Annotated in this window: 97 protein-coding genes, 3 tRNA genes and 1 pseudogene (1 of these 101 running past the window's edge); 62 read left to right on the forward strand and 39 right to left on the reverse strand. The window is 69.1% G+C overall.

Annotated features, from left to right (window positions below; all coding sequences use genetic code 11):
• Window positions 1-160: 160 nt before the first annotated feature.
• The 5 genes and pseudogenes from ACXAHD_RS00005 to rpmH all read right to left on the reverse strand — a co-directional run bounded on the left by ACXAHD_RS00005 (window position 161) and on the right by rpmH (window position 2951).
• Window positions 161-796 (reverse strand): Jag family protein, encoded by a 636-nt coding sequence (locus ACXAHD_RS00005; protein WP_281552350.1) that lies wholly within the window; start codon window positions 794-796, stop codon window positions 161-163.
• Window positions 797-963: 167 nt separating this feature from the next.
• Complete coding sequence (gene yidC, locus ACXAHD_RS00010) at window positions 964-2034, reverse strand: membrane protein insertase YidC (RefSeq protein ID WP_281552351.1); 1071 nt, start codon at window positions 2032-2034, stop codon at window positions 964-966.
• A complete protein-coding gene (gene yidD / locus ACXAHD_RS00015) occupies window positions 2031-2321 on the reverse strand; it encodes a membrane protein insertion efficiency factor YidD (RefSeq protein WP_281552352.1) in 291 nt (96 codons plus the stop codon). The genes yidC and yidD overlap by 4 nt, the downstream gene beginning before the upstream one ends.
• Window positions 2322-2395: 74 nt before the next feature.
• Window positions 2396-2779: pseudogene (gene rnpA / locus ACXAHD_RS00020) on the reverse strand (ribonuclease P protein component); the annotation flags it as partial.
• 34 nt (window positions 2780-2813) lie between these two features.
• Entirely contained in the window at window positions 2814-2951 is a 138-nt protein-coding gene (gene rpmH, locus ACXAHD_RS00025) for a 50S ribosomal protein L34 (RefSeq protein ID WP_123606641.1), read from the reverse strand.
• A 670-nt stretch (window positions 2952-3621) separates the two neighbouring features.
• Here rpmH and dnaA point away from each other — a divergent pair.
• The 5 genes from dnaA (at window position 3622) to ACXAHD_RS00050 (ending at window position 9993) form a co-directional block, all read left to right on the forward strand.
• A complete protein-coding gene (gene dnaA / locus ACXAHD_RS00030; RefSeq protein ID WP_281552353.1) occupies window positions 3622-5472 on the forward strand; it encodes a chromosomal replication initiator protein DnaA in 1851 nt (616 codons plus the stop codon).
• A 735-nt stretch (window positions 5473-6207) separates the two neighbouring features.
• Window positions 6208-7341, forward strand: coding sequence for a DNA polymerase III subunit beta (gene dnaN / locus ACXAHD_RS00035; RefSeq protein WP_281552354.1), 1134 nt, complete (start codon window positions 6208-6210; stop codon window positions 7339-7341).
• Window positions 7342-7392: 51 nt separating this feature from the next.
• On the forward strand, window positions 7393-8268 hold the full coding sequence (gene gnd / locus ACXAHD_RS00040; protein ID WP_281552355.1) for a phosphogluconate dehydrogenase (NAD(+)-dependent, decarboxylating): 876 nt from the start codon (window positions 7393-7395) through the stop codon (window positions 8266-8268).
• Window positions 8269-8273: 5 nt separating this feature from the next.
• Window positions 8274-9422 (forward strand): DNA replication/repair protein RecF, encoded by a 1149-nt coding sequence (recF, locus tag ACXAHD_RS00045; RefSeq protein WP_289211716.1) that lies wholly within the window; start codon window positions 8274-8276, stop codon window positions 9420-9422.
• Complete coding sequence (locus ACXAHD_RS00050; RefSeq protein ID WP_281552357.1) at window positions 9412-9993, forward strand: DciA family protein; 582 nt, start codon at window positions 9412-9414, stop codon at window positions 9991-9993. The genes recF and ACXAHD_RS00050 overlap by 11 nt, the downstream gene beginning before the upstream one ends.
• A 47-nt stretch (window positions 9994-10040) precedes the next feature.
• Here the strand turns inward: ACXAHD_RS00050 and ACXAHD_RS00055 are convergent, their stop codons facing one another.
• Window positions 10041-10601, reverse strand: coding sequence for a hypothetical protein (locus tag ACXAHD_RS00055; protein WP_281555771.1), 561 nt, complete (start codon window positions 10599-10601; stop codon window positions 10041-10043).
• 587 nt (window positions 10602-11188) lie between these two features.
• On the opposite strand from ACXAHD_RS00055, the gene gyrB reads away from it, so the two are divergent.
• From gyrB to ACXAHD_RS00085, 6 genes are all read left to right on the forward strand, one after another.
• On the forward strand, window positions 11189-13132 hold the full coding sequence (gene gyrB / locus ACXAHD_RS00060) for a DNA topoisomerase (ATP-hydrolyzing) subunit B (protein WP_281552358.1): 1944 nt from the start codon (window positions 11189-11191) through the stop codon (window positions 13130-13132).
• 127 nt (window positions 13133-13259) lie between these two features.
• Window positions 13260-15788 carry a DNA gyrase subunit A gene (gene gyrA, locus ACXAHD_RS00065; RefSeq protein WP_289211717.1) on the forward strand — a complete coding sequence of 843 codons (2529 nt, stop codon included), beginning with the start codon at window positions 13260-13262 and terminating at the stop codon, window positions 15786-15788.
• A 3-nt stretch (window positions 15789-15791) separates the two neighbouring features.
• Window positions 15792-16796, forward strand: coding sequence for a DUF3566 domain-containing protein (locus ACXAHD_RS00070; protein WP_475047443.1), 1005 nt, complete (start codon window positions 15792-15794; stop codon window positions 16794-16796).
• A gap of 174 nt (window positions 16797-16970) precedes the next feature.
• Window positions 16971-17044: transfer RNA gene (locus ACXAHD_RS00075), tRNA-Ile, on the forward strand.
• 34 nt (window positions 17045-17078) lie between these two features.
• Window positions 17079-17207: a DLW-39 family protein gene (locus ACXAHD_RS00080; RefSeq protein ID WP_233606623.1), complete on the forward strand. Its 129-nt coding sequence runs from the start codon at window positions 17079-17081 to the stop codon at window positions 17205-17207.
• A gap of 52 nt (window positions 17208-17259) precedes the next feature.
• Window positions 17260-17332, forward strand: a tRNA-Ala gene (locus ACXAHD_RS00085).
• Between the two features lie 679 nt (window positions 17333-18011).
• On the opposite strand, the gene ACXAHD_RS00090 is transcribed toward ACXAHD_RS00085, so the two are convergent.
• Both ACXAHD_RS00090 and ACXAHD_RS00095 read right to left on the reverse strand, forming a co-directional pair.
• Complete coding sequence (locus ACXAHD_RS00090; protein ID WP_475047446.1) at window positions 18012-19238, reverse strand: hypothetical protein; 1227 nt, start codon at window positions 19236-19238, stop codon at window positions 18012-18014.
• 269 nt (window positions 19239-19507) lie between these two features.
• Window positions 19508-20899 carry an acyl-CoA synthetase gene (locus ACXAHD_RS00095; RefSeq protein ID WP_289211733.1) on the reverse strand — a complete coding sequence of 464 codons (1392 nt, stop codon included), beginning with the start codon at window positions 20897-20899 and terminating at the stop codon, window positions 19508-19510.
• Between the two features lie 56 nt (window positions 20900-20955).
• Here ACXAHD_RS00095 and ACXAHD_RS00100 point away from each other — a divergent pair, with 56 nt between their 5' ends.
• The 3 genes from ACXAHD_RS00100 (at window position 20956) to ACXAHD_RS00110 (ending at window position 22973) form a co-directional block, all read left to right on the forward strand.
• Complete coding sequence (locus ACXAHD_RS00100) at window positions 20956-21270, forward strand: hypothetical protein (RefSeq protein WP_281552362.1); 315 nt, start codon at window positions 20956-20958, stop codon at window positions 21268-21270.
• On the forward strand, window positions 21227-21562 hold the full coding sequence (locus ACXAHD_RS00105; RefSeq protein ID WP_281552363.1) for a hypothetical protein: 336 nt from the start codon (window positions 21227-21229) through the stop codon (window positions 21560-21562). Before ACXAHD_RS00100 ends, ACXAHD_RS00105 begins: the two co-directional genes overlap by 44 nt.
• 376 nt (window positions 21563-21938) lie before the next feature.
• The gene (locus tag ACXAHD_RS00110; protein WP_348650028.1) at window positions 21939-22973 is read left to right on the forward strand and encodes a trypsin-like serine peptidase; all 1035 of its coding nucleotides are present in this window, start codon (window positions 21939-21941) and stop codon (window positions 22971-22973) included.
• Between the two features lie 150 nt (window positions 22974-23123).
• Here ACXAHD_RS00110 and ACXAHD_RS00115 read toward each other — a convergent pair whose 3' ends face one another.
• Window positions 23124-26465 (reverse strand): helicase HerA domain-containing protein, encoded by a 3342-nt coding sequence (locus tag ACXAHD_RS00115; protein ID WP_289211734.1) that lies wholly within the window; start codon window positions 26463-26465, stop codon window positions 23124-23126.
• Window positions 26462-27403 carry a hypothetical protein gene (locus ACXAHD_RS00120; RefSeq protein ID WP_281552366.1) on the reverse strand — a complete coding sequence of 314 codons (942 nt, stop codon included), beginning with the start codon at window positions 27401-27403 and terminating at the stop codon, window positions 26462-26464. Before ACXAHD_RS00120 ends, ACXAHD_RS00115 begins: the two co-directional genes overlap by 4 nt.
• A gap of 126 nt (window positions 27404-27529) precedes the next feature.
• On the opposite strand from ACXAHD_RS00120, the gene ACXAHD_RS00125 reads away from it, so the two are divergent.
• Entirely contained in the window at window positions 27530-27859 is a 330-nt protein-coding gene (locus ACXAHD_RS00125) for a CU044_2847 family protein (protein ID WP_281552367.1), read from the forward strand.
• A gap of 17 nt (window positions 27860-27876) precedes the next feature.
• Entirely contained in the window at window positions 27877-31944 is a 4068-nt protein-coding gene (locus ACXAHD_RS00130; protein WP_289211735.1) for a trypsin-like peptidase domain-containing protein, read from the forward strand.
• Window positions 31945-31949: 5 nt separating this feature from the next.
• Here the strand turns inward: ACXAHD_RS00130 and ACXAHD_RS00135 are convergent, their stop codons facing one another.
• Both ACXAHD_RS00135 and ACXAHD_RS00140 read right to left on the reverse strand, forming a co-directional pair.
• Window positions 31950-32333 carry a type II toxin-antitoxin system death-on-curing family toxin gene (locus ACXAHD_RS00135; protein ID WP_289211736.1) on the reverse strand — a complete coding sequence of 128 codons (384 nt, stop codon included), beginning with the start codon at window positions 32331-32333 and terminating at the stop codon, window positions 31950-31952.
• Complete coding sequence (locus ACXAHD_RS00140) at window positions 32330-32533, reverse strand: CopG family ribbon-helix-helix protein (protein WP_278111128.1); 204 nt, start codon at window positions 32531-32533, stop codon at window positions 32330-32332. Before ACXAHD_RS00140 ends, ACXAHD_RS00135 begins: the two co-directional genes overlap by 4 nt.
• A gap of 189 nt (window positions 32534-32722) precedes the next feature.
• On the opposite strand from ACXAHD_RS00140, the gene ACXAHD_RS00145 reads away from it, so the two are divergent.
• The 5 genes from ACXAHD_RS00145 (at window position 32723) to ACXAHD_RS00165 (ending at window position 46250) form a co-directional block, all read left to right on the forward strand.
• Entirely contained in the window at window positions 32723-38020 is a 5298-nt protein-coding gene (locus ACXAHD_RS00145) for a DEAD/DEAH box helicase (RefSeq protein WP_475047456.1), read from the forward strand.
• The gene (locus ACXAHD_RS00150) at window positions 38017-40911 is read left to right on the forward strand and encodes a helicase-related protein (protein ID WP_289211738.1); all 2895 of its coding nucleotides are present in this window, start codon (window positions 38017-38019) and stop codon (window positions 40909-40911) included. The genes ACXAHD_RS00145 and ACXAHD_RS00150 overlap by 4 nt, the downstream gene beginning before the upstream one ends.
• Complete coding sequence (locus tag ACXAHD_RS00155; protein WP_289211739.1) at window positions 40911-44921, forward strand: Eco57I restriction-modification methylase domain-containing protein; 4011 nt, start codon at window positions 40911-40913, stop codon at window positions 44919-44921. The genes ACXAHD_RS00150 and ACXAHD_RS00155 overlap by 1 nt, the downstream gene beginning before the upstream one ends.
• A gap of 436 nt (window positions 44922-45357) precedes the next feature.
• Window positions 45358-45861: a DddA-like double-stranded DNA deaminase toxin gene (locus tag ACXAHD_RS00160; RefSeq protein WP_353850391.1), complete on the forward strand. Its 504-nt coding sequence runs from the start codon at window positions 45358-45360 to the stop codon at window positions 45859-45861.
• The gene (locus tag ACXAHD_RS00165; protein ID WP_289211740.1) at window positions 45858-46250 is read left to right on the forward strand and encodes an Imm1 family immunity protein; all 393 of its coding nucleotides are present in this window, start codon (window positions 45858-45860) and stop codon (window positions 46248-46250) included. Before ACXAHD_RS00160 ends, ACXAHD_RS00165 begins: the two co-directional genes overlap by 4 nt.
• On the opposite strand, the gene ACXAHD_RS00170 is transcribed toward ACXAHD_RS00165, so the two are convergent.
• From ACXAHD_RS00170 to ACXAHD_RS00185, 4 genes are all read right to left on the reverse strand, one after another.
• Complete coding sequence (locus ACXAHD_RS00170) at window positions 46215-46649, reverse strand: Imm1 family immunity protein (RefSeq protein WP_475047461.1); 435 nt, start codon at window positions 46647-46649, stop codon at window positions 46215-46217. The two genes, ACXAHD_RS00165 and ACXAHD_RS00170, sit on opposite strands and share 36 nt — an antisense overlap.
• Window positions 46650-46717: 68 nt before the next feature.
• Window positions 46718-47263: a GNAT family N-acetyltransferase gene (locus ACXAHD_RS00175; RefSeq protein ID WP_289211742.1), complete on the reverse strand. Its 546-nt coding sequence runs from the start codon at window positions 47261-47263 to the stop codon at window positions 46718-46720.
• A 35-nt stretch (window positions 47264-47298) separates the two neighbouring features.
• Window positions 47299-47904: a hypothetical protein gene (locus ACXAHD_RS00180; protein ID WP_289211743.1), complete on the reverse strand. Its 606-nt coding sequence runs from the start codon at window positions 47902-47904 to the stop codon at window positions 47299-47301.
• 55 nt (window positions 47905-47959) lie between these two features.
• Window positions 47960-49279, reverse strand: coding sequence for a helix-turn-helix domain-containing protein (locus tag ACXAHD_RS00185; protein WP_289211744.1), 1320 nt, complete (start codon window positions 49277-49279; stop codon window positions 47960-47962).
• A 331-nt stretch (window positions 49280-49610) separates the two neighbouring features.
• On the opposite strand from ACXAHD_RS00185, the gene ACXAHD_RS00190 reads away from it, so the two are divergent.
• From ACXAHD_RS00190 to ACXAHD_RS00210, 5 genes are all read left to right on the forward strand, one after another.
• A complete protein-coding gene (locus tag ACXAHD_RS00190) occupies window positions 49611-49973 on the forward strand; it encodes a hypothetical protein (protein WP_289211745.1) in 363 nt (120 codons plus the stop codon).
• Window positions 49970-50206, forward strand: a complete 237-nt coding sequence (locus ACXAHD_RS00195) for a hypothetical protein (protein WP_475047466.1) — start codon at window positions 49970-49972, stop codon at window positions 50204-50206. The genes ACXAHD_RS00190 and ACXAHD_RS00195 overlap by 4 nt, the downstream gene beginning before the upstream one ends.
• A gap of 4 nt (window positions 50207-50210) precedes the next feature.
• Complete coding sequence (locus ACXAHD_RS00200; protein ID WP_475047468.1) at window positions 50211-50543, forward strand: hypothetical protein; 333 nt, start codon at window positions 50211-50213, stop codon at window positions 50541-50543.
• 331 nt (window positions 50544-50874) lie between these two features.
• Window positions 50875-51141 (forward strand): hypothetical protein, encoded by a 267-nt coding sequence (locus tag ACXAHD_RS00205; protein ID WP_281552375.1) that lies wholly within the window; start codon window positions 50875-50877, stop codon window positions 51139-51141.
• Between the two features lie 43 nt (window positions 51142-51184).
• On the forward strand, window positions 51185-51958 hold the full coding sequence (locus ACXAHD_RS00210) for a hypothetical protein (RefSeq protein ID WP_475047471.1): 774 nt from the start codon (window positions 51185-51187) through the stop codon (window positions 51956-51958).
• A 53-nt stretch (window positions 51959-52011) separates the two neighbouring features.
• Here the strand turns inward: ACXAHD_RS00210 and ACXAHD_RS00215 are convergent, their stop codons facing one another.
• The 3 genes from ACXAHD_RS00215 to ACXAHD_RS00225 are packed head-to-tail and all read right to left on the reverse strand — an operon-like array spanning window position 52012 to window position 53973.
• The gene (locus ACXAHD_RS00215; protein ID WP_289211749.1) at window positions 52012-52230 is read right to left on the reverse strand and encodes a phosphotransferase family protein; all 219 of its coding nucleotides are present in this window, start codon (window positions 52228-52230) and stop codon (window positions 52012-52014) included.
• Window positions 52231-52283: 53 nt separating this feature from the next.
• The gene (locus ACXAHD_RS00220) at window positions 52284-53195 is read right to left on the reverse strand and encodes a nucleotidyl transferase AbiEii/AbiGii toxin family protein (RefSeq protein ID WP_475047475.1); all 912 of its coding nucleotides are present in this window, start codon (window positions 53193-53195) and stop codon (window positions 52284-52286) included.
• Window positions 53182-53973, reverse strand: a complete 792-nt coding sequence (locus ACXAHD_RS00225; RefSeq protein WP_475047478.1) for a type IV toxin-antitoxin system AbiEi family antitoxin domain-containing protein — start codon at window positions 53971-53973, stop codon at window positions 53182-53184. The genes ACXAHD_RS00220 and ACXAHD_RS00225 overlap by 14 nt, the downstream gene beginning before the upstream one ends.
• Window positions 53974-54143: 170 nt before the next feature.
• On the opposite strand from ACXAHD_RS00225, the gene ACXAHD_RS00230 reads away from it, so the two are divergent.
• The 3 genes from ACXAHD_RS00230 to ACXAHD_RS00240 all read left to right on the forward strand — a co-directional run bounded on the left by ACXAHD_RS00230 (window position 54144) and on the right by ACXAHD_RS00240 (window position 60147).
• The gene (locus ACXAHD_RS00230) at window positions 54144-55562 is read left to right on the forward strand and encodes an ATP-binding protein (RefSeq protein ID WP_475047481.1); all 1419 of its coding nucleotides are present in this window, start codon (window positions 54144-54146) and stop codon (window positions 55560-55562) included.
• Window positions 55563-55662: 100 nt separating this feature from the next.
• Window positions 55663-59706, forward strand: a complete 4044-nt coding sequence (locus ACXAHD_RS00235) for an Eco57I restriction-modification methylase domain-containing protein (protein WP_289211753.1) — start codon at window positions 55663-55665, stop codon at window positions 59704-59706.
• A 15-nt stretch (window positions 59707-59721) separates the two neighbouring features.
• Window positions 59722-60147, forward strand: a complete 426-nt coding sequence (locus ACXAHD_RS00240; protein WP_289211754.1) for a hypothetical protein — start codon at window positions 59722-59724, stop codon at window positions 60145-60147.
• Here ACXAHD_RS00240 and ACXAHD_RS00245 read toward each other — a convergent pair.
• Together ACXAHD_RS00245 and ACXAHD_RS00250 are read right to left on the reverse strand one after the other, a co-directional pair.
• On the reverse strand, window positions 60136-61446 hold the full coding sequence (locus ACXAHD_RS00245) for a prenyltransferase/squalene oxidase repeat-containing protein (protein ID WP_289211755.1): 1311 nt from the start codon (window positions 61444-61446) through the stop codon (window positions 60136-60138). The genes ACXAHD_RS00240 and ACXAHD_RS00245 overlap by 12 nt on opposite strands.
• A gap of 31 nt (window positions 61447-61477) precedes the next feature.
• Entirely contained in the window at window positions 61478-62362 is an 885-nt protein-coding gene (locus ACXAHD_RS00250) for a class I SAM-dependent methyltransferase (protein ID WP_475047486.1), read from the reverse strand.
• 713 nt (window positions 62363-63075) lie between these two features.
• On the opposite strand from ACXAHD_RS00250, the gene ACXAHD_RS00255 reads away from it, so the two are divergent.
• The 7 genes from ACXAHD_RS00255 to ACXAHD_RS00285 all read left to right on the forward strand — a co-directional run bounded on the left by ACXAHD_RS00255 (window position 63076) and on the right by ACXAHD_RS00285 (window position 73303).
• Window positions 63076-65223, forward strand: a complete 2148-nt coding sequence (locus ACXAHD_RS00255) for an AAA family ATPase (protein ID WP_289211757.1) — start codon at window positions 63076-63078, stop codon at window positions 65221-65223.
• 5 nt (window positions 65224-65228) lie between these two features.
• Window positions 65229-66425, forward strand: a complete 1197-nt coding sequence (locus ACXAHD_RS00260; RefSeq protein WP_289211758.1) for an McrC family protein — start codon at window positions 65229-65231, stop codon at window positions 66423-66425.
• Window positions 66422-66607 carry a hypothetical protein gene (locus tag ACXAHD_RS00265; RefSeq protein WP_289211759.1) on the forward strand — a complete coding sequence of 62 codons (186 nt, stop codon included), beginning with the start codon at window positions 66422-66424 and terminating at the stop codon, window positions 66605-66607. Before ACXAHD_RS00260 ends, ACXAHD_RS00265 begins: the two co-directional genes overlap by 4 nt.
• Before the next feature lie 455 nt (window positions 66608-67062).
• Entirely contained in the window at window positions 67063-68361 is a 1299-nt protein-coding gene (locus ACXAHD_RS00270; RefSeq protein WP_475047490.1) for an MFS transporter, read from the forward strand.
• Window positions 68358-70184 (forward strand): S9 family peptidase, encoded by a 1827-nt coding sequence (locus ACXAHD_RS00275; protein ID WP_475047493.1) that lies wholly within the window; start codon window positions 68358-68360, stop codon window positions 70182-70184. Before ACXAHD_RS00270 ends, ACXAHD_RS00275 begins: the two co-directional genes overlap by 4 nt.
• 397 nt (window positions 70185-70581) lie before the next feature.
• Entirely contained in the window at window positions 70582-72534 is a 1953-nt protein-coding gene (locus ACXAHD_RS00280) for a RiPP maturation radical SAM C-methyltransferase (RefSeq protein ID WP_281552381.1), read from the forward strand.
• Window positions 72535-72547: 13 nt separating this feature from the next.
• Entirely contained in the window at window positions 72548-73303 is a 756-nt protein-coding gene (locus ACXAHD_RS00285) for a DUF5825 family protein (protein ID WP_475047496.1), read from the forward strand.
• On the opposite strand, the gene ACXAHD_RS00290 is transcribed toward ACXAHD_RS00285, so the two are convergent.
• Both ACXAHD_RS00290 and ACXAHD_RS00295 read right to left on the reverse strand, forming a co-directional pair.
• Window positions 73227-75242 carry a glycosyltransferase gene (locus ACXAHD_RS00290; protein ID WP_289211763.1) on the reverse strand — a complete coding sequence of 672 codons (2016 nt, stop codon included), beginning with the start codon at window positions 75240-75242 and terminating at the stop codon, window positions 73227-73229. The genes ACXAHD_RS00285 and ACXAHD_RS00290 overlap by 77 nt on opposite strands.
• The gene (locus ACXAHD_RS00295; RefSeq protein WP_289211764.1) at window positions 75239-76408 is read right to left on the reverse strand and encodes a glycosyltransferase family 2 protein; all 1170 of its coding nucleotides are present in this window, start codon (window positions 76406-76408) and stop codon (window positions 75239-75241) included. The genes ACXAHD_RS00290 and ACXAHD_RS00295 overlap by 4 nt, the downstream gene beginning before the upstream one ends.
• Before the next feature lie 183 nt (window positions 76409-76591).
• On the opposite strand from ACXAHD_RS00295, the gene ACXAHD_RS00300 reads away from it, so the two are divergent.
• Window positions 76592-77293: a SigE family RNA polymerase sigma factor gene (locus tag ACXAHD_RS00300; protein ID WP_281552385.1), complete on the forward strand. Its 702-nt coding sequence runs from the start codon at window positions 76592-76594 to the stop codon at window positions 77291-77293.
• 39 nt (window positions 77294-77332) lie between these two features.
• Here the strand turns inward: ACXAHD_RS00300 and ACXAHD_RS00305 are convergent, their stop codons facing one another.
• Complete coding sequence (locus ACXAHD_RS00305) at window positions 77333-78913, reverse strand: glycosyltransferase family 2 protein (RefSeq protein ID WP_289211765.1); 1581 nt, start codon at window positions 78911-78913, stop codon at window positions 77333-77335.
• Window positions 78914-79064: 151 nt separating this feature from the next.
• Here ACXAHD_RS00305 and ACXAHD_RS00310 point away from each other — a divergent pair, with 151 nt between their 5' ends.
• The 7 genes from ACXAHD_RS00310 (at window position 79065) to ACXAHD_RS00340 (ending at window position 88499) form a co-directional block, all read left to right on the forward strand.
• On the forward strand, window positions 79065-79619 hold the full coding sequence (locus tag ACXAHD_RS00310; RefSeq protein ID WP_281555772.1) for a YbaK/EbsC family protein: 555 nt from the start codon (window positions 79065-79067) through the stop codon (window positions 79617-79619).
• Between the two features lie 210 nt (window positions 79620-79829).
• Window positions 79830-80441: a TetR/AcrR family transcriptional regulator gene (locus ACXAHD_RS00315; protein ID WP_281552387.1), complete on the forward strand. Its 612-nt coding sequence runs from the start codon at window positions 79830-79832 to the stop codon at window positions 80439-80441.
• Window positions 80442-80502: 61 nt separating this feature from the next.
• Entirely contained in the window at window positions 80503-81852 is a 1350-nt protein-coding gene (locus ACXAHD_RS00320; RefSeq protein WP_289211766.1) for an acetyl-CoA carboxylase biotin carboxylase subunit, read from the forward strand.
• A gap of 92 nt (window positions 81853-81944) precedes the next feature.
• Window positions 81945-82868 (forward strand): hydroxymethylglutaryl-CoA lyase, encoded by a 924-nt coding sequence (locus ACXAHD_RS00325; RefSeq protein WP_289211767.1) that lies wholly within the window; start codon window positions 81945-81947, stop codon window positions 82866-82868.
• A gap of 80 nt (window positions 82869-82948) precedes the next feature.
• Window positions 82949-84481, forward strand: coding sequence for an acyl-CoA carboxylase subunit beta (locus ACXAHD_RS00330; RefSeq protein ID WP_281552390.1), 1533 nt, complete (start codon window positions 82949-82951; stop codon window positions 84479-84481).
• A 73-nt stretch (window positions 84482-84554) separates the two neighbouring features.
• Window positions 84555-85712, forward strand: a complete 1158-nt coding sequence (locus ACXAHD_RS00335; RefSeq protein ID WP_475047503.1) for an acyl-CoA dehydrogenase family protein — start codon at window positions 84555-84557, stop codon at window positions 85710-85712.
• A 126-nt stretch (window positions 85713-85838) separates the two neighbouring features.
• Window positions 85839-88499, forward strand: a complete 2661-nt coding sequence (locus ACXAHD_RS00340) for an ATP-binding protein (RefSeq protein WP_475047505.1) — start codon at window positions 85839-85841, stop codon at window positions 88497-88499.
• A gap of 250 nt (window positions 88500-88749) precedes the next feature.
• Here the strand turns inward: ACXAHD_RS00340 and ACXAHD_RS00345 are convergent, their stop codons facing one another.
• Window positions 88750-89241 carry a MarR family winged helix-turn-helix transcriptional regulator gene (locus ACXAHD_RS00345; RefSeq protein WP_281552393.1) on the reverse strand — a complete coding sequence of 164 codons (492 nt, stop codon included), beginning with the start codon at window positions 89239-89241 and terminating at the stop codon, window positions 88750-88752.
• A 103-nt stretch (window positions 89242-89344) separates the two neighbouring features.
• Between ACXAHD_RS00345 and ACXAHD_RS00350 the strand changes: the two genes are divergently transcribed.
• On the forward strand, window positions 89345-89920 hold the full coding sequence (locus tag ACXAHD_RS00350; RefSeq protein WP_281552394.1) for a YceI family protein: 576 nt from the start codon (window positions 89345-89347) through the stop codon (window positions 89918-89920).
• A 292-nt stretch (window positions 89921-90212) separates the two neighbouring features.
• Window positions 90213-91694: a glutamate-cysteine ligase family protein gene (locus tag ACXAHD_RS00355; protein WP_281552395.1), complete on the forward strand. Its 1482-nt coding sequence runs from the start codon at window positions 90213-90215 to the stop codon at window positions 91692-91694.
• A 10-nt stretch (window positions 91695-91704) separates the two neighbouring features.
• Here ACXAHD_RS00355 and ACXAHD_RS00360 read toward each other — a convergent pair whose 3' ends face one another.
• Window positions 91705-92871, reverse strand: coding sequence for a hypothetical protein (locus tag ACXAHD_RS00360; RefSeq protein WP_475047508.1), 1167 nt, complete (start codon window positions 92869-92871; stop codon window positions 91705-91707).
• 139 nt (window positions 92872-93010) lie between these two features.
• On the opposite strand from ACXAHD_RS00360, the gene ACXAHD_RS00365 reads away from it, so the two are divergent.
• On the forward strand, window positions 93011-93889 hold the full coding sequence (locus tag ACXAHD_RS00365; RefSeq protein ID WP_475047511.1) for a PASTA domain-containing protein: 879 nt from the start codon (window positions 93011-93013) through the stop codon (window positions 93887-93889).
• Between the two features lie 7 nt (window positions 93890-93896).
• Here ACXAHD_RS00365 and ACXAHD_RS00370 read toward each other — a convergent pair whose 3' ends face one another.
• A complete protein-coding gene (locus tag ACXAHD_RS00370; protein WP_281552398.1) occupies window positions 93897-94184 on the reverse strand; it encodes a hypothetical protein in 288 nt (95 codons plus the stop codon).
• A 448-nt stretch (window positions 94185-94632) separates the two neighbouring features.
• On the opposite strand from ACXAHD_RS00370, the gene ACXAHD_RS00375 reads away from it, so the two are divergent.
• Window positions 94633-95508: a helix-turn-helix domain-containing protein gene (locus ACXAHD_RS00375; protein ID WP_281552399.1), complete on the forward strand. Its 876-nt coding sequence runs from the start codon at window positions 94633-94635 to the stop codon at window positions 95506-95508.
• Window positions 95484-95705, forward strand: a complete 222-nt coding sequence (locus ACXAHD_RS00380) for a DUF397 domain-containing protein (protein ID WP_475047573.1) — start codon at window positions 95484-95486, stop codon at window positions 95703-95705. Before ACXAHD_RS00375 ends, ACXAHD_RS00380 begins: the two co-directional genes overlap by 25 nt.
• 32 nt (window positions 95706-95737) lie before the next feature.
• Here the strand turns inward: ACXAHD_RS00380 and ACXAHD_RS00385 are convergent, their stop codons facing one another.
• The 5 genes from ACXAHD_RS00385 to ACXAHD_RS00405 form a co-directional block, all read right to left on the reverse strand.
• Complete coding sequence (locus ACXAHD_RS00385; RefSeq protein WP_475047514.1) at window positions 95738-96268, reverse strand: hypothetical protein; 531 nt, start codon at window positions 96266-96268, stop codon at window positions 95738-95740.
• A 110-nt stretch (window positions 96269-96378) separates the two neighbouring features.
• Entirely contained in the window at window positions 96379-97161 is a 783-nt protein-coding gene (locus tag ACXAHD_RS00390; RefSeq protein ID WP_281552402.1) for a 3-ketoacyl-ACP reductase, read from the reverse strand.
• Window positions 97158-98603: a hypothetical protein gene (locus tag ACXAHD_RS00395; RefSeq protein WP_475047517.1), complete on the reverse strand. Its 1446-nt coding sequence runs from the start codon at window positions 98601-98603 to the stop codon at window positions 97158-97160. The genes ACXAHD_RS00390 and ACXAHD_RS00395 overlap by 4 nt, the downstream gene beginning before the upstream one ends.
• Before the next feature lie 62 nt (window positions 98604-98665).
• The gene (locus tag ACXAHD_RS00400) at window positions 98666-99061 is read right to left on the reverse strand and encodes a type II toxin-antitoxin system VapC family toxin (protein ID WP_281552404.1); all 396 of its coding nucleotides are present in this window, start codon (window positions 99059-99061) and stop codon (window positions 98666-98668) included.
• A complete protein-coding gene (locus tag ACXAHD_RS00405) occupies window positions 99058-99345 on the reverse strand; it encodes a FitA-like ribbon-helix-helix domain-containing protein (RefSeq protein WP_289211772.1) in 288 nt (95 codons plus the stop codon). Before ACXAHD_RS00405 ends, ACXAHD_RS00400 begins: the two co-directional genes overlap by 4 nt.
• A gap of 63 nt (window positions 99346-99408) precedes the next feature.
• On the opposite strand from ACXAHD_RS00405, the gene ACXAHD_RS00410 reads away from it, so the two are divergent.
• The 3 genes from ACXAHD_RS00410 (at window position 99409) to ACXAHD_RS00420 (ending at window position 102132) form a co-directional block, all read left to right on the forward strand.
• Window positions 99409-100131, forward strand: a complete 723-nt coding sequence (locus ACXAHD_RS00410) for an RNA polymerase sigma factor (protein ID WP_281552406.1) — start codon at window positions 99409-99411, stop codon at window positions 100129-100131.
• Entirely contained in the window at window positions 100104-101132 is a 1029-nt protein-coding gene (locus ACXAHD_RS00415) for a CU044_5270 family protein (protein ID WP_281552407.1), read from the forward strand. The genes ACXAHD_RS00410 and ACXAHD_RS00415 overlap by 28 nt, the downstream gene beginning before the upstream one ends.
• A 337-nt stretch (window positions 101133-101469) precedes the next feature.
• Window positions 101470-102132: a hypothetical protein gene (locus ACXAHD_RS00420; protein WP_281552408.1), complete on the forward strand. Its 663-nt coding sequence runs from the start codon at window positions 101470-101472 to the stop codon at window positions 102130-102132.
• A gap of 277 nt (window positions 102133-102409) precedes the next feature.
• On the opposite strand, the gene ACXAHD_RS00425 is transcribed toward ACXAHD_RS00420, so the two are convergent.
• The 3 genes from ACXAHD_RS00425 to ACXAHD_RS00435 form a co-directional block, all read right to left on the reverse strand.
• Window positions 102410-104182, reverse strand: coding sequence for a hypothetical protein (locus ACXAHD_RS00425; protein WP_475047523.1), 1773 nt, complete (start codon window positions 104180-104182; stop codon window positions 102410-102412).
• A complete protein-coding gene (locus ACXAHD_RS00430; RefSeq protein WP_421358489.1) occupies window positions 104179-104589 on the reverse strand; it encodes a DivIVA domain-containing protein in 411 nt (136 codons plus the stop codon). The genes ACXAHD_RS00425 and ACXAHD_RS00430 overlap by 4 nt, the downstream gene beginning before the upstream one ends.
• 88 nt (window positions 104590-104677) lie before the next feature.
• Complete coding sequence (locus ACXAHD_RS00435; protein ID WP_281552410.1) at window positions 104678-104935, reverse strand: hypothetical protein; 258 nt, start codon at window positions 104933-104935, stop codon at window positions 104678-104680.
• A 404-nt stretch (window positions 104936-105339) separates the two neighbouring features.
• Between ACXAHD_RS00435 and ACXAHD_RS00440 the strand changes: the two genes are divergently transcribed.
• From ACXAHD_RS00440 to ACXAHD_RS00450, 3 genes are all read left to right on the forward strand, one after another.
• Entirely contained in the window at window positions 105340-105561 is a 222-nt protein-coding gene (locus ACXAHD_RS00440; RefSeq protein WP_281552411.1) for a winged helix-turn-helix domain-containing protein, read from the forward strand.
• Window positions 105562-105878: 317 nt separating this feature from the next.
• Window positions 105879-106112 (forward strand): winged helix-turn-helix domain-containing protein, encoded by a 234-nt coding sequence (locus ACXAHD_RS00445; protein WP_281552412.1) that lies wholly within the window; start codon window positions 105879-105881, stop codon window positions 106110-106112.
• Window positions 106113-106750: 638 nt separating this feature from the next.
• Window positions 106751-107149: a hypothetical protein gene (locus tag ACXAHD_RS00450; RefSeq protein WP_421358487.1), complete on the forward strand. Its 399-nt coding sequence runs from the start codon at window positions 106751-106753 to the stop codon at window positions 107147-107149.
• Window positions 107150-107192: 43 nt separating this feature from the next.
• Here the strand turns inward: ACXAHD_RS00450 and ACXAHD_RS00455 are convergent, their stop codons facing one another.
• Entirely contained in the window at window positions 107193-107612 is a 420-nt protein-coding gene (locus tag ACXAHD_RS00455) for a VOC family protein (protein WP_421358486.1), read from the reverse strand.
• A gap of 383 nt (window positions 107613-107995) precedes the next feature.
• Between ACXAHD_RS00455 and ACXAHD_RS00460 the strand changes: the two genes are divergently transcribed.
• Genes ACXAHD_RS00460 through ACXAHD_RS00470 form a run of 3 tightly spaced genes read left to right on the forward strand, consistent with a single transcriptional unit; the run spans window position 107996 to window position 109339 of the window.
• Window positions 107996-108253 carry a hypothetical protein gene (locus tag ACXAHD_RS00460; protein WP_475047529.1) on the forward strand — a complete coding sequence of 86 codons (258 nt, stop codon included), beginning with the start codon at window positions 107996-107998 and terminating at the stop codon, window positions 108251-108253.
• Window positions 108253-108924, forward strand: coding sequence for a hypothetical protein (locus ACXAHD_RS00465; protein ID WP_475047532.1), 672 nt, complete (start codon window positions 108253-108255; stop codon window positions 108922-108924). The genes ACXAHD_RS00460 and ACXAHD_RS00465 overlap by 1 nt, the downstream gene beginning before the upstream one ends.
• The gene (locus ACXAHD_RS00470) at window positions 108908-109339 is read left to right on the forward strand and encodes a hypothetical protein (RefSeq protein WP_281552416.1); all 432 of its coding nucleotides are present in this window, start codon (window positions 108908-108910) and stop codon (window positions 109337-109339) included. Before ACXAHD_RS00465 ends, ACXAHD_RS00470 begins: the two co-directional genes overlap by 17 nt.
• A 481-nt stretch (window positions 109340-109820) precedes the next feature.
• On the opposite strand, the gene ACXAHD_RS00475 is transcribed toward ACXAHD_RS00470, so the two are convergent.
• The 3 genes from ACXAHD_RS00475 to ACXAHD_RS00485 all read right to left on the reverse strand — a co-directional run bounded on the left by ACXAHD_RS00475 (window position 109821) and on the right by ACXAHD_RS00485 (window position 111919).
• A complete protein-coding gene (locus tag ACXAHD_RS00475; RefSeq protein WP_289213666.1) occupies window positions 109821-110627 on the reverse strand; it encodes a WecB/TagA/CpsF family glycosyltransferase in 807 nt (268 codons plus the stop codon).
• The gene (locus tag ACXAHD_RS00480; RefSeq protein WP_289211775.1) at window positions 110624-111697 is read right to left on the reverse strand and encodes an NAD-dependent epimerase/dehydratase family protein; all 1074 of its coding nucleotides are present in this window, start codon (window positions 111695-111697) and stop codon (window positions 110624-110626) included. The genes ACXAHD_RS00475 and ACXAHD_RS00480 overlap by 4 nt, the downstream gene beginning before the upstream one ends.
• A 136-nt stretch (window positions 111698-111833) precedes the next feature.
• A tRNA-Leu gene (locus ACXAHD_RS00485) sits at window positions 111834-111919 on the reverse strand.
• Window positions 111920-112167: 248 nt separating this feature from the next.
• Here ACXAHD_RS00485 and ACXAHD_RS00490 point away from each other — a divergent pair.
• The 4 genes from ACXAHD_RS00490 to ACXAHD_RS00505 all read left to right on the forward strand — a co-directional run.
• Window positions 112168-112971 (forward strand): FhaA domain-containing protein, encoded by an 804-nt coding sequence (locus tag ACXAHD_RS00490; RefSeq protein WP_123606559.1) that lies wholly within the window; start codon window positions 112168-112170, stop codon window positions 112969-112971.
• A 2-nt stretch (window positions 112972-112973) separates the two neighbouring features.
• Window positions 112974-113456 (forward strand): FHA domain-containing protein FhaB/FipA, encoded by a 483-nt coding sequence (locus tag ACXAHD_RS00495; RefSeq protein ID WP_281552418.1) that lies wholly within the window; start codon window positions 112974-112976, stop codon window positions 113454-113456.
• Window positions 113453-114931, forward strand: coding sequence for a PP2C family serine/threonine-protein phosphatase (locus tag ACXAHD_RS00500; RefSeq protein WP_281552419.1), 1479 nt, complete (start codon window positions 113453-113455; stop codon window positions 114929-114931). The genes ACXAHD_RS00495 and ACXAHD_RS00500 overlap by 4 nt, the downstream gene beginning before the upstream one ends.
• Before the next feature lie 73 nt (window positions 114932-115004).
• A protein-coding gene (locus tag ACXAHD_RS00505) for an FtsW/RodA/SpoVE family cell cycle protein (protein ID WP_281555775.1) crosses the window boundary here: on the forward strand, window positions 115005-115343 show its start. 1104 nt of this gene lie beyond the right edge of the window; only the first 339 of its 1443 coding nucleotides appear in the window; its start codon is at window positions 115005-115007; the stop codon falls past the right edge of the window.

A 115343-nucleotide genomic window follows, 5' to 3' on the forward strand; every position in this document is an offset into this window, starting at 1 on the left:
CACGGAACTGCGCGCAGCGGCTTCCGGAAACGGACTTCTTAGCGGGGGGAGTGGGGGGGGGCCCCCGGGGTGCCTGCCCAGACAGAAACATGCGGGGAGGTGTCCCGTTCGGTTCCGGTGGCCGCCCGATCAGTCTGCTCGGGCAGATCAGTCATGGCGCTCAGTCGGCCGGACGGACGACGATGCGCCGGGTCGGCTCGACACCCTCGGATTCGCTCAGCACGCCGTCGAGCGCGTTCACCACGTCGTGTACGCACTTGCGCTCGAAGGCGGACATCGGTTCCAGCCGCACCGGCTCGCCGTACTCCTTGACCTTCTCCACCGCGTTCTTCGCCACAGCGGCCAACTCCTTGCGCCGGTTGTTCCGGTAGCCGCCGACGTCCAACAGCAGCCGGCTCGGCGATCCGGTCTGCCGGAAGACCGCGAGTCTGGTCAGCTCCTGGAGCGCCTCCAGGGTCGCACCCCGCTGCCCGACCAGGGCACTCAGCTGCCCGCCGACCACCTCCACCACGGGACGGCCGCCGGAGACCAGCTCGTCGATGTCGCCGTCGTAGTCGAGGATGTCCAGCAGTCCCTCGACGTAGTCGGCGGCGATCTCGCTCTGCTGGAACAGGTCGTTGTCGGTGGCGGCGGAAGCGGGCGCTGACGCGTCCTTGCCGGCCGCGTCCTCGTCAGCCTCGTCGGTGCCCGCGTCGTCGGCGTCACCGGTACGGTCGTCGGCGCTGTCGGCGGCCCGGGCTGGGACAACCTCCTCGTCGACAGACGGGTCGGCACTGGGCAGGCTGGTATCGGTCACGGTGTCATCTCCGTACTCGCTCGGCGGAACCGGTCGGTCCGCTGGTTACCGAGGACCGGCGGACGGGCGCCGTGCCCTCGGGGAGGTCTACGTTGCGGCTGTGCGGGACGTCCGCCAGCGCCCGGGACGCCCGCCAGCAGCAGCCGTCCGTCGGGACGCCTGCCCGGTCAACCCGGACGCTTCGCCGGCCGCCGCTTCTTCGGGTTGACCGGCTTGGCACCAGGCTTGGGCTTGAGACCCTCGCGGACCGGGGCCGGCTCCGTGGCGGCGGCCTCGGCACCGTTGCCGCGTCGGGCGAACACACCGGCCGACTTGGGCTTGGCGTCGGTCGTGCCGGGCTTGCGTGGCTGGCCGGCACCGGACTTCGCCGCCGGCCGTCCGGTCGATTTCGACGTCGAGGTCGAGGTCGACTTCGTAGCGGGCTTCCCCTTGCCGGCCGGCATCGGCGGCGGCGGGAACTTGCGCAGCACCCACTGCTGCTGGCCGAGGGTGACCAGGTTGTTCACCACCCAGTAGATGATGACGCCGATCGGGAAGATCGCGCCGGAGATGAGCAGCGAGGCCGGGATGCCGTAGAGCATCAGCCGCTGGATCATCTTCTGCTGCGGGTCCTCCGCCCAGCCGGTCTTGAGGATCATCTGTCGGCTGGTCAGGTAGGTCGTCACGATCATGACGATCACCAAGATCCCGGCGATCACCTTGACCGTGGTGCCGCTGGCGCCCATCGCCGCCAGCTCGTCGGCCGTCGAACCGAACCGCCCGGCGATCGGCGCGGTGAACAGACTGGCCCGAGAGGCCTCGTAGAACTGGTCCGCGGTCCAGCCGTACAGGTCGACGTTGCGGGTCTGCTCCGGGTTGAGCCGGCGCAGGATGTGGAACAGGCCGAGGAAGACCGGGATCTGCAGGAACATCGGAAGGCAACCCATCAGCGGGTTGGCCTTCTCCTTCCGGTACAGCTCCATCATTTCCTTCTGGAGCGTCTCCCGGTCACCCTTGTGCTTCTCCTGCAGCTCCTTGACCTTCGGCTGCAGCGCCTGCATGGCCCGCTGTGACTTGATCTGCTTGACGAAGACCGGGAAGAGGATCACCCGGACCGTGACCACCAGGAAGATGATGGCCAGGATCCACGACCAGTTGGTACCGAGCACCTCGGTCGACGGAACACCGATCCGGTCCCAGGCCGAGTGCCAGAACAGCAGGATCCACGAGATGGCCCAGTAGATCCAGTCGAGACTCAATTCGGGGCTCCAGTCGCATCGGCACGGCGGCCGCCCGGCATCGGTACCGGGTCATATCCACCGGGGTGGAAGGGATGACAGCGCAGCAGGCGCCAACCCGCCAACAGCACCCCCCGAGGTGCTCCGCGCCGGGCGATCGCCTCCTGGGCGTACGCGCTGCACGACGGGTGGAACCGACAGCGGGCCGGCAGAGCCGGGCTTATCCAACGACGGTACGCGACGATCGCACCTGTCAGCAGGCGGCCACCCGGTGTCGCGGGGGGAGGTAGGTCGTCGGGAGCGGTCATCGGGCGTCCCCCGCTCTGGCCCGGGTCCGGGGTCCGGTGCGCGGCGCGCCGGACGGGCGATCACCGGCGGTGCCCTGGGAGCGTCGCTCGGCGGCGCGGACAGCGGTGGACAGCGCGGCGTCAAGGTCGGCGGCGAGCCCCGCCGACGATGCCCCGGCGGCCGGCGGAAGGGCTCGGACGACCAGCAGGGTACCGCCCGGCAACGCTGCCAGCCGGGACCGGGCCAGGTGTCGGAGCCGACGACGCACCCGGTTGCGGTTCACCGCGTTGCCGACCGCCTTGGAGACGATGAAGCCGGCCCGGGCCCCAGTGCTGTCGGTTGCGTCCGACCGGCCACCCGGCCCGGGCGACGACAGCAACAGGTGCACGACGAGCGAGCCACGGCCAGCCCGCCGACCCATGCGTACGACCTCGGTGAAGTCGGCACGATTGCGTACGCGCTCAGCGGCGGCCAGCATGGCGGTTAGATCTCCACGACGCCCGCGAAGGCCATCAGGCGGACAGGCGGGCGCGGCCCTTGGCGCGGCGGGTGGAGAGGATGGCACGGCCGGCACGCGTACGCATCCGCAGCCGGAAGCCGTGGGTCTTGGCGCGCCGGCGGTTGTTCGGCTGGAAGGTGCGCTTGCTCACGTCAGACTCTCCGTCAGGTGCGGCTCCCGGCCTTCGGCCCGGAGTCAGATGAATCAGACCGGCTGGCGGTCAGGCCGGCAGTTGGTCAAACCCGGCCGTTGGCCAGGCCGGTGGTGCAGATCAGCGTGGTGCAGATCAGGATGGCGCAGATCCGGGTGGTGCACGATCTGCGCCCGTGCGTCGTGCAGGCACAACGCGCCTAGCTAGTTTATCAGAGCGGACCAGCGCCGACGGCTCGCCCACCGCCGGTGACCCGGCCGTGGAGCGACGCGGCCAGTGCCGCTACACGGTTTTCACCGGAACCGACAACGGGGACCGGCGACCGCCGGTTGAACGGTTGTGGACAACGCTGTTAGCGTGCCCGATTGCCGGTCAAGCATCAGGCAGCACCTGGCACCGCTTCATCGGTACGAACCAGGCAGCCGGGCCGGTCGCCCGCGACGGTGATCGACACCGGGCGCCGAGCCGGCAGGGGCAGGTTCGGCGGACGACGGGGAGCCGCGGTCAGCAGTACACACAGGTTGTGGATAACTTGTGGATGACGGTCAGTTCAGCGGCCCGCAGCATGGCTCGTCGTACCTGTTCGAGAGCGGGACCGATCCCGACCGGCGGCCGACATGGAGACAGTGCCGGCGGCCGGGTACTCGGATGCGATGGGGGTGGCGCTACGGTGGCCGAGACGATAGACCTCGGCGCGGTCTGGTTGGCGACCACGGACGAGCTGGCGGACGAGATCGTCTCCGCCCAGCAGCGGGCCTATCTGCGGCTGACCCGGCTGCGCGCCATCGTCGAGGACACCGCGCTGTTGTCCGTACCCGACGCGTTCACCCGCGACGTCATCGAATCGCGACTGCGTCCGGCGATCACCGAGGCACTGTCGCGGCGGCTCGGTAGGCCGATCCAGGTGGCGGTCACCGTCCGTCCGCCGGAGGACGGCCAGGGTCGACCGGTCGGCACGGTGTACGGCACCGCGACCGTCGAGACCCGGCTGCACCACCCGGACGAGCCCGACCCACGGCTGGGCCCGCCTCCGCCCGGACCGGACCACCGCGACACCGACAACCACCACTGGGACCGCGAGGGCATCGCCGGGCCCGAGGTGCCGGAGCCGATCAGCGGCCGGCCTGACTCGCCGGACGGACCCCATCCGCCGGAGCACCGTGTCGGCGTATCCGATGCACTGGATGGCGCGACCAGCCGGCTGCCGGTGGTGCCGGCGGCCCGGACCGGCGACCAGGGCTCGCTGTTCGACGACGACTACACCGCCGGAGCGCCGGGTCCGCAACGGCTCGACCACGACCTCGAACCGCCGGCGCAGCACCGCGTGGCCCGCCCGCCGACGGACTACCGCCCGCCGGACCAACGGTACGGCGGCGTCGGCGACGGCCTGCCGACCAGCCCGCCCGACAGCGGACCGGGGCGAGGCGGATTGGACCACCGCGGCACCGGCCGGGACGACCGCCGGCTGACCGGACCGGGGGTGGACACCGGCGGAAACCGGCTCAACCCGAAGTACATGTTCGAGACGTTCGTCATCGGCTCCTCGAACCGGTTCGCGCACGCCGCGTCGGTGGCGGTGGCCGAGTCACCGGCGAAGGCGTACAACCCACTGTTCATCTACGGCAGCTCCGGCTTGGGCAAGACCCACCTGCTGCACGCCATCGGTCACTACGCCACCACCCTCGGACACGCCCGGTCGGTGCGGTACGTGTCGACCGAGGAGTTCACCAACGACTTCATCAACTCGCTGCGTGACGACAAGACCAGCGCCTTCCAGCGCCGCTACCGTGACGTCGACATCCTCCTGATCGACGACATCCAGTTCCTGGAGAACCGGGAGCGGACCCAGGAGGAGTTCTTCCACACCTTCAACACACTGCACAACGCGAACAAGCAGATCGTGATCACCTCGGACCGGTCACCCAAGCAGCTGGCCACCCTCGAGGACCGGCTGCGGACCCGCTTCGAGTGGGGGTTGCTCGCCGACATCCAGCCGCCCGACCTGGAGACCCGGATCGCCATCCTGCAGAAGAAGGCGGCTCAGGAGCGCCTGTACGCGCCCCCGGACGTGCTGGAGTTCATCGCCTCCCGGATCGCCAACTCGATCCGGGAGCTGGAGGGCGCGTTGATCCGGGTCACCGCGTTCGCCAGTCTCACCCGGTCGCCGGTCGAGCTGAGCCTGGCCGAGGAGGTCCTGCGGGATTTCATCCCGGACGGCGCCGGCCCGGAGATCACCGCCGACCAGATCATGGTCGCCACTGCCGACTACTTCGGGGTCAGCCTGGAGGACCTGCGCGGTCACTCGCGTTCCCGAGTGCTGGTCAACGCCCGCCAGGTCGCCATGTACCTGTGTCGCGAGCTGACCGACCTGTCGCTGCCCCGGATCGGACAGGCATTCGGTGGCCGGGACCACACCACGGTGATGCACGCCGACCGCAAGATCCGGCAGCAGATGGCGGAACGCAGGTCCCTCTACAACCAGATCGCCGAGCTGACCAACCGGATCAAGCAGATCGCCTGACGCCCCGCCGCCCCGCCACCGGGCCCGCCCGCCGGTTGATCCGGCGGATCACGCACAGGTTCATCCACAGGTTTTCCACCGCGGCCGCCGCCGGATGGTGGATGACAGCTGCATCCCGCCCGCCCAGTTGTCCACAGGCTGTGGACAACTCTTGGGGAAACCGCTGTGGATAATCACTATCAGTCACAACTTGTCCACAGGCCAGCCACCGCCTGTGGGGATCCTGTTGAAGGTTCTGGGGACGACGGACCGGCATGGCGCCGGCAGCTTGTCCACAGCTGGGGACGAACCCTCGGGATAACCGGTGGACAACCGGTGGATAACTCGGCACGGCTGTGGGCAGCGGGGCAGCCTGTGGATAACGAACCCGGTTGTACCCAGCCCTCTCCACAGGTAATCCACTGCCATCGAACCCATCTGACCTGCGTAAACGCGAGATGTCCACAGAGTGCACAGCCCCGATGAAGACGATGAGATTTATCTTCTAGACAACAAAAACCAATCACCGGCGTTGGGGATAGGTGTGGATGCAGCCGACCTGCCGCACCTGCCGGTCCGGTCGACCGGCAGAAGTCCGGGGCCGGACGCACGGGCCCGGCGCTCTGGCCTATCGTTCGGTGAGGTCCGTCGACCGATGACGGTCGAGCCGCCCAGGGACCGCCTCGGGTCCGGCACCACCGAAGATCGTTCGATCGAGTCGACGCGGAGGCACGGCATGAAGTGCGGAGGCATGGGATGAAGTTCCGGGTGGAGCGCGATGCGCTCGCCGACGCGGTGGCCTGGACGGCCAAGAGCCTGCCGAACCGGCCGTCGGTGCCGGTGCTGGCCGGCGCGATGCTCCGGGTCACCGACGGTTCCCTGCAGGTCTCGGGGTTCGACTACGAGGTTTCCAGCCAGGTGACCGTCGACGTGCAGGGCGATGCCGACGGCTCGGCCCTGGTCTCCGGTCGGCTGCTCGCCGAGATCACCAAGTCGCTCCCGGCCAAGCCGGTCGACATCGCGGCGGTCGGTGCGCATCTGGAGCTGGTCTGCGGCAGCGCCCGGTTCACCCTGCCGACCATGCCGGTGGAGGACTATCCGACCCTGCCCGAGATGCCGGCCAGCGCCGGTCGGGTCGACGCCCCGACGTTCGCCGCCGCGGTCGCCCAGGTCGCGGTGGCCGCTGGCCGCGACGAGACGCTGCCGATGATGACCGGGGTCCGGGTCGAGCTGGAGGGCAGCCGGCTCGCCATGCTCGCCACCGACCGGTACCGGCTGGCCATCCGGGAGATTGACTGGCAGCCGGACGATCCGGAGATCAGCCTGCACGCACTGGTGCCCGCCCGTACCCTGGCCGACACGGCCAAGACGCTCGGTCCGATCGGCGGCGAGGTCACCATCGCGTTGGCGCACGGTGGGGCCGGGGAAGGCATGATCGGATTCGCCGGCGGCACCCGCCGGACCACCAGCCGGCTGCTGGACGGTGCCAACTATCCGCCGGTCCGGTCGCTCTTCCCGAGCAGCCACAACGCCGAGGCCCGGGTGGGTGTGAGCACTCTCGTCGAGGTGGTACGCCGGGTCGCCCTGGTAGCCGAACGCACCACCCCGGTACTGCTCAGTTTCAGCGCGGACGGGCTCGTGGTGGAGGCCGGCAACACCGAGGAGGCGCGGGCCAGCGAGGCGATGGAGGCCGCGTTCACCGGCGAGCCGCTGACCATCGGGTTCAACCCGCAGTACCTGATCGACGGTCTGCAGAACCTCGGCTCCGCCACGGCGGTGTTCACCTTCGTCGACGCGTTCAAGCCGGCGGTGATCTCGCCGGCCGGCGAGGACGATCAGATCATCCCCGGCTACCGCTATCTGATCATGCCGATCCGGGTAACCCGGTAGTACCGGGTCGCCCGGTGGGCGACGATCGGGCAGCGACGAAGGGGGCACACCGTGCAGTTGGGCATCATCGGTCTGGGCCGGATGGGCGGCAACATGCGGGACCGGCTACGTGACGCCGGTCACCAGGCGTACGGCTATGACCGGGACCCGGCGGTCAGCGACGTGGCCAGCCTCGCCGAGCTGGTCGACCGGCTCGCCGCTCCGCGGGCCGTCTGGATGATGGTCCCGGCCCAGGTGACGTCGTCGGTCGTCGATGAGCTGTGCGGCCTGCTCTCCCCCGGGGATCTGGTGATCGACGGCGGCAACTCCCGGTTCAGCGACGACGGGCCGCGTGCGGCCCGGCTGGCCGAGCACGGCGTCGGCTACCTCGACGTCGGGGTGTCCGGCGGGGTGTGGGGCCGGCAGGCGGGGTACGGGCTGATGGTCGGCGGCGACGCCGAGCACGTACAGCGGATGATGCCGATCTTCGAGGCGCTCAAGCCGCCGGCGGAGCACGGCTTCGTGCACGCCGGCCCGGTCGGTGCCGGACACTACGCGAAGATGGTGCACAACGGCGTGGAGTACGCGTTGATGCACGCCTACGCCGAGGGCTACGAGCTGATGCTGCAGAGCGAGCTGATCACCGACGTCCCCGGAGTGATCAAGTCCTGGCGCGACGGCACGGTGGTCCGGTCCTGGCTGCTGGATCTGCTGGACGCCGCGCTCGACGAGGACCCGCAGCTGGCGGCGCTGCGCGGGTACGCCGAGGACACCGGCGAAGGGCGCTGGACGGTCGACGAGGCGATCCGGCTCGGGGTGCCGATGAACGTGATCGCGGCCTCACTGTTCGCCCGGTTCACCTCGCGGCAGGACGACTCCCCGGCGATGAAGGCGGTCGCCGCCCTGCGCAACCAGTTCGGCGGGCACGCCGTGCAGTCCAGCCCCTGACCTCCGTGTACGTCCGCCGTCTCGAACTGATCGACTTCCGCTCGTACCAGCGGGTCGAGCTCACCTTCGAACCGGGTGGCAGCGTGCTGGTCGGGCCGAACGGGGTCGGCAAGACCAACCTCGTCGAGGCGCTCGGCTACCTGGCGACGCTGGGTAGTCACCGGGTCGCCACCGACGCGCCGCTGGTCCGGGTCGGCGCCGATTCGGCGATCATCCGCGGCCTGGTCGTGCACGACCAACGGGAGCTGTTGGTCGAACTGGAGATCGTGCCGGGGCGGGCCAACCGGGCCAGGCTGGGTCGGTCGCCGACCCGCCGGGCGCGGGAGGTGATCGGTGCGCTGCGGCTGGTGCTGTTCGCCCCCGAGGATCTGGAGATCGTCCGGGGCGACCCGGCCGAACGCCGCCGCTACCTGGACGAGCTGCTGGTCACCAGGCTGCCCCGGTTCGCCGGCGTGCGGGCCGACTACGACCGGGTGGTCAAGCAGCGCAACGCGTTGCTGCGCAGCGCGTACCTCGCCCGCAAGACCGGTGGTGGCCGGGGCGGTGACCTGAGCACGCTGGACGTCTGGGACGCCCATCTGGCCCGGCACGGAGCCGAGCTGCTCGCCGGCCGGTTGGAGCTGGTCACCGCACTGGCCCCGCACGTGGCCAAGGCGTATGACGCGGTGGCGGCCACCAGCGCGGCGGCCGGCATCAGCTACCGGCCGTCGATCGATCTGCCGGATGCCGGGACCGTGCCGTCGGCGGCGGACCGGTCCGCGCTTGAGTCAGCGCTGCTGGCCGCGCTGGGCGAGGCCCGCCGCAGCGAGGTCGACCGTGGCGTCACCCTGGTCGGCCCGCACCGCGACGACCTGCATCTGACGATCGGCAGCCTGCCGGTGAAGGGGTACGCCAGCCACGGCGAATCCTGGTCCTGCGCGCTGGCGCTGCGGCTGGCCGCGTACGACCTGCTCCGCGCGGAAGGCATCGAGCCGGTCCTGGTCCTCGACGACGTGTTCGCCGAACTGGACAGCGGCCGCCGGGAACGGCTCGCCGAGTTGGTCGCCGGGGCCAGCCAACTGCTGGTGACCTGCGCGGTGGCCGAGGACGTCCCGGTAGCGTTGCGCGGGGCACGCTTCGAGGTCAGCCGTGGGGAGGTACGCCATGTCGGATGAGCCGCAGCACGGTGAGCCGGCGCAGGCTGCCGACCAGCCGCCGATCCTGCCCCCGCCGTCGACCGGCCCGCAGTTGGCCAGGGCGGTGCTGGACGCGGCCCGCGCCCGTCGAGAGGCGAACCGGCCCCGCCGCCGGACCGGTGGCGGCAGCGACACTGGCGGAGCCGGGTCGGGCGGCCGACGACTGCGCGGCTACTCGGGTCCGGGGCCGGACCCCCGCGATCCCCAGCTGTTCGGCGACGTGCTGGCCCGGCTGGTCAAGGCGCGCGGCTGGCAACGGCCGGCCGCCGAGGCGACCGTCTTCGGCGCCTGGGAACGGGTGGTCGGGCCGGAGGTGGCCAAGCACAGCCGCCCGGTCAAGTTGGAGAACGGCGAGTTGACGGTCGAGGCGGAGTCGACCGCGTGGGCGACCCAGCTACGTCTGCTCGCCCGCTCCTTGCTGCGCCAGATCGCCGCTGAGGTCGGGCACAACGTGGTGACGAAACTGCATATCCACGGCCCGGCCGCGCCATCCTGGTCGAAGGGACCGAGGCGGGTCCGTGGTCGTGGCCCGCGGGACACGTACGGTTGATCCCCACCCGGCCGGTCCGCTCCCTGGCCGACGCCGGCCGCCCAGGATCAGGCTGCCGCGTCGGCGTAGACGGCGAAGCCGCGATCGGCGCAGCGGCGGTAGAAGCGGGACAGCACCGCCAGCTCCGACCGGGGGAAGCTCCACTGCGGCGCGTCACCGGCGTCGTCGCGGAGCGCGTCGAGCCGGCTGTCCAGCCAGCGCAGCTGCTGTTCGGCGAGCCGGGCCCCGGCGAGGGCGTCGCGCAGCACCGCCCCGACCGTGTCGAAGGTGACGGTGTCGCCGTACCGGTCGTGGCCGTCGACGAACCGCTCCAGGCCGCCGGCGATCCAGGCACAGCCGTCCGGGTCGATCACCGGGTCCTCGTCCTCGGCGGCCGCCTCGGTGGCGTACAGCACTCCGGTCAGCCCCAGCAGCAGGTCCACCAGCTCGGTGTAGGCGGTGGCCCGGACACTGCCGGTCTTCGCGATGTAACCGGCGAGCGCGGCGGTCGGCGCCGCGACGTCGGCCTGCTCCGCCAGCTTGTCGAAGTCGACGAACTCGGCCGGTGCGACCGGTTCGTAGAACTCGCCGACCCGTGGCCATTGCACCGCGACGTTGTCCAGCCCCATCGCAAGCGTCACCCTTCTCCAGCTGGTGGCCCGGGTCGGGTGCGCATCCGCGATGCTGCTGCCCGGTGCGAGCCTGTGCGGTAGCGGCACTGTAGCGGCATCCGGGTAGTCGTTTCATCTTCAGGTGGCCCGGCGGGCCGCCGCACCGTCGGTGCGGTGCCCCGTGGCCGACCGATGATGGATCTGGTGCGTGTGGGGGTGGTCGCGGTGGGTGGGGTGCGGCCGGCTACGAACCTCTCAGCCGCTTTACGGGGGTGCCGCGTCCCGGTTATGTCGGCTCGGCACAGTAGGATCGGAGACAGAGACGAGGGAGACCCGCGCGGCGCGACGATCCGGAGCCCGCCTGGCAGGATCACCGACGAGGTGACCACCGGCAGCCGTGATCGCCGGACCGTACGGGGCCCAGCCGTTCGTGATCCGCGGGTCCGCTGCGGCGTACGGCGCGTTTCGCCACCCGTCGGCGATCCACCCGGAAGATGCGGGTTGTCGGCCATGGTGCCGGTTCGCGTCCGTCCGCCGTCGGAAGATCCGCCGAACCCCGCGTCCCTGTGCCGTCGCGGCCCAGGTGTGCGAGAAAGTGGCTGAGGGTGTCAGCGGAGAACAACCAGGAGTACGGCGCCGAGTCGATCACCGTGCTGGAGGGCCTCGAGGCGGTCCGCAAGCGACCGGGCATGTACATCGGTTCGACCGGTGAGCGCGGCCTGCACCACCTGGTCTGGGAGGTCGTGGACAACGCGGTCGACGAGGCGCTGGCCGGGCACTGCGACACCATCGAGGTGGTGCTGCTCGCCGACGGCGGGGTGCGGGTCACCGACAACGGCCGCGGTTTCCCGGTGGACCTGCATCCAAAGCTGAAGAAGCCGGGTGTCGAGGTCGCCCTGACCGTGCTGCACGCCGGCGGCAAGTTCGACGGCAAGGCGTACGCGGTCTCCGGTGGCCTGCACGGGGTCGGTGTCTCGGTGGTCAACGCGCTCTCCGTGAAGATGGAGGTCGAGATCCACAAGGACGGCCACGTCTGGCGGCAGCAGTACGCCAACTCGAAGCCGACGCCGCTGGACAAGGGCGAGGCGACGAACCGGACCGGGTCCGCGGTCGCCTTTTGGCCGGATCCGTCGATCTTCGAGACCACCGAGTACGCGTTCGAGACGATCTACCGCCGGTTGCAGGAGATGGCCTTCCTCAACCGTGGGCTGACCATCCAGCTGCGCGACGAGCGGGTGGCTGATGACGACGGAAAGCACCGCGAGGTCACTTTCTGCTACAAGGGTGGTATTTCGGACTTCGTCCGCCATCTCAACGCCTCGAAGAACCCGATCCACAAGAGCGTGGTCGAGTTCGGCGCGGAGGAGGAGGGCATGTCGGTCGAGATCGCCATGCAGTGGAACGAATCGTACGGCGAGTCGGTCTACACCTTCGCCAACACCATCAACACCCACGAGGGCGGCACGCACGAGGAGGGCTTCCGGTCCGCGTTGACCAGCGTGGTCAACAAGTACGCCATGGACAAGAAGCTACTCAAGGGTGACGAGAAGCTCTCCGGCGAGGACATCCGGGAAGGGCTCGCCGCGATCATCTCGGTCAAGCTGGCCAACCCGCAGTTCGAGGGCCAGACCAAGACCAAGCTGGGCAACACCCCGGTGAAGAGCTTCGTGCAGCGGGTCTGCAACGAGTGGCTGGTCGACTGGCTGGACCGCAACCCGGCCGAAGGCAAGATGATCATCACGAAGGCCACCCAGGCGGCCCGCGCCCGGATCGCCGCCCAGCAGGCCCGCAAGCTGGCCCGGCGCAAGTCGTTGCTGGAGTCCGGGTCGATGCCGGGCAAGCTGGCCGACTGCCAGTCCACCGACCCGCGCGAGTCGGAGGTCTTCATCGTCGAGGGCGACTCGGCCGGCGGCTCGGCCAAGCAGGGGCGGGATCCGCGTACCCAGGCGATCCTGCCGATCCGGGGCAAGATCCTCAACGTGGAGAAGGCCCGGATCGACCGGGTGCTGAAGAACAACGAGGTCCAGGCGCTGATCACCGCGCTGGGCACCGGCATCCACGACGACTTCGACATCGACAAGCTGCGCTACCACAAGATCGTGTTGATGGCCGACGCGGACGTGGACGGCCAGCACATCCAGACGCTGCTGCTGACCCTGCTGTTCCGGTTCATGCGTCCGCTGGTCGAGCTGGGCCACGTCTACCTCGCCGCCCCGCCGCTGTACAAGATCAAGTGGAACCGGAAGGGCGACGACGCGCAGTACGCGTACTCCGACCGGGAACGCGACGGACTGATCGTGCTGCGCCAGCAGAAGAAGCCGAACGCCAAGCCGGACGACATCCAGCGCTTCAAGGGCCTGGGAGAGATGAACTACCCCGAGCTGTGGGAGACGACGATGAACCCGGCGACGCGTACGCTGCGTCAGGTGACTCTGGACGACGCAGCAACCGCCGACGAGCTGTTCAGCGTTCTGATGGGTGAGGACGTCGAGGCGAGGCGCTCCTTCATCCAGCGCAACGCCAAGGACGTCCGCTTCCTGGACATCTAGCGCCCCGCGCGGCCGGGCGACCCCCCGAACAGGGGCCGGCCCGGCCGCGTCATCAGCAACTTCGCCAGCTTCCACAGCCGTTGTCCAGCACCGGTACGACGGTTTCAAAGGTTGATAAGGGTTAACTGTGACGGATACTCCCGAGTCCTTCGGCAGCGAGCCGGATCCCGTGGCAGCCGCCGCGGCTGCGGTCGCCCGCCACGATCGCATCGAGCCGGTCGGGCTGGAAGTCGAGATGCAGCGTTCGTACCTCGACTACGCGATGAGCGTGATCGTCGGGCGGGCGCTGCCGGACGTACGGGACGGGCTCAAGCCCGTACACCGCAAGATCCTCTACGCCATGTTCGACTCGGGCTACCGGCCGGACCGGGGCTACGTCAAGTGCTCCCGGGTCGTCGGCGACGTGATGGGTCAGTTCCACCCGCACGGCGACTCGGCCATCTACGACGCGCTGGTCCGGATGGCGCAGCCCTGGTCGCTGCGGTACCCGCTGGTCGACGGCAACGGCAACTTCGGCTCCCCGGGCAACGATCCGGCAGCCGCGATGCGCTACACAGAGTGCAAGCTCGACCCGCTGGCGATGGAGATGCTGCGGGACATCGACGAGGACACCGTCGACTTCCAGGACAACTACGACGGGCGGGCCAAGGAACCGGTGATCCTGCCGGCCCGGATCCCCAACCTGCTGATCAACGGCTCCGAGGGCATCGCGGTCGGCATGGCCACCAAGATCCCGCCGCACAACCTGCGGGAGATCGCGGCGGCGGTGCAGTGGTGCCTGGAGAACCCGGAGGTCGACGAGGCGACCACGCTCGAGGCGCTGATCGAGATCGTCAAGGGCCCGGACTTCCCGACCGCCGGTCTGATCGTCGGCACCACCCCGATCCAGGACGCCTACCGCACCGGTCGCGGGTCGATCCGGATGCGGGCCGTGGTCGAGGTCGAGGAGGACAAGAAGGGCCGGACGTCGCTGGTCGTCACCGAACTGCCGTACCAGGTCAACCCGGACAACCTTGCCGAGCGGGTCGCCGAGCTGATCAAGGAGGGCAAGATCGGCGGGATCGCCGACATCCGCGACGAGTCCTCCGGGCGTACCGGCATGCGGCTGGTGCTGGTGCTCAAGCGCGACGCCGTCGCCAAGGTGGTGCTTAACAACCTCTACAAGCACACCCAGCTGCAGGAGACGTTCGGCGCCAACATGCTGGCCCTGGTCGACGGGGTGCCGCGCACGCTGAACCTGGCGCAGTTCATCCGGTTCTACGTCGAGCACCAGATCGACGTGATCCGGCGGCGCACCGCGTACCGGCTGCGCAAGGCCGAGGAGCGGGCGCACATCCTGCGCGGTCTGGTCAAGGCGCTGGACATGCTCGACGAGGTGATCGCCCTGATCCGGCGGTCGCCGACGGTCGAGGACTCCCGGCAGGGCCTGATGCGGCTGCTCGACGTCGACGAGATCCAGGCCACCGCGATCCTGGACATGCAGCTGCGCCGGCTGGCGGCCCTCGAACGGCAGAAGATCATCGACGAGCTCGCCCGGATCGAGCTGGAAATCACCGACCTCAAGGACATTCTGGCCAAGCCCGAGCGGCAGCGGCGGATCGTCTCGGAGGAGCTCGGCGAAATTGTCGCCAAGTGGGGCGACGAGCGGCGGACGAAGATCGTGCCGTTCGACGGCGAGGTCTCGATGGAGGACCTGATCGCCCGCGAGGACGTGGTGGTCACCATCACCCGCACCGGGTACGCCAAGCGGACCAAGGTCGACCTCTACCGCTCGCAGCGCCGGGGCGGCAAGGGCGTCAGCGGTGCGACGCTGCGCCAGGACGACATCGTCAGCCACTTCTTCATCGCGTCCACCCATGACTGGATGCTGTTCTTCACCAACAAGGGCCGGGTCTACCGGGCGAAGGCCTACGAGTTGCCGGAGGCATCCCGTACCGCCCGTGGCCAGCACGTGGCCAACCTGTTGGCCTTCCAGCCGGACGAACACATCGCCCAGGTCATCCGGATCCCGAACTACCAGGTGGCGCCCTACCTGGTGCTGGCGACCCGCAACGGCCTGGTGAAGAAGACCCGGCTGGAGGAGTTCGACTCGAACCGCTCCGGTGGGATCATCGGCATCAACCTGCGGGACGCCGACGAACTGGTCGGAGCGGCTCTCGCCGGCGGGGCCGACGACCTGCTGCTGGTCTCCAAGAACGCCCAGGCGATCCGGTTCACCGCGACCGACGAGGCGCTGCGTCCGATGGGGCGGGCTACATCGGGGGTGATCGGGATGCGGTTCACCGACACCGACGAACTGCTCGCCATGGCGGTCGTCCGGGAGGGGATGGACCTGGATGTTTTGGTCGCCACCAACGGCGGGTACGCGAAACGTACTCCGATCGAGGAGTATCCGGTGCAGGGCCGGGGAGGCAAGGGTGTGCTGACTGCGAAGATCACCGAGCGCCGCGGTGGTCTCGTCGGCGCGGTCGTCATCAGTCCGGACGACGAGCTCTTCGCGATCACCAGCAACGGTGGCGTGATCCGGACTCCGGTGAAGCCTGTACGACGTACCCGGGACCGGAACACAATGGGGGTCAAGCTCATGGACCTCCCAGACGGCGTGACCATCGTGGCCATTGCTCGCAATGCCGACGAGCCTGACGAACAGGACTAGTTGATGACGGAGACCCAGGCGAAGTCGGGGGGAACAGGATCCTCGGCGGCTCCGGTCGACGAGGAATCCGCCGCCGGAGGCACATCAACGGCCACCGGCCGCGCCGCTGTCGGCCGGGCCAGCGTGCCCGGTGATTCGCCGTCGCCCAAGTTCACCCGGGCGCCAGGGATGCCTCCCCCGCCCGACAGACCCGCCGACGACCCAGCCGGTGGCACCGGCGACTCCGTCGACGGTTCGACCCGCGCCGGAGGCACCGGCGACAGCGCCACTCAGCTCGGCGGCATATCCGCCTCTTCCGGAAGGTCGGCACCTCCTGTGACGTCGGCACCTCCTGTTTCATCCGCTCCGCCGGCCAGCTCCGGCAGCGGATTCACCGGTGGAGCGCTCGGCGCCACCGCGGCAAGTGGCACCCGACCGGGCGGTGGGCTCGGGCCCACCGGGCAGTTCGGCACCATCGGCGGCACGGCCCGGGTGGGTACGGCCACTCCCGGCTCGCGGACCGGCCTGGGTTCGCCGACCGTACGCACGATCGGTGGTGCCGGTGCCGGTGCCGGTGCCGGTGTTGGCGCGGTCGGCGCGGCGCGAGTCGGCCCTGACGGTGCCCGCACCGCGCGACCCGGGGTCAGCTCGGCTGCCTCGCGAGGTCCGCGTCGAGCTCGCCTCAACCTGAAGCGGATCGACCCCTGGTCCGTCATGAAGTTCTCGTTCGCGGTCTCGCTGGTGCTGTTCATCGTGGTGATCGTCGCGACCTCGGTGCTCTACCTGGCGCTTGACGCGATGGGCGTGTTCCAGAGCGTCAACGCCAGCCTCGGTGACCTGATCGGTACCGGCACCGGGGACGGTCCGAGCCTGCGGATCACCGCTCAGGGCGTGATCGGCACGGCGGCGCTGTTCGGGCTGATCAACGTGGTGCTCTACACCGCGCTGGCGACGCTCGGCGCGTTCATCTACAACGTCTGCGCCGACCTGGTCGGCGGGATCGAACTGACCCTGGCCGAGCGGGACTGATCCGGCCCGCTCAGGGAAGCGGAGGACGGCCGGGCGGGTCGATACCCATTGGCCCCGGCCGTCCGCGATCCGGTAGTCTCCCCATGGTCCGGCGCTCCGTTCGCCGGCTGCCGGTGGCTTTCGCCCCGAGTTGGGGTGTAGGACACAGGTGCGGTAACCTTGCTCGTCGCGTACGGGGCTATAGCTCAGTCGGTTAGAGCGCAGAGCTGATAACTCTGAGGTCGCTGGTTCGATTCCAGCTAGCCCCACTCCACGACAGTCGAGCGTAAGGGGACACGCCCCATGGTCAAGAAGATCCTCATCATCGCCGGCGTCATCGGCGTAGCCGCGCTGATCGCCAAGAAGGTCAAGGAGACCAGCGACGAGCGTGCCCTCTGGCACGAGGCGACCACCGCTCCTGATCTCCGCTGATCCAACTTCTGTCCCCGGACCGCAGTCGTCACCGCTGCGGCGGGGACCACTCGGGGCCATAGCTCAACTGGCAGAGCACTGCCTTTGCAAGGCAGGGGTTAGGGGTTCGAGTCCCCTTGGCTCCACCCACATTATGGCTGGTCGGCGCGCCAGTGCATCGACCCTTGTCGCGCTGGCCAGTCGGACCAGGAACCAGAATCAGCGAATCGTCAGCAGAAGTCGCCGAACACGTCCCGTACCCCCGTCGCTGATGAGCCACGTGGCGTACGAGTTCCTCAGGTCGTGCAAGCGGAGCCCGCCAGCGGCCTTGAGCGCGACCTGGTCGACGGCTTCCCGCTCGGTCGCGAACTCGGCAACCACTCGACGCCGGTCGCGTCGGTCCACTTGGCGTGCCACTTGTCCGGCGACACTTCGGCTACCTTGCCGAGTAAGCCAGCCCGGACCAGCGCCGGACGCCAGACCTGTCGACGAAAGTTTGACCGCCGGAGTGGGCTGCCGTCCCGCGTGGCGAACACCAGCGCGGCCGGCTTGGGCTCTGCGGGCTGTGCGCCGAGTCGCGGGCAGTCCAACGCCATCAGGCCTGCCGGCGGGTGGGCCAGAGGAACCACGTCGTGTCCGTGGTCTGGCAGGTGGTCGACCCAGGCAGGGGCGAGCGTACTGACCGGGCTGATCGACGACTACCAGTTGATGGTCCAGCTCAGCGCCTGAGCCGTGCGGCCCGACGACGATCTGAGGCGGGACAGGTGTGTCCAACACGTGGTTGGGTGAGGTGGGGACAAATGTGCGGGACGGAGGTGGTTGAGGTCAGCGCTTCCGGTTCGGGTAGCGGCGACGTTGGGTCAGGTGGACAAGGATCACTCCGCCGACGATCAGCACTAGGCCGACGACCAGGAAGTTCATGGTGTTCGCGCCGGTCAGTGCCAGCGGACTGGCCGACTCGTCAGCATCTGCTTCGTTTGCAAGGTTGTCCACGGCTGGGGCATTGATTCCACCGGCAGCGGCAGTCGGGCTCGGGTCCGCACTCGGCTGTGCGGTCGGCTCGGCTTCCTTCTCCTCTCCGGCAGCGGTCTCGGTCGGCTCCGGCGTGGGCTTGGCTTCCTGCGTCGGCGGTGCCGGATCGTCGGTGACCTCCGCCTCAGGGCTGGCCGGTGCCGGTGTCTCCTCAACGGGCGGTTCCTCGGCCGGCGGTTCGTCGGCGGGCGGTTCGTCGGCGGGCGGTTCGTCGGCGGGCGGTTCCTCGGCGGGCGGTTCCTCGGCGGGCGGTTCCTCGGCGGGCGGTTCCTCGGCGGGCGGTTCCTCGGCGGGCGGTTCCTCCGCTCCGCCGGCTCGCACCTCGATACGGACGGCGTCGATCGCCGGGGTCTGGTTGGCCCGCTGCATCATCGGGATCCGGTGCGATCCGTCGCCGGCCCACGATGCGCACTGGGCGATCCCCTCCTGGGGCAGCCCGGGCACCTGGATAGTGACGACATCCGGCTCAGCACCGCCGCCACCGTCCTCAGTCGCGACGAAGAAGGCCGGCACCGGCTCCGGGTCGAGCGCCTCGGTGGTGCTGGTCAGCATCCGGCAGGCGGTGTGGAAGTGACCGCGGGTCAGTCCGTCTCCGGTCAGCAGCGCGGACTCCACGTAGTACCCGCCCTGAGCCGCCGGGAGGAAGCGGTCCCGGACCAGATTGCGGGTGCTGACCCGCAGTTGGAACGGTTCGCCGACGCCGACCGATTCCGGCGACTCGGTGATCAGCAGCGTCGGGTTCTGCTCTGCCGCACCGACCTCTCCGAACGCTGTCGAGACGCAGCGGCTGCCCACCTGGAAGCCGTCGTGTAGCTCCAATGAGCTGTCGTCGCAGCCGGTCCCGAGCACATCGAGTCCGTTGACCTGCTCGCTGGCCTTGCGATCCGTCCCAGCACTGGAGATCTGGCTGACGGCGATCAGGACCCCGAAGGCGGACAGGGTCGCGACCGCGATGACGGCGCGGCGCGCCCGTCCGCCCTTCGCGGGTCTGGCGGCGCTTCTGTGAGCCGGTTGTCCCATGTGCACACCTTCCGAATGCTCACCGTACTGGGATGTCTGTATTAGGCTCGGGCACGACGGTGCCGGCGGGGGTTCACCGGGAGCGGATGACTAGTCGCCCCGGGCCATACGCACACGTTAGGGAGCGGTTCAATCAAGAATCAACTTCAGCGCCAGAAATGATGATTTCTTGAGCCGCAGGTAAAGAAAACTTATGGCATCGATCTCGAACGCCTGACATCAGCCGTTCGGCTGATGTCGATGTGGTGACTGTCGGTAGTGGTGGGATGTCACCGGCGGTCGTCGTGCAGTAGCTTCTTCTGCACCTTACCCATCGCGTTGCGTGGCAGGTCGTCCACGATGCGCACTTCACGTGGGCGCTTGTGGGTGGAGAGTTCGGTGGCCACGAAGTCGATCAGCGACTGCGGGGACACGCCCTCGGCCACCACGTACGCGACGACCCGTTGCCCGAGGTCTGCGTCGGGTGCGCCGATGACCGCCGCCTCGCGTACTGCCGGATGGGTCAGCAGCACGTTCTCCACCTCGCCGGCACCGATCCGGTAACCACCGCTCTTGATCAGATCGGTCGAGGCGCGGCCGACGATTCGGTGCCAGCCGGCCTGGTCGATCGCCGCTACGTCGCCGGTGCGGAACCAGCCGTCCGGGGTGAAGTCGCCGCGCCCGGCGGCGCCGAGGTAACCGTCGAACACCATCGGGCCGCGAACCTGCAGTTCGCCGATGGTCTCGCCGTCCGCCGGCAACTGCTCGCCGTCCTCACTGGCCAGCCGGGTGTGTACGCCGGCGAGCGGCGCACCGACCCAGCCGGGTCGCCGCTCGCCGTCGGCGCGGCTGCTGACCGTGATCAAGGTTTCGGTCATTCCGTACCGTTCGACCGGTGCCTGCCCGGTGAGCTCGGTGAGCGTGCGGAAAACCGGGGCGGGCAGGGCCGCCGAACCGGAGACGAGGAGCCGGGCGGCGCGTAACGCCCGGGCGGAGGGTCGGTCGTCGCAGATTCGGGACCAGATCGTCGGTACGCCGAAGTACAGCGTGCCACCGGCGGCGGCGTACGCCCCAGGGGTGGGCCGGCCGGTGTGCACCAGCCGGCAGCCGACGCGTAGCGCGCCGATGACGCCGAGCACCAGACCGTGTACGTGGAACAGCGGCAGGCCGTGGACCAGGGTGTCGTCCGGCGTCCACGCCCAGGCCTCGGCGAGGGCGTCGAGGTCGGCGGCGATGTTGGCGCTGGTCACCGGTACACCTTTCGGTGCGCCGGTGGTGCCGCTGGTGTAGAGGATCAGCGCGGGGGCGTCGGACCCGACGGTCCGGCGCTGGCCGGGCCCGCCCTGGTCGGAGCCGCCCTGGTCGGAGCCGCTCCCGACCGGCCTCGTCGGGTTGGGGCCAAGCAGCAGTTGAGCGCCGGAGTCGCGCAGGATGTGACCGCGTTCGACCGGGCCGGCGTCCGGCGGTACGGGGACCAGCGTGGTGCCGGCCAGCAGGCAACCGGTGAGCGCGACGACCGTGTCGAGGCTGGCGGTGGCGTCGACCGCGACGGTGTCGGCGCCAGCGATCTGCCTGGCGACGGCGGTCGCGGCTTCGAGCAGGTCGTCGCCGGACATCGACTGGTCGCCGACGGTGACCGCCGCCGGCCGGCCGGTCAGTCGCGTGGGGTTCAGCAACGCCATCTTCCCGACTCTCCTCCTGCCGGTGGGCGGACCGGCTCCGGACCATTGTCGGCTCTGTGGTTGCCGGGCTGGCGCTCTGGGTCGCCGGCTTCGTCGGACTGTTCGGGTACGGGTACACGGCGAAGTCGCAGCGCGACGCCGCCGCCGTGGACCTGTCCAGGGTGGCGATCGACGACACCGTCACGGTCCAGGTCACTGACGGCGGCAAGTACGGCGTCCGGCTGGAGACCATCGCCGGAGCCGACCGCCCCGACACGGTCCAGCGGCTGATCGACGCTGCGTGGGCTGCTCACCGCCGGATCGGCGGCCGGCGGTGGACTGCTGCTGGTGCTCGGGTCGGTGCTGCCCTGGATCGCCGGTCCGGACGCTGATGCCGTCATGTACGGCGCGGTGGAGACCGCCGGCGGGTCGGCGCTGGGTTCGCGGGCCGGGCTCTCCGGCGGGGACGCGTTCGTGACCCTGCTGGCCGGGCTCGTCGCGCTGGTCGTCGCCGGGTGGTACGGAATGGGCCGGGCCCGCCGGTGGCAGCAGGTGACGATGGCCGGGGCGGGCGTGCTGGCCATCGCCTGGGCAATGCTGAACCACGCCGAGATCGGCGAGCCGGATGGCACCGTCGTGCTCGGCCCGGTCGCCCCGGACAGCCCGGTCGACCAGATCAACTAGATCGACCAGACCGACCGGGTCGGCCTGGTTCGTTCGTTCCCTCCGTTGTCGACGGGCTCTCTTCTGACCGCTACCGGTCAGTTCTGAAACACGCCGTCTGATTCCTGCCACAAATGTTCGTCGCTGGGCACGGAAAATCACATGACTTGTATTTCGGATGTATTTCGCGATGCTATGGGATAAATGAGACGTGAAATCTATGCTTCTCGGCGGTGCTCCCTGCTCACATGATGTCGAAGCGTTTAGTGAAGTTGGATCCAATGGTTCTGGTGGACATCTACCCAGCTCAAGCGGCAGGTTTCGCGAGTGTCCGTGATCAGTCATTCAAACTCCGTTGTGATCAATGGAAATTTGCCAATACGCTGCTAGCGCCCAGATGGGTACCAAGACAAGGGAGGGTCTCTTGAAATCCACACTGCGCTGGTCGGCGATGGCCGGCCTGGCACTCGCGCTGGTCGTCACCGGCGCGCCGGCCGCCCAGGCGGAGTCGTCGCCGTTCAAGTCGGACGGCAACACGAGCGCCATCGCCCGCACCCTCGACGGCCGGGCGATCACCAACGCCAAGATCGCGAAGGAGGTCACCGACTTCTGGACCGAGGAGCGGATGGCATCGGCGGTCGACCTGACCTTCGCGAGGTCGGCGAAGGGTGCCGAATCGACGATCGCCGACGCCAAGCCCAACGGGCCGGCGGGTGCGGTGGCGCCGGTCGCGCCGAGCCTCGGCAGCCGCGGTGACGTCGGACTGATGCTCAACGAGTCGCAGGCCGTCGGCAAGGTCTACTTCACCACCCCCACCGGCGGCACCGCCTCCTGCTCGGCCAGCACCGTCGCCAGCGGCAAGCGTCGGCTGGTCATGACCGCCGGGCACTGCGTCCACCAGGGCCCCGGCGGACAGTGGTACAGCAACTGGCAGTTCGTCCCGCGCTACCGCAACGGCTCGCGCCCGTTCGGCACGTTCGTGGCGTCCAGCCTCAACACCCGTACCGCCTGGATCAACAGCGGCAGCTACGCCGAGGACATGGGCATCGCCATCATGAACAACGGCGGCATCTACGGTGCCAAGGTCGTCGACACCGTCGGCGGCCACGGGCTGCGCTGGAACTACAGCTACAGCGTCTATGTCACCGCTCTCGGTTACCCGTCCAACCTGGGTGGCGGCGAGAGTCAGTACTACTGCCAGGGCACCACGTGGAACCCCGGCGGCCAGCAGATCCGGATGTACTGCAACATGACGTACGGTTCCAGCGGCGGACCTTGGCTGCAGGAATACAACGACTCGACCGGCTACGGGTACATCAACAGCGTGGTAAGCCACGGTGACAACCCGGGCAATGGTCAGTTCGACGGCCCGTACTTCGACAACGACATCAAGAGCCTGTACGACTTCGCCGAAGGTATCTCTCCGGCCTGATCCGTCCGTCCACCTGATCAGTACCGTCCAAAGGTAGCCTCGGCCGATATGGTCGGGGCTACCTCCGCTGCCAGTCCGTCAGCGGCTGCCAGTCCGCTGATTGGCGTGGCTATCTCCCGCCGCGAACCAACGTCGTCGTCACCGGTACGGTCACCGGTGGACGGCGGCTCGTTGTACGACCTCCTCGGTTGTCAACGGGCTGCGTGGGTGGTGGCTCAGGCACATCGGCGCCTGCAGCTTGACGAACCGCGCGCCTTCCACCGCTGCGTAGAACTGTCCGGTAGCCATCTTGCCGACGTCAGGGATGTCGGTACCCTTGGCCCGCGCGACGTCACGGGCCGCCTCGATCTGCACAGGTGCGGTCAACAGGCCGAAGAACTGGGTGGCAGCGTTGCCGGGGATCTGATTGTGCAGCGCCTTCGGGGCCTGGGTCGCGAAGACCAGACCGAGCCCGTACTTACGGGCCTGTGACGTCAACGCGAGGGTGCTCTGGGTGCAGGCGGTGACCGAGCCGGATGGTGCGAGGGTCTGAGCCTCATCCATCACGAACAGTCCGCCGAGTGGCCGGTCGCCGGCCGGATTTCGCTTGATCCAGGTGAACAGGGCGAGCTGTAACTGGTTGACGAAGCTCTGCCGCTGGTGGTCGTGTGGCAGTCCGACGAAGCTGATCACCGAGACGCGGGCGTGTCGGCCCGGCGGCGGCGTGAGCAAGATGCCCGGGTCGACGGGAGTGCCGTCACCGCCGAGCAGCGGATCATCGATCAACGCTGCCTTGAGTAGTTGCGCCATGCCTGCTGCCAGCTTCGGTGCGCTGTCGAGCTGGCTGACCCCGTCCGGTAGGTCGTTCAACAGATCGGTGAACGCCTGCAGGTCGCTGCCACCGTTCTGGGCGTAACCAATCAGTGCCTCGCGCAGCACGGCTCGCCCCAGCCTTGCCTTGTCGGTGCCGCCGTCGACCCGGGCATGTGGCGCGAGGGTGGCGACGGCTGAGTCCACGGCTGCGCGGAACCCGTCGGGATCGTCGAGTACGTCACCGAAGTTCGGGAGCGGTTGAAAGCTCAGCGGGCGGCCGGCACGACGACCGGGCGTCCAGACGACCACGTCGGTACCGGCGAAGTAGGCAGCAGCTTGATCCGGATCCGCAGGACCCCAGCCGGTCGGCGGCTCCGGCCAGGCATCGCCGAGTCGGGCGAGGTCGTTGTTCGGGTCCAGCACGATCGCGGACACGCCACGCAGCGCGCACTCCTCGACAAGCCGGCGGAGCAGCACCGTCTTGCCGGATCCCGAGCCGGCGAATATCACCGTGTGCCGACGCAGTGACTCCAAGTCCATTCGGACCGGGTCCGCCCGGCCGGCGACGGACCCGATCGTCATCTGGGGCGGGTCGATCCCGGCCTGCATCGCCAGCTGCTCGGCGGGCCCTCCCCGACCAGCGGACGAGTTCCCGCTGGCCGCCGGCCGCACCGATACGGAGGCCCGACCGACGGCCCGCACCGGCGGGCCGACCTGCTGCATGGCCGGATCGGGCTCGGTTGGCGCCGTCGTGTCGTGACTGTCAGCATGGCTTTCCCTGTTGGCGTCGGCACCGCCATCGAGCGCGTCGCGCAAGAAAGCGACGGTGGAGGCCGGCTGTCGGGAGGCGAACCATGGCCGCAGTCGTTCCAACCCGTACTGCTGGATCAGCCGTTCCAAGGCGGCAAGGCGCCTGATGTCCGCGGTGGGGAAGGGAAGCGTCTGCCCGCCGGCTCTGGTGAACGCGTCGAGCAGTTCCCGGGTACGTGCACCGGCCGACCAGCCCGCGCTGCGGAGCAGGAAGAGTCGCCGCTTGGTGACCCCTTCGGTCAACCCGGAGGTGGTCATGGCGTTGCGGATCCGGTTGAGCGCCGCGATGTGGTGCGGCGCACAGACGGCCCGGAACGACCAGTGCTCCTCGTCCTCGGTCTCCTCGTCGAGCGTCCGCCGCACCCGGGCGTGCAGGGCCGGCTTGCCGCTGAACGGCAGCGGGTCGAGGCTGAACTCATCGGCCGATCCGCCCTGCGCGGCGATCCACGCGGTCAACCCGGCCTGTAGCAGCGCCGGCACTCTCAGGTCCTCGCTGGACTGCTGCACCGCGCTTGCGGTCTCGGCTGACTCGATCAACTCGGCGTAGCTAATGTCGATCTTGGCGAGCTCGTCGGACTCGGCCGGCACCGACTGCGCGCCTTCCTGCACCTCGGACTTGTCGGACCGATCGGGTGTGGGAACGGCATCGGACCTCGTGGCCGGGCCGTTCTTTCCGGACTGCGCGTGCAGGAGGTGGGTGAGCTCGCGTACCTGCCCGTCGGCCAGACAGGAGCGCACGTGGGTGTCGATCCGACGGAGCAGTTCGCGTGGCGTGAACTGGACGACCTCAGTGAAGGCGGACGGATGGATCGGCCACGTCGGGTACGGCGGGGTGAAGCCCAGCTCGTCGAAGACCAGGCCGAACCGCTTCTCCACCAGCTCGCGGCCGATGTCCGGCGACGGGATCTCCTTGAGCCGCACCGCCTCCCGGAACCGATCCTGCACGGTGTCGGTGGCCTGCTCCTTGATGCTCTGCCAGGTCTGTGGCAGGCAGGAGACGACCGACAGCGCGCGGCGGGTGTTCTCCCGGAGCGACATCAGCCCGCTGGCGATCTGCTCAAGCAGCAATGAGGTCTGCCAGTCGACCTCGCCGCGTACCTCGCGACTGGTGGACTTGACCGACTGCGCGACCATCAGGTCGATCTGGTCGAGCGCGATCACGGTGGGCCCGACCAGAGCGAGCAGCCGGGACGCGTCGCGGACGATCTCCTGCGGTGCTCGCTTGCTACGTCGGATGCCCCAGGCGGCCAATGCTCCCGGGCTTTCCTCGTCGCTGGATGAGAGGAAATCGTGGCCGAGGTCCTGAGCCGTGCCGTCGTCGCTGGCGTACAGCACGAGTGCCCGAGCAGTGTCCTGGCATTCGGTGCCGATCTGGCGATTGATCTTCCGTACCTGGTCTACGAGGGCATCGAGGGCATGCCGGGTCAGTTCGGTGTCGCCGGTGATCGACCGACGGACGGCCCGCGGCGCGTCGACCTCGTCGGCAAGTCTGCGCAGGAAGGTGCGCAGCTGAGAGGTTCCGTCCGGTGCCGGTCGGACGAAATCCTCCAGCAGGGACAGCGAGGTGCTTCGCCAGAACGCGCTGGCCTCCAGGAGCTTGACAAGAAAAAAGAAGCCACCGGCGGTCTGTACCCGTTGACGCAACGCGCCGAGCAGGTGTGTCTTGCCGGTGCCGCGTTGCCCCAGGATCGCCAGTCCCACCGGGCTGGAGTCGACGCTGTCATCCGCTTCGGCGACGCCCTCCATCACCATCTCGATGATCTGGTGATGCAATCCTTCGACGTGGAAGGGAAGCGGCTTCCAGACATCGTCCGGGGTCGGTGCCCAGTTGAACCGTAGTGCGGCCAGCGCTCGCCGCTGCTCGTCGGTCATCCCGGTGGGACCCGTCATGAGGGCGAGATCGAAATCAGATGCCGTAGCTGATTGCCGATGCTGACGGCGGCGTCGCGCTCCTGCGTCCTGAGTACCTTCTGGTTGGACTCCGGCACGATCTGCACGTCGGGGTCCTGGTTGAGCTTGATCAGCGCGGCGTCGAGATCGTCGCGAGACAGATCGGCGAGCACGGCCCGCAGCGCGGCCAGCATGACGTAGTCGCCGGGTTGGTCGATCAGCTCGTGGTACGCCCGACGGATCCGCGTGGCCACGTCGACCTGGCTCGCTTCGCTGCCGTTGGCCGTCGGCGCGACCGGCTCTGCCGAGTCGGTGGTGGAAGCGATCTCGTCGGGCTTGAACTGCATCCGGAACAGGTCGTCCGCTCGGACGCCCGAGTGGTCGATCAGCCGACGAACGAAGTCGAGCACCGTGTAGAGCGTCGCACCTGCGGTGCCGGCACCCTTCGGTGGCTCGTCCTTGCTCAACTCCGCCTTGGCCGCCTCCCACCCGCTGTCGGTCAGGTGCAGGGTGATTGGCTTCTCCGTCACCTCGATCAGCCCAAGGGCTTCCAGGGCGCGGCGATGGGTCGCCTTGAGCCCGGTGACGCCCGCGACGTTGATCAGGTAGCTCTGCTGCAGCGGAGCGGCCTTGACCATCAGGTTGATGAGTACGCACCGCTCGACGAGGGTGAGTTCCTTCTCCGACATGCGGTGCTCCTCAAGGGCGTGAGCGGTCGCATCGACATGGCGATGATCAATAGCTCGGGGTGGCCGGGAAGATGAGGTGCCGGGCCGGGGGTGGCCTGGGCACTGGCCGATTCTGCCGATACCGCTGGATCGACGCAAGGTCCGTCCGTCCGATGCAGATAGCTGACACTCCGCCATGGGTGGATCTTCAATGTCGCAGGGCAGGAGGTCACCTGAAACACCTGTTCGCAGGGGCCGGAAAGTGATCATGAATAGAACCGTTGCCAAATCTCGTCGGTGAGAGGCAGCATGGCTGGTCGGTGCAACCCGGGTGGCGGTCCGCAGAGCGCGGGCTGCGGTCTTATGCCCGTTTCTCGCGGGCGGCGGAGGTGTGCGGTGCAGTCCGAAGTGGTCCGCTACCAGGTCGACGACAAGACGGTAGCGATGGTCGAGATCGATCCGCCGGTTGGTTTTCAGCCGGCCGGGGTCGGCGACGTCGTTGGCTGGGTACGGGAGTCCGCCGCACCTGCCATCGCCGCCGCCAGCGTGTTGTTGGACCAGGTCAAGGCGGTCTCTCCGGATGCCGTCGAGGTGAAGTTCGGCATCAAGGCGACCGGCACGACCAACTGGGTGGTCGCCAAGGCGGCGGCTGAAGGGAATTTCGAAGTCACCCTCGGCTGGTATCCGGGTGGGCCGCCGGACGCCAGCACCACGATGCGGCGCTGACCGGGACGGAGCGGCTGGTGACCGCAGGACCCGACGACTGCTCCTGGCTGGTTGCCCTGCACCGTGGGCAGCACCAGGACACCCCCGTCGGTACCGGCGTCGTTGTGGAGAGCAACCTGGTGCTGACCTGCCACCATGTCGCGTTCGGCAACGACGGGCAGCTGTACGACGACCTCTGGATCTCGTTCCCACTGGCCGAGAAGGTCACCTGGTTCGACCGCCGCCGGATCGGCGGCTGCCCGCACGACGGAATGCGGGATGCCAAGGTCGACCTGGTCATGCTTGAACTCGTGGAGCCGGTGCCGGCCTCGGTGACCCCGGCCCGACTTCGTTGTCTGCCCGCCAAGCCGCTGGCGGGAAGCGCTTACTGGACGTACGGGTTCCCGACGCACGTGGTCGGCGGCTGCCATGCCGAAGGTAGTGTCGGCCAGCCTGGTGGGTGGGGCCGCGTCATGATCCACACCTCGCCGGCCACCCAGCTGAGCAAGGGATTCAGCGGCGGTCCGGTCTGGTCATCCGAGTACCAGGCGGTGGTCGGCGTCGTTGTCACCGCCGACGCTCAGGGCGGCGGCCAAGCCGTGACCCTGCACTACGCCGACCAGCAACTACCGGACATGAAGCTGGCGACTCTGTCCGCCTGGCGGGCCGCCGACGCGGACGACGCCGCCCTTGCCGCCTGGGGATGGGCCCTGGCCACCGACGGCGAGGCAGGCCGGCACTGGCTGCCCAGGGCACGCGGGGTCGCGGTCGACACCGAAGGCGGCGCGCGGTTCCGCGGCCGGGCCGCCGCCCTGCGTCGCGTCGTCGACTGGATCGACAGCGTCGAACCGATCAGCCGGCCGCTGATCGTCACCGGGTCGCCGGGGGTCGGCAAGTCAGCCGTGCTCGGGCGGATCGTCACCACCGCCGACCAGCAGATCAGCGGGGAACTGTCCGACACGGACATGGCCGTCCGAGCTCCGGTCGGTGCGGTTTCCTGCGCAGTGCACGTCAAGGGCAAGACTGCCCTCGAAGTCGCCGCCGAGATCGCCCGTGCCGTCGCCGTCGAGCTGCCCGGCGTACCGGCTGATCTGATGCCTGCGGTGCGCGACCAGCTGAACCACCGACGGACCCGATTCACCCTGGTCCTCGACGCGCTCGACGAGGCGACCGACCCGGCGCAGGCGCGCATGGTGATCGACGACATCCTGATGCCGCTGGCCCGTGACTGTGGCCCTCGGGGCCTGCGGATCGTGATCGGCACCCGGCGCTCAGACCATCACGGTGACCTGATCAGCCGCTTCGGCGGTAACGCGGAACTCGTCGACCTGGACGCGCCGGAGTACTTCGCCGAATCCGACCTGGCCGACTACGCCCAGGCGACGCTGCAACTGATCGGTGCCGAACGACCAGGCAACCCGTACGCCGATCCGACCGTCGCCGCGCCGCTCGCCCGCCGTATCGCCGCCCTCGCCAAGGGAAACTTCCTGGTCGCCGGCCTGATCGCCCGCGCTCACGCGCTGCGCGACAACACCGCGATCGACCCGGACGAGGTGTCGTTCACCGCTACCGTGGCGCACGCCCTGGACACCTACCTGGCCGGGCTGCCGACCGCCGGCCGGACATCGGCCCGGCTGGCGTTGACCGCCCTGGCGTACGCCGAGACGCCGGGACTGCCACTGACGTTGTGGCAGTCCGCGATCGAAGCCCTCGGCGGGGCGGTCACCGAGCCGGAACTCGCCGACTTCGCGCGTACCTCGGCGGCGAACTTCCTCGTCGAAACGGGCGGCGGCGCTCAGCCCGCGTACCGGCTGTTCCACCAGGCGCTCAACGACGCGCTGCTGGCCGATCGGGACGCTCAGGCCTCGCGGCGCGACGACCACGCCCGGCTGCTGGCGAGCTGGACCGCCATCGCGCGAGCTACCGGATGGGCCACAGCGTTCGACTACCTGCTGCGGTCGCTGCCGCAGCACGCGGCCGGCGCCGGCGCGGTCGACGACCTGCTCACCGACGACGACTATCTGCTGTACGCCCACCTGGACCGGTTACTTACGGTGGCGGACGCGGCCGAGGCGCCGCTCGCCGTAACCCGTGCCCGGCTCCTGCAACGGACCCCGCTGGCGGTGGCAGCCGCGCCGGCTGAGCGGGCGGCGTTGTTCTCTGTCGTCGACCGGCTCGACGGCCTGGACAACGGGATCACGGCGGCGGCCGCCCCGTACCGGGCAGGCTGGGCGCACACCCCGCCCCGGCAGGAACGCAGCATCCTCGACGGACACTCCGAGGCCGTCTACGACGTCGCGGCGATCGTCATCGACGGGCGTCGGCTGCTCGCCTCGGCCGGCGACGACGGCACGGTGCGACTCTGGGATCCGCTGACCAACCAGGCCGAGCAGACGTTCACCGGCCACGACGACACGATTCATGGTGTCTGCGCGGTGCGCCTCGCCACCGGTGAGGTGCTGCTCGCCACGGCCAGCCACGACGGCACCATCGGACTGTGGGACCCGCGTTCCGGGCACCGCCGGCACGAGCTGCGTGGCCACGGCGACTGGGTACGCAACATCTGCGCGATCCCAATGCCCGACGGTGACCTGCTCGCCTCCGCCGGTGACGACCGGACGGTGCGGTTGTGGGATCCGGAGACGGGCAGACCAGGCCATGTGCTGACCGGGCACACCGGCTGGGTGACGGCGGTGACCCACGTGCCCGTCGGGGACCGACAGTTGCTCGCCTCCACCGGCTACGACGGCACGGTGCGGCTGTGGGACCCGGCGACCGGTGGGGAGCCGACCGGAGTCCTCACCGGTCACCTCGGCTGGGTCAACACTCTGTACGCGGTGCGTACCCCCGGCCGTACCCTGCTCGCCTCGGCGGGCTATGACGGCACGGTGCGAATCTGGGATCCCGTGATCAGGGCGTGCGTCCAGGTCCTGCGAACCGGAGGTCCGCTGACCGATCTGTGCACAGTCGATGTCAGCGACGGATGCCTGCTGGTCTCGACCGGTGAGGACGGACTGATCCGAATGTGGGAGGTGCCGACCGGCGCCCCGCAGCAGACCTGGATTCCCCGACCGAGCCTGCGCGGGCATGCCAGCTGGATCCGAGCGGTCTGCGAGCTGCCGACGGCGAACAACCGGATGCTCGCCACCGCTGGCGACGACGGGACCGTGCGACTGTGGGACCCGGGCGGCGGACCGCCGGGGGCGGTCGCCGAGCACGACCGGATCGGGGCGGTGACCGCGGTGTGCCCGGTGCCGGGGGACGAGGGCCGGCTGGTCGCATCCGCCGGATCGGACGGGCAGGTACGGATCTGGGACGCGGTCACCGGTGCCCAGCTGCGCGAGTTCCGGGCGTCGGACGGCCCGGTCAATGCGCTGTGCGTCGTACCCGACGAGGAGGAGCCGCGCATCCTGACGGCTGGCGATGATCGAGTCGTCAAGCTGTGGGACGCGCGGGACGGCACACTGCAGGGGGAGATGAACGGCCACTACGAGCGAGTCGCCGCCGTCTGCTCTGTGCAGCACGACGCGGAGCTGTTGGTGGCCTCTGCCGGCGACGACCAGACTGTCCGGCTGTGGCGTCCGTACTCGGGCGACGTGCGCGGGGTGTTACTCGGGCACGTGACCCTGGCCTGGGTGACGACGCTGACCACGGTCGCCGGGCCTGCCGGCGAGCTGCTCGCCTCCGCAGACAAGAGCGGCACCATCATGCTCTGGGACACCGACGGCACGCAGCTCTGGTCGCAGCAGGGGCATCAGGACGCGGTGAACGCACTCTGCGGGCTCATGGTCGCCGACCGCCCGGCGCTGGCATCGGCCAGCGCGGACCACACGATCCGGTTGTGGGACGCCGAGCGGGGCCAGCCGATCCACTGGCTGACCGGGCACACGGGGCCGGTGACCGGGCTGAGCCTGGTCCAGGTGGGTGGGCGTGACCTGCTCGCCTCGACCAGCCACGACCGCACCGTCCGGGTCTGGGACCCACCGACCGCTCGCGCGGTACGCACGATCCCGGTGCTCCATCCAGCGCTGGCCTGCTGCACCGTCGACGACACGCTACTGATCGGGCTGGACCAGGGCCTGCTGGCGCTCACGATCACGAGTTGAGTGCATCAAAGGAGCCCGAGCCGTCGCAGCTCCGCGGCGATCGCGTCGACCTCGTGCAGGCTGCCGTCGGCGACTGCGAGCATGAACGCCTCAGCGCGGTCGACGTCAACGTCCGGGATCGTCGCCCCGGTGTTGAGGTTGATGAAGACCAGCGCGGCGGCCCAGGCAAGGCGTTTGTTGCCGTCGACGAGTGCGTGGTTGCCGCAGATCGAGTGCAGCAGGCTGGCCGCTTTGCCCGCGAGGTCGGGGTAGGCCTCCTGCCCGAAGACGATCGTGCTCGGTCGGGCGGCGGCGGAGGCGAGCAGCCCGTAGTCGCGGACCTTGGCTGGCGTGCCGAAGACGATCGAGCCGATCTCCAGCAGGTCTTCGACGTCGAGATAGACGGTCACTGGGCCAGTCGGTCGAGTAGCTCACGGTGGCGCTCGGCCACATCTGCGGCCAACCCACGCACCTTGGACCGCTTGCTGTGCCTCGCGACGTACTCCTCGATCGCGACGACGATGGTGGCGTTGGCCGACCGGTGCTCGGTCTCAGCGATCTGCTTGAGCCGCGCGTGCAGATCGTCCGGCAGGTTGACTGTGGTAACCATAGGACAATCATATGACATCCAAGTGATACTGGCCGCGCAGCGGACCGGTGACCTGGAGTGGATCAACCGGGTGGCGTGGTCGAGTCGGATGATCGGGTCGGGAATGCACCAGATGACGGGACTTACCGTGCGTACCCGGGCGGTGATTGAATCGACGGACTGTCAGTGGTGCCGGGCCGGGGAGCAGTGGTGGACGTCTTCGATGTACGCGACAAGCTCATCGAGGACTACAAGGAGTTCACGTCCAGCTTCGTCGACCCCCGCGACCCGAAGATCGCCGAACACATCGCGGAGTTGACCGCCCAGGGCTACCAGTGGCCGGCACCGTTCCTGTCGCTCAATCCCAACTTCGCCTCCGGCGGCAGGGTCGACGAGCTGGTCCAGCAGGGCCTGCTGCACCCCGACAACGAGCGGATCTTCCGGATCAAGCGCCAGCCGGACGACCCGGGGGCGCGGCCGCTGCGGCTGCACCAGCACCAGCGGGAAGCGATCGAGATCGCCCGGGACCGGCACAGCTACGTGCTGACCACCGGCACCGGTTCCGGCAAGAGCCTGTCGTACATCGTGCCGATCGTCGACCGGGTGCTGCGGGCCAAGGCCGCCGGCACCTACCGGCCCGGGGTGAAGGCGATCATCGTCTATCCGATGAACGCGCTGGCCAACAGCCAGCTCAACGAGCTGACGAAGTTTCTCAGCTGGGGCCTGCCGGGCGGGACCCCGCCGGTGCGGTTCGCCCGCTACACCGGGCAGGAGAACACCGAGGAGCGGCGGCGGATCCTCGCTGACCCGCCGGACATCCTGCTCACCAACTACGTGATGTTGGAGCTGGTGCTGACCCGGCACGCCGAACGTGGCCCGCTGACCCGGGCCGCCCGTGGCCTGTGGTTCCTGGTCCTCGACGAGCTGCACACCTATCGTGGCCGGCAGGGTGCCGACGTGGCGTTCCTGGTCCGCCGAGCCCGGGACGCCTTCGCCGCGCCGCAGGTGCAGTGCGTCGGCACCTCGGCGACGATGGCCTCCGACACCACCGGCGCAGACCAGCGGATCAAGGTGGCCGAGGTGGCGAGCCGGCTGTTCGGCACCACCGTCGAACCCGGCCACGTGATCGTCGAGACGCTGGAGCGGGCCACCAGCGCACCGGCCACCAGCGCGCCGGTCGGCGGCGCTCCGGCCACCGGAACGCCGGCCGGCACCGGCGCGGACCCCGCCGGTCTGCGTGACCGGGTCCTGCGGTGGGCCGCCACCGAGCCGCCACAGCCGGACGTCGACGGGTTGCGGACCGATCCGTTGGCAGCGTGGGTCGAGGGCGCGTTCGGGGTGGAGCCCGACCCGGTGACCGGCCGGCCGGTGCGGCTGCGCCGGCCCAGGACGGTCCCGCAGGCCGCGGACCTGCTCGCCGAGCTGACCGGGGTGCCGGGCCGGGAGTGCGCCACCGCGATCGAGGCGGTACTGGCCGCCGGTGCGGGGCTCGACGACCCGGGGACCGGGCGGCCGTTCTTCGCGTTCCGGCTGCACCAGTTCCTGTCCAAGGGCGACAACGTCTACACCACGATCGAGCCGCCGTCGGTGCGGCATGTGACCAGCCGCTACCAGGCGCTCTCCCCGACCAGTACGGTCGACCAGTCGAAGGCGCTGGTCCCGTTGGCCTTCTGCCGCGAATGCGGCCAGGACTATCTGATCGTCCGGCGCGCCGACCACGGCTTCGAGGCGGGCAGCGAGGTGGAGTCGGCCACCGGTGACGCCGGCTACCTCTACATCAGCGACGACCAGCCGTGGCCGGCGGATCTCGACACCGTGCTCAGCGACGCCCGGCTGCCGTACTCGTGGACGCTGCTGGCCGACGACGGGCGCACCATCGTGGCCCCGACGAAGGAACGCCACCTGCCGGAGCTGGTGCATCTCGACCCGATGGGCACCGAGCAGGCACCGGGGCAGGGGGTGCCGGCGGCCTGGATCTCGTCGCCGTTCCGGTTCTGTCTGCGCTGCCAGGTGTCCTACGAACGCCAGCGCGGCAAGGACTTCGCCCAGCTGGCGAAGCTGTCCGTCGAGGGCCGCAGCTCGGCGTTGTCGGTGGTCGGGGCGAGCGTGGTACGCGCGTTGCGGGCCGCCCCGCGGCTGCCGGCGGAGGCCCGCAAGCTGCTCGCCTTCGTCGACAACCGGCAGGACGCCTCGCTGCAGGCCGGGCACTTCAACGATTTCGTCCAGGTGGTGCAGTTGCGTGGCGCGCTGTACCGGGCGGTGGCGGCGGCCCCGGACGGGTTGACCCACGAGCGGGTGGCGCAGCAGGTCACCGAGGCGCTGCGGCTGGAGTTGGGGCAGTTCGCCCGGACCCCGGAGGTGCGGTACGGCAAGGACGAGATCTGGCGGGCGCTACGCGAGGTGGTCAACTACCGGCTCTACCTCGATCTGGAACGCGGCTGGCGGGTCACCATGCCGAACCTGGAGCAGACCGGCCTGCTGCGGATCGGCTACCGCTATCTCGACGAGGTAGCCGTCGACGAGGAGATCTGGTCGCGCAGCCACCATCTGCTGCGCGACGACAAACCGGAACGCCGCCACGACGTGGCCTCGACGCTGCTGGACGAGCTGCGCCGCAACCTGGCGATCGACGTACGGTGCCTGACCCAGGACGGTTTCGACGAGATCGACCGGCTGTCCCGCCAGCAGCTGGCCGAGCCGTGGAAGCTGGGTGAACGGGAGCGGGCGGTCGTCGCCGGGGTCGCCTACCCGAAGCCGAGCGGCAAGGGCGAGCGGCGCAAACTGCTGCACTTGTCCGGCCGGGGGGCGTTCGGCAAGTACCTGATCCGACAGTACGGCAAGGACGGCTGCACAGTCGCCGACGCGCAGGACATGATCCGCGACCTGTTGGCGGTGCTGGCCGAGGCGACCCTGGTGATCGAGGTGCCACCGGAGGGCGACGACCTGGTCAGCGGCTACCGGCTGAAGTCGGACGCGCTGATCTGGCAGGCCGGGGACGGCACGGTGGGCGCGGAGGACCGGGTCCGCAAGGTGCTCTCCGGTGAGGCCGGTGCCCGGGTCAACACCTTCTTCCGGGACCTGTACCGGGACACTTCGCATCTGCTGGCCGGGTTGCAGGCGAAGGAACACACCGCCCAGGTGGAGGCGGCGGACCGGCAGAAGCGGGAGAAGCAGTTCCAGGAGGCGGCGCTGCCGCTGCTGTTCTGCTCGCCGACGATGGAGCTGGGCGTCGACATCAAGGATCTCAACGCGGTGGCGATGCGTAACGTGCCGCCGACGCCGGCCAACTACGCCCAGCGGGCCGGGCGGGCCGGCCGGTCCGGGCAGCCGGCGCTGGTGGTCACCTACTGCTCGACGGGCAACGCGCACGACCAGTTCTATTTTCGACGCCCGCAGCTGATGGTCGGTGGTGCGGTGCAGGCGCCCCGGCTCGATCTGGCCAACGAGGATCTGGTGCGGTCGCACGTGCAGGCGATCTGGCTGGCCGAGACCGGGGCCGAGCTGCCCAGTTCGCTGGTGCGGCTGTTGGAGACCGGCGGGGAGGCCCCGTCGCTGCGGATCCGGCCGGAGTTCGTCCGCAAGCTGCGCGACGACGACGCCCGCAAGCGGGCGCTGGCCCGCGCGGAAGCGGTCCTGGCCGGCGACGTCGGCGGGGCGTCCGGCGGGAACCCAGGCGGGGCGCTTGCCGGGGCTCCCTGGTGGCGGGACCGCTGGGTCGCCGACACGGTGGAGCAGGCGTACGACGAGTTCGACGCGGCGTTGGGCCGCTGGCGGCAGCTCTACCAGGCGGCGCTGCGCGAGTATGAGGTGCAGAACCGCCGGGCGGTGGACACCAACGTGACCGGCAAGGCCCGGGACGAGGCGAGCCGGCGGGCCAACGACGCCCGGGTGCAGCTGAATCTGCTGGCCAACGAGAACTCCGACGAGCCGCAGACCGACTTCTACACGTTCCGCTATCTGGCGTCGGAGGGTTTCCTGCCCGGCTACTCGTTCCCCCGGCTGCCGCTGGCCGCGTACGTGCCGGGGCTGGCCGGTGGACGCAAGGGCGACTACATCCACCGGCCCCGGTTCATCGGGATCAGCGAGTTCGGCCCGGGTGCGTTGATCTACCACGAGGGTGCCCGCTACCTGGTGCGCGGCGTGCAGCTGCATCAGGTGGCGTCGAACGCCGACGGGGTGTTGACCTCGTCGGCGCGGCGGTGCGCCGAGTGCGGGCATCTGCACGACGACGAGGTCGGCTGGGACGTGTGTGTGAACTGCGGGCAGGGGCTGGGCGCGACGGACACCAATCTGCTGCGCCTGTACACGGTCCGCACGCAGCGGCGGGAGCGGATCTCGTCGGACGAGGAGGAGCGGCGTCGGTCGCTGTTCGAGATCGAGACGTCGTACCGCTTCCATGATCATGGTCGGCGGCCGGGCCGGTTGACGGCGGCGGTGACCACCGCCGACGGCAGCCCGCTGGCCGAGCTGGTCTACGGCGACGCGGCGACGGTGCGGCGGGCCAATCTGGGGTTGCGTCGCCGCAAGGAGGCCAGCGTCCGGGGCTTCTTCCTGGATCCGGCGACCGGTGACTGGCTGTCCGAGCGCAAGGCGACGGAGAAGAACCGGGCCGACGACGAGGAGCTGACCTCGGACGAGGCGGCGATCACGGCGATCGACAAGGTGGCCGCGCCGGAGCGGGTGATCCCGTACGTGCAGGACCGGCGCAACATCCTGGTGCTGCGGCTGGCCGAGCGGGTACCCGACGACATGGCGGTGACCCTGCTGTACGCGGTGGAACGCGGCATCGAGGCGCATTTCCAGCTGGAGGATTCGGAGCTGACCGGTGAGCTGCTGCCGGATCCGGATGACCGTGGCCGGATGCTGTTCATCGAGAGCGCCGAGGGCGGGGCGGGGGTGCTGCGTCGGCTGGTCGAGGAGCCGCACGCGGTCGCCCGGGTGGCGGCGAAGGCGTTGGAGATCGCGCACTTCGACCCGACCGGGGTCGATGTGGACCAGCCGGATGCCGGTGCCGACCACTGTGTCCAGGGCTGCTACGACTGTCTGTTGTCGTACTCGAATCAGGGGTTTCACCGGCGGATCAACCGGCACCTGGTGGCGCAGCTGTTGGTGTCGTTCGCGTCGGCGGCGGCCGAGCGGCCGGCGGCCGGCCGGCCGCCGGGCGGCGACTGCCCACCAGTGGGCAGCGACGGGGCGGCTGGTGCCGGTAGCGTCGACGGGCCGGTCGCCGAGTTCGTGGCCTGGCTGGCGCGCGAGTCGTACCGGGGGCCGGATCCGGTGGCGGATCCGGTGGCGGGGGCCCGGCCGGATCTGACCTACCGGCAGCAGCGGGCGGTGGTCTTCGTCGATGAGCCGGGCGTGCAGCCGGGTGCCGGGCGGGACGTGGACGCCGAGGAGAGTGTGATTGACGCCGGCTGGACCCCGATCCGGGTGACTGCCGGTGACTGGCAGAGCGTGGTGGGTCGGTATCCCGGCGTGTTCGGGCGGCGGCAGGGAGGCAGTGCGTGACGGTGGCGGCGCAGCGGTTCGAGCCGGGGACGTTGGTCACGGCGCGGGGCCGGGAGTGGGTGGTGCTGCCCGAGTCGGAGCCGGAGGTGCTGGTGCTGCGCCCGCTCGGCGGGGCGGACGACGAACGCGCGGCGGTGCTGCCGGATGTCGAGGAGGTCCGGTCGGCGACGTTCGCGTACCCGGATCCGACCGATGCCGGCAACGCCAGCCGGGCCGGCCTGCTGCGGACGGCGCTGCGGATCGGGTTCCGCTCCTCCGGCGGGCCGTTCCGGTCGTTGGGCGCGGTGGCGGTGGAGCCCCGGCCGTACCAGCTGGTGCCGCTGCTGATGGCGTTGCGTCAGGACCCGGTGCGGATGCTGATCGCCGATGACGTCGGCATCGGCAAGACCGTCGAAAGTGGGTTGATCGCGGCCGAGCTGCTGGCCCAGGGCGACGCGGACGGGTTGGCGGTGCTGTGCAGCCCGGCGTTGGCCGAGCAGTGGCAGCGGGAGCTGGCGGCCAAGTTCGGCATCGCCGCCGAGTTGGTGCTGCCGGGCACCGTACGCCGGTTGCAGGCGTCGCTGGTCGGCTCGACCGATTCGGTGTTCGACCGCTACCGGCACGTGGTGGTCTCCACTGATTTCATCAAGCGGCCGGAGCTGCGCGAGCAGTTCGTCCGCGGCTGTCCCAACCTGGTGATCGTCGACGAGGCGCACGGCTGCGTGCCGGACGACGACCGCCGGGCCGGCAAGTCCCGGATGTTGCGCTACGAGTTGGTACGCCGGTTGGCCGCCGACCCGGCCCGGCAGTTGATCCTGGTGACGGCGACGCCGCACAGCGGCAAGGACACCGGGTTCCGCAATCTGCTCGGGCTGCTGGATCCGGAGCTGGCCACAGTAGACCTTAACCAGGTGGCGGGTCGGGAGCGGCTGGCCCGGCATTTCGTGCAGCGTCGCCGCGCCGACATCCGGGGTTTCCTGGAGGACACCCCGTTCCCGGAGGACCGGCACACCACCGAGCGCGCCTACCGGCTGTCCGGCGAGTACCGCGACCTGTTCGACGACGTGGTGGCGTACGCCCGGCAGGTGGTGCGGGATCCGCTCGGCGGGCAGGTGCGCCAGCGGGTGCGGTACTGGTCGGCGTTGGCGCTGTTGCGGGCGTTGGCGTCGTCGCCGGCCGCGGCGGCGGCGACGCTGCGGACCCGGGCGGCGAACGCCGACGCCGACAGCGCCGAGGACGCGGACACTCTGGGTCGGGCGGCGGTGCTGGATCTGCCCGACGACGAGACCCAGGAGTCGGCCGATGCGACCCCGGGCGCGGACCCGGGAGCGGACGGTGGCGGCGGCAGTGCCGAGCAGCGCCGGCTGCGGGAGTTCGCCCGCCGCGCCGAGGCGCTGGCCGGGGCCGGCGACGCCAAACTGACCTTGCTGGTCAAGGAGGTCAAGACGCTGCTCGGTGACGGCTTCAACCCGGTGGTGTTCTGCCGCTACATCGACACCGCCGAGTACGTCGCGCAGCGGCTGGAGGCGGCGTTGGGCCGTAACTTCGCGGTCGGCTGCGTCACCGGGGCGTTGCCGCCTGAGGAGCGGGCGGCCCGGATCGCCGAGCTGACCGCCGACACCAGCCGCCGCCCGGTGCTGGTCGCCACCGACTGCCTGTCCGAGGGGGTCAACCTGCAGGAACGGTTTCAGGCGGTGGTGCACTACGACCTGGCGTGGAACCCGACCCGGCACGAGCAGCGGGAGGGCCGGGTCGACCGGTTCGGCCAGGTCGCCCCGACGGTACGCGCGGTGATGATCTACGGCGCGGACAACCGGATCGACGAGATCGTGCTGAAGGTGCTGCTGCGCAAGCACAACCGGATCCGCGAGACGTTGGGCATCTCGGTGCCGGTGCCGGACGCCAGCGACGACGTCCTGCAGACGATCGCCCACGAGCTGCTGGTGGCGCCGGAGCAGCCGGAGCAGTTGACCATCGACGCGCTGGCCGCCGGCCCGCGTGAGGAGCTGCACCGGCAGTGGGATTCGGCGGCCGAGCGGGAGAAGGAGTCGCGCACCAAGTACGCCCAGCGGGCAATCAAACCGGCCGAGGTGGCCGACGAGTTGGCCGAGATCCGGGCCAGTCTGGGCACTCCGGCCGAGGTGGCCGAGTTCGCAGCGACCGCGCTGGCCGCGTTCGGCGCCGATGTGGTCGAGCGGCCGTACGGGTTCGACGCCGACCTGGCCGGGCTGCCCAGCCAGGTCACCGACGCCTTCCCACCCCGGCCGACGAAGGCGGGGCAGGGCAGGGCCGGGGTGTTGCAGCTGCGCCGTGAGCTGCCGACCCCGCCGGGCGCGGCACATCTGGACCGGACCGACCCGTACGTGTCGGCGCTGGCCCGGCAGGTGCTGGAGTCGGCGCTGAATCCGTCGCTGCCGGCGGACAAACTGTCGGCGGAGAAGCGGCCGGCGCGGCGGGCCGGGGTGATGCGTACCGCTGCGGTGTCGAAACGCACGACGCTGCTGCTGGTGCGGTTCCGGCTGCATCTGACGTTGCCGGCCGGCGCGGCGGCGGGCGGTGAGCCGCGCCCGATGGTCGCCGAGGAGGCGCGGGTGCTGGCGTTCCGGGGTGCCCCGCAGGCGGCCGAGTGGCTGACCGAGGAGGAGACGGCCGCGCTGCTGTCGGCGACCCCGACCGGCAACGTGCTGCCGGACGCGGCGACACCGCTGCTGACCCGGGTCGTCGGCCAGCTCGACGCGGTCACCGACCATCTGTCGGCCACCGCCGACGAGCTCGCCGACCGGCTGCGGGCCGCGCATCTGCGGGTCCGGGAGGCGGCCGGGCAGCGGGTCCGCCGGCAGGTCACGGTCACCGCGCAGAAACCGGCCGACGTGCTCGGCGTCTACCTCTATCTTCCCGGAGGGCAGCAGTGATGAGCGGCGCGGTGGTCTATCCGGCGGTACGGGTCGACGGCGGCCTGCTGCCCGGCGGTCTGCTGCAGCGCATCGGCCACGGCGACCGGGAGCTGCCGGGGATGGACCCGGCCGCGTACGGCCTGCAGTCGGGTGAGTCGGTGCGCCGCTACGCCAACCGGTCGTTCGCCTACCTGCAGGAGGTGTGGCGGGACTTCAGCCGGCAGCGGGAGCGGGCCGGCGACGGCGCACCGGCCCGGCTGACCCGGGAACGCTGGCTGCTGGTGCTGCTGCGGGAGCTGGGCTTCGACCCGTTGACGCCGGTGACCGGCGGGATCGCCGTCGACGAGTTGACGTTCCCGGTGTCGCACCGGTTGGACGCCGTACCGGTGCATCTGCTCGGCTGGGGGGTGGACCTGGACCGGCGGACGGCGCGGGTGCGCGGCGCGGCCGGCGCCGCCCCGCATTCGATGGTGCAGCAGCTGCTGAACCGCAGCGACCGGCACCTGTGGGCGGTGCTGTCCAACGGGCAGAAGCTGCGGCTGCTGCGGGATTCGACGACGCTGGTCGGTTCGGCGTCGATCGAGTTCGACCTGGAGGCGATTTTCGACGGGGAGCTGTTCGCCGATTTCGTGCTGCTGTACCGGTTGGCGCACGCGTCCCGGATGCGTCCGGCCGAGCCGGCGGCCGGGCCGGCGTCGTGTGTGCTGGAGCAGTGGCGGGCGGCCGGCGCGAAGCAGGGCGAACGCGCGTTGGAGCAGCTGCGCGACGGGGTGGAACGGGCGCTGGAGATCCTCGGCACCGGGCTGCTGACCCATCCGGAGAACGCCGCGCTGCGCGGCCAGGTCGCCGACGCGACGCTGCGCCTGGAGGACGTGAAACGGTCCCTGCTGCGGGTGATCTACCGGTTGCTGTTCTGGTTCGTCGCCGAGGACCGGCATTCGCTGCTGGATCCGCAGGCGGACGCGGCGACCCGGCGGCGCTATGCGACGTTCTTCTCGGCGGCCCGGCTGCGGGATCTGGCGGTGCGGCGGCGGCATTCCCGCCACGGCGACCTGTGGGAGGCGGTCCGCCTGGTCTTCGACTCGCTGGGCCGGGAGGCGGGCCAGCCCCGACTGGGTCTGCCCGGTATCGGCGGGCTGTTCGAGCCGGGTCCGCTGGACCGGCCGTTGGCGGCGGCGAAGCTGTCGAACCGGCATCTGTTGGAGGCGGTGGAGGCGCTGGCGGTGCTGCCGCAGCGGCGCGGCGGCGGCCGGCAGCGGGTCGACTTCCGGCACCTGGGCGCGGAGGAGCTGGGCAGCGTCTACGAGTCGCTGCTGGAGCTGCGGCCCCGCTGGGACGCGTCGGCGTGGCGGTTCGGCACGGAACGGCTGGCCGGCAACGAACGCAAGACCACCGGCTCCTACTACACTCCGTCGTCGCTGGTGGAGTCGCTGCTGGACTCGGCGCTGGATCCACTGATCGACGAGGCGTGCGACCGGCCGACCGCGCCGGAGCGGGTGGCGGCGCTGCTGGAGTTGACGGTCTGCGACCCGGCGTGTGGGTCGGGGCATTTCCTGATCGCGGCGGCCCGGCGGATCGCGAAGCGGGTCGCCGCGGAGGAGACCGACGAGTTGGAGCCGACGCCGCTGGCGGTCCGCTCGGCGCTGCGTCGGGTGATCGGCCGCTGCATCTACGGCGTCGACGTCAACGAGATGGCCGCCGAGTTGGCGAAGGTGTCGCTGTGGCTGGAGGCGATGGAGCCGGGCCGGCCGCTGGGCTACCTGGACGCCAACATCCGGGTCGGCAACTCGCTGCTCGGGGTGACGCCCCGGCTGCTGGCCGACGGCATCCCGGACACGGCGTTCACCGCGTTGACCGGCGACGACAAGAAGGTCGCCGCCGCGTTGAAGAAGCAGAACGCGGTGGAGGCCGGCGGCCAGACGGAGCTGCTGTGGAGCGGCGGCGTCCAGGTCGGCAACGCCACGCTCGCCGAGGAGGCCGCCCAGATCACCCGGGCCGAGCCGGGGTCGCTGGCCGACGTGCACGTGCAGGCCAAGCGGGCGCAGGTCCTGGAGCAGGAGCGCCGTCACGCCCGGCTGGTCGCGGATGCCTGGTGCGCCGCGTTCGTGCAGCCAAGAACCCCAGATTCCCGGGGTACGGCGATCACGCAGGCGGTGTTGGAGCGGCTCGGCAAGGGTGAGGCGTCGCTGGAGTTGGCCGCGGTCGAGGAGCAGGTGGAGCGGCTGCACCGGCAGTTCCGCTTCTTCCACTGGCACATCGAGTTCCCGCACATCTTCCGGGTGCCCGACCACGGACCGGTCAACGACGCCACCGGCTGGCAGGGCGGCTTCTCCTGCGTCCTCGGCAACCCCCCGTGGGAGAAGATTGAGTTCAAAGAGCAGGAGTTCTTCGCGGCACCAGCGCCACACATCGCGAACGCGGCCCACGCCGCAGCGCGGAAGAAGGCGATCGCCGCACTGGAGCACGCCGAAGAGCCCTCATATCAGTCGCTGTACCGGGACTACCTGACCGCTGTCCGCGAAGTCGAGGCGATCAGCCACATGATCCGCAGCTCCGGACGCTATCCACTGACCGGCCAGGGCCGGCTCAACACCTACGCGATGTTCGCGGAGTCATCTCGCATCACCCTCGCACCTGCCGGCCAGCTCGGCATGATCGTCCCGACGGGTATCGCCACCGATGCGACCACCCAGGACTTCTTCAAGAATCTGGTACGTCGTCGGAGTCTGGTGTCACTGTTCGACTTCGAGAACGAGGACAAGGTCTTCCAGGGGGTCGATCATCGGGTCCGATTCTCGTTGTTGACGGCGGCGGGTGTGCGGCGGCCGGTTGATCAGGTGTCGTTGGTGTTCCGGGTGCGGCAGGTGGATCAGATTGCGCGGCGGGCGTACGCGTTGACACCGGAGGAGATCAGTCTGTTGAACCCGAACACGGGGACCTGTCCGGTGTTTCTGTCCCGGCGGGACGCGGAGATCACGTTGGGGATCTACCGGAGAGTTCCGGTCCTGTGGGACGAGGCCAAAGTGGGCGGCAACCCGTGGGGTATCTCTTTCAGTCAAGGTCTGTTCAACATGGCCACGGACTCGGGGCTTTTCCGAACGAGGGAGGTCTTGGAGCCAGAAGGCTGGACGTTGGAGGGCAACCACTTCGTCCGAGGCGACGAGCGGATGTTGCCGTTGTACGAGGCGAAGATGGCCCACTTCTACGACCACCGGCTGGGTACGTACGAGGGGGCGACGCAGGCGCAGTTGAACGTCGGGACACTGCCCCGCTTCACCGACGCCGATCATGACGATCCGGCGCGGCTGCCACTGCCACGCTATTGGGTGTCGAAACAGGCGGTGGACGAGCGGCTGGCCGGTCGTTGGTCTCATGACTGGCTGCTGGGTTGGCGCGACATCGCCCGCAGCACCGACGAGCGCACCCTGATCCCAGCGCTACTTCCCCCTGTCGCTGTGGGTCACACTACGCCGCTCGTAATGAGTAGTATGAGTCCTGGATCGTTGCTCGGTTTGCTGGCCAACTTGAGCGGTTATAGCATCGACTATGTTGCGCGACAAAAAATTGCAGGAACTCATCTCACTTATTCCTACATCAAGCAATTCCCAATAATTGGTCCGGAAGTTTATTGTGGCGATGCACCCTGGGACTCGACCTCTTTGCTGCAAGACTGGATTTCAGCGCGGGTTCTTGAGCTTGCCTACACCGCTTATGATATGCGGGGACTATCCTCAGTCGTTGGGGAAACGGGTCAGCCCTTCCGGTGGAACCCTCAGCGACGTGAACTTATCCGTGCTGAACTCGATGCTGCATACTTCCATCTTTTCGGGGTGGATCGGGATGACGTCGACTACATCATGGAGACCTTCAAGGTCGTCCGAGAGAATGACGAAAAGGCGCACGGCGAGTTTCGCACGAAGCGCCTGATCCTGGAGTGCTACGACGCGATGGCCGATGCCATCCGCACCGGCCAGCCGTACCAAACCCCGCTCGACCCCCCACCTGGCCAAGGCCCACGGCATTTGTAGAGGCACGCGTACCTAAGGATTGACTACAAGGGATGGTGGGTTGCGGTGCTGATCGCGATGTGGGGGCGAGGGCATCGGCAGGCGATAGGGGGCTCCCTGATCTGGACGAAATCGTTGACGGCATCATCGACATCTTCGATCGACCGCAGGTGTTAGGGCCGTCCCTAGTGCGTTGGCGGCCGGAGCGATCATGAGCGCGATGGAGCAGGTCGGCGCGCGTTTGCGAAGTGCAGTCACTGCGATCCGATCAGCTGCCATGACGGCCAGCCAAGCATCGCGGCGACTTTCCGACGTTGCGGACTCGTTGCGCATTGGTCTGCGTGGCTCGGCAGCTCCAGCCACAGACGGCCTCCTTTCTTCCCTGGCGACCGCCATCGAGGCGGCCGCAAACAGCGCAAGAGACGCGAGAGCCGGGGCGGACGCGGTCGAGGCATACATGATCCATATCGGCATTCCGCTTGGCGTCAGTAGTGGATCGCCCGAGGCATCCAGTCTGGCTGGAGAGCCGTCATCGCCTTCAGCGGCCGTGCTCGCGGCAGCAAGCGAGGTGCGCGCCGTGCTGCCCAGGGGCAGCAAGACCGCCGGCGTTCTGCTCAGCTCAGACGGCCAGGACCATGGCGGACTCATCTGGAGCGGCGACGACGGACCGGGACGTGGTGCACCTGGTCTACGCCGGGATTCTCCGTTGCGATGGCACCAGATGGCCGCCGCTACCCAGCATGTTGAAGGCCATGTAGCGGCTATGCTGCGCCGCCCTGGCGCGCCGACCGAGGCAACCCTGGTCGTTTCTGTGCAGCCGTGTGGAGGCCCGAAGGGTTGTAACCGGCGACTGGCCGAGATGCTACCTGTAGGCACCACCTTGCGCGTGTACGTCGCTGGTGCAGACAATAGAACCACATGGTGGGCGGACTATCGCGGGAATGGAAGAGGGGTCGCATGAGCAGCGGATATCTGCTGTACTGGGGTGCCGACAACACCGCCTCGGCAACGACGATGGAGGAAGTGGACGAGATCCTTGATCGCGTTTCCGCTGCCGGTCCGAACATGGTTGATCTTACCGCTGACGGTAACGACGATGCTGGCTTGCAGATCGGGGTTGGCCATCCGCACCGGGCGGTCGTGCTCATTTTCGATGAGGATGGTGGCTACATCTGGCAGCCGGACGTGCCCGAATGGAAGGAATCAATTGAGTTTAGCTATGGAGGTCAGCCCGCTGTTTACTCGCCCGCCCGGACGAGAATAACCCCAGTAGCTGCTCGCCGCGCCGTTGGCGAATACCTGAGGACCGGTGCGCTACCAGCCGACATGCGTGTCGACCCAGAAAATTGAGGGAGGGTCACTCGCTCCCAGATCGGCGGAATCGAGGCTGGGATCGCTGTCCTCGTCCCACGTCACGCCGGTTGGGCGATTATCGGTTGCTATCAGTTGACGGACAAGCACGAAGGCCACGTCAGGTGTGATCCGGGTTTCGGCGGGGTGGTAGCTGGTGGGCTGGCCGCCATATCCGAACTCGATCTCACAACTCCATGGCTCAATACCAGGCTCGACCGCGTACCCGCCGGCTGGCTCGCCGAAGTAGAGCACGAACGATCGGTCCGGATGGCCTACCCCGACTTGGACACCGCCGTCAGGTCTACCGCCCGAGTAACGGAACACGTCGACTACACAGGGCTGTCCAACATCGTGGAGCGCGCGGAGCACCTTGTCGATCTGCGCGGGGTCGCTCACGACGGCGCGACCTGTCCCAGGCCAGGTGACCTCGTACGTCGTCATCTGCCTATTCAGAGGGGGGCCGGTCAGACCTGGCGCGGACGGATGAGGACGTCGTAGATGGGGGAGTTATCCCAATTCGGCCGGAGCTGGGCGACGGTGTGCCAGCCCCAGGAGGCGTACGCGGCCTGCGCTGGGGCGTTTTTCGGGTCGGCGAGCAGGGTGGCTCGGGACTCTTCGCGGTTGCCGAGCAACTCGTCGTGCAACGCGCGGGCGATGCCCTGTCGCCGCCAGGACTCGCGGACCATGAGCTCGCTGATCGCGAAGGTGCGCCGCCCGTCCTCTGAGGTGAATCCGTCCGGTACGGGGGTGAGCAGCCCTGACCACCAGCGGTCCGACGACAGCGGGAAGCCGTAGGCGTAGCCGACGAGTTCGTTGCCGACTGTGCCGGTGACGAGCTTCCAGCCGGGCAGTGTCATATGCCCGTTGATCTGCCGGCGGTAGCGGTCCTCGCCGTGGAACGCGTCGGCCGGCTCGTCGTATATCTCGATGTAGACGGCGACCAGGTCTTCAAGGATTGCCTTCGCCTGGTCAGCGTCGTAGACGTCGAGATTGAGACCGTCGACCGTCATCAAGTCGCCTTCCTTCGCGTCCAGTCTCTAGTGGGCTAGGCCGCGAGAACTGCCAGTGGGTGGCTGTTGGTCCGCTGTCCCATGATCTCGCCGATGGTCGTGCTCTCCGAGATTCCCAGATCGACGAGAGAGCGCGCGTCTTCGTCGAGTTCTTCGCTGTTGGTGAAGTGGAAGGTCCAGATGAAATTGTTTGCCACGCTGCAGACAATTAGTGCAGCGTCCCCGGAGGGGCGGAGTTGCGCCGCCAGTTCGCCGAGCGTGTCGGAAGCGACCGCGCTGATGAAAAGAACTTCGCCCGTTCGGGTGCGGGGCGAACCAAGGAGGTCGTACCGCTGCCGCTCATCCGTCAGTGCTGCCCGGAGGCGGTTGGCAGTCGCCGCACGGTCCTTGTGATAAGGATCTTGAGCTACTCGAATGACGTAGTCGGCATCGGTTGAGTCGTAAATCTCCTCAACGTGGATCCGGAGGTGCGCAGGCAAATCGACTCCGGCAAAGCGGAGGATTTCGGATAGATCCTCGCGAAGTTGTAGAAAGCTGTCGCGACCGCCCGCCAGCCCGGGAATCTGAGGGCTGTAGATGACCCAGTCTTCCTCGTCGGTCTGTGGAGAAACCACAATCAGGTCGAGAACGGTCTCAGGCATCCTTCAACACCTCTCTCACCTCGTCCAGTGACAGCCCTGCCTGCTGGGTCGGCCGTCAGGCGACCTTGGCGGCGTCGTACGCCTCGATGAAGTCACGAGCCGCCGGCACGTGAGGAGCCGTCCGCCCGAGGTCGGCACGCAGGGACGCCAGGCGCTTCCGCGTGCGCCGAGACTTAAGCGACGCGACGGCAGGCAGAACGTTGAGCGCGATCACGCCGGATCCCGCATGGTCGCCCTGTTGGTTCAGGGCCGTAGCCATGTTGAGCTTGCCCAGGTACTCGTTCCGCTTGAAGACCGGATCGGGGCGTTCGAGTCGGCCGATGAAGCTGGCTGCGGCTCGGTCGGGGCGGTCGAGCGCCAGATGCGACAGACCTTCGGTTGCGTTGACCTCGTGGATGGTGACGAACCCGATGTAGTCCGGATCGTCGTCGTGTAGACCACGGTCGAATTGGATCTTGGCGTTCACCAACTCCCGGCCGAAGCTTGAGGCGTCTTTGCCCTTGGCGTGGGCGAGGCTGGATCGGAGATGCAGCAGCGTCTTCAAACGAGGGGTGGCCCACGGCGCTGCAATCCGCTGAGCTGCCTCGGCGTACCGCAGGGCTTCGCGTGGATTCGTATCGCGCACCAGCATCGAGAGTTGCTGGAGCGCTTGCACTTCAAGGCGCGGGTCGTCGCGGAGCCGGGCACGGATGACGGCTTCGTTCAGGTAGTGACGGGACTCTTGGTGGCGCTCGGCGTCGAGAGCAAGCCAGCCCACCTGCGATTCCAAGTCCCCAAGGCAGTCTTGCAGAGCCTCGCTGACCTGATGGTTATAGCTGGCTTCGCGCTCCCAGCGGGCCAGGCGGCGGTACATGGCGAGGGCAATGTCGCACAGGCTGTCGCCGCCTACAACAGCGTCAGCTCGCTCGAAGGCCATGATCGTCTCGGAGACCTGCCGCATGTGCTCCATGCCGAGGTGCTGCGGCACCTGCGGCGATGTGATCCAGTCGCGCAGTGGTGTGGCGATGCCGAGCCCAGCGAGAGCGGTGTTGATCGCGAACGCGCGGCGGTCCACAAGATCACCTCCATCGGGATCCCCGAATGCCACGGTACCGCCGGAATCGGTGCTGTCCAGAGCGAGATCCGTCGGTTCGCCAGCGAGCAGCGCATCGAGCTGATCAATCGGCAGGTCAAGGGCTTCGGCGAGTCGTGCCCGTACCGCTGGGTGTGGATCTGTCTCCCCGCGCTCCCATCGGGCGACGGTGGTGCGGTCGATGTACAGGTGTGCGGCGAGCCCTTCCTGAGTGAAACCGGCAGCCTTGCGGTGCTGGATGAACCGGTGTCGCCGTGTCGTCGTCACCTGGACGCCCTCCCGTCGCGTCGGATCAATGTCCACGGTGCACGTAGTACACACAGAAGAACAAGATCAATGCAACGGGCTGTGGATAACCTTCTGGCGCTGTGGATTACGTGGAAGTTCCACGGCTCGAAACCGAGGAAAGCGTGATAGTGCAGCTCGGTGCGGGTGTCGCTACAAACGTGCATCACGAGCGCGGCACAGCGTGCACCAAACATGCGCTGTTCTCCGGCCGTGTGCGCCCGGCATCGTGGTGGCACGGCCCGGGGCGGGTGCCCGGCAACGCGGCTCCCAGGTCTGCAAACTCGGTTGGCGTGATCCCGCCCGCCCCGGTGCCTCTCCACGATTCTCTCCCCCATGGAGGCACAACGTGTTCAGGCGCAACGCGGCGACCGTACGGCACCGGCTGACGGCGGCGACCGGCGGCGACTACCAGAGCAACAGCGGACGCAACGGCGTACGGCGATCGCGGCTGACCGGGCCGGCGGTGCGCGCCATGCGGTTCCTGCCGCGCCGCTGGCGCGGCGGCCTCGACCCCGACGAGGTGTACGGCTACCTGGAACGGGTCGCCGACGAGGTCGACGAGCTGCGCCGTGAGCTGCGGATGGCCTGGGGCGAGGCGGACCGGGTGCGTAACGCGCTGCGCGAATGGCAGACCGAGCAGTTCGAGGCACGGTTCGACCCGCAGCGGCAGTCCAACGGCCGGCACCACTATTACGCGGGTGCGCGGTGAGCAGCGGGCCGTCCGTCGAGGAGGCGGTGCCGGTCCGCGAGGACCTCGTCGCCGTCTACCGGGACGTGCTGGCCGCCCACACCGACTCGCCGACGCTCAAGGTCTGCGTGTCCTGCCTGCGGAGCCGCTGCGACGACTGGCGCTGGGCGTACGAGCGGCTCACCGCCGCCGGCCGGCTCCCCGACGGAGTCACCGACGACGGACCCGCACTTCCTTTCGATGAGGAGGAGTAGGCCCATGAGCTTGTACGACGGTGCGAAGTACCCCGGCATCCTGCTGCGCGACGGGCCGACCGGGCAGCGGGCCGCGCTGGCCGGCGGCCCTGACGTGTGGGAAATCATCGCCGCGCGACACGCCATCAAGGCCGCCTCCCCGGAGCGGGACGGCGACGAGCTGGTCACCGAGATGATGGCCAGCACCGGGCTGACCCGGCACAGCGTCGACGTCGCGCTGCGCTACTACGCCGACCACCGGGCCGAGATCGACGAATGGATCGCCGCCAACGAGGCAGCCGCCGAGCAGGGCGAACTGCTGTGGCGAGCCGAACAGGCCCGACGAACCGTCAGATGAGTCGGCCGGTCTCAACCGGCAGCGCCGTTGCCGTTCATCGACTCCAGATAGTCACGCAGGATCTGCCACCCTGCCGCGTCGTCGGCCGAGCCGGTGTGCGGGCGGCGAGATTAGGTACTTAGCACCTGTCTGTCCGTAGATTACCGATATGCCATGCTGGCAGCTTGACTGCTAGCTCCTCGCCTGGGGCTACACGCTCACATGATCAGGTGCAGACTTCGCAACGCGGTCGCCGTACCAGCCTAGGACCAGTATCGTTGAGAGGTTAGGTGCTAGGTGTTGCCGGGTACTTTGGTACCAAGGTACTGTAGGTCACTGGAAGGGGGGCCTCATGGCTGCAACGTCCGCTCCCATCAAGGTTGACGTCGGTACTGACCAGCTCATCTCTCACGCCGCCCACTTTCTGGGCATGGCCAAGAAAGACATCGTCGACGCTGCTGTGCGCGAGTACATCGAGGCACATCGTAGCGAGATCAACGAGGGCGTTCGCGCTGCTCTTAGCCACCTTGACGGTTCGTCCAGGTCCGCTGTCTCACTCCTTACCGGGGTGCCTGCTGATCGGCTTGACGAGTACGGTGGCATGCCTGACGGGCGCTGAGCCCGTCTGGATTTTGGGCGGGTTTGGGCTCTAAACTCATCGAATGAGCGGTGAGGCCAAGCCCGTCCGACCAACGCGCGTCTGTATGACGAATCTTGATCTTCGAGTTCCACCTATCACCGAATCGCTCAGTGAGCATGATCATGATCTGATAGTAGAGGCTCAGCGCTTACCGGAAGCACATGCTGCTGGAGGTGTTGAAAGGGTCGTTACCCTGAAGGACCGCGTGTGGTTCAAAGTCAAGACGGGTCGTTGGCGCGGTGTTGCCACTCGCTTGTTGGAAGCAGACCACGCAGATGCGGGACCACAGGTTCGCGCTGCTCCATGGTGGATGGGAGCCGCCGGATTTAGACGCGAGGGCGATCCGGCCGACTTCTATGAAGCCCTTGCGGGAGCTGTTAAGCGCGAGGGTGGATCATCCGAAAAGTGGCTACCTGCAGACTGGGACTGGAAACGCCTCGAACTAGAACATGCCGCAGCATGGGAGGTGGAAATACGTAGGATCGTATGTGACCTAATTGCTCGATCTCTCCGGAGTGGCCACGTTCATCAGGCAGAGTTCCACAACTACAGCGTGAGGGCCTGGGCCAGGGCTAACGATGGCGAGACCTACCTGGTTATAGGTGCTGAAAACGTCGCCGATCCGAAGGTGTTCGCGGTAATCATAAACGCGATTCCTGATGTTGATCTCAGCAGCTGGATGCCAGAGCCAAACGGTGTGGTTGGGTTGAATCCTGGTCCCGGTGAAATAATCTGGTCAACCATTTTGTCACCAGCTGTCGCTGCACGGCTCCTCGACGGATATCCCGGAGACTGAGCTGCGGCGCTAAACGGCTCCATCAGCTGCGCCACCGCCCGGACACCGGTCGCCTACGGGTACGTACGCCGCCGTGATCGATCCGTCGCCCGGCTCCAGATGCCACAGGTCCCGCTCCGGTGGGCGACCAGCGCCGTGTCCCAGTCGATCAGCCGCCACCCGTCGACGGTACGCATCGTGTTGCCCGGGTGCGGCTCACCGTGGGTCAGCACCATCCGGGCGGCGGGCCGCCCCACCGTCTCTTCGGGCAGCGCCTCCGGCGGCGTCAACACCCCCGCCACGGTAGAGCTCCCACCCATTCCGGCAACCGAACTGCGCGCTGCTGTCAGGGGGCATCCGTGATCCACCGGCGACTGGACGGCGTCCACCGGGCGCGGGGCACCTGACGGCCCAGAATGGGATCGAGACATCGCCCGACGTGCTGCAACGCGGCTTCGATGCGGTGCAGGTCGGCGGGCAGCGAGCTGCGCCGGGCTGCGGCGCGGTAACCCTCTGGCCAGCCTTGCCCTGGCGAGCACATCGCGTCGGGCAACGTCACCGGGCTCCGGGCGTACCGGACACGTTGGGCCAGCGCGGAGCTGAGCAGGCCTGCGTCCAGTTGCTCGATATCGACCAGCAGGACCAGGTCGACCAGGTCCCGGTAGCGGTTCGAGGGGACGCCGCCGTGCGTCTCGTACATCGCGGTGATCTTGTCAGCGATTTGGTCGACCAGCGGGTAGAGCCGAAACGGTGGAAGCGCCGGGATGCTGTCGATCTGCAATACCGGGGTTGGCAGAATCGGCTCGACAGAGGCCACGAAGTGGCGCTCGCAGGAGACGTCGATGTCGAAGCTCTCCCACTTTGTCGCACCGGTGTAGGCCTCGGTCTTCAACCGGAGGGCGTCCTCCACGGACAGCGGTATTGATCGGCGTACCTCGAAGCGCAGGTGGTCCCCGAGGTCACGGCGGCCGATGCGGCGCAGCTCAGCCTCGGCCTCGACCGGGTCGCTGGTGAGGTGAAGGAGGTCGATATCGCGGCTGTGTCGCGCCCCAGGCAGCCTGGTAAGCAGCCCGATCCCGCCCTTGAGCACCCAGGCTGACTCGCTGTCGTCGAACACACGGGCGAGGAACCGTTGGTACAGAAACTCGCGGCGGAGCTCGACGAACGGGCGATCGCTGTCGCGGGCGACGGCTTTCAGCTTGGTGTCGATCGCGGATCGGAACGCAGCCGGGGATCGGTACGGGTTATCGGTGTTCATCAGGCTTTCTCGGTACGTCGGCAGGTCGCTGCCGGTTTAGTTGATGGAGCACGGCCCGCAGCGGGTCCAGGTTGTGGGCCGTGCTCAGTTGGACGATCTGCCTGGCCAGGCGCTCGACGAGGTCCAGCGCGTCCGCTGGGATGCCTGACTCAGCGAGTAGGATGTCGACGAGGCTTTCGCCGTTGCCCGCGACCGCGCCGTAGGACCCTGCGAAGGGTGCCAGCTCTGCCGAGATGTCGGTGAGCGGCACGCTGTGTTGCGTGACGGCGTCCCGGACGGCACCGGCGAGGTGTCCGCGATCGGCACGGCTGGCCGCGAGGTCCCGCAGGGTACGCAGCGGTGTGGTTGTCGGCAGGCCGTCGACGAGAGTCCAGTCCGTGTCGTCGAAGGTGCCTCTGCGGAGTAGGACGTCCGTGCGGCGGGTCTGGCGACGGACGATCGTGGTGAATTCCAGCAGATCGGCGTCCAGGTTGCCGAGTCGTTGTAGCTCTGCGGCTGACCGGTGGGAGACGATCTCGGTGGGGCCGGCCGCGATTCGTTCCGCTGCGGTTCGGTGCGGGTCGAGGGCGATCCACGCCGCCCGTAGGTCGTCGTGCGGATCGGGAGGGGTGCCTGCCAGGCGGTAGATGCCATGGGCGAGCCGGTCAAGCTCTCCGGCACGAGCCATGCTGGCCAGCCTGACTGCGGTGATCCCGAGATGCGCGGCCTGTGCTGTGCTGATCATGCCCCACTGGTCGCTGGCGACGCCGGCCAGAGCTGTCGAATTTGTCCGGTTCACCGCCACTCCCTGCTGCAAAATTTCGCTGCCTTCTGCAATATTAGTCGTACAGGCAAGTTTTGCAGTAGCTGAGCCAAATATTGCAGCCCTCGCGGTGGCTGTGCCGCCATGTTCACGCCTGAGCTAACCTCGATGTTACTAACATCGGTGTTACTAACATGGGAGTTAGCGTGGCGAGCTTCGTTGGGCGTACCCGGGAACTCGGCACCCTCGCCGCCGAGCTGGACCGGATCGCCTCGGCCCGGGACGACCGGCCCGGCCGCTGCCTGCTCATCCGAGGGCGGCGGCGGGTCGGCAAGTCCCGCCTGGTCGAGCGGTTCGTCGACGACGCGCAGGTGCCGTACCTCTACTTCACTGCCGCCGGTGCCGGCACCGCCACCGAACTGCGGCAAATCGCCACCGACGCGGCCGAATCCACCCTGCCCGGCCGGGACCTGATCGCCGCCGCCAACCCGTCGGACTGGGACGCCGCGTTTCGGCTGCTGGCAGCGGCGCTGCCCGACGACACTCCCAGCGTCGTCGTCCTCGACGAGGTGCCCTATCTGATGGATCCCGAGCAGCAGTTCGAAGGCATCCTGCAGCGGGCCTGGGACCGGCTGCTGTCCCGCAAGCCGGTGCTGCTCGTCCTCATCGGCTCCGACCTGGCGATGATGGAGGCGCTCAACGACTACCGTCGGCCGTTCCACCAGCGTGGCCGCGAGATGGTGCTCGGCCCGCTCAACCCGGCCGACCTCGCCACCATGCTCGACCTGCCACCCGCCGACGCGATCGACGCCGCGCTGATCACCGGCGGACTGCCGCTGGTCGCCGCCGAATGGCCGCCCGGCGCCAGCGTCTGGGATTTCCTCGGCGCGGCACTGGCCGACCCGACATCGGCGCTGCTGGTCTCCGCGGAACGGTCACTCGCCGCCGAGTTCCCCGCCCAGCTCCAGGCCCGCGAGGTGCTGACCGCGATCGGCTCCGGCGAGCGGACGTTCACCAACATCGCCCGTACGGCCGGCGAACTGTCCTCGACGTCGCTGCACCGGTCCCTGGAAACCCTGCAGGTCAAGCGGCTCGTCACCGGTGAACTGCCGCTGTCCACCCGCCCGTCGAAGGACCGCCGCTACCGGATCGTCGACCCGTACCTGCGCTTCTGGCTGCGGTTTCTCGCCGCCGCGATGCCGGAAATCGAACGCGGCCGGGGTGACCTGACCCTGGCCCGCATCCGGACGAGCTTCCCGAGCTGGCGGGGCCGGGCCGTCGAGCCGCTGATCCGCGACGCACTCGCCCGGCTGCTGCCCGACGACTCGCTGCCGGCGGCACCCGCCATCGGGGCGTACTGGACCAGATCGAACGACGTCGAGATCGACATCGTCGGTGCCGACCGGGCACCGATCGCCCGCGAGTTGTACTTCGTCGGCTCGATCAAATGGCACGACCAGGCGCCGTTCGACGGGCACGACCTGTCCGCGCTGTTCCGGCACCGGGCAGCGCTGACCGACGAGCCGGTGCCGACCGTTGCCGTTTCCCGCAGCGGCGCGTCCTGTCGTGGCCTCGACGTGCTCTATCAGCCCGCCGACCTGCTCGCCGCCTGGCAGGACCGGTAGCGCGTGGTGATCTGTCGGCTACTCGACAGCGGAAGATTGCTGATCGTGACTGAATGATTGCCACATGTAGACGCGGGGGCTCGGCCTGGGGAGGACGAGCATGGCGGTGGCGCACTCGGCGGTCAACCTGGTCGGCAGCCTGCTGCCCGGCGGCGTCCTCGGTCGCATCCGCGACGGCGACCCGACCGTGCCCGCCATCGACGCCCGCTCCTATCACCTGACCGCCGGCGAATCCGTCCGCCGGATCGCCAACCGCGACTTCAGCTACCTGCGCGACGAATTCCACCGGTACGCCGACCAGCAGTCCGGCACCGGCAGCCGCCGAAACCGGCGGCGCGCCGCCGACGACTGGCGGCACACCCTGCTGCGTACCCTCGACTTCGACGGCATCGAACGCCTACCCGGCGGCATCGTCATCGACGAACAGCCGTTCCCGGTCAGCCACCGATGGCAGCAGGCCCTGCCGGTGCACCTGGCCCCCTGGGGCGCCGACCTCGACCGGCGGGCCGCCGGAGCGCCACGCGGCACCCGCTCCCCGGCCGACGCCGCACCGCACGTGATGGTGCAACGGCTGCTCAACCAGAGCGACCAGCACCTGTGGGCGGTGCTGTGCAACGGGCCGCAGCTGCGACTGCTGCGCGACTCCACCAACCTCGCCGGCAGCGAGTACCTCGAATTCGACCTGGCGGCGATCTTCCAGGGCGAACTGTTCGCCGACTTCCTGCTGTTCTACCGGATCGCGCACGCCAGCCGGTTCGAGATCAGCGACCCGCAGGCCGGCGCCGCCTCCTGCCCGCTGGAAGAGTGGCGCACCTACGGCGCTCGGCAGGGCGAACGCGCCCTCACCAGCCTGCGGTACGGCGTACACGACGCGTTGGAAACCCTCGGACAAGGCTTCCTCAGCCACCCGCACAACCGGCAGCTGCGCGACGACGTCGCCGCCGGCCGGCTGACCCTGGCCGATCTGAAACGCTCCCTGCTGCGGCTCGTCTACAAGCTGATCTTCTGGATGGTCGTCGAGGACCGCGGCGTCCTGCTCGACCCGCACGCCAGCCGGGCCGCCCGCGACCGCTACGACACCTACTTCTCCTCCCGCCGGTTGCGCCGCCTCGCCGACACCCGCCGCCACTCCTGGCACGGCGACCTGTGGCAGAGCACCGCCCTGGTGTTCCAGCTGCTCGGCTCGGAATCCGGCGGCCCGGTGATCGGCCTGCCCGCCCTCGGCGGCGTCTTCGAAACCAGCGAACTCGACCTGCCGCTGCGCCGCGCCCAGCTCACCAACTCGGCGCTGCTCACCGCCGTCACCCAGCTCAGCGTCCTCACCGGCCGGCGGGCCGACCGCCGGCAGTGGGTCGACTGGGCGCGGCTCGGCGCGGAAGAACTCGGCAGCGTGTACGAGGCACTGCTGGAGCTGCACCCCTGCTGGGACGCCCACACCGGTACGTTCTGCTTCGTCAAGGTCAAAGGCAGCGACCGGAAGAAGACCGGCGCCTACTACACCCCGCCGACCCTCGTCGACGAACTCCTCGACTCCACGTTGGAGCCGCTGCTCGACGAGGCCTGCGACGCCGACACCCCCGCCGGACGCGTCGCCGCCCTCGAACGCATCACCGTCTGCGACCCGGCCTGCGGATCCGGGCACTTCCTCATCGGCGCGGCGCGCCGCATCGCCCGCCGCATCGCCATCGAGGAAACCGACGACCTGGAACCCCACCCCGACGCCGTCCAGGCCGCGATGCGCAAGGTCACCACCCGCTGCCTGTACGGCGTCGACAGCAACGAAATGGCCGTCGAACTGGCCAAACTCTCCCTCTGGCTGGAAGCGGTCGAACCCGGCAAACCCCTCGGCTACCTCGACGCGCACCTGCGGGTCGGCAACTCGCTGCTCGGTGCCACCCCGGCACAGCTCGCCGCCGGCATCCCCGACACCGCGTACACCGCCCTCGACGGCGACAGCCGCGCCGTCGTCACCGCCCTACGCCGGGAAAACGCCAGCCAGTCGCCCGGTGTCCGACCACTGACCACCGACAGCGTCGGCAACCTCGACCTCGCCGCCGAAGCCGCCGCCATCGCCCACCTGGCACCCTGCGAAACCCTCGCCGACGTGCACATCCAGGCGCAGCGGGACAAGACCCTCGACCCGCACCGGCGCCGCCTGCGGCAGATCGCCGACGCCTGGTGCGCCGCGTTCGTCGCCCCGAAGATCCCCAGAAACCGGGCGTACGGCATCACCAACGCGATGCTGGCCCGCATCGCCGCCGACGAGCGCAGCGACGACGTCGAGCGCGCCCGGCAGCTCGTCGACACGATGGTCCGGCAGTACGGCTTCTTCCACTGGCACATCGAGTTCCCGCACATCTTCGAGGTCCCCGCCGACGGGGTCCACGCCGACAAGGCCGGCGTCGACCCGGTCACCGGCTGGCGCGGCGGCTTCAGCTGCGTACTGACCAACCCGCCCTGGGAGCGGGTCAAACTCCAGGAGCAGGAGTTCTTCGACGGCCAGCACGAAGCGGTCGCCGGCGCGCCGAACGCCGCTGCCCGCAAGAAGCTGATTGCCGCACTCGCCGACAGCCCGCAGCCCGCCGAGCGTGAGCTGCACCTGAACTGGACGAAGGCTCTGCGCACCGCCAGCGGTACCAGCCACCTGCTGCGCACCGCCGGCCGGCACCGGCTCACCGGACGCGGCGACATCAACACGTACGCCGTCTTCGCCGAGACCAGCCGGACGCTGCTCGCCCCAACCGGTCAACTGGGCATGATCGTGCCGACCGGGATCGCCACCGATGCGACCACCCAGGACTTCTTCAAGGACCTGGTCCGTCGTCGGAGCCTGGTGTCACTGTTCGACTTCGAGAACGAGGACCGGGTCTTCCAAGGTGTGCACAACCAGTTCAGGTTCTCACTGCTGACTCTCTCGGGCGGTCGTCGGCCGATCGATCAGGTGTCGTTGGTGTTCCGGGTGCGGCAGGTGGATCAGATTGCGCGGCGGGCGTACGCGTTGACGCCGGAGGAGATCGGTCTGTTGAACCCGAACACGGGGACGTGTCCGGTGTTTCTGTCCCGGCGGGATGCGGAGATCACGTTGGGGATCTACCGGCGGGTGCCGGTGTTGTGGCGGGACGACGCGCCGGACGGTAACCCGTGGGGTGTGTCGTTCATGGCGATGCTGCACATGGCGAACGATTCGGAGTTGTTCCTTGGCTACGACGACCTGGTCGGCGACGGCTGGTTCCTGGAGGGCAACTACTTCGTGCGGGGCGACGAGCGCATGGTGCCGTTGTACGAGGCGAAGATGGCCCACTTCTACGACCACCGGTTCGGTACATACGAGGGCGCGACTCAGGCGCAGTTGAACAAGGGAAACCTGCCCCGCCTCACCGACGACGACCACGAAGATCCGGCGCGGCTGCCGCTGCCGCGCTACTGGGTACCGAAGCGGGCGGTGGATGAGCGGCTGGTCGCGCGTTGGTCGCACGACTGGCTCCTGGGTTGGCGTGACATCGCCCGCAGTGTCGACGAACGCACCCTGATCCCCACCGTCGTGCCACGGGTTGCCGCCGGCGACAAGCTGCCGATGATGCTGGTGCCACAGCTTCCTGACTGCCTGCAGGCGAACCTCAGCAGCTTGGCGCTGGACTACGTCACCCGGCAGAAGTACCCGGGCACGTCACTGAAGCAGCACTTCGTACGCCAGTTGCCGTTGCTGCCGCCGCAGCGGTACGGCGAACCGGTGCCCTGGGATTCGGAAGCCGTCGACCTATCGGCGTGGATCCGGCCCCGGGTGCTGGAGCTGACCTACACCGCGTACGACCTCGCACCGTACGCCCGTGACCTCGGCGACGACGGCGGGCCATTCCGATGGGACCCGCAGCGACGCGAACTCATCCGCGCCGAACTCGACGCCGCCTACTTCCACCTGTACGGGGTGGACCGTGACGACGTCGACCACATCATGGAGACCTTCAAGGTCGTCCGGGAAAAGGACGAGAACGCGCACGGCGAGTACCGCCTCAAACGCCTGATCCTGGAGTGCTACGACGCGATGGCTGCTGCCATCCGCACCGGTACGCCGTACCGTTCCCCGGTCGACGCGGCTCGCAGACGGCATCGAGATCCCGCCACGTCCGTCAGCAGCGAAGCCTAGTCGGGCAGGGACGAAATGCCGACTATTTACTACGCGCGGGCGATCGACGGTCTGGACCGTGGGACAGTACTTGCTGAAGGCGCCCTGGTCGGCGAACTTCTGCGAGCGCGCGGACTCGACATGGTCGATCCGGTTTCCGAATGGTCGAAGAACGAACCTAGCTGGGCCGGGGGCAGTGGTGATCATTCAAGCATGGTCGAGTCGGATCTTCGGCTGCTGAGAAAGTCGGATGTCGTCCTAATGGACGTCTCAATATCCGGCAGGAGCTACATCGGCTGTATCTGTGAGTTGGTCTATTCCTATATGTGGAAAATTCCCGTTGTGGTGATCGTTGGCGATACTGGACATGAGGCGCGACCGTGGCTTCGTTACCATGCTGCCCACATCGTTACAGGGCGACAGGCGGCAATAGACGTAGTGTCGGAGATTCTAGCGACCTGACCTTCCGCGAGTCATGGCAATCTGAAGGAGGAGCAGGCTCACCGGGACGCCGACGCCAAGGGCGACATCTTTGGCGGGAAGTGTCTCAGTTGCTACTACGATGGCCCCTAGGGCAATGGTTAGCAGTAGAACGGTCGGTGCCCAATTTTTTCTAATGCCTACGAGCAAAGATTGGTAAAGTTTGGCGAAAATTACAAGTTGTAGCGGGGTTGAGGCGTCTGGGCCTCCCTTCATGACGGCTGTACCGGACGAGAGTACCGTTATGCTTTCACCGTTCTGAAGGATTGCACTCTTGAAATCTGAAAGGGCTTCAAGAAACGGCCAAATTGTCCACATTGAAAGCGCCGTGGAGCCGTCGACTCCAGGCCACCTTCCGTCGTCGTCCTGACTCTCTAGGATCGTTCTAGTCGCTCTCACTGTCAGGTTGTAGTCGATTGATGATGGCTGCCGAACAAGTGCGCCTAGTACGTAGGGCAGACCGTGATGCCAGATTGAGTTCTGCCAGGTGTGGTTGGTCCCGTCAGGGCCTATCCGTGTGATATTGTAATTTTCGAGGCGCGCGTCGTCGTCATATATAGTGGCCGTATCGGCCGATTCTTTGAGCCATCGGTAAGCATTTTCTACCGCATCGGAGAAGGACCTGTCATTCCGATAAATGTTGCTTTCAACCAGCGCGACCAGGACGATCGCGGTGTGCGTCACGGTGGGAGCTTGGCCGCTACGTTCACCCCAGGCCCGAGCCTTGCTGTCCCGCGCACCGATCAGCCAGACAGCTGCTGCGCGGAGGGCCGGAGCGGTGCGATCGAGCACCCCCAGGGCGCGTACAGCCATAGCCGTAAGCCACACTCGCGACGCTTGACCCTTAAATGCGCCCCAGCCGCCATCATCGTTCTGGTTGTGGATTAGCCATGATGCAGCACGTCGAATATCTGGTGCATTGGTCGCGAACGCGAGACCTGTTCGCTGCATGAGGTGGCAGATCATTGCGGTTGCCTCAGTAACCGGTTGGCCGAAACTGGTATTGGTCGCCCAGCCACCGTCGAGCAGCGGGTCCTCGGAGGAGATCTGACGGTGCCTGAGAAACTGGAGACAATGGTCCTGGTGCTCAAATTTCGCTTCGTGTAGGAGAAAACTGCTCAACGCGGTTATTGTTGCGGATGGGCCAGGGGTAGGGACATCCAATAGGTGGTACCAGCCGCCCTGCGCCTCCTCTGCGGCGTGATATGTGCGGCGCAGCAGGTCCAGTGACTTCCCGACCCGGGAGTCAATGTTCTTGCGATCAATTTTGTCCACGGTCATCCCAGGGGTGAATGCCGATGATGTGCGGCGACTAGACTGACTTGTATGCGACCGTGCTGATGAAGGCGCTCTCCTTGGTGGACGCGTATCTGCCAAGATGGGTTTCAATCATTTCGATCTGCCAGTCGTGGAGGAGGTCCTTGACATATCCTTCGTCGAAAAAGTGCCGAATATGTCCGCACCGGTTGAAGATATGCTCATCTAGCTTTTCGCCATCGCCGTAGTAAGGATCATCCGTTGACTTCACGCAAAATACCAAAACGCCGCGCGGCTTGAGCACTCGATGAATCTCGGAAAATATCTGACGCGTCGCATTGTCTCGAAAGTAGTGTAGTGCGAGATGGGAGAATATCCCGTCAAATGATTCGTCGTGAAATGGGAGAGGTTTCGATATGTCCCACACTTGGAGGCTGCGCTTCACCTTCCTTAGCATCCTTGTCCGATGTGGGACAATCGTGCGGGCCTGCTCGATTGCGACCGCCGAGAAGTCTATGCCCCAAACGTTGCATCCAGCAAGCGCCATTGCGCGAAGATCGTGGCCTTTCCCGCATCCGAGATCGAGGACATCGGGGTTCTTGTTGGTGTCCGGAAGTTTTCCAAGGAAGGTGCTGCGGATCTTTCGGTGTATCGAGTCCTTGCCTGTGGCTCCGCGCCTGCGGTGCCAGCCATCCCAAAAAGCCAGTTGATCCGGAAGCTTCTGATCTTTTGTGCTAGGCATGTTCTCGACCGTCTGATAGAAGTTGCGGTTTTCTTGTCTGAGTGCGACTCGAGTATCCTCGTAGCCGTTTTTGTGTCTGTTCAATATTCTCCCACTGTGGGTATACGGCATAATCCCATTCATTTGGGCGTCCAATGACTTTGGCGATATGCCTTCTGAAGAACTGGGAAACGCCAACGTCGCGTGCGTAATGCGCACTCTGGCCGGACTCCCGGTACATCAGGTATCCGTCATTCCTCAGTGATGCGGGGATCTCCTCGATGCGGGACAGGGATCCGACGAAGCCGACATCCAGTTTCAAGAGACTCAACGAGTAACTTCCCGGAACGATGTGAATGTGAGAGTGCGTTATACATGCCGACCTTCGGCGTTCGGTGTCGCGGCATGATCCGTGCTCGAATGCGGTCGCCGGCCCATAGGTGTCCTCGATCATTTGCAACGCTCGCCTGACGAACACGAGGAAGCCTTCGGCTAGGTCCCGCGGCATGCCCCATACCGAGTTGTGGTGCTGCGCTGGTGCGACGAGGATGTATCCGGGAACGAAGGAGCCGACTGCGCAGATCGCGGCTCCGACACCCGGTTCTCTGAGCAGAGGTCGGTCGTACCAGGGGAGGTCCAATTCTGGACTTCCGCTGATCTGGCAGAACAGGCAGGTTTCCCGGCTACCCTCGGCGGCAGCAAGCATGGCGACAAGTCTCCTTCTGAGGCCGTACGGTAACCGAAAGTAACATCAATTTCCTGTCGATACAGTCCTCCAATCGGTTGATCTGCGTCAATGAGGGTCTGTGCGGGTAAGGCTGCCATGCTCGCACAGGCATGATCACCATCCACCGGAAGCTAGGTGGGTCCCGGGTCGGCTGCTGAACCGCGCGCCCTACGCTGCTTCCGAAGTCGATCGAAAGGTGGCGTCTGTGGCTGACGGTGTGCGGAACGGGCTGCTGGTGCGTACCTGCCTGGAAGTGCTCCGCGACAGCGGGCAGCGGCTGCATGGCCAGAAGGTGCTGCACCAGGTGGCCGACCGGATCGAGCTGAACGAGGCTGAGCTTCGCCCCCACCCCAACGGTGCGCAGGCCTGGGTGGTCGCGGCCCGCTTCCACGCCGGTGACGCCGCCACCATCGGTTGGTTGATCAAGCGGGACGCGCTGTGGTGGATCACCGACGACGGCCGGGCCGCGCTCGAGACGTACCCCGACGCGGACTCGCTCTACGCCGAGATCACCCGGCGCTACCGGGAGATCTTTCGCGACCGCAAGCGAATCCGCCGGAAGTACGACGACCGGCTCGAGAAGATCACCAGCACCCTGGAGCTCGTACCGGCCGGCTCCTGGACGGCGTACGACGATCTGGCCGAGCTGGTCGACGGCACGCCGGACGACATCGCCCACCTACTGGCCGACACCTACGTCGACAACGCGCACCGCGTACTCAACGCTTCCGGGCGGGTTCCCGATGCCAGGCACCAGCATGCCCGGCTACGCGGTAGCGACCTGGCGGCCCGGCTCAGCGAGGAAGGTGTCGAGTTCGTCGACGGTCGGGCGAACGCCGAACAGCGGATCACCGCTGACTTCCTCGCCGAGCGACTCGCCGAGACCGCCACCCTCGCGGCTGAACCCGTCGCGCGGCGGGCCTGGCTGGTCCGGGGCAGCAACGTCGACGGCGCCGACCTGGTGCCGCAGTGGCTAGCCGAAGGTTGGGTGTCGCTGGCAGCCTCCCAACTGCCGCAACTCGGCCCCGGCATCGACGAGCAGCAGCTGACCCAGGCCGTCGCCGACGCCTACCGGCACAAAAGCTATTCGGTACGGGAGAAGCTGACCGGCGAGTTCAACGCCTTCCTGCGGCTGATGCGCGACGGGGACTTCGTGGCGACCGCGCACCACGGCGACGTACACCTCGGGTTGGTCACTGGCCCGCCCAGCTTCACCGGCGCCGGGGAGCTGCCGTCCCACCTGCGCCGGCCGGTGCGCTGGCTGGAGCTCGACCCGCCGGTGGACCTGTCGGCGCTGCCCGCCGCCCTGTCCAACCTGTTGCAGAGCCAGGACGACGTGGTCGACCTGACCGACGGGCTGGCCGCGCTGGAACACCTCGCTGCGCCGCTGCTGCGCGAACCGGTGCCGACCGCGGCACCGGCCACCCCCGCGACGCCGCCGCCAGGTCCGGTGGCGACCCCGACCCCGCCGCCGGCGGCCGAAGCGCGACTCGGTGACGTCCCCGCCGACCTGGCCGACACGCTGCTGCTCGACCTCGACTGGCTGCGGGAGCTGCGGGAGCTGCTGGCCAGGCGGCGGCAGATCATCCTGTACGGCCCACCCGGGACCGGCAAGACGTACGTCGCCCGCGCCCTCGCCGCCCGGCTCACCGAACCCCACGCGGTACGGCTGATCCAGTTCCACCCGTCGTACACCTACGAGGACTTCTTCGAAGGATTCCGGCCCGAGGCCGGCGACGACGGCACCCTGCGATTCAAACTCACCTCCGGACCGCTGCGCCGGCTCGCCGACGCCGCCAGGGAACACCCGTCCACGGTGTACGTGCTGATCATCGACGAAATCAACCGGGGGAACCTGGCGAAGGTCTTCGGGGAGCTGTACTTCCTGCTCGAATACCGTGACCAGCCGATCGCGCTGCAGTACTCGGCGAAGGACTTCACCCTGCCGGCCAACCTCTACCTGATCGGCACCATGAACACCGCCGACCGGTCGATCGCCCAGATCGACGCCGCGATGCGCCGCCGCTTCGCGTTCGTCGAGATGCACCCCGACCGGCCGCCGGTGGCCGGCCTGCTGCATCGCTGGCTCACCGCCCGCGACCTGCCCACCGAGGCCGCCGACCTGCTCGACGCGCTCAACGCCCGGCTCGCCGACGCCGACTACGCCGTCGGGCCGACGTACCTGCTGGACGAGGCCGACCACCGCGACCCGGACGGCCTCGACCGGGTCTGGCGCCATGACATCCTGCCGCTGCTCGCCGACCACCACTACGCCGACGACCTGGACGTACCCGGCCGGTACGGGCTCGACGCGCTGCGGACCGCCCTGGCTGATCGGCAGCCCTCACCGTGATCCGGGTGATCCAGCTGCGGGAGGCCGGTCCGGCGCTGGACGTGGCGCTGACCGGCGAGCAGGCCCGCCAGTTGGCGGCGGCCCGCGCGGGCCGGCAACCGGTCGTCGAGGTACGTCCGGGCCCGACGGCCGGGCGTTGGCTGCTGCGCGCCACCCGGCTCGTCGGCGCCGCCCGCATCGGCGACCTCGACGTGTACGTAGCCCCGAAGGTGCCGGTGGCGCGGCTGCTGTTCCTGTTCGGCTACGCGCGGAACCCGCACCGGTGGCAGCCGACGAGCCTGCCGTTGGGGGCCAGCGACGAGCTGGCTCCGGCGCTCGCCGAGGCGCTGTGTCGGCAGGTCGACCGGGCGATCCGGGGCGGGCTGCGGCACGGCTACCAGGAGGTCGACGCCGCAGCGACGGTTCTGCGCGGGCGGATGATGCCGGCCCGGCAGTTGACCCGTCGGCTCGGCCAGCCGCTGCCGCTGGAAGTCCGCTACGACGAGTTCACCGCCGACACGCCGGAGAACCGCATCCTGGTCAGCGCGGTCGAACGGATGCTGCGCGTTCCCGGGCTGGTGCCGTCGGTGCGTCGCCGGCTCAGCCAGCTGGCTGAGCGGTTCCCCGGTGTCGCTCGGCTGCGTCCCGGTGCCCCGGTGCCGATCTGGCGTCCGGGCCGCAGCAACGCCCAGCTGCACACCGCCCTGTGGCTGGCCGAGCTGGTCCTCGCCGGATCGTCGCTCGACGCCCGCGTCGGTGACCGGGCCGCGAACGGCCTGCTGCTCGACATGGCGCGGGTCTTCGAGTCGTTCGTCGCCGCCGCGCTGCGGGCCGTGCTGCCCGCCGGCCAGCTGCGCACCCAGACGGCCGGTCACCTCGACGAGGCCGGCCTGATCGACATCCGCCCCGACCTGACCTGGTGGGACGAGGGCCGGGTGGCTGCGGTGGCCGACACCAAGTACAAGACCCGGACGCCCGTCGACGATTTGTATCAGATGCTGGCCTACTGCGTCGCGTACGGTCTGGACACCGGTCATCTCATCTACGCCGGGGAGGGCGGTCCGACCGCGCACGTGGTCCGCCGGACCGGGATCCGGATCGTCTGCCACCGGATCGACCTGGACGGGTCCACTGGCGACCTGCTGGAGCAGGTACGGCGGGTCGGTGCCGGGATGACGCTGGGCCGACGCCCGGTACGTGGGTCGATAGAGTCAGCGGCGTGAACGCGGCGTACCTGGTGGTCCTCGGTGAGCGGGCGGCGATCCGCTGGGTGCTGGAGCAGCAGCGGATGGCGTTCCCGGCGACCCCGCGGGCTGAGGTGGCCGCGTTGGCCGCCGGCGACCGGCTGCTGCTGTACGCGACCGGGGCGCCTGGCACAACCCGACCCGTGACCGGGGCCGGGTGATCGGTACGGCGACCGCGACCAGCGCGGTCCGCGCCTTCGACTTGCTGGCCGGCGCACTCCGGCCGATGCTGGCCGCCCGGCCGGCAGCCACCCTTGTCGATCTTGTCGCGACAACAGGGCCGATGCCGGGTTTGCGGCTGACATCGCCTACTTAACGGCAAAGATGACAACGAGTCGTTGTTACGCCCAGGTAGGGCGGTAATAATTCGGCCTGTGGGCATAGCTTCATTTGCGGGACGATTATCCTCAAGTTCGGATTGAACGAGCCGCTGGTTCCTCCCGGGCTAACTTGAAGTATTGACATGCTTGCGCTCCGGTTGGGGCGCTGTTAGCCTTCTGTCCGTGGCCCGGTCAGGGGCCGGTAGGTCGATCTATTTCACCTGAGTTACGCCCGCCAAGACAGTCTCAATCAACCACCCCTTGGGACGTTCTATGTCGACGATGTGGCCGAAGTGATGACCGCTGCCTCAACCGCTGATTCAACGCCGACTGATGGAAACCGTAAGAGGGATTTCCGGCTGTACTGGATAGCCGGGGCCGTCGACCAACTCGGGTCGCAGACCTCCGGCATCGTCTTTCCGCTGGTCACCCTCGCGATAACCGGTTCACCGGCGGCCGCCGGTCTGGTGGGCGCGCTGGCCTTGGCCGGTCGACTTGTCGCCGCGCCGGCGGCCGGCGTACTGGCCGACCGGTTGCCCCGCAAGCGGATGATGGTGGCGTCACTGCTGCTGGCCGCCGCCACGATGGCGGTGCTTTTCGTTTCGGTCGCCAGCGGTACGGCGACCCTGGTGGTGCTCGCTGCCGCCGCCTTCGTCGAAGGGCTCGCCCAGAGCGGCTACGAGGCGGCCGGCGCGGGCTCGATCCGCCGGGTGCTGCCGGCCGACGACAAGAAGGCGCTGTCCCGGCTGGAAGCGCGCAATCACGCCGTACAGATCGTCGGTCCGGTTTTCGGTGGCGCGCTCTACCAGATAGGCCGGTGGGTGCCATTCCTGGTGGACGCTGTGTCATATGTGGTGTCCGCATTTCTGGTCGGTGCGATCCGCACCGATCTCACCCCGGACCGTGCCGAACGCACGTCATTCCTCGCCGATCTGCGGGACGGCCTGCGTTTCGTGTGGCGGCAACCGTTCCTGCGTTTCGTGACCATCTGGGCTGCCGGGATCAATTTCACCTTCGGCGCACTCATCTACTACGCGATTCTGACCGCCGGGCAGCAGGGCGCGGCCGCGTCGTCGATCGGCCTGGTGCTGACCGTGGCCAGCGTAGGCGGGTTGACCGGCGCGTTGTTGGCGCCCGCCGTGTTCAGCCGGGTCCGGCCGATGACCGTCATCGTCGTCGCCTCCTGGGCGATGGTCGCCCTGGTCGCGGCCATGTCGCAGGCCCGGCAGACCTGGACGTACGGCCTGCTCTTCGGCCTGGTCTTCCTGCTCAGCCCGTTGCTCGGGGTCATCTTCCAGTCGCGGGTCATCGCATTGACGCCGGACGAGCTGCAGGGCCGGGTCGGCACCGTGATGGGCACCGCCGGCGAGGTGCTGCAGACCCCGGCGCCGCTGCTCGCCGGCCTGCTCGTCGCCTGGTACAGCCCGACCGCCGTCGCGCTGATCTTCGCCGCCGCACTGGCCGGGCTGGCCGTCTACACGACGGTCAACCTGCGCCAACTGCGCACCGGGGCGGAGGACCCACCCGACGACGCGACGTCGACCGAACCCGACGCGACGTCGACCGGACCCGTGGCAGAGGAGGCACGCCGATGAGCCGTGAATACCGACTGTTCTACCCGGCACTTCCAGCGGTCGCCGAGCACGCGCCGCACCGGGTGGTCTACGTCGGCGACGCCGACGGCAGGTGCCAGATCCTGGCTTGGGACCGCCGGACCGACACGGTCACCCAGCTGACCGACCGGGCAACCGGAACGATCCGGGCCGCGTTGGACCCGGACGGCGAGACGGTGTGGTGGTTCGACGACGACCTCGCCGGGGTGGGTGTCTGGCGTACCCGCGACTTCCCGAACAGCGCCACTGACCAGGTCACCTCGGCGGTCTCGGCTCCGGCGCTGCCCGGGGTGACGCCGGCGCGGCACGCCGGGATCGCGATGGCCGACGACGGAACCGCCCTGGTCGGGCTCGCCGACGACGACGGCCTGACCCTGCACCGGCGCGACCCGCACGGACGGATCACCGAGGTCACCCGGACCGCCGGGTACGCGTACCTGGTCGACCTGGACCCGACCGGTGAGCTGGCGGCGGTCGGCACCGACCCGGCCGCCGCGGACGCCGTGACCGTGGTCGGCCGCGACGGGGCCACGGTCGGGGTGGTGCCCGGCCAGCCGGATCGGCGGGTCTGGGCGCTCGGCTTCGCCCCCGGCGGCGGTCAACCCCGGCTGCTGCTCGTGCTGGAGCAGGACGACCGGTACTTCCCGGCGACCTGGACCCGGACCGACGGGCTACGGCCGCACAGCTGGTGCTGGTTCGACACCGAGATCACCGCGAGCTGGTACCCGGACGGCCGGCGGATCCTGATTCGTCAGGATCGGCACGCCCATACGATCCTGCACGAGGCCGACCTGACGGTGCGGGCCAGTGCGGTGCTGCCGACTCCGCCGGGCAGTGTGCTGGACGCGGCGGTCTGGCCGGACGGCGACGTCGTCTACATCTGGACCGACTCGCTGACCCCGCCGCAGCTACGGTCGGGCCGTGACGTCCGGCTGCCGGACAGTGGCGCCGGTCCGGACCCGGCGGCGTCCGCCACGGTCGACGACTACCAGCGGCAGGAGCTGTGGGTGCCGGGGCCGGGCGGGCCGATCCACGTGCTGCTGACCACACCGAACGACGACCGGCGTACCCGTCCCGCCGTTTTCCTGGTCCACGGCGGACCGTCGCAGCACGCGCGGGACGCGTACGACCCGCTGGTGGAGATCCTGGCCAGCACCGGCTGCGCGGTGGTGCGTGCCAACTACCGGGGGTCCAGCGGCTACGGCTCCGCCTGGCGTAACGACTTCAGCTCCGGCGTCGGGCTGACCCAGGTCGCCGATCTGGCGGCGGTCCGCGGGCATCTGGTGACCGAGGGGTTGATCGAGGCGGGACGGGTCGCCCTGTGGGGCACCTCGTGGGGTGGCTATCTGACCCTGCTCGCCCTCGGTGTGCAGCCACGGCTGTGGCGTCTCGGGGTGGCGATCAGCCCGATCGCCGACTACGCCGCCGCGTTCCATGCGGCGTCCCCGGCGGTCCAAGCGCTCGACGTGATGCTGTTCGGCGGCACCCCGGAGCAGGTTCCCGAGGCGTACGTCCGGTCGTCGCCGGCCAGCTACGTCGACCAGGTCACCGCGCCGGTGCTGCTCGCCGTCTCCAGCGACGACGTGCGTTGCCCGCCGGCTCCGGTGGAGCGGTACGCCGGCCTGCTGGCCGCCCGCCGCGTTCCGCATCAGCTGGTCCGCCGCCGGGCCGGGCACGACGACTTCGACGCCCGCAGCCATCTGTCGCTGATGCAGACCGTGCTGCTGTTCATGCAGCGGCACTTCGACGGCGTGCAGGAGGAGGGTACGGCGGTCGCGCTCGCCATGGCGCGGCCAGTGGCCTGACCCTGTTCCCCGCACGTTGGCAGGTTCGGTCCGATCGGGAGAGGAGGTGAACGGCATGCGGAAGAACGTTGTCGAGAACGACCCGATCAACGGCAACCGCGACCAGCTTCGCAGCGCGAACGTCACGGTCACGGTCTCGGTCAAGATCAAGTTCTGATCCGGGTCGTACGGGGTGGAGGCGGGCGGGTCGCGCCCTGGCCGGCATCGCCTGACCGCCTCCATCCCATCGCCGTGGCCGTCGCCACCCCACCGGGTCCTGACCGCCTCACCCCACCGGGTCCTGACCGCCTTACCGCACCGGTCCCGACCGCCTCCGTACCTCCGGCACACCTGTCCACCTCCGACACCCGCGCTGACCGGGTTCGTCGGTAGCGGCTCGCATAGAAGGGAAGGGCACATGCGGATCCTGCTGGTCAACATGCCGTGGTCATCGATCGATGTCCCGTCGCTGGCACTGGGCATCCTCACCAACAGCGTCCGCCAGAAGATGCCGGACGCCGAGGTCGAGGTGATGCACGCCAACCTCGACTTCGTCGACTGGGTGGTCGACCGACGTGAGTTCGGCCTCGGCGACTACTACTACTATTCGCTGTTCACCTACTTCTCCGGCTGCGGTGACTGGGTCTTCTCCTCCGCCCTCTACGACGACCCTGAATGGCGGGTCAGCGAGTTCACCCGCGTCGTCCAGGGCCAGATGTCCGAACGCGACCTGAGCCGCAACATGGACCTGCACCGGGCCGCGCCGGAGTTCATCGACGAGATCGCCGCCCGGATCGTCGACCGGGCACCAGACCTCGTCGGATTCACCTCGACGTTCCAGCAGAACACCGCAGCGCTGGCGACTGCCCGGGCGGTGAAGAAGCTCGACCCCCGGATCCGTACCGCGCTCGGTGGGGCGAACTGCGACGGCGAGCAGGGCGCGGCGCTGCACCGCAACTTCTCCTTCATCGACTTCGTGGTACGCGGCGAAGGCGAAGCCGCGTTCCCCCAGCTGCTCACCGCGCTGGCGGCCGCACCGGCGGACAGCCCTGCCGACTTCTCCAGCATCGAGGGCCTGTGCTGGGCCACCCCGGACGGCCGACACGTGGCCAACCCGATGAGCACCGCACCGCTGCCGCCGGCTGAGATCGTCAGCCCGGACTACACCGGCTACTTCGAGCGGCTGGCCCGCTCCAAGGCGAACAACTGGGTCGAGCCCCGGCTGGTGGTGGAAGGCGCCCGCGGCTGCTGGTGGGGCGAGAAGCACCACTGCACCTTCTGCGGGCTCAACGGCTCGTTCATGCAGTTCCGCAGCAAGCATCCCGGCCGGTTCTACGACGAGATCATCGGGCTGGTCGAGCGCCACCAGGTGCTGGACATGTTCGTCGTCGACAACATCCTCGACATGAGCTACGTCAACTCGCTGCTGCCCCGGCTGGCCGAATCCGACTACGACCTGCGGCTGCAGTACGAGATCAAGTCGAACATGCGCGGCCCGCAGGTGCAGGCCCTGGCCGACGCCGGCCTGGTCAGCGTCCAGCCAGGCATCGAGAACCTGAACAGCAGGGTGCTGAAGATCATGGACAAGGGGGTGACCGGCTGCCTCAACGTGCGGATGCTGCGCGACGCGGAGACCAGCGGCATCACCATCGCCTGGAACTACCTGTACGGCTTCCCCGGCGAGACCGACGCCGACTACCAGTCGATCATCGACCAGATGCCGGCCCTGCACCACCTCTGCCCACCCGACGGCAGCACCCGGATCGCCATCGAACGGTTCAGCCCGTACTTCGTCAAGCCGGAACTCGGCTTCACCGACCTGCGGCCGGCCGCCCAGTACCGGCTCATCTACGACCTGCCCGAGTCGGAGCTGATGGACCTGGCGTACATTTTCGACACCCCGACCCAGGGCATCGACGAGGATCTCGCCGAGACGCTCGACCGGGCCGTCACCGGCTGGCAGCACGAGTATGCCCGCAGCCGGTTGACCCACCACGACCTCGGCACCGAGATCGTGCTGGTCAGCGAACGGCGGCAGTTCGACTGGCACGTGCTGCGGTTGACGGATCCGACCGAGGTCGCCGCCTTCCGGCAGCTGGACCAGCCGCACAGCGTCGCCTCACTGGCCCGGCGGATCTCCGCGTCGGAGGAGGAGGTGGCCACGCTGCTCGCCCGCTGGAGCGACCTCGGCCTGCTGTTCAGCGACGCCGACCAGTTCATTCAGATCGCACCGCAGGCGATGAACCAGGACCTACTCCGCATCGACCACCTGCACCAGGAGCGGGCCGCCGCGCAGGCGGAAGCCGCGTCAACGGATCCGGCCACGTCCGCCGGGCACCCCACGCCCGAGCCCGCGCTCACCGCCGTCTGACAGGAGCACCGCGTTGATCAGCACCGACATCGAGGCACCGCCGACCGGGCCGGTCGTGGTCCGACTGCACCGGGACCACGATCCGGCGGTCGCCGACATTCCCGGCATCGACCTGGGCGCGGCCGAGTTCACCGGGTCCGCCGCCGACACCGTCGGGGACTGGCTGGACCGGGGGGTACGCAAGGTGGCGCTGCCCGGCACCGTCGACCTCACCGCTGCCGACTCGGTGACGGCGGCCGACGCGGTCCGCCGGCTCGTCCTGGTCCGCGAGTTGACCAGTTACGCCATCGAGGTGGACTGGTCGATCCGGCTGCCGGGCGGCGACGGCGACCTGTGGCGGGTGTACGGGCATCTGCGTCCGCCGGCGACGGTCGAGATCGTCGGCGCAGCGGGTGCCACTGGCGCAGCCGGCTCCGTTGACGCCGCCGGCTCCGCCGGCGCCGAGCCTGATGCCGAATCCGACCCGGGTACGGTGGCCGCTGCCGCCTGGCGGGACGCCTTCTACTTCGACAAGTGCACCTACCGGCGGGGCCCCGGCTTCGTCCAGGTCCGGGACCGGCGGGCCGGTCGGCTCAACCTGCTGACCATCGACGACCCGGCGTACCTGGCGGTGCTGGAGCAGCTGCTCGACGGTGCCGGGATGACCACTGTCGACCTGGCCATCGCCCGCGAGTTCGGCGAGGAGGGTCTGGTCACGAAGGTGGGCGACCAACTGGTCTGGTTGCCGCACCGGCTGCGCCGCTGGCCGCTGCCGTCGATGGTGGTGTGACCTCGTCGCCCATCGCCTCCGCCGGGACGCCGGTCCAGCGGGAGTACGCGCTGTCCACGAAGTACGCCTCGCCCGGATCCCAGGTGTGCCCGGTGGGCCGCCGATGGTAGAGGTAGCCGAGCGGATGGGTTCGGTAGATGGTGGCGCCCTCCGCCCGGAGCCGCTCGATCAGCCCGAGGTCGACCGAGCGGGGCACCGGGCGCCAGCCGCCGACGGCCTCCAGATCGCTCTTGGCGAGCAGCATCGTGCCACCGGCGACCACTCCGCCGTACGCCTCCGGGATGCCGGACCGTCGGCGCAGGGTGACGCCCTGATCGTCCAGGTGGACGAACTCGGCTCCCTTGCCGACCAGGGTGGCCCCGGAGTAGTGCCGGGCCAGCACCAGGTCCCAGACGTGTTCGACGCCGTAGCTGTCGTCGTCGTCGAACTTGGTGATCAGTGTGCCGCGGGCGCGCCGGGTGGCCGCTGCGAGCCCGGCGCCGAAGTCGACCGACTCCGGCAGGTGCAGCACCTCGAACGGGCGGCCCGCGTCGGACAACGCCCGGCGGGCCGACTCCGGCAACTCGATGCCGTGCAGTCCCAGGATGATCTCAATCTCCGGATAGGTCTGCGCGATGATCGCGGCCAGCGCGGTGGTGACCAGCTCCGGCCGCCGGGTGATCAGGACCGCGCTGACCGATGGCGGCCGACCGAGTGCCGGCAGCCCGCCGTCGGCGAGGCCGGGCAGCCGCAGTCCTGCGGCGTGGCCGCGCATCGCGGCCCGGCGCTGCCGTACGCTGCGCGCCTCGACGGTCAACGACCCGTCCGGCCCGGCTGACCCGTCCGGCCCGGCTGATCCGTCCGGCTGTCCGGTGACGAGCACGCGTAACTGCGGGTCGAGCAGGTCGGCCACGGCGGGCGGCAGGACCGGGGCGTGCACGAGCACCCCGGTCGCGGCGAGCTGCACCAGCAGCCCGGCGGTCTGCTCGGGATGTTCACCGGGCACCAGCCGACAGTGCACCGCGCGGACCCGCCGCAGCGCGGCCAGCGCCGCCGCGTCCAGCCCGGGGCCGGTCAGTGACCCGTACCGGGACGATCCACTGACCGGTCCGCGGAACCTGCTGGCCCCGGACCGGTCGGCGCGGGCGAACTCGAGGGAGATCTCTGCCGCCTCCGGCCGGTACGCGGCAGCCAGCCGGCCACGCGGGTTGATCCGTTCGGCGTCGATCAGCACGAGCCGCTCGCCAGCGGGTGTCGTGACCGCGTGCCCGGTGCCGGCCAACCGGACACCGTACGCCGCACCGCGCTCGCCCTGCGGGCCGGTGGTGTCGTGGCCGGGATCTGGCGGGCCGGTGGTGTCGTGGTCAGAATCTCGCGGGCCGGCGGCGTCCCGGTTGTCCAGCACCAGGTCGTGGGCGCGAATCTCGTCGCGCTCCGGCAGCGGTCCGGCGGTCAGCACGGTCGCCCCCGCCGGCAGGTACGCCGGCGGGGCACCGAGGGCGGTGACGTCGGCGGTGCCCGGGGACGGCATCGTCCGGGACCCGTCCAACGCGCGCAGCGCCGCCCGTACCGCCGACCGCAGCGGCACCGGGGCGGCGAGCGCCATCCGGACGGTGGCCGCGCCCCGGCGCAGCCTGGGCAGCCCGACCCGGTGCCGACGCAGCTGCGGCAACGTGCCGACATTGCCGGACCAGCCGAGCCCGGGGTACCGCCACCAGACGACGACCACGGTGGCGGCGCGTACCGGCTGACCGGCAGCTGGGTGGTGGGGCAGGTCGCGTAGCCGGTCCACGGTGCCGGCGATCACCAACGCGCGCCGGATGCCGGGTAGCCGCAGCACCCGCAACCCCACGGCGCGGCCGAGCCGTTCGGCGGGGTGGGGTGCCGGTAGTCCGGTGAGGCGCCAGGTGATCCGGCTGCCGGCCGGCGCGGAGGCGTCGGAGCCGGCGTCTCGCCTCACCTGATCGCCCCCTCCTCGGCTTCGTCGTCGACCGCACCGCCCCGGGCGGGTACGGTGCCCGGCAGCGCCGCCGCTGCTGGCGGTGTCCGACCGGCGGTTGCCGGCCGCTCACCGGCTCCAGCAGCTCCGCTGGCCCCGCTGACCCCGGTGGCTCCGCTGGCCCGGCCGGGCAACCGTTTGCGCAGTGACCAGACGGCCATCAACGTCTGATAGAGAGAATAGGCGTTCGCCGCGACGAGGCGGTGCTTGACCGTCTCGCTGCCGTTGCCCGGCACCTGGTACCCGCCGACCGGCCGATGCCGGTGGTAGAGCTCGTAGGTGCGCCGGAAGTAGCGCCGCCGGTGGGACCTGGGCACCCGGTGCGGGTGCCCGAGCACCTGAAGGCAGTGCCAGATCATCCGACCGAAGATCAACGGGCGCAGGGCGGCGGCCCGGCCCGGGTGGGCGTCAAGGTAGGTGAAGACCCGCTGCCACTGGTCGAAGACCTCGAAGTGCCGGTCGCTGACCGTCCGGGTGATCGCGCCGTCGTGATGCTGCCGGTACGCGTAGCAGTCGCGATCCAGCACGGCGATCCGGTCCACGGCGACCAGCAGCGGGATCACGAACGAGACGTCTTCGTACCAGCCGGACTGGAAGGTGATCCCGGTGTCGACCAGCCGGTCCCGCTTGATGATCTTGTTGCAGGCGATCCACAGCACGTCGAGCAGCCCTGGCTCGTCGGCGAAGCGGAACACCTCCGGAAGTTGGCGGCCCGGGGCGATGCCGGTGACCGGATGTTCCTCCGCCCGGCCGTCGGGATGGACCCGGGAGTACCCGGTGATCAACAAGTCCGGGTCGGTGTGCTCGAGCCGGTCGGCGACCGCGGCCAGCGAGCCGTCCGGCAACCAGTCGTCGCTGTCCACACACCATACGTAGCGACCGCTGGCATGGGCGATACCCGCGTTGCGGGCGGCACCCAGCCCGCCGTTGCGGTCCAGGCTGACCACGGTGATCCCGGGGTGTTGCTGTGCGTAGCTGGCCAGAATGGCGCTGGACCCGTCGTCGGAGGCGTCGTCCACCGCCACGATCTCCACGTCCGCACGATGCTGCGCCAGGACCGAGTCGAGGCATGCTGCGAGGTACTTCTCGACCCGGAACACCGGGATGATCAAGCTCAGCAGTGCCATCGGTGCAGCGCGCCTTCCACGTATGTCGGTGCGTCGGTCCGGCGGCGGGGGTCAACCGTCGGTCCGACATCGTCCGTCGGGTAGGGGAAGGGGGCCCTGGCAAAAGGCTAACAGCTGGTGACCAGCTGGCGAACGCCTGGGACTTTCCCGCCCGTGTCACCGATCGTCGCCCACCCGACGTCTATGTCAGCAGGGGTCGGACACCGGCAGGTCCACACCGGGGAGGGTGCCCAGGCATGGGAGTGCAGTGTGTACGGCGCGGCTGAGATCAGCCTGCCCGGGCATGTGGTGGGCAAGCCGCGACCCGCCGTCGACCAGGCGGTCTCCGCGTCCACGGCCCCGGACGGGTCGAGGGCGGCGGACCGCGCCCCGTCCGGGGCCGTGGACGCGGAATTCGTCGCGTTCGCCTCGGCGGCTGCGCCACGGTTGCGCCGCACCGCCTACCTGATGTGCCGCGACTGGCATCTGGCCCAGGACTTCACCCAGACGGCACTGGCCAAGATGTACACCGCGTGGCGGCGGGTGTCCCGGTTCGACAACCTGGAGGCGTACAGCCGCAAGGTGCTGCTACGGGTGGTGCTCGACCACCGCCGCCGGCTCAGCGCGCGGGAGCTGCCGATCGCCGGCCCCCGCGAGGACGGTGATCCGGCCCGGTCCGCCCGGCCCGAGCTGCGGGTCACCATGATCGACGCGCTCGGCTGTCTGCCGCCCCGCGACCGGGCGATCGTGGTGCTGCGCTACTGGGAGGACCAGAGCGTCGAGACCGTTGCCGAGACGCTCGGCGTCTCGGTGTCGGTGGTCAAGACCCAGAGCCGGCGTTCCCTGGCCCGGCTGCGGGAACTGCTCGGCGACAGCCGCGCCGACCTGCTGGCCGAGGACTCCTGATCAGCGGGCGGCAGCCGGCGTCCACGGGGGCAGGCAGCGTCAGCGGGCGGCCAGCCGGCGCAGCCGTTGGCGGCCCTGGCGGGCTACCCGAACCCCGCGCCGCGCCGCGCGTCCGGCCTGGTAGCGGGCCATCCGACTCCACCTTGCCGGCGTCGCGGCGGCGGTGACCAGCGGGTCCGAGACCACCAGACGCAGCCCGCGGCGGCCGGGTGCGACCCACACGGCACGGCCCCGGGCGGTCAGTGTCGCCCGGGTGCCGGGCGCGCCCGGTGCCGGCGGGAGTACCAGTTCGGCACCGTCGTCGCGGGCGACGACCCGCAGCGCGTACCGGCCGCGGGGCAGCGTGGCCAGCGGTACGTCGACCCGCCAACGGAGCCGGCCGCCGCTGCCGTCAGCCACGGTCAGCGGCAGCCGCAACCGGGTGTCGCCGATCTCCAGCACCAGGTCGTCCCGCTGGTCACCGGGCGCGCCGCCGGGGCCGGGCAGGCCGCACCAGCCGGTGAGCCGGACCACCTCGTCGCCGGCCGGGTCGCCACGGCGGACGCTGTGCACGCCGACGGTCGGCGCGGGTAGCCGCAGCAGGTCCCGGTAGCGGTCCCAGCGCGGATGGTCGAGGTAGAGCTGCCCGCCGCGCAGCCGGACCGGGCCGTCGTGCCGGGGCTGGCGTACTCCGTCCGGGTCCTGCTCGTAGAGGGCCACCGCGCGCAGCCCGGCGTGCGGGCTCCGGCTGAACTCGGCGGCGACCGGCACCGGTACGTCGGCCAGCAGCGCCGCCATCCGGCGGGTGAAATCGGCCAGCTGCCCGTCGTCGAGGACGTCGGCGGCCCGCCCGGCGTAGTGCAGTTGCATGTACGCGACCCACCGTCGGATCGCCCCGGCCACCTCGGGTGCGACGTCGGAGCTGCCGGTGACCAGCCGTTCGATGATGTTCAGATGCTGCATGATCTTCGCCGGTCGGAACCGGCCTTCCATGATTGACGAGCCGTTGCCGCGCTGTCGGTAGAGGTAGACCAGTCGTGGGCTGAGCGCGGTCAGCGAGGAGCGGACCAGCAGCGGCACGGTGAACAGGACATCCTCGAACGCGCTGCCCTCGGTGAACTCGGCCCCGACCTGGTCGACCAGGTCGCGGGCGAACACCTTGTTGCAGGCCGACGGGTTGCCGATCAGCAGCGGTGCCTCGGCGACGGACCCGATGGTGCGGGCCGGTCCGACGATCTCCGCCCGCCAGGGCGGGCTGGGCCGGGGCGGGAAGCCGTGCATGTCGCCGACCGCCACCTGCGCCCCGGCCCGCTCGGCGAGGTCGACCAGGTGGTCCAGCCCGCCGTCGGGGTAGAGGTCGTCGGAGTCGAGGAAACCCAGGTAGTTGCCGGTCGCCAGGCGTACCCCATGGTTGCGAGCGGCACCGAGACCGGCGTTGTCCTGCCGGACGTAGCGGACCCCCGGCGCCCGCCGGGCGTAGTCGCGGGCGATCTCGCTCGACGAGTCGGTGGAGCCGTCGTCGATGACGACGACCTCGATCTCGGTCCGCCGTGGCTGGCGGTCGATCGACGCCAGAGCCGCGCCGAGCCAGGCCTCGGTGTTGTAGACGGGTACGACGACGCTCGCCCTCGGGGCAGCCACGATCACCTCTCGGCGGGTTGTCCGGCGGTGCCGCGCCGCTCCCGGCGGCGGGCCGGGCACGCGGTGGCGGCGGCGGTCAATCTACCGCGCCCGGGTGGCCGGTGCCCCTCGGCACGGCTCGCCGGCCGCCGGGTGCATGATGGCGGACGTGCTGGGGAAACTGCAGACCGAACCGGTCCGGAGCCGACTCGACCTGGTGGCCGCGCCGGTGGCCGCCGCCGTCGAGCAGTGGTCGGCCGAGGTGCCGGTCGACGTGGACGATGTGGCGGTGGCGTCGATCGACCCCGAACTCGCCGACACGGCCGCCTTCTGCGCCGCGTACGGGGTGGCGCTCGACGAGTCGGCCAACTGCGTGGTGATCGCCGGCAAGCGGGGCGGTGTCGTCCGGTACGCCGCCTGCATGGTGCTGGCCACCACCCGGGCGGACGTCAACGGGACGGTCCGCCGGCTGCTCGACGCGCGTAAGGCGAGCTTCGCCCCGATGGCCGACGCGGTGCAGAGGACCGGGATGGAGTACGGCGGGATCACCCCGATCGGGCTGCCGCCGGAGTGGCCGATCCTGGTCGACGCGCGGGTGGTGGCGGTGCCGCACGTGGTGATCGGTTCCGGGGTGCGGGGCAGCAAGATCGTGGTTCCCGGTCCGGCGCTGGGGGTACTGCCCAACGCACGGGTCGTCGACGGGCTGGCGGCCCCAGCCGGCACCTGACCGGCTCCGCCGGGGGTGAGCTCCGGTGCCGCTCCGCCGGGGGTGAGCTCCGGTACCGCTCCGCCGGGGGTGAGCCCTCGGCGTCGGTGACGGTACGGTGATCGGCGGGCGTCGGCGTCGGGTCAGCGTGGACACCGGTGAATCAGTCGACGGCATTCCGGTGACTGAACGGTCGTTCAATTCGGGTCGACACACGGTTAGGCTGGCCAGGTGACGGTAGATCAGCAGACGGCAGCGACGGACGGGGCCGAGCCGAGCGCGCCACGGCGACGCTCACGTCGCGACGAGATTCTTCAGATCGCGGTCGGGCTCTTCGCGGCCCGCGGCTACCACGGCGTGTCGATGGACGACATCGGCGCCGCCGCCGGGGTCACCGGTCCGGCTCTCTACCACCACTTCGCCGGCAAGGAGGCGATGCTCGCCGCCGCGCTCATCCCGGTCAGCGAGGAACTGCTCGAAGGCGGACGTGTCCGGGTCGCGGCGCGGCCCGGCGACGCCACCGCCGCGCTCGCCGCACTGATCGAGTTCCATGTCGAGTTCGCCCTGGCCAACCCTGCGGTCATCGCCCTGCACCTGCACGAGCTCGACCGGTTGCCGGAGGAGCCGCGCCGGCGGATCCGGCGGCTACAGCGGCTCTACGTCGAGGAGTGGGTGGCCGTGCTCACCGCGCTGCGCCACGACCTCGACGCGGCCGAGGCCCGGGTGCTGGCGCACGCCGCGTTCGGCCTGATGAACTCCACCCCCTTCCTCGGCGGCGAGGTCGACCGGGAACGGCGGGCCACGCTGCTGCGCGCCGCCACCCTCGCCGCCCTGCACGGCTGAGCAGCACACCGGGCACACCCCCGCGCCCGGCAGCGGGCGCCGCACCCCCGCGAGGAGAGGCATGATCGAGTCGTTGCTGGTGGCCAACCGGGGCGAGATCGCCCGGCGGATCATCCGTACCGCCCGACGGCTGGGCGTCCGGACCGTCGCCGTGCACTCCGAGGCCGACGCCGGCATGCCCTTCGTCACCGAGGCCGACCAGGCGATCTGTGTGGGGCCCGCGCAGCCGGCGCAGAGCTACCGCGACACCGGGGCGATCCTGGCCGCCGCCAAGAGCAGCGGCGCCCAGGCGATCCACCCCGGCTACGGGTTCCTGTCGGAGAACGCCGACTTCGCTCGCGCGGTCGCGTCCGCCGGCCTGATCTGGGTCGGGCCCGGTGGTGACGCCATCGAGGCGATGGGCGACAAGATCAACGCGCGGAACCTGATGTCCGCCGCCGGGGTTCCGGTGGCCGCCGGCACCACCGAGCCCGCCGAGACCGTCGACGCCGCACTCGACGCCGCCGCCACCATCGGCTACCCGGTGATGGTCAAAGCCGCCGCTGGCGGCGGCGGAATGGGCATGGGCGTCGCTGGCGACACCGCCGCGCTGCGTACCGAATTCGACAAGGTCCGGGCGTTCGCCGCGCGCATGTTCGGCGACGGGTCCGTGCTGATCGAGCGCTACTTCCCCCGGGTACGCCACGTGGAGGTGCAGATTCTCGGCTGGCGGGCGCCGGACGGCACCGACCGGGTCGTCGCCCTCGGTGAGCGGGAGTGCTCGGTGCAGCGGCGCAACCAGAAACTCGCCGAGGAGTCGCCGTCGCCGGCCGTGACCGACGAGATCCGGGCCGGGCTGCTCGCCGCCGCCGTACGGGCCGGGGAGGCGGTCGGCTACCGCAACGCCGGCACGGTGGAATGCTTGCTCGACCCGGCCACCGGCGAGTTCTTCTTCCTGGAGATGAACACCCGGCTGCAGGTCGAGCACCCGGTCACTGAGCTGGTCTACGGTGTGGACCTGGTCGAGGAGCAGCTGCGGGTGGCCGCCGGCCTGGAGCCGACGTTCGACCCGGCCACCCTCGCGCCGCGCGGGCACGCGATCGAGTTGCGGATCAACGCCGAGGACCCGAAACGCTTTCTGCCCGGACCGGGCGCGATCACCGCCTGGTCGGAGCCGACCGGCGACGGGGTCCGGGTCGATTCCGGGTACGCCGCCGGCACCACCGTGACGCCGTTCTACGACTCGCTGATGGCCAAGCTGATCGTCTCTGGCGCCGACCGGGCCGAGGCGATCGCCCGGGCCCGGGCCGCAGTCGCCGCCTTCGAGGTGGCCGGGCCAAAGTGCAACCTGCCGTTCTTCGCCGAGCTGCTGGACAACCCGGAGTTCGTCTCCGGTGACTACGACACCGGCATCGTCGGCCGGATGCGGTGAGGTCCGGTCCGACGCAGTCCGTCGCGTCGACGCGACGGTGACCTTCACCGGATCCCATTGAGTGGACGGCACGGGCGCGGGATGCTGGACGGATGGCAGCGACGCCCCTTCCCGAGTCCGTGTCGATCCGCGAGGTCGGGCCGCGTGACGGCCTGCAGAACGAGCAGCCGATCCCGACCGAGGGCAAGGTCCGCCTGCTGGACGCGCTGTCCGGCACCGGCGTACGCCGGATCGAGGCGGTCTCGTTCGTCCACCCGAAGGCGATCCCGCAGATGGCCGACGCCGACGAGGTGTGGCGGCGGGCCCGGCGGGCGCCCGGGGTGCGCTACTCGGCGCTGGTGCCGAACCTGCGCGGGGCCCGCCGGGCACTGGACGCCGGCTTCTCCGAGGTCGAAGTGGTGGTGTCGGCCAGCGACACGCACAACCGGCGCAACGTCAACCGGTCCACCGCCGAGTCGTTGGACGACATCGCCGCGCTGATTCCGCTGCTGCACGCCGCCGGGGCGCACGTCGAGGTGATCGTGGCGACGAGCTTCGGCTGCCCGTACGAAGGGGAGGTCGACCCGCAGCGGGTGGCCGGGATCGTCGACCGGGTGGTGGCCGACGGGGCGGACCGGGTGGCGTTCGGCGACACCACCGGGATGGCCACCCCGCGCCGGGTCCGCGAGCTGGTCACGGCGGTGCGCGACCGGCAGGCGGCCGTACCGGTGCTGCTGCACTTCCACGACACCCGGGGTACGGCGTTGGCGAACCTGCTGGCCGCGCTGGAGCTGGGGGTCACCGAGTTCGACGCCAGCGTCGGCGGCCTGGGCGGCTGCCCGTACGCGCCCGGGGCCAGCGGCAACGTGGCCACCGAGGAGGTGGTGCACATGTTGCACGACATGGGCGTCGAGACCGGGATCGACCTGGATGCCCTGCTGGCCGCCGCCGCGCTGGCCGAGGAGCTGGTCGGCAGGCAGCTTCCCTCCGGGGTGCTGCGTGCCGGCCCGCGTACCCGGCTCACCCCGACCAGCTGACCCGCTGGCGGGGGTCGCGAGGGTGACCGTCGTGCGGTAGCCTAACGATCGTTTAGTATGGGCTGGCGCGAGGGGGCGGCGTGACACTGGACGGTGAGGCGCTGGATCGGCTCGACAAGCGGATCCGGGCCGGCGGCGCGGAGAAGTACCATGCGGCGAACGCCGCCCGGGGCAAGCTGTTCGCCCGGGAACGGGTCGACCGGCTGGTCGACGCGGGCTCCTTCGTGGAGGACGGCCGGTACGCCAACGCCCTCGCCGACGGGCTGCCCGCCGACGGTGTGGTCACCGGCACCGCCACCATCGACGGTCGACAGGTCTGCCTGATGGCCAACGACTCCACGGTCAAGGCCGGCTCGTGGGGCGCCCGTACCGTAGAGAAGATCATCCGGATCATCGAGCGGGCGTACGACGCCGGCCTGCCGATGGTCTACCTGGTCGACTCCGCCGGGGCCCGGATCACCGATCAGGTCGACCTGTTCCCCGGCCGGCGCGGTGCCGGCAAGATCTTCTGGAACCAGGTCCGGGCCTCCGGGGCGATCCCGCAGGTCTGTGCCCTGTTCGGGCCGTCGGCCGCCGGCGGTGCCTACATTCCGGCGTTCTGCGACGTGGTGGCGATGGTCGAGGGCAACGCCAGCATGTACCTCGGCTCGGACCGGATGGTCGAGATGGTCACCGGTGAGAAGACCACGCTGGAGGCGATGGGCGGTGCCCGGGTGCACTGCGCCGAGTCCGGCGTCGGGCACTTCCTGTGCAAGACCGAGGACGACGCGCTCGATGTGGTCCGCCGCTACCTGTCCTACCTGCCGGGCAACTGGCAGCAGCCGCCACCGGCGACGGCGGCGGTCGAGCCGCCGGCCGGGGTCGACCTCGCCGCGCTGGTGCCGGCGAGCGAACGGCAGGCGTTCGACATGCGCCGGTTCGTCAAGGGACTGCTCGACGAGGGCAGCTTCCTGGAGATCCAGGCGTTGTGGGCCCGCGAGCTGACCGTCGGCTTCGGCCGGCTGGCCGGCCAGGTGGTCGGCGTGGTCGCCAACAACTCGATGTTCAAGGGCGGGGTGCTGTTCGTCGACTCCGCCGACAAGGCGACCAGGTTCGTGCAGCTGTGCGACGCGTTCAACGTACCGCTGCTGTTCCTGGCCGATGTGCCCGGCTTCATGGTCGGCAGCGCCGTGGAGAAGCAGGGCATCATCCGGCACGGCGCGAAGATGATCAGCGCGATCTCGGAGGCCACCGTACCGAAGATCTGCGTCGTGGTCCGCAAGGCCTACGGTGCCGGGCTGTACGCGATGGCCGGCCCCGGATTCGAGCCGGACGCCACCCTGGCCCTGCCCACCGCGAAAATCGCGGTGATGGGCGCGGAGGCTGCGGTCAACGCGGTCTACGCCAACAAGATCGCGGCGATCGACGATCCCGACGAGCGGGCCGGCTTCGTCGCCGCCCGCCGCGCCGAGTACGAGCGCGACATCGATCTGACCCGGCTCGCCAGCGAACTCGTCGTCGACGACATCGTCCGACCCGAACAGTTGCGCGCCGAACTGGTCCGACGGTACGCGGCGGCCACCGGCCGGGACCGGCACTTCTCCCACCGCAGGCACGGCGTCACTCCGGTCTAGCGGCACCGCAGGTGCGGCACCCGGTGCCAGTGACAGGCGACCGGGCTGCGAGTCCTCCAGAAAGGATCTGAGCATGGACTTCAGGCTGACCGACGAGCAGGAGGCGCTGCGGGAGAGCGTCCGCGAGTTCGCCCGCGAGGCGATCGCGCCGGTGATCGGTGACTACTACCAGCGGCATGCCTTCCCTTACGACATCGTCCGCCAGATGGGCAAGATGGGGCTGTTCGGGTTGCCGTTCCCGGAGGAGTACGGCGGGATGGGCGGCGACTACTTCGCGCTCTGTCTGGTGCTGGAGGAGCTGGCCCGGGTCGATTCCAGTGTGGCCATCACGCTGGAGGCAGCGGTCTCGCTCGGTGCGATGCCGATCTACCGGTTCGGCACCCCGGAGCAGCGCGAGCGGTGGCTGCCGGAGCTGGTCAGCGGGGCGGCGTTGGCCGGTTTCGGGTTGACCGAGCCGGGATTCGGCTCCGACGCCGGGGGGACCGCCACCCGGGCGGTGCGCGACGGCGACCATTGGGTGATCAACGGTTCGAAGGCGTTCATCACCAACTCGGGCACCGACATCACCTCGCTGGTGACGGTCACCGCGGTGACGGGGACCAGGCCGGACGGGTCAAAGGAACTGTCCACCTTCATCGTGCCGGCCGGGACGCCTGGGTTCACCGTCGCGCCGGGGTACTCCAAGGTCGGCTGGTGTGCCTCGGACACCCACGAGTTGACGTTCGACGATTGCCGGGTTCCGGCCGAAAATCTGCTGGGTGAGCGTGGTCGGGGGTTCGCGCAATTTCTCCGGATCCTCGACGAAGGGCGGATCGCGATCGCCGCCCTTGCGGTCGGCCTCGCGCAGGGCTGCGTCGACGAGTCCGTCCGGTACGCGGGTCAGCGCCGCGCATTCGGCCAGCTCATCGGCGGGTACCAGGCGATCCAATTCAAGATCGCGGACATGGAGGTACGGGCGCACACCGCCCGGCTGGCCTACTACGACGCGGCCGCCCGGATGCTCGCCGGTGACCAGTTCAAACGTCAGGCAGCGGTGGCGAAGCTGCACGCCAGCGAGTGCGCCGTGCAGAACGCCCGGGAGGCGACCCAGATCCACGGTGGGTACGGCTTCATGAACGAGTTCCCGGTCGCGCGATTCTGGCGCGACGCGAAGATTCTCGAGATCGGCGAGGGCACCTCGGAGATCCAGCGAATGATCATCGCTCGTGATCTTGGGCTGGCCGACGCTTGATGAGCTTGTAAGGGTGCCCCGGAGGGCACCGCACCTCACCGGTTGTGTCGGAAATCCGTTCCTTTCGGGTCGTCAGCCGGACGGAAAGCTGACCCGGGCACCCTGCAATGCGTACCCTCTCCTGCCATGAGTCCGGATCATGCTCCTGACCAGAGCAGGGTCGGGTTCGACGAACTACTCCGCAGCCGACGGCTGGCCGTCGGCCTGACCCAGGCGGAGCTCGCCGCGGTGGCCGGGGTCGGCGTGCGTACCGTCCGGGACCTGGAACGGGCCCGCACGGCCCGGCCGCAGCGGACCACGGTCGATCTGCTCGTCGCCGCGCTCGGCCTGACCGGAGAGGACCGGGCCGAGTTCCACGCGGCGGCGCGGGGCCGGCCGGCCGAGCCGCGTCCGACGATCCCGCGCCAGCTGACCCCGGCACTCGCCAGCGCAGCGTTCCCGGCCGGGCCGCGCAGCGAGGCTGCCGGCGACATCGAGACATTGGTCGGGCCCGGCCGTAGCCGGGGTGTCCCACTGCCCGGCGAACTGATCGGCCGCGACTGTGACGTGGCCGACCTGGCCGGCCTGCTGACTGCGGGACCCGGTGCCGGGGCAGGGCTGGTCAGCCTGGTCGGACTTGCCGGAGTCGGCAAGACCAGCCTGGCGCTCGCGGTCGCCGCCGAGGTGACCGACCGGTATCCGGGCGGCACCGGTGGCATCGTCGTCACCGAAGGCTCCACCGTCAGTGACGTACTGACCGCCACCGCTACCGTCTTCGGCGTCGGGCGGGTCAACGACCTGGCGGCCCGGCTAGCCGACGGCCCGGCACTGCTGCTGGTGGACGCGGTGGAACGGGCACCGGTGGCGATGGCCGACGCGCTGCACTGGCTGACCCGTACCGCTCCGTCGCTGCAGGTGGTGGCGACCGGCCGGCACCCGGTCGGACTCCCCGGTGAACGGGTCTGGCCGGTCACGCCGCTGGAGGTGCCGCCGGCCGACACCGAGGCCGATCTGGCCACGGTCGCCGGCTACCCGGCGGCGCGGCTCTTCCTGGCCCGGCTCCGGCAGGTACGCCGGGAACCGGTGCACCCCGGCGAGGTCGGCGCGCTGGTCGGGCTCGTCCGGCGGCTCGGCGGGCTGCCGCTGGCCATCGAGCTGGCCGCCGCCCGGGGGCGGGCGCTCGACCTGAACGAGATCTTCAACCGGTACGGCGACCGGCTGCTCGACCTGGCCGTGCCACCACCCAGCAGGGAAGCCGTGGCGGTGACTCTGCGCGACGCGGTCGCGGCCAGCTACGCGCTGCTCACCCCCGCCGAACGGCGTGGCGTACGTCGGCTCTCGGCGTTCCGCAACCGGTGGTCGGTCGAGCTGGCCGAGGGGATGCTCGCCGAGGATCCGGTCCAGCCGGATGTCGGCCAACTCGACATCGGCCAACTCGACATCGGCCAGCCCGACATCGGCCAGTCGGATCAGGACGGTCGGGTCGACGCGGTGCCGTTCCTCGACCGGCTCATGTCGTTGGGGCTGCTCGGTGCCCGGGGCGCGGGTCCGTACCGGTTCCGGCTGATCGACGTGGTGCGGGATCTGGCCACCGAGCGGGCCGCCGCACACGGCGAACTGTCGGCGATCCGGCGTCGGCACGCCGTGCTGTTCGCGCGGCTCGCCGAGCGGGCGGCGGTCGACCTGGCCGGGCCGAAGCTGGTCACCGTCGTCAGTCGGCTCGACGAGGTGGCCAGTGACCTGTGGGCCGCGCTCGCCCACTCGGCCAACGACGACCCGCACACCGCACTGCGCCTGGCCGCCGCACTGCCCCGGTGGTGGCGGTTCCGGGGACGCGACGTGGCCGGACGGCGCTGGCTGCGCCGGCTGCTCGACGACCCGCGGTCGGCCGACGCGGACCCGGCGATCCGGGCCTGGGCCCAGATCGGCGTGGCTCAGCTCGCGCTGGAGCACGACGCCGGCCCGCAGGAACTTCCGGCGGTCCGGTCGGCGCTGGTCACCTTCATCGAGCTCGGGGAGACGTCGGGTGAGCTGGCCGCGCGTACCGTGCTCAGCTCTGCCTGCCTGGCCGCCGGTCGGTTCGACGAGGCGCGGGCGCACTCCGAGGCGGTGCTTGCCCTGGCCGGCCGAATCGGCCGGATCCGGGAGATGACGCTCGCCCAGCACGCGTTGGCCCGGCACGAAATCCGATCGGGTGACCTGCGGGCCGCCCGGCGCCGGCTCGCGGCGGTCGACCGGCTCGCGGCCAGGTCCGGCGAGGACCGGTTGCGGCTGCTGGCCCGGGCCAACCTGGCCGAGGTGGCCAGGCTTGAGGGCCGGTACACGCGGGCAGCCGACCTGGGACGCCGGGTGTTGGCGGCGTTGACCGCCGTCGGTGATCCGAGTCACCGGCGGCAGGTGCTGGGCATCGTCGGGCTGGCGCTGGCCCAGGACGGCCGCCTCGCGGAAGCGGCCGACGCCCTGACCGAGCTCCGTGGCCAGGTGATGCCGGTGGAGGTGGTGGACCGGCCTGGTCACCCTGCCGACCAGGCCGGGCCGGGCGACGATCCCCGGTGCGCGTTGATCGAGGCGACTCTCGCGGCGCGGCGCGGGGAACGGGAGCTGGCGACGGAGTGGTACGCCGTGGCGGCCCGTTCGCTGGGCAACGGCCCAGAGCCGCGGGACGCGGTGGAGGCGATGGTGGAGCTGGTGGTGCACGCTGAGACGACGGCGTCGCGGGCTTCGGCCCGGGACCGGTTGGTGGCGGCCTGCCACAGTGCCGGGATCACCCTGCTGCCCCGGGAACGGGAGGCGGTGGGTCAGGGATGAATCAGGTCAGGACGCGGACGTGCGGCGGGGCCATCACTGGCCGCCCGCCGGACGTCGACACGCCCCCCGGGTTGGCGCGGAATCGCCCCCCGGCCTGGACCAGATGTCCTGGCCTTCGCGCCGCACCCCCCGTTACGTTCCCGGTCGCCAGTACGCTATCCGGCCCATCCGAGCTGTTTGCGGCTTTCAGAACTTTATGTCGTTGATCAAGGGTGCTTTCTGCCGGTCCTTCTGCCGGTGCCGGCGTCGGTCAACGGACCGGCGCGGTCACTTCGTCACTGCCGGCGGTTGCCTGCGGATGCACCGCGTCACGAAGGTGTCGGAGGGTGTCGAGTAGTGTCGCCAACTCCGCAGGCTCGAACTGGCCGGTGAACCACTTGTCGATCAGTTGCAGGTGGCCGGGGAGGGTGTCGTCGAGGCGTTGCTGTCCAGCCCGGGTGAGCACCGCGTACGAGCTGCGCCGGTCGGACGGGCAGGCGCGCCGGCAGACCAGCCCGTCGCGCACCATCCGGTCGACCACCCGGGTCGCGCCACTGGTGGACAGCGCAGCCTGAGCGGCCAGGTCGGTCATCCGCAGCTGGTGACCTGCGGAACGGCGCAGCCGCATCAGCACCTCGAACTCGACCGTCGACAGGCCGTGCTCCTCGAACTGCGCCGCGAAGCGGGCCGCGAGCCCGGTGTGGACTTCGAAGAGGAGGCCGATCGCGGTGATCCGGGGATCGTCGGCGAGGTTCTCGGTCACCAGGTCATCGTAGCAGTACTTGACATGGGGAATATTGCCTAGTCTATTGTTGCTGTCGCACATGTTCCCCCTTCAACCGAATGTCCCGCGAGAGGCAGTAGCCATGAGCACCGACCAGACCACCCGCGAGTGGAACGGCATCACCATTCCCACCGCCGGCACCTACGAACTCGACCAGGCCCACCGGCGGGTCGGGTTCGTCGCTCGCCACATGATGGTCAGCAAGGTCCGCGGTGAGTTCACCGACGCCACCGCCACCATCACCGTCGCCGAGGACCCGCTGCAGTCGTCGGTCACCGCGGTGCTGCAGGCGGCCAGCATCAACACCGGGCAGGCCGACCGGGACGCCCACCTGCGAAGCGGCGACTTCCTCGACGTCGAGAAGTTCACCACCATCGAGTTCCGCAGCACCGGGATCGTCTCGCACAGCGGCAACGAGTTCGTGCTCGCCGGTGACCTGACGGTCAAGGACGTGACCCGGCCGGTGGAGCTCGCCGTCGAGTTCGAGGGCGCCGGCCGCAGCCCGTTCGGCCAGGACATCTTCGGCTTCACCGCCAGCACCGAGATCGACCGTGAGGAGTTCGGCCTGACCTGGAACGTCGCCCTGGAGACCGGCGGCGTGCTGGTCGGCAAGAAGATCAAGATCGAGATCGAGGGCGAGGCCATCCGTCAGGGGTGAACCCCGGCGCCCGTACCCGGCGCGACACAGCGGCACCCCGGCCACCTCCTCGGTGACCGGGGTGCCGCTGTCTGTAGTAACCCCAGTAGAAGACGCCCGTCGGATGTGAAAAGGTGAAACCGAGCGCTTCGGTCCGCTCACTTTGGGGCGATCAACGCCTGTCCCGGCTGGGGGAGCCGACGACAGCTGCGGTCGAGCAGGGTTGCACCACCACACAGTCGGAACGGTTCTGCCGCGCCGCTCGGCCAGCGAGCGTGGCGGCGGCCGTTCGGGGCGCGCCGGGGAGGGCATTATGGGCAGGGATGTCGGTTCACGCGCGTCGTTCAGTCGGGAGGATCGCGTACGCTACCGGCAAAAGGTCCGCCGCTGCCTCGACGTCTTCGCGCTGATGCTCGACGACTTCAAGTTCGACGCCGACCGGCCGACGACCGGGCTGGAGATCGAGCTGAACCTGGTAGATCCGTACGCGGAGCCCGCGATGCGCAACGCGGAGATCCTGGCCAACCTCGCGGACCCCACCTTCCAGACCGAGCTCGGGCAGTTCAACCTCGAACTCAACGCGCGCCCGCGGCTGATCGAGGCCGACGGATTCGCCGACTACGAAGCCGACCTGCAGGCCAGCCTGGCTCGCGCCGGTGACCGGGCGGCGAAGGCCGAGGCGGCCATCATCCTGATCGGCATCCTGCCCACCCTCACCCCACAGCACCTGGTGCTGAACAACATCTCCACCAACGGGCGTTACCGGGTGCTCAACGAGCAGATCGTCGCCGCCCGCGGGGAGGACATCCGGCTGGACATCCGGGGGGTGGAGCGGCTGCAGGCGTACACCGACTCGATCGCCCCGGAGGCCGGCTGCACCAGCGTGCAGTTCCACCTGCAGGTCTCCCCGGACAACTTCGCCAACTACTGGAACGCGTCCCAGGCGATCGCGGCGGTCCAGGTGGCGCTCGGTGCCAACGCACCGTACTTCTACAGCAAACAGCTCTGGGCGGAGACCCGCATCGTGCTGTTCGAGCAGGCCACCGACACCCGGCCGGACGAGCTGAAGGCGCAGGGCGTACGGCCCCGGGTGTGGTTCGGTGAACGGTGGATCACGTCGATCTTCGACCTGTTCGAGGAGAATGTCCGGTACTTCCCGCCGTTGCTGCCGATCTGCGCCGACGAGGACCCGGTCGAGGTGCTGCAGGCCGGCGGCGTGCCCGAGCTCAGCGAGCTACGGCTGCACAACGGCACCGTCTACCGGTGGAACCGGCCGGTGTACGACATCATGCACGGTCGACCGCACCTGCGGGTGGAGAACCGGGTGCTGCCCGCCGGGCCGACCGTCGTCGACATGCTCGCCAACGCCGCCTTCTACTTCGGCCTGGCCAGGGAGCTTGCCGAGGCGGACCGCCCGGTGTGGAGCCAGCTGAGCTTCGGTGCGGCCGAGGAGAACTTCCACCAGGCTGCGCGGCGCGGGATCGCCGCACACATGCACTGGCCGCAGCTCGGCGAGATTCCGGTCACCGATCTGGTGCTGGATGTCCTGCTTCCCAAGGCGTACGCCGGGCTGGACCGGTTCGGTGTCTCGCCACAGCAGCGTGACCGGCTGCTCGGCATCATCGAACAACGCTGTCGGTTGAGGCGCAACGGTGCGGTCTGGCAGACCGAGTCGGTCTGGCGGGCCGAGCGGGAGCAGGGCCTGGCCCGACCCGACGCGCTGCACCAGATGCTGCAGCGCTACGCCGAACTGCAACGCAGCAACGAACCGGTGCACACCTGGCCGGTCGACTGATTCGCGTTGTTCAGCTGCCATCGGGGGTGGTCGGCTTGGGCCGGCCACCGCCGGTGACCGAAGCCGTGCCCCGAGCCGGGGCGTCGGCCACCTGGCCACTGGTCGGCTGCTCCGGCACCGGCGCGTCGCGGCCTTCAGCGGAGCCGGAGCCGGAGGCATCGTCCCGGCCATCGGCAGACGCGTCGGCGGCCGAAGCGCCGTCGTGGTCGCGGTCGGTGGCGGTGGCGGTGGCGGTGGCGGTGGCGGGCTGCCGGCGGGACATCTCCAGCCGCTGCGCGATCGCGGTGACCAGCACCGACCCGGCCAGGCCGGCGATCACCGCGTACGGGGCGAGCAGATGCGCCGAGAGTTGCTCCGCCCGCGGTCCCACCAGCCGGGGGGCAGCCAGGAAGTACGCGGCGGCGATCAGCACCGGGCCGACGCCGCCGGAGATCGCGGCGCCCACCCGGCGACGCGCGTCGCGGGCGGCCGGCCAGGCCGAGACCGCGCCGATGATGAACGCCGAACCCAGTGACAGCGCCGCCCCAGGTAGGTAGATGTTGCGGAACCAGTACTGTTCGCTGTCCGCAGTGATCTGCCAGACGCCGAGTTGGGCGCTGGTCAGCCCGGTGCCGGAGATCACCGAGTCGATCACCGCGACCACCGCCAGCAGCCAGAGCCAGCCGACAGTGGCGATGGCGTTCGCCGCCGCCGCCCGGGAGGCGACCGCCCAGATCGCCATCAGCAGTCCGACGACCGCGCCCACCATCGCGTACCCGGCGGCGATGGTCTGTGGGGAGAAGGTGTCGGCCCGGGTCGCGCTGCGCGCGGGTACGGCGATCAGGGCGACCGTGAGCATTCCCCCGATCGCGGCCGCTGCGGCCAGGGCGAGTCGCCACAGGCTTGCGGTCAGCAGGCTGTCCGGCGTTCGATCCGGATCGGCGCCGGCCGACGGTTCCGAGTTGGGAGGTGACGGCGCGAGCCGGTCCGCGACGACGGCACCCATCACCACCGAGGTCGCCGTGATCCACGTCGCCCAGGCGAGGCTGGCGACCCAGGAAGCCTCTCCTCCGCCGTCAACTGACGGTAACCAGGCAACTATGCCGAGGCCGTAGCCCAGACCGAGCTGCGCGGCACCTGCGCCCGCAGCGATGCCGGTCGCCGTCGCGACCGATCTTCCCCAGCCTCGTACGGCCATGCCGGGCACTGTAGCGGTAGTGGCGAACTCCGGCGACTCGTGGGCGTGGGGCACGCTGTCCGGCGGGCGGGTCGCTATCTTGAGCTCTACCGACAGTCACGCCCGGTGGCACGTACCGGTAGTACGGAGAGGACGAGTCATGGCCGACAGACCGAGGGATCCTGCGGAGGACGGCTCGGCGGGGCGTGACGTCGGGGACTACACCAGCCAGCTGCCGCGGCCGGTCGACCCCTGGGCGACCAGGGCCGGTGGGTCAGGTGACCAGGCCGAGTCGACCGGTGGGTCCGACCAGCCGCTCGGTCGGCCCGGCACACCGGGAGGCGACCCGGGGGCGACGGTCGCCGACCGGGGCGGGCACCTCGGCTCGACCGCACCCGACCTTCCGGCTGGTTCCGCCGCCGGTGGTGCTCGGGAGCCGGCGTGGTCCGGCCGGGCCGGGGTGCCGGTGCGCCCGGCGGCGGGTGGCGGCGGCACCGGCGACTGGCCGGGACCGGGCGGTACGGAAGGCGGCGGCCGGCCGTGGTGGCTGCCGATCCTGATCGGTGTCCTGGTGCTGCTGCTGGTCGCGTTGGTCGGCCTGGTGATCTGGTGGGCCAGCACGCTGGACGACTCCACGGATCCGGGCGGGCCGACGCCGACGGCTGCTCCGACCGCGACGGGGCCGACCTCGCAGCCGGAGACGGAGCAGCCCGAGCCGACCGAGGAGCAGCCGGAGCCGACTGAGGAGCAGACCAGTGAGGCGCCGCTGGTGGTCGTACCGACACTGACCGGGCTGTCGCTGGCGGACGCCCGTGCCGAGCTCGATGAGCGGGGCCTGGTGTACCGGCTGGAACAGCGCGGTTCGGACCAGCCGGCTGGCACGGTGCTCGAGACAGATCCGCCGACCGGAGTGGAGGTGCCGCCCGGTACTGAGATCCTGTTGGTGATCGCCGCGACCAACTCCGAGCCGACGGGTCCGGCTGAACCGACCGGGTCGGTCGGGCCGACCGGTGAGCCGGGCGACGGAGAAGAGGACTGAGCCGGGGTCAGCTGGCCCGCGCCGACATCACCGCCGAAGCCGGCCGCCGGGCGGCTGTCCGACCCGGCCGGTCGGCCACCACCCGGAGCTGGCGTAGGCCGTCGATCTGGACGAAAATGGAGCGTCGGTCGACGGCCTCGCCGCTGGCGTTGAGTTCGTAGCCGTCCAGCCAGACCCAACCCTGGTAGGTCGGCCAGTCGTGGACCCGGATCACCCGGAAGAGGAGCGGCTCGAGGAACTGCACGCTTGCCGCACGGGTCACGTGGAGGACGTCTCCTGAGCGGGGTAGTAGCACCGCTACTCCTGTTCCGAGCTGCCGTTGTCCGATTGCTGCCGGGCATGCGGATTCGCACCGGGCACTGTCGGATGCTCCACCGGTGGAGCCGGTGGTCAGACGGGCACGGCGTTGTGGGTGTCCGGACAGCAGGCACCGTCGCGGTACGGCGCAACCGCGGCGGATACGATCTTGGATGAACGCTGAGTGATCTGGGGCCTACGCAAAGGGTGCACTACCGTCGCCTTCGATGCAAGTTGCAAAGTGGTTTTGGCGCGATGCGAAAATCACTCAGTCGATTGCTGCTTGAAGTCCTACGTGTACGGGCGGCAGACTGAACAGGCTTTCTTCCGCGTCGGCCTCCCTCCCCGTCCACGCACGACCGCTCGCGACGTAACCCCCGTCGCCCCTCAACCGCGTGCGCGGGGTCCGGCCGACTGCCCCATACACCCCTGACCGGAGGTGACCGGTGACCGAGCGCCGAAGCCCAACCGTCCGTCGCCGCCGTCTCGGCGCCGAACTGCGCCGGCGGCGGGAAGCCGCGAAAGTCACGATCGATGCGGTGGCCGAACGACTGGAGTGCTCCGCCTCCAAGGTCTCCCGGATCGAGACGGGACACACCACCGCGACACCGCGGGACGTCCGCGACATGCTGGAGATCTACGGCGTGACCGGTGTCGAGGCCGAGGAGCTGGTGCAGATTGCCCGGGAAGCTCGGCAGAAGGGCTGGTGGCATCCGTACTCCACGGTGCTCACCGGCGCGTACGTCGGGTTCGAGGCGGCGGCCCGGTCGGTCCGCGCGTACGAGCAGCAGGTGGTTCCCGGTCTGCTGCAGACCGCTGACTACGCCCAGGCGATGATCCGCTCGGCCCGACCCGACATCACCGACGAAGAAGTTGCCCACCGTGTCCATGTCCGACTGAAGCGTCAGTCGTTACTGACACAGGAAGATCAGATCGATGTATGGGCGGTGCTCGATGAGGCGGTGTTGAGTCGGCCGGTCGGCGGCGACGCGGTGATGCGCGCCCAACTGCACCGCCTCGTCGAGGCGGCGGACCTGCCGAACGTGACCCTGCAGGTCCTTCCGTTCGAGGTGGGGGCACACGCGGGAATGGACGGGACGTTCACCATCCTCGACTTTCCGGAGCCCAGCGACGCGGACGTTGTCTACGCGGAGAACGCCACCGGTGGGCTCTTCCTGGAGAAGACCGAAGAACTACGCAAGTACATATTTATCTTCGATCACATACGCGCGGCGGCGCTCACTCCCGAGGAGTCCGTCGCGATGATCGCTGAACGCGCGAAGGAGCCATTGTGGACATCGAGGTCAAGGGGCTTCGGGTAGACCTGACCCGTGCGGCCTGGCGAAAGAGCTCGCGCAGCGGGCCGAACTGCGACAACTGCGTGGAGATCGCGTTCGTCGACCAGGCCATCGCGGTTCGCGACTCGAAGAACCCGACCGGAGCGGTCCTGATCTTCACTTCCGACGAGTGGGACGCCTTCCTCGGCGGTGCCCGGGACGGCGAGTTCGACCTGGACTGACCCACGGTTGAGCCCCGGGCGCGTCCCGGGGCTCAACCGTGCCCAGCTTGCTCAGCCAGCGCGCTGTGCCGCAGCGCATGCCGCACCCCGACCGCGACCAGCAGGATCACCGCCACCGTCAGCACCAGCCCGTCGGCCACCGCCCCCAGCCCTGGCACACCACCGAAGTACCGCGCCGCCACCGGCACCAGCGCCACCGCCGTCACCTGCACCGGCAACGCCACCAACGGGTGCGCCGCGCGGGCCAGCAACCCCGGCGGACTCGGCGCGGCGGGCGCGGTGACGAACGCCGCCGATCCGCCGTACAGCCGCCGTAGGCGCGGCAGGGTCACCACCGCGACCGCCACCGCCGGTACGGCGAGCAGCAGCATCTGTGCGCTGGCCGCCCCGCCCCCGATCAACCCGGCGATCCCGCCCAGACCGGCCAGCACGAACGCCGTCAGCCAGCCGACCCGGCGCCGCAGCGCCGCCGGGCTGCCCGCCGACGGCAGCGACTCGGCGATCACGGCGGCGGCGAGCCAGCCACCGGTCAACGCCAACCAGCCGACCAGAGCGGTGTCCATGCTCCGAATCCTGCCGGCCGGTCGACGTCGGCACCTCCGGGTGCAGCCCTGGTCGACCCCCTATCGGTCACCCGTAGGGGGTGCCGGCAGGCTTGGGCGTCCGCTGGCTACTACAGCGTCCGTACGTGGAAGCCACCGTCGACGTCGATCACCTGGCCGGTGCTGAACGGCAGCAGGTCGGTGGCGACCGCCACCACGGCCCGCCCGACGTCGTCCGGCTGCCCCCACCGGCGGATCGGCGTCAGACCCTGGTTGAAGATCAGATCGTCGTACTTCGCCTGGACCGGGCCGGTCATGTCGGTGGCGACGATGCCGGGCCGGATCTCGTAGACGTTGATGCCATGCTCGGCCAGTCGGGCGGCGTACAACTGGGTGGTCATCGCCAGGCCGGCCTTGGCCACGCAGTAGTCGCCCCGGTTGACGCTCGCCGTGTAGGCGCTGATCGACGAGACGATGACGATCTTCGGCGCGGTGACGGTGCCGGCCGCCACCATGTCGATCATGGCTCGGCTGACCTGCTGAGTCAGAAAATAGGGACCCTTCAGATTGATGTCGATCAGCCGGTCGAAGGACTCCTCCGTCGCGTCGAGCAGGTCCGCCCGCACATCTGGGGCCACACCGGCGTTGTTGACCAGCAGATCGATCCGGCCGAAGGTCGCGACGGTCTGATCGACCAGCCGTTGCCGGTCCGCGCCGACCGACACATCCGCGCCGACCAGTAGCGCCCGCCGGCCGGCCGCCTCGATCTGCTCGCCGGCCTGCTGGGCTGCCGTCGCGTTCCGGGCGTAGTTGACCACGACGTCGTACCCGGCGGCGGCGAGCGACAGCACGATCCCGCGCCCGATCCCCCGGGAACCGCCGGTGACGATGGCGACCCGCGCGGAGGCGGTCACCGCCCGCCCCCGACGGTGCCCGCGCTGTCGGCGCTGCCCGTGCCGTCGGTGGCGCCGGCGTCGGCCGGGCCGAAGAACGTGTAGTACGGCTCGTCGCGGGCCACCCGCTGCAGGTAGAGCGCCAGTTCGCGGGCGTGGTAGTCGCCCCACATGCTCGACTCGCCGTGCGGCACCCGGCTGCCGGCCGGCACGTGGTCCCAGCCGTTCGGTCGGTGGTAGATCGAGTGCAGGATCAGTCCCTGGTGGCGGGTGTCGGTGCTCAGGTACGGCTCGTCGAACAGGGTGCCGGCCACCGTCAGCCCGGCCTGCCAGTAGCGGCGACCGGCGTCGGGCTGCCCGGCACCGGTCAGGTAGCGGCCGAGTCGCAGCAGCCCCTGTGCGCCGATGCAGGCGGCTGACGAATCGACCGGCTCATGATCGTTGTACGGGTCCGCCGGGCGATCCAGGTAGTCGCCGAGCGAGGCCAGGCCGGGTGCGCCGGTGTCCCAGTACGGGATGCCGTCGGTCGGGGTGTGTTCGAGGTAGAAGTCGCAGGTGGCGGTGGCGGCCCGCAGCATCATCGCGGTCACCTCGGCCCGCCCGCCGTACGGTTCGAGGTCGCCGTCCGGCAGCACCGCCAGGTATTCGAGCTGCTCCGGGAAGCCGAGCATCGCCCAGGCCAGCCCGCGCGTCCAGGTGGTGAACGGTGAGTAGCCCTGCTGGGTGCTCGGGCAGCGGAACCGGCCGTCGTTGACGTTGAAGATCGACTCGTGGGCGGTGCGACCCCGGATGTCGTAGCTGTCCCGCCCCTCGCCGTAGAAGACGTTGTACCGGGCGGTGTTGGTGGCATGCTCGATCAGCCGGCCGAGCAGCGAGATTCGCTCGTCCTGTTCACCCATGAGCGCGTGGCCGAGCAGGTGGGACACCGCCAGCGCACGGCAGGAGCGGATGGTGTCGACGAACAGCGACTGCGGCCCGTTGAACGAGTAGACGTAGCCGGTGCCGTCGGCGGTGTCCCGCCAGCGGGCCGCCTGGACCGCCCCGGTCAGCTTCAACGCCAGCTCGTAGAAGTCGCGCTCGGCGCGGTCGTGCGGGAGCCGCCCCTCGGCCATCAGCCGCCACAGGTTGCCGTACGTGCTGACATTGTTGAATCCGTGGTCGTGCACGCCGATGTGGCTGACGTGGCTGGCCATGACGGCGACGGTCAACTCACGGGCGGAGTCCAGGAATCGCTGCCCGCCGGTGGCGTCGAACTGCAGCAGCGCCGAACCGTACTGGAAGCCCTGGGTCCACTCGGTCCAGCCGCGCGCGGCGTACCGGCCGTCGACGGTGAAGACCGGCGACGCCGACCCGGGCGGGCAGGTCTTCTCGATCGAGTCGATCTTGTGGGCGGAGGCTTCCCAGAGGCGGTCGATCCTGGGTTGCAGGCTGGCCGGGGTCAGCGCGTCGTCGATCCGAATCATCGGATCAGCATAGGAAAGCGCTTGCCTAGGCGGAAGACCTGACCACCGGACCCCACGTCCCGCTACGCGACGAGTTCGACCCGGCAGTACGCGCTCGCCGCGCGGGCGAGTTTGCCGTCGGCGGTCACCAGCGTCAGGGCGCGGCGTTCCGCGAGGGCGACGTAGGGGGCGTCGTACGCGCTGATGTTGGCCTTGACCTGCCACATCCGGGTGAGCAGGTCGTCGATCGGGACGGTGTCGACGCCGAGGCGGCTGATCCGGTCGACCGCCCGCGCCGCCGTCTCGTTGGTGATCTTTCCGCCGAGGGCGAGCCCTCGCATGACGGAGAAGACCTCGACCTTCCAGTGCTCCGGTGCCGCCCACTCGGGGTCTCGGCTCAGGACAACGCGGGCCTTGCGGCCGCGGTCGTCGCTGTAGACGAGCGCGCTGGCGAGGACCGAGGCGTCGACGACGATCACCCGACGTCTCGCCCGGAGTGCGCGGAGTCCGGGAAATCCCGTTCAGCGCGGGAACGGGCGAGCAGGTCGGAGGCGTCCGGCGCGGTCGGTCCGGCTCCGCCGCTGCGGTCGTCGAGTTCGTCGCCGAGCTCGGTGAGGAGTTGCCGGTTGCGGCAGAAGTCGGCCTGACGGTTGAGGACTGCCAGCAGGTACGCCTGCAGCGACTGGCCGCGCTCGCGGGCCTGCTGGGCCAGGAGGTCCCGTACCTCCTCTGGCACGTCGCGGATGGTGAGCACTACAGCCATGACTTCATTTTGAATGCGTTATGACTGCAGGGTCAAGTCAACCTCGGGATTGGCTGGTGGACTGTGAACCCGATCTCGCGCTCGCGCATAGAGATAGCTGAGAGGATGCAGACAGGAAGGAAAGATGATCGTGAACCTATCGCCACCGCTGGGCTCCGGGTGAGGGGCATTGCGGCGGAGTCGACCAATGATGCTGCGATCATCGTCGCGTCGCTCGACGACCCCGATCGATTCGCGCAGGTGTACGAGAAGCACGCCGGGATGTTGTACGGCTATGCCTACCGACGGGTGGGCCGGGAGATTGCCGAGGACGTCGTCGCGGACGCGTTCGTGGCCGCGTTCCGCGCCCGGCACACCTACGACCCTGGCTATCCCAACGCGTTTCCGTGGCTGCTCGCGATCGTGCACCGTGAGTTGGCCCGACATTACCGCGCCGAGAGCGCCCGGTACCGGGCGTATCTGCGGGTGAAGCCCGACGGTGGCGAAGAGGCATTGGCGGATCGGGTGGCAGCCGCAGCGTCTGCCCAGGCGTGGCGAGGACCGTTGGCCACGGCGCTCGCCCGGCTCGGCCGCAAGGAGCGGGACGTGCTTCTCCTGGTTGCCTGGGGCGACCTGAGCTACGAGGAGGTCGCTCGAGTCATGCAAATCCCGATCGGCACGGTCCGATCACGACTGAACCGGGCACGCCGCAGGATGCGGGACGTGTTGGAGAGCGACCCGGCCCGGAGCACTTTGACAGGTACTGAGCGCGAGGAGCGATGGTGGAGGAGATGGAGCAGGGCGTGAGTGAGATGGATCGGCTCAAGGAACTCGGTGCCGACTTGGCTCCGGACGCCGGGGATGCACCGACAGCCTGGCGTGACCGCATCCTCGATGGACCCAGCCCGAAGACAGGAGTGCCGCGCGGCGGCACGGTATGGCCCGGCCGGCGGTTGAACCTCGGCCTAGCAGGAGCGGCATTAGCTGCCGTTCTCGTGTTCGCCACCGCAGCCGTAGGGGGCGGGTGGCCGGTAGGTGGATCAGCGCCATCGTCGGGCACGGCCGAGGCTTCTTCCATCCTGCGTACCGCCGCCTTGGTGGCTCACGAAGCGGACCTCCCCGTCCCGGAAACTGGACAGTTCGTGTTCACCGAGACAGTGGCGAGCCCGATCAACCAGGTGCAGCATCCGGACGGTGGCTTCACCATTAGAGACGGGCCGCGGGTATTGCGGCAGATCTGGCTTTCGGCAGACGGTGCTCAGGACGGATTGATCCGGGACAGGGCGTACCAGCAGGACCAGGCCGAGCCAAACGACCTAGTGCTGCCGGCCTGCTCACCGAATCGTTCCGGTCCAGCCGCCGATCCGATCAGTGACCAGCCGTGTGCGCTGCAGCGGGGGTACGACGCGGAGATGCCGGACAGCCCAGCAGCGGTGCTCGACTGGCTCCGAGCCGATGTGTCTTCGGGGGGGGAAGCGCAGTCAGAGCTGCGGGTCACGTCCTCTGCCTCCCCAGGTGGCAGAGCAACTGATGCGCTCGTCTTCCAGCGGGCCGGTGAGTTGCTGGTCGGTGGTAGGTACCTCACCTCACCTCAGCGAAGCGCTTTGTTCGACGCGTTGGCCTCGCTGCCAGGCGTGACCGTCCGACAGCAGGCACGAGACCTTGCCAACCGGGATGGGGTAGCGGTGGGCATGCCCGAAGGGACGACGCTCATCTTCGATGCGACGTCGTTCGTGTTCCTCGGCACCACCAACAGCGCCCTGCTACGCCAGGTCATCGTGAACGACGCAGGTAGGTCGCCGGCCTGACTGAGGCACGAACCATAATCGACGTTGTTACCATTCTGTTATCCGATCGCACTCTGTCACTCCTTCGGCTAACTCGGGTTAGATCTCCCCTGCTAGCCCTGGCATCAGGCGGTCGTCCTACAAGCACTCTCTGTCATGTCGATCATGGAAGGCGAGCATGGCGCACCGCAATCCGCTCAAAAAACCTCTGTGCATCGGTAGATGCCGATACAATCGGCTGTGGGTCGACCGCCGTGGATCGACCTACGGGTGCCTGTCGCGATTGGTTTTAGCTTGCTAGGAAACAGCTTGCGTCACCCGTTCCAGTGTGTATGGAGCAGGGGGAGTCCAGATCTTGGTGAACCAACGTATTGGACGCACGCTCTTGACATTTGTGACTGTGTCGATGGTTATCCTGACCTCAGCGGCCTCACCAGTGCAGGCTAAGAGTCTTCCAGCAACGCCTCAACACTCGATGGCACTCCAGTCTCTGCTGGACTATTATCCAGGATCTATCGCTATCGACGAGAACACGGTCCGAGCGGCACCCGGCGTGCTCGTCACACTGCCTGCCGATCATCCGCGGGATAAGCGCTTCGCCAACACCACCGCAGCTGAAATGCCGACCGTCACTAAGCGCATCGCTCCACCCGCACCGTCCGCAGTTCATGTAGCCAAGAACGCCGAGCCAATTTCGCCCGCCGCAGATGACTATTTCTACGGCTGCTACTATGAATATCTTTGTCTTTATACAGAACCAAATTTGCATCCTAGTAGTGCGATCATCTCTTTTTATTACTGCCAGTTCAAGGATCTTGGTGCCATTCCATTCCCTGGGGGTGGGTACTGGAACGATCGAATCTCATCCTGGGTGAACAATCAAACACCAAATACTGCTAGCCATTTCTACAACTGGAACGGCGTCAACCAATGGACCCTCCTGTTTAGCTCCTATGCGTTCGAGTACAATACTGGAATGGGTCCATACGATAACATTCTCGATGCCGTCCGCGTTTGTTAGTGGCTCTTGAGGATCGGCTCTGATATTTAGCTCGCTGGCTTTGCCGGTGGCGATGGGGTGAATCGCGGTCTGGCTGCGCTCTCTTCGCCACCGGCAGTTTGCGATAGTTTGTAACGAACCCGGCAATATGTCTTTACCAGGACGGTTAGTATCTGCCGGCTAAATTTGCAGTTCCCGTTTTCAAATCGACGGGGGGATGTAGGGGCTCGGCTCAGTTGCGGCCGCATGAAGTCTCCCACGGGGTGCGTGCTTCGGCCGGCGTACTCATGAAATGTCATCAGGTTGCCGTGGGGTGGGTGCGGTCGGGGTGGATGCGGACGGTAGCCGGGGTGCCGGGGTGGGTGGCGGCTTGGTGGCGTACCTCGGTGATGAAGCTGGTGGTGTCGGGAGCTGGGCCGGCGGTCGCCGGCCGGTGGGGGACGGACATGGGCTTCTCGGGGTCGGTGGGGATGGTCGCGCGCAGCGCGCCGTAGAGGTAGCGGTGGCAGAGGGCGACAGCTTCTGGCAGGGCGGCGCTGGTGGGGACCGGGTCGACGGTCGGCGGGGTGGCCGGGTCGGCGACCTGGACCGACCAGGTGTGGCCCTGCATCAGCTCCGGTCGGCCGATGCTGTCGCGGTGGTCGACGACGGTGATGTCGAGGGCGAGGCCGAGTCCGGTGACGAGTCGGGCCAGCTGGTCGAGGGTGGGGCCGGGCCAGTCGGTGGCGCGGGCGATGACGCGGGCGCCGTCGTGGGCGGCGGCGGCTTCGGCGAGGTACGCGGCGAGCGGGTCGCGGCCGTGGTGGATCTGGCTGACCCCGTTGCGCAGGTGCTGGTCGATGACGTGCTCGCCGTCGATGTCGGTCAGGTCGGTGGGCTGTACGCCGAACTCGGCGGCGAGGGAGCCGATCCGGTAGTGCTCGGGCAACTGCCACACGCTGGTGCCGGATGGTCGGTCGGTGTGGGCGAGAGTAGGTCCGGTGGGGTCGTCGTCGGGTCGCCAGTTACGGTGCACGGTGCGGCCGCGCAGGTCGGTGACGGTGACGACGGCGCCGTGCCGGACCCGGCGGGTGCCGTAGCAGTCGGTGCAGTACGGCGGATCTGTTGCGTTGGTGCAGCGCGGGCAGGGGTGGGTGGGGATCGGCTCGCCCCAGTATCTCGGCGCTGGCGGCTCCCAGCCGCGCCGGAACCTGCCGCCGACCCCGCCCGGCTCGGTGTCGTCGGGTCGCAGGCTGGTGTGCCACCAGTGCCGGTTACGCCAGATCGCCTGCGCGCCGCCGTGCTGCTCGGCGTCGGCGATCATGCGTCGTTCGAGTTGGTCGAGGTCGTGGCCGCCGGGGTGACCGTCGAGCCCGACCGGCACCGGGTGCGGGGTGAGGGCAGCCTCGGTGAGGTAGTGGGCGGGCAGGTTCCAGTCGGCCACGGCCAGCCCGGACGCGGCCCGTTCCGGGCTGATCGAGGCGATCGCCGCCGGCAGGTCGGCTACCCAGCGGTGCGGGTAGTCGGGCACTTTCCCGCCAGCGAGTTCGTACCGGATGTCCCAGCTCAGCCCGCTCGGGGTCGACGCTGGTCGGGCTTCGAGGACCAGGTCGACGTGGAGTTGGTCGGCGAGCGCGCACAGCCGGCCGAGCAGCCGGGCCGGGTCGCCCGGTGGCCGCGGTGCGCTGCTGCGGCCGATCAGGACCAGCCACGGCGCGGTGAGCCGGTTGGCGAGCGCCGACGCCTCCCACCGGTGGCGGTCCCGCTCCGGGGTGCCGGGCTGCCACTGGATCGGCAGGGTCAGCCCGGACGACGGGAGCCGGCCGGGTTCGTCGGGGAAGTCCGGATCGCACAGTGTCGCGGCAGCCACCCCGGCGCGGGTGGCGAGGTCGGTGACGATCGGCGCGTACGGCAGCCACCAGGTGCCGTTTGGTGTCGGTAGCGGCGTGAACGAGCCCGGCACGAGGCTGGTCGAGGCCACCTGCCCGGTGTCGAGGTTGGCGACGGTGACCACGAGTTGCGCCCGCCGCCGCTCGGACCCGAACCCGACGACGCGGACCGGGCCGGCCGGCACCCCGTTGACCCCGGTCACCCCGTCACCCCCGCCCCTGCCTGGAACTGTTGGAACTGCTGTGACTGCCAGTCCCGCAACGCCTGCTTGATCCGTACGTTCTCGTCGCGGGTGGCGGCCAGTTCGGCGCGCAGGGCGGTCAGCTCGTCGGCGACCAGGTGCAGGAACGTGCGTACCTCGGTGGGGTCGCAGCCGCGCCGGGTTCGGTCGCCGAACCGGCGGTCGCGGACCAGACCGGGACTGATCGACGGCCGCACCGGCCTGCCGTACAAGTGGCCGACGGTGTTCGGGGCTCGCCGCACCGGCCGGCGCTCGCCGGCGGCAGAGTCGGTCGGCCGCTGGTTGTGACGGGCGATTTCGGCGAGCAACCGCCGGTTGCGACGGCTCCGCACCGGCGGTCGACGGAACAGGTCAAAGAACCTACGCACAGCAGGAACCACCTTCCAAGAGTCGGGAACCTTCAGGGGTACGGGTCGAGACGGCGCGGCTTACGTCGCAGTTGTGCCGCCGCCCTGGTCAGCGGTGTCGGGGTGGGGTGCGAGCCCAGCGGAGACCGTCGCGCTGGACGAAGATCTCCCGCCGTTCGCGGGCTTCACCGTCCGGTGCCAACACGTACCCGGCCAACCAGACCCAGCCCTCGTATGTCCAGCGCTTGTCCACTGTCGTCACCCGGAACCGGAAACCTCGCCCGGCCGCGAACTGCACACTCGCCCTGCCGTCGATGATCAACTCGTCGCCGGGCCGGGGGTCCGCCGGCGACCGGTCGGCCGGCACGCTACCGATCAGCCGCCGGCATCTTCACGCGGAGGAAGTCGAGGAGTCTGCGCATGGTAGGTCGCCTTTCAAGCACGCGGGTCGTGCATGGTCTTCGGGGTAGAGCGGGTGGAAGGGCGGCCCGACCCCGAACGGGGGTGCGGAGGTCGGGCCGCCCGCCCTGCGCGCGCAGCCTCAATCGGCGGTACGCACGCAGGGCCGCGTGGTGAGGGCCGTCAGGACGGCAGAGCTGGTGCCGCCCTGACGGGGTCGACCGCCGGGTTTGCCGAACCAAGGGGCTGACCGAGCACCAACCTACGTCAACAGCTGATGTAGGTAAACCCTCGGACCCCAGGTTTCTTGCATCACTTGCTGACGGAGGTTGTGCGTGATCGAATAGTGGTGCCGAACCAAGGGGATGTGCCATGCCCTCAGCACCAGCCGATTACCGACGGATCGCAGACGAACTGACCGCGAAGATCAAGAGCGGCGAACTACCGCCTGGCACCAAGCTGCCCAGTACCGCCCAGCTTGCCGACCAGTACGACGTCAGCCCAGCAACCGTGTACCGCGCCGTCTCACTCCTGCACGACCGAGACCTCGTCGTCGGACATTCCGGTCGCGGCGTGTACGTAGCGGAGAAGTAGCTGCCGTCCTACCTGCGGCTGGACGTGCACGTAGCCGGGCTGCTGGTGGTCGATTGGGTGTCACCACACGGACCCTGGGACGACCTGCTCTCGTTCATCTTTGACGGCGGCGAGCTGACCGATGAGCAGATTACCGGGCTCAAGATTTCGGATACTGAGCTGTCTACATTCGAGTCTTGTACGGCGGAGAAGGCGCAGCAGCGGCTCCGTCCCTATGTATGGCGGCGCGTTGCCGTGGCGCTTGACGTACTGAAGACTGGAAATGTGCGATATTTGCATGATGGGCACATGAGGTGAAGTTGCGAGGAGTACCTGAAATGCCCAGTCGACCTGCCGACTACCTACGTGTCGTCGATGACATCACCCAGCAGATCCGGTCCGGTGAGCTGTCGCCGGGCGACAAGCTGCCGACATACGCCCAGCTCTCCGACACGTACAAGGTCAGCGTCTCCACAGCCCAAGCCGCCCTGCGGCTGCTGCGCGACCGTGGCCTGGTCGAAGGCCACCAGGGCAAGGGCACGTACGTCGCCGAGCAAGCCATGGAGATGTAATCCTCGCTGCCGAGTTCGTGGCAAGGCTGCCACGCTCCCGGCGAATGCCCACAGCCTAGAGCGCCGCGTAGTGTATGCCGGCTACGCTCCGTAACAGCTGGGTTAGGTGCTCGCACCGGATCGCGGCAGATGCGGAGGCTTTGAGCAGCGGGCTACGCCTTACCGATAGTGGCGCTACGGGGTTCTCGCTACAGTGCCCGTCACGGGGATGGCCGAGACCGGTGGGGTGCGAATGACGTTGGCAGTAAGGGGTCCTCGGAGGATCACGGTGGATGGCGTGGCCTACCGCTGGTCGGTTCGGCATAGACCCACTTACTGTCAAGCCCTCGGCTGGTCGCGGCTGAGCTTCGTTGTCGAGCGTGAGGAGCAGCCAGGCGCCCTGATGGTGGCATCGTTGCCTTGCGCTCATCCCGGCAACTGGCTCGGATTACCGAGCCAGCCGGTGTTGCCGGGCACCGTGGCTCTTGGCGTCCGCCAGGCCCTGGCCGCCGGTTGGCTGCCCTTCCGCCGGGGGCCGGCCTTCGAGCTGCTCCTGCACGACTCGTCGTACGGTCGCTGACAGCTGCGCCGTCGGGTGCTCCGCGAGTCGCGGCATGTGAGGACGTTCGACGTGGTGCCGGGTCCGCTACGGTTGTCCGATGCGGCGACTTACCGACGAGACGGTCTTGGCCGTCGGCAGGTTGACGTTGGCCGCGACCGAGTTGGAGTACCTGCTCGCGAGGATCGGTGCCGGTCAGGCCGGCGGCGACGGTGCCACGATCTTCGGTGCTCCGGGCGAGCCCTTGCGAGCGGCACGAGGTGTCGCTCAGCTCGCCCCGCTGGACCGCCGTGGAGAGTTCGTTGGGTTGGTCGAGGCTGCCGGGAACTACCTGGTGCAGGGCCGGTCGGCTGTGCGTGCGATGTGGTTCGAGAGCGGCGTTGTCGACGCCGAGACCTTCGACGGCATCTCCGGCTTAGTCCTGCGATGCCGGGACCGGTTGCAGGCGCTGCTTGACGATCTGGACCGCACGCCATCCGCCTTGCCCCAGTCTCGGTAGCAGCGGCGACCGCGCCTTGTCAGCGGCAGATCCGTACGTTGGCCTACCCCGAGCCGACGAGGATGCAGAACGGATGTCCCTCCGGATCGGCGAGAACGTAGAGAGGCTCCTCTGAATTCTGGGTGCGGTCGTGAAGCAAGCTGGCTCCGAGCTGCTCGGCTCGTCGACGGTGTCGCTCCAACTCGTTGACGGTTGGTACGTGGAGATCCAGGTGCATCTGCTTCGGAACGTCGTGTGACGGCCAGGTTGGCCGCGCCAATATAGGCACCTGTTGAAAGGCAAGCTTGCGGTTGCCGTTGCCGTCGACCAGGACGAGCCAGTCTTCGTCATCGGTGGTTCCGTCAGCCGGAGGTTCGTCACCAGGACGGTATTGCAGTCCGAGGAACTCCCGGTAGAACTCAGCGAGGGCCCGGGCGTCGGTGGCGTCCAGGGCGGTGTGCATGAGAACCGGATAGTCGGACACTGACGACGCCTCCTCATAGTGCTGGCCCTGTCATCACACCACGAAGTCGCCGAGCGAACATCCTGACATCGGCAAATCCGGACGCCATGGGGATCGTTAGCTCAACAATGCCTGTCACCCAACGCCACCGACCTGGACCTACAGCAGGTGCGCGGCCAGCCGCCGAACGCAGCCAGGGGCTGGGTGCGCTTGCCAGTGCCCAACTCGGCACGGCTGGTACGTCGACAACGAGCGCCGGGCGGACTGCGGCGGCCCAAGCGTGGGTGACGGATATCCGTCGCGCAGGGTCGCCGGTCCGTGGCTGGTCGACTATGGTCGGACCTACCTGACGAACGTGAGTCGCCTTCCGGTACGGCGGCTCCGCGACCGGGGAGGCCGGCTCGGTGAGCGTCGACGAGGTCAAGGCTCAGCTGGGTAGGGGCCAGGAAAGCGCCCGCAGCGGCAGGAACACGTTGCAACAGGCTGCCACTACAGCGGGCGAGGCCCTGGAGTTGGCGACCTACACCTGTCAGGGCAGCAACCATGAACTGGCTACCGACGCCCTGACCGAGGCCACGTCCGCGCTCCGCGAGATCAAGTTGGCGATCGCCCGGCTGGACGCCGGCACCGAGCTGGTCGACACGTACCGCGCGGGTTTGTGATGGCTGGGACGGTCGCCGAAGTCATCGCGCAGCTCGCTCGGGCATCGACCGGTCTCAGCTCGGCCGCCGCGACAGCCCTGCATGCCCAACAGGAAGTGACCGACGCACACCGGTCCCTTTCCGCCGCGAGCGTAGGAGCGTCGGCGCACGCTGTCACGAACGCGACCACCGAGTGGAAGACCGCCGCAGACAAGGCCGGAAAGGTCGCCCGCCTGCTCATGGAGGCCGCCGGGCACCTCAACGCCTACGCCAACCGTATCGCCCCCGGCTCGGCACCCACCGAACCCACACTCACCGGCCCGACCGGCGAAGAACTCCTGGCCGACACCACCCGCCGCTCCGAGTCCCGCCGAGGCGTCGGCAGCTTCTTGGACCGTCTGGCGCGTCGAACGGAGGATGTTCAGGACACGGCCAAGACAACCGCTGAGCTGGGCGACTCGGGTCTCAACATCCTGCGGGACCTGGCGACTCCCCCGCCAGGGTCGCAGTCAACCACGGGCACATCGGCCCCTACAGTGGCCTTCACGGACACGAGACCGAAGCTCGAAGCCGGCGACGCGGCGGGCCACCTCGTCGTGGCAGCTCTTATCGCTGGGTTGGCAGCCCGCCGGGCTGACCGATACATCCGACAAGGTTTAGCGAGGTTGCGTCAACGTGAGCGTTCCGACTGAACTCGGCGATCTGATCCGGGCAATGGCTCGACGGGACTGGGGAACGATCGACCGGTTGACTGAGGTTCTTGGCAGGACGAACTGGCACGGCGCGGTCCCGGTGATCGGCGCGGCGTTCGCGATCGCCGTCGACCGCCACTTTGGGCCGGAGCCTGACCTCAACAAGGTGTCTGCGTTCGTCGCACAGGTCCGTGACCAGTACCAACGGGGCAAGGATCTGCCTGCACTTCAGCTGGAAGGTCTCATCCGTGCGGCGCTGGGAGAGGCGGAACTTCTCGACGGGGTCGATGCCGAGGTCTCCTTCCCAGCGCAGATCGTGATCCTCGGTACGCTGCTACAAGACGAACAGTGGACCGAGGCCGAGCTGGAGGAGTTCATCCGCGAAGTCGAGCAGACCGCCGCCCAGTACATGTAGCCAGAGGCAGCAGCGAATCGTATCCCTACGCTGCGCTTGACGTGGGTCGCGTAGTGTTTCGAGCGGCGATCTGTGAGATGCGTTGGGGTGACAGTCCCAAAAGGGCACCCGCATCCCGGACGGTGTAACCGTCGCTCAGGAGAGCCCGTATAGCCGTGGCGGTCGCTTGTTCGGCCTTCTCGTCAGCGTCCCGAGCGGCCTGCCTGGCGTCCAGTGCTGCCGTGACTGTTCCGGGTAGCTCTGGACGTACCTCAATGTCTACTGTGGCCGGATCGACCTCAAGCAGTAGGGCGATCGCCTCGCGAGCCATGGCGGCGACTTGGTCAAGACGGCGAGCCTGGGTGTGAAGGCCTTTGAGTTCGGGAACGCTAACGGCCCACCAGTCGCCGCCCCGCCTGCAGGACGCGGAATAGGTCATCATTTCCACCAATCCTCCCCGAGTTGGTCGTCTCGGTCGTGTTACCGGAGCCGGGTGAGGTGGTCAGACGGCGAAGGTGGCGGGGCGGTCGGTGGCGGCCTTTGGCGGGGTAGCTTGCCAAACGCCCAGCTTCTGTGCGCCCAGCCGGCTCAGGTACGCCGGGTTGAGGATTACGTACCGGCGCCACAGCCGTTTCGGCTCCAGCCCGAGCCGCCACAGCCACTCCAGGCCGTACCGCTGCATCCAGGACGGCGGCTTGCGCAGCAGCCCGGCGTGGTAGTCGAAGGCGGCGCCGACCGCCATCAGCGGCATGTCCAGCAGCGGGCGCATGGCGTACGCGAAGACCTCCTGGCGGGGGCAGCCCAGCCCGACCAGCACCAGCCGGGCCCCTGAGTCTCGAATACGGTCGGCGATCTCCACATCCTCACCAGGGCCGACGGCGCGGAACTTGGACGGCTCGACCCCGGCGAACTTCAGCGCCGGGAACATCTGCTCCAGCTTCGGCACCAGCCGGTCCAGCGTCTCCTCGGTGGAGCCGTACAGGTAGACCGGTAGCCCTTCGTCGGCGCAGCGCTGCAGCACCCGCAGGGTGAGTGTCGGCCCGTAGACCCGGTCTTTCAAACCGGCGCCGTGCAGCAGGTTGAGGCCCCAGCGCACCGGTTGGCCGTCCGGGGTGACCAGGTCGAACGAGTTGAGCCGGGCGTTGTGCGCAGGGTCGAGGACCCCGGTCATCACCCCGTGTACGGCGAGTGCGGTCAACGCCAGCGGCCGGCGCTCCCGGGCGGCGTCGATCACCCGCTCGGTGGCGGCCTCGTAGTCGACGGCGTCGACCAGCACCCCGAGCAGGTTGCGTTTGCCCTGGTCGATCATTTCCCGGGCACCCACTTGTCGACGTTGGCCTGGTAGATCTCCTGCAGGATCATCGGTACGTCGTAGACCTGCTTCCAGCCAGGGTAGTCCCGCTGGAAAGCGGCGTTCGAGCCGATCCACCACTGGTGGTCGCCGACCCGGTTCGCCTCCTGGTACTCGGTGATCATCTGCTGGCCGGTGATCTGCTCGGCCAGGGCGAACGCCTCCAGGTGCGAGCAGTTGGAGTGCCGGCCGCCGCCGAGGTTGTAGACCGCCGCCGGGCGCGGGTCGCGGAAGAACGCCTCGAACGCGGAGACCACGTCGTGGCTGTGGATCGCGTCGCGGACCATTTTGCCGCCGTACCCGAAGATCTTGTAGGTGCGTCGCTCCATGTTGCAGCGCATCAGGTAGCCGAGGAAGCCGTGCAGCTCGGTCGCCGAGTGCGCCGGGCCGGTCAGCGTGCCGCCCCGGAAGCAGGCGGTACGGATGCCGAAGTAGCGGCCGTACTCCTGCACCATGATGTCGGCGGCGACCTTCGACGCGCCGAAGACCGAGTGCAGGCAGGCGTCGATCGACATGTCCTCGGTGATCCCACCGGCGTACGGGTGGTCCGGGGCGATCTCCCACCGGGTCTCCTGCTCGATCAGCGGCAGGCTGTTCGGCCGGTCGCCGTACACCTTGTTGGTGGAGCAGTGGATCACCGGCGCCTCCGGGCAGTGTTCCCGGACGTTCTGCAGCACGTTGAGGGTGCCGCCGGCGTTGACGTCGAAGTCGGTGAACGGGTCACGGACCGCCCAGTCGTGCGACGGCTGCGCGGCGGTGTGGATCACCACGGCGATGTCCCGGCCGTACCGCCGGAACAGGCCCGCCAGGGCGTCGCGGTCGCGGATGTCGACCGCTTCATGGGTGTACGCCGCACCGAGGTCACGCCGCAGCGTCTCGACGTTCCAGGCGGTGGACGCCTCGGGGCCGAAGAACTCGCGGCGCATGTCGTTGTCGATGCCCACCACATCCAGGCCGAGTCCGGCGAAGTGCCGGGCCGCCTCCGATCCGATCAGACCGCCGGAACCGGTAACCAACGCGACGCTCACACGACACTCCTGAGCTGGGGGGTGGAGTAAACGGTCAACAGGATATCCGGGCGATATGTGAAGAAGGCCCCGCCGTCGGGCGGAGCCTTCTCAATCGTTGCTAGCTGGTGCAGGCGGCTGATGCCGCCCGACCTGCTGGTGGGGAAGGGGGGAGTTGAACCCCCACGCCCTTTCGGGCACACGGACCTGAACCGTGCGCGTCTGCCATTCCGCCACTTCCCCGGATGCTGTCCGGGACAGTCGGTAGAAAGACTAACCCGGCCGGTCCTTCCCGATCCCGGTGGGGGTGTCGGTCGGGGCCACCCGCTGGCAGGTGCCGGGACATACTACGCTGTCCCTGGTCGCCCCGAGCTGGATATCGCCCGCGACGCCTGGCGAAGAGTAGCACGGGGCGGGTCGGTCGTTCGGGACAGGCCGGGAGCGGTGGTCGATCGGCGTGCGGGTGGCACGGGCGACGGCCGGATACCATCATGTCCTCGGAACCCGAGGAGGAGCCGGTGAGCGTGCTGCAACGCTTCGAGAAGCGTCTGGAAGGCCTAGTCGAAGGGGCCTTCGCCAAGGTGTTCAAGGGTGTCGTGCACCCGGTGGAGATCCTCAACGCGATGCAGCGGGAGGCTGAGGCCCACAAGGCGATCCTGGCTGGCGGGCGCACGCTGGTGCCCAACCGCTACGTGATCGATCTCTCGCCGTACGACCACAGCCGGCTGGCTCCGTACGCGGCGGCTCTGGCCCAGGAGCTCGCCCAGTCGCAGGCGGAGTTCATCGGCGAGCAGGCCTGGACGGTCTACGGCGACGTGATCGTCGAGATCGAGCGCGGCGACGGGCTCGACACCGGGATGTTCCGGGTGACCGCCGAAGTCTTCACCGGCGGCGACGTCGCGCCGGTGCAGCAGCCCGGGTACGACATGCCCGGCGGTGGTCAGGGCGGCTATCCGCCGTACGACCAGCAGGGCGGGGGGTACGGTCAACCGCCGCACTCGCCGGCCGGCGCCCGCAACGTACGGCTGGTCTCGGGTGACGGGCGGACCTATCCGCTGCAGATGGGTTCGACCGTGATCGGCCGGGGTGACCAGGCCAATCTGCGACTGCCGGACGTGGGGATCTCCCGCCGACACGCCCGGCTCGACTTCGACGGTGCTCAAGTGGTGCTGACCGATCTGGGGTCGACCAACGGGACCATGGTCAACGGGCAGCGGGTCTCCGCAGTGGCCCTGAACCCCGGTGACATGATCCAGCTCGGGACGACCACGCTCACGTTCCGAGTGGATGGCTAACCTTGCCCGAATTCGTCGTTGCCGTCGCTCGGGTCGGCTTCATCGTCCTGCTGTGGATCTTCGTGTTCACGGTGGTGGGGGTGATCCGCCGGGATCTGTTTGCCGGTGCCCGCTCCAGCCGCCTCGTCGCGGCTCCGCGCGGGGTCAGCAGCAGTACGGCACCGGCCCGGCCGGCCAAGGTCAAACGGGGGCGGGCCGCTCATCAGCTCGTAGTGACCGCTGGCCAACTGGCCGGGACCAAAATTACTTTGGGTGAGTCTCCGATTACGATAGGTCGGGCAGAGGACTCCACCCTGGTCATCACCGATGACTACGCCTCGGCGCGACACGCCCGGCTGATGCCCCGCGACGGCCAGTGGTTCATCGAAGACGCGGGTTCCACTAACGGGACCTACCTGGACCGCGCTAAGGTCACCGGACCTACCCCCGTACCCCTCGCCGTGCCGATCCGAATCGGCCGCACATCTCTTGAGTTACGGCCATGACTCTGACCCTGCGCTATGCCGCCCACAGTGACCGCGGACTGATCCGTGACGGAAACCAGGACTCCGTCTACGCCGGGCCGCGGCTGCTCGCCGTGGCCGACGGCATGGGCGGGATGGCCGCCGGTGACGTCGCCAGCAACCTCGTCATCGGGGCACTGGCCCCCCTCGACGAGGACGTTCCCGGCGACGCCATGGTCGACGCCCTACGCGGCGCCGTCGGCCTGGCCAACCAGCACCTGCGGGACACCGTCGACGCCAACCCCCATCTGGAGGGGATGGGCACCACGCTGACCGCGACGCTCTTCTCCGGCAGCAAGATCGGCATGGTGCACATCGGCGACTCCCGGGCGTACCTGCTGCGCAACGGGGAGTTCGCGCAGATCACCAAGGACGACACCTACGTCCAGATGCTGGTCGACGAGGGCCGGATCAGCGCCGAGGAGGCCAGCAGCCACCCCCAGCGGTCACTGCTGACCCGGGCGCTGGACGGTCGGGACATCGACCCGGAGTACTCGGTACGCCAGGTCGTCGCGGGCGACCGCTACCTGATCTGCAGTGACGGGCTGTCCGGCGTGGTCAGCCCGGACACCATCGCCGAAACGCTGCGCGAGTACACCGATCCGGGCAAGTGCGTCGAGCGCCTGGTCCAGCTGGCGCTGCGCGGCGGCGGCCCGGACAACATCACCGTCGTCGTGGCCGACGCCACCGACCAGAGCATCCACGAGCAGGCACCGATCGTCGGCGGTGCCGCCGCTCGCGACCGCGGCATGGCGACCGCCGCCGACGACTCCACCCCGGCCGCCCGGGCCTCCGCACTGTCCGCGCCACGGGCCGCCGTGCCGGAGCCGGCCGACGCCGCCGCTGCCGCCCCGGACGACGACCAGCAACGCCCCCGCCGCCGGCCGCTGCGCGCGGCGATCGTGCTGGTCGTGCTGGTCGGCATCCTCGGCGGCGGGGTCTGGGCCGGCTGGGCCTACACCCAACGGCAGTACTACGTCGGCGCCACCGGCGACGGTCAGCTAGCGATCTTCCAGGGCATGCCGGGCGAGGTGGCCGGCGTCAGCCTCTCCACCGTGCACCAGACGAGCGACCTCGCCCTGGACGACCTGACCTCCGTCGCCCAGGACCGGGTCAAGCGCGGCATCCACGCCGGCAGCGAAGCCGAGGCGCAGCGGCACCTGCTGGAACTCACCCGGGACGACCCGGGCAACCCCAACCTGAAGCCGATCTGCCCGCCGTCGCCCTCCCCGACCCCGCCGCCGTCGCCCACGCCGTCACCGGAAGCCGACGTGACCGGATCGCCCGGTGCGACACCCGAGGGCCTCGTCTCCGGGTCACCGACCGGACCGGCGAACAGCCCGTCACCGGGCGGCACGCCGAGCCCGTCCGGTGCCCCGGAGAGCTCCCCGGACGCCCCACCGGTCGAGCCGGTCCCGCCGGTGACCAACCCGGCCGGTTGCCGGACGGTCGGCTGAGGCCGGCGAGCGAGGTGAAGGAAACCCAGTGACCGCTTCAGTCGGACCCGCCCCGCCGGCCATCACCGGTGAGATGCCGCGGATCCGCCCCATCAGGACGCGGCGGAACGCCGAACTCGGCCTGCTGGCCCTCGCGCTCGCCGTGGTCGCGCTCTACTCGGCCGCAGCCGAAGCGGCCGTGCTCGGCACCATCCGGCCCGGCTTCTGGGTGCCGACCGCCGTGGTCGGCGCGGTCTTCGTCGGCCTGCACCTGGTCATCCGGTTCTTCGCCCCGCACGCCGACCCGGCCCTGCTGCCGGCGGTGGCCCTGCTCAACGGCATCGGCGTCGGATTCCTGCGCCGCTACGACCTGGCCCAGGTAGCCGCCGCGGAGCGGATCGACTACCCGATCTTCGCCGGCACCGGCGGGCGG

This window comes from Micromonospora sp. ABR4_055, from assembly GCF_056160425.1.

Coding starts and splice junctions, on each gene's coding strand:
- yidD (WP_281552352.1), bottom strand. CDS start 2,321: ATGACCGCTCCCGACGACCTACCTCCCCCCGCGACACCGGGTGGCCGC.
- dnaN (WP_281552354.1), top strand. CDS start 6,208: ATGAAGTTCCGGGTGGAGCGCGATGCGCTCGCCGACGCGGTGGCCTGG.
- ACXAHD_RS00050 (WP_281552357.1), top strand. CDS start 9,412: ATGTCGGATGAGCCGCAGCACGGTGAGCCGGCGCAGGCTGCCGACCAG.
- ACXAHD_RS00055 (WP_281555771.1), bottom strand. CDS start 10,601: ATGGGGCTGGACAACGTCGCGGTGCAATGGCCACGGGTCGGCGAGTTC.
- ACXAHD_RS00070 (WP_475047443.1), top strand. CDS start 15,792: ATGACGGAGACCCAGGCGAAGTCGGGGGGAACAGGATCCTCGGCGGCT.
- ACXAHD_RS00080 (WP_233606623.1), top strand. CDS start 17,079: ATGGTCAAGAAGATCCTCATCATCGCCGGCGTCATCGGCGTAGCCGCG.
- ACXAHD_RS00090 (WP_475047446.1), bottom strand. CDS start 19,238: ATGGGACAACCGGCTCACAGAAGCGCCGCCAGACCCGCGAAGGGCGGA.
- ACXAHD_RS00095 (WP_289211733.1), bottom strand. CDS start 20,899: ATGGCGTTGCTGAACCCCACGCGACTGACCGGCCGGCCGGCGGCGGTC.
- ACXAHD_RS00110 (WP_348650028.1), top strand. CDS start 21,939: ATGGGTACCAAGACAAGGGAGGGTCTCTTGAAATCCACACTGCGCTGG.
- ACXAHD_RS00115 (WP_289211734.1), bottom strand. CDS start 26,465: ATGACGGGTCCCACCGGGATGACCGACGAGCAGCGGCGAGCGCTGGCC.
- ACXAHD_RS00120 (WP_281552366.1), bottom strand. CDS start 27,403: ATGATCACTTTCCGGCCCCTGCGAACAGGTGTTTCAGGTGACCTCCTG.
- ACXAHD_RS00140 (WP_278111128.1), bottom strand. CDS start 32,533: ATGGTTACCACAGTCAACCTGCCGGACGATCTGCACGCGCGGCTCAAG.
- ACXAHD_RS00155 (WP_289211739.1), top strand. CDS start 40,911: ATGAGCGGCGCGGTGGTCTATCCGGCGGTACGGGTCGACGGCGGCCTG.
- ACXAHD_RS00160 (WP_353850391.1), top strand. CDS start 45,358: ATGATCCATATCGGCATTCCGCTTGGCGTCAGTAGTGGATCGCCCGAG.
- ACXAHD_RS00165 (WP_289211740.1), top strand. CDS start 45,858: ATGAGCAGCGGATATCTGCTGTACTGGGGTGCCGACAACACCGCCTCG.
- ACXAHD_RS00175 (WP_289211742.1), bottom strand. CDS start 47,263: ATGACGGTCGACGGTCTCAATCTCGACGTCTACGACGCTGACCAGGCG.
- ACXAHD_RS00180 (WP_289211743.1), bottom strand. CDS start 47,904: ATGCCTGAGACCGTTCTCGACCTGATTGTGGTTTCTCCACAGACCGAC.
- ACXAHD_RS00200 (WP_475047468.1), top strand. CDS start 50,211: ATGAGCTTGTACGACGGTGCGAAGTACCCCGGCATCCTGCTGCGCGAC.
- ACXAHD_RS00205 (WP_281552375.1), top strand. CDS start 50,875: ATGGCTGCAACGTCCGCTCCCATCAAGGTTGACGTCGGTACTGACCAG.
- ACXAHD_RS00210 (WP_475047471.1), top strand. CDS start 51,185: ATGAGCGGTGAGGCCAAGCCCGTCCGACCAACGCGCGTCTGTATGACG.
- ACXAHD_RS00220 (WP_475047475.1), bottom strand. CDS start 53,195: ATGAACACCGATAACCCGTACCGATCCCCGGCTGCGTTCCGATCCGCG.
- ACXAHD_RS00235 (WP_289211753.1), top strand. CDS start 55,663: ATGGCGGTGGCGCACTCGGCGGTCAACCTGGTCGGCAGCCTGCTGCCC.
- ACXAHD_RS00240 (WP_289211754.1), top strand. CDS start 59,722: ATGCCGACTATTTACTACGCGCGGGCGATCGACGGTCTGGACCGTGGG.
- ACXAHD_RS00245 (WP_289211755.1), bottom strand. CDS start 61,446: ATGACCGTGGACAAAATTGATCGCAAGAACATTGACTCCCGGGTCGGG.
- ACXAHD_RS00270 (WP_475047490.1), top strand. CDS start 67,063: ATGACCGCTGCCTCAACCGCTGATTCAACGCCGACTGATGGAAACCGT.
- ACXAHD_RS00275 (WP_475047493.1), top strand. CDS start 68,358: ATGAGCCGTGAATACCGACTGTTCTACCCGGCACTTCCAGCGGTCGCC.
- ACXAHD_RS00280 (WP_281552381.1), top strand. CDS start 70,582: ATGCGGATCCTGCTGGTCAACATGCCGTGGTCATCGATCGATGTCCCG.
- ACXAHD_RS00295 (WP_289211764.1), bottom strand. CDS start 76,408: ATGGCACTGCTGAGCTTGATCATCCCGGTGTTCCGGGTCGAGAAGTAC.
- ACXAHD_RS00300 (WP_281552385.1), top strand. CDS start 76,592: ATGTCAGCAGGGGTCGGACACCGGCAGGTCCACACCGGGGAGGGTGCC.
- ACXAHD_RS00320 (WP_289211766.1), top strand. CDS start 80,503: ATGATCGAGTCGTTGCTGGTGGCCAACCGGGGCGAGATCGCCCGGCGG.
- ACXAHD_RS00325 (WP_289211767.1), top strand. CDS start 81,945: ATGGCAGCGACGCCCCTTCCCGAGTCCGTGTCGATCCGCGAGGTCGGG.
- ACXAHD_RS00335 (WP_475047503.1), top strand. CDS start 84,555: ATGGACTTCAGGCTGACCGACGAGCAGGAGGCGCTGCGGGAGAGCGTC.
- ACXAHD_RS00340 (WP_475047505.1), top strand. CDS start 85,839: ATGAGTCCGGATCATGCTCCTGACCAGAGCAGGGTCGGGTTCGACGAA.
- ACXAHD_RS00350 (WP_281552394.1), top strand. CDS start 89,345: ATGAGCACCGACCAGACCACCCGCGAGTGGAACGGCATCACCATTCCC.
- ACXAHD_RS00355 (WP_281552395.1), top strand. CDS start 90,213: ATGGGCAGGGATGTCGGTTCACGCGCGTCGTTCAGTCGGGAGGATCGC.
- ACXAHD_RS00360 (WP_475047508.1), bottom strand. CDS start 92,871: ATGGCCGTACGAGGCTGGGGAAGATCGGTCGCGACGGCGACCGGCATC.
- ACXAHD_RS00365 (WP_475047511.1), top strand. CDS start 93,011: ATGGCCGACAGACCGAGGGATCCTGCGGAGGACGGCTCGGCGGGGCGT.
- ACXAHD_RS00385 (WP_475047514.1), bottom strand. CDS start 96,268: ATGGACACCGCTCTGGTCGGCTGGTTGGCGTTGACCGGTGGCTGGCTC.
- ACXAHD_RS00395 (WP_475047517.1), bottom strand. CDS start 98,603: ATGATTCGGATCGACGACGCGCTGACCCCGGCCAGCCTGCAACCCAGG.
- ACXAHD_RS00405 (WP_289211772.1), bottom strand. CDS start 99,345: ATGGCTGTAGTGCTCACCATCCGCGACGTGCCAGAGGAGGTACGGGAC.
- ACXAHD_RS00415 (WP_281552407.1), top strand. CDS start 100,104: ATGGTGGAGGAGATGGAGCAGGGCGTGAGTGAGATGGATCGGCTCAAG.
- ACXAHD_RS00440 (WP_281552411.1), top strand. CDS start 105,340: ATGCCCTCAGCACCAGCCGATTACCGACGGATCGCAGACGAACTGACC.
- ACXAHD_RS00445 (WP_281552412.1), top strand. CDS start 105,879: ATGCCCAGTCGACCTGCCGACTACCTACGTGTCGTCGATGACATCACC.
- ACXAHD_RS00450 (WP_421358487.1), top strand. CDS start 106,751: ATGCGGCGACTTACCGACGAGACGGTCTTGGCCGTCGGCAGGTTGACG.
- ACXAHD_RS00465 (WP_475047532.1), top strand. CDS start 108,253: ATGGCTGGGACGGTCGCCGAAGTCATCGCGCAGCTCGCTCGGGCATCG.
- ACXAHD_RS00475 (WP_289213666.1), bottom strand. CDS start 110,627: ATGATCGACCAGGGCAAACGCAACCTGCTCGGGGTGCTGGTCGACGCC.
- ACXAHD_RS00490 (WP_123606559.1), top strand. CDS start 112,168: ATGTCCTCGGAACCCGAGGAGGAGCCGGTGAGCGTGCTGCAACGCTTC.
- ACXAHD_RS00500 (WP_281552419.1), top strand. CDS start 113,453: ATGACTCTGACCCTGCGCTATGCCGCCCACAGTGACCGCGGACTGATC.